Annotated in this window: 72 protein-coding genes and 2 pseudogenes (1 of these 74 only partly in view); 37 read left to right on the forward strand and 37 right to left on the reverse strand. The window is 74.6% G+C overall.

Annotated features, from left to right (window positions below; all coding sequences use genetic code 11):
• From AVW11_RS02945 to AVW11_RS02955, 3 genes are all read left to right on the forward strand, one after another.
• On the forward strand, positions 1–263 hold the 3' portion of the coding sequence (locus AVW11_RS02945) for an FKBP-type peptidyl-prolyl cis-trans isomerase (protein WP_030845320.1). The gene continues 115 nt to the left of window position 1, outside the view; the window shows 263 of its 378 coding nt (coding positions 116–378); its start codon lies off the left edge, out of view; the stop codon is at positions 261–263.
• Positions 264–352: 89 nt separating this feature from the next.
• Entirely contained in the window at positions 353–2155 is a 1803-nt protein-coding gene (locus AVW11_RS02950) for a serine/threonine-protein kinase (protein ID WP_076043116.1), read from the forward strand.
• A gap of 155 nt (positions 2156–2310) precedes the next feature.
• Entirely contained in the window at positions 2311–2688 is a 378-nt protein-coding gene (locus AVW11_RS02955) for a DUF6480 family protein (RefSeq protein ID WP_143568793.1), read from the forward strand.
• Positions 2689–2785: 97 nt separating this feature from the next.
• On the opposite strand, the gene AVW11_RS02960 is transcribed toward AVW11_RS02955, so the two are convergent.
• Positions 2786–4897 carry a trypsin-like serine peptidase gene (locus tag AVW11_RS02960; protein ID WP_076043118.1) on the reverse strand — a complete coding sequence of 704 codons (2112 nt, stop codon included), beginning with the start codon at positions 4895–4897 and terminating at the stop codon, positions 2786–2788.
• 338 nt (positions 4898–5235) lie between these two features.
• On the opposite strand from AVW11_RS02960, the gene AVW11_RS02965 reads away from it, so the two are divergent.
• Complete coding sequence (locus AVW11_RS02965) at positions 5236–8100, forward strand: peroxidase family protein (protein WP_060179062.1); 2865 nt, start codon at positions 5236–5238, stop codon at positions 8098–8100.
• Positions 8101–8167: 67 nt separating this feature from the next.
• Here the strand turns inward: AVW11_RS02965 and AVW11_RS02970 are convergent, their stop codons facing one another.
• Together AVW11_RS02970 and AVW11_RS02975 are read right to left on the reverse strand one after the other, a co-directional pair.
• Entirely contained in the window at positions 8168–9781 is a 1614-nt protein-coding gene (locus AVW11_RS02970) for an alpha/beta fold hydrolase (RefSeq protein ID WP_076043119.1), read from the reverse strand.
• 12 nt (positions 9782–9793) lie between these two features.
• Complete coding sequence (locus AVW11_RS02975; protein ID WP_076043120.1) at positions 9794–11377, reverse strand: alpha/beta fold hydrolase; 1584 nt, start codon at positions 11375–11377, stop codon at positions 9794–9796.
• Between the two features lie 328 nt (positions 11378–11705).
• Here AVW11_RS02975 and AVW11_RS02980 point away from each other — a divergent pair, with 328 nt between their 5' ends.
• From AVW11_RS02980 to AVW11_RS02995, 4 genes and pseudogenes are all read left to right on the forward strand, one after another.
• Positions 11706–12665, forward strand: a complete 960-nt coding sequence (locus tag AVW11_RS02980) for a polyphosphate kinase 2 family protein (RefSeq protein WP_076043155.1) — start codon at positions 11706–11708, stop codon at positions 12663–12665.
• A 48-nt stretch (positions 12666–12713) separates the two neighbouring features.
• A pseudogene (locus AVW11_RS02985) lies at positions 12714–15434 on the forward strand (cation-translocating P-type ATPase).
• Positions 15434–17188, forward strand: coding sequence for a SulP family inorganic anion transporter (locus AVW11_RS02990; RefSeq protein WP_076043121.1), 1755 nt, complete (start codon positions 15434–15436; stop codon positions 17186–17188). Before AVW11_RS02985 ends, AVW11_RS02990 begins: the two are co-directional and overlap by 1 nt.
• 94 nt (positions 17189–17282) lie before the next feature.
• A complete protein-coding gene (locus AVW11_RS02995) occupies positions 17283–19073 on the forward strand; it encodes an alpha/beta hydrolase (RefSeq protein ID WP_206281868.1) in 1791 nt (596 codons plus the stop codon).
• 17 nt (positions 19074–19090) lie between these two features.
• On the opposite strand, the gene AVW11_RS03000 is transcribed toward AVW11_RS02995, so the two are convergent.
• From AVW11_RS03000 to AVW11_RS03020, 5 genes are all read right to left on the reverse strand, one after another.
• Complete coding sequence (locus AVW11_RS03000) at positions 19091–19873, reverse strand: CPBP family intramembrane glutamic endopeptidase (RefSeq protein ID WP_078093688.1); 783 nt, start codon at positions 19871–19873, stop codon at positions 19091–19093.
• 112 nt (positions 19874–19985) lie between these two features.
• Positions 19986–21185 carry a S8 family peptidase gene (locus AVW11_RS03005; protein WP_076043122.1) on the reverse strand — a complete coding sequence of 400 codons (1200 nt, stop codon included), beginning with the start codon at positions 21183–21185 and terminating at the stop codon, positions 19986–19988.
• Between the two features lie 518 nt (positions 21186–21703).
• Entirely contained in the window at positions 21704–23059 is a 1356-nt protein-coding gene (gene gdhA / locus AVW11_RS03010) for an NADP-specific glutamate dehydrogenase (RefSeq protein WP_060179068.1), read from the reverse strand.
• 147 nt (positions 23060–23206) lie between these two features.
• The gene (locus tag AVW11_RS03015; RefSeq protein WP_076043123.1) at positions 23207–23851 is read right to left on the reverse strand and encodes a dihydrofolate reductase family protein; all 645 of its coding nucleotides are present in this window, start codon (positions 23849–23851) and stop codon (positions 23207–23209) included.
• A 143-nt stretch (positions 23852–23994) separates the two neighbouring features.
• The gene (locus tag AVW11_RS03020) at positions 23995–24579 is read right to left on the reverse strand and encodes a TetR/AcrR family transcriptional regulator C-terminal domain-containing protein (RefSeq protein ID WP_076043124.1); all 585 of its coding nucleotides are present in this window, start codon (positions 24577–24579) and stop codon (positions 23995–23997) included.
• A 46-nt stretch (positions 24580–24625) separates the two neighbouring features.
• Here AVW11_RS03020 and AVW11_RS03025 point away from each other — a divergent pair, with 46 nt between their 5' ends.
• On the forward strand, positions 24626–26041 hold the full coding sequence (locus AVW11_RS03025; protein ID WP_076043125.1) for an FAD-dependent monooxygenase: 1416 nt from the start codon (positions 24626–24628) through the stop codon (positions 26039–26041).
• Positions 26042–26080: 39 nt separating this feature from the next.
• On the opposite strand, the gene AVW11_RS35600 is transcribed toward AVW11_RS03025, so the two are convergent.
• From AVW11_RS35600 to AVW11_RS03055, 5 genes are all read right to left on the reverse strand, one after another.
• Positions 26081–27940 (reverse strand): HAD-IA family hydrolase, encoded by a 1860-nt coding sequence (locus tag AVW11_RS35600; protein WP_276209044.1) that lies wholly within the window; start codon positions 27938–27940, stop codon positions 26081–26083.
• 530 nt (positions 27941–28470) lie between these two features.
• Positions 28471–29577, reverse strand: a complete 1107-nt coding sequence (locus tag AVW11_RS03040; protein WP_076043126.1) for an ABC transporter ATP-binding protein — start codon at positions 29575–29577, stop codon at positions 28471–28473.
• Positions 29578–29585: 8 nt separating this feature from the next.
• Positions 29586–30431 (reverse strand): ABC transporter permease, encoded by an 846-nt coding sequence (locus AVW11_RS03045; protein ID WP_076043127.1) that lies wholly within the window; start codon positions 30429–30431, stop codon positions 29586–29588.
• Complete coding sequence (locus AVW11_RS03050; protein WP_030845292.1) at positions 30419–31345, reverse strand: ABC transporter permease; 927 nt, start codon at positions 31343–31345, stop codon at positions 30419–30421. Before AVW11_RS03050 ends, AVW11_RS03045 begins: the two co-directional genes overlap by 13 nt.
• A 64-nt stretch (positions 31346–31409) precedes the next feature.
• Complete coding sequence (locus AVW11_RS03055; RefSeq protein WP_030845290.1) at positions 31410–32558, reverse strand: ABC transporter substrate-binding protein; 1149 nt, start codon at positions 32556–32558, stop codon at positions 31410–31412.
• A 273-nt stretch (positions 32559–32831) separates the two neighbouring features.
• On the opposite strand from AVW11_RS03055, the gene AVW11_RS03060 reads away from it, so the two are divergent.
• The gene (locus AVW11_RS03060; RefSeq protein WP_076043128.1) at positions 32832–33587 is read left to right on the forward strand and encodes a GntR family transcriptional regulator; all 756 of its coding nucleotides are present in this window, start codon (positions 32832–32834) and stop codon (positions 33585–33587) included.
• A gap of 17 nt (positions 33588–33604) precedes the next feature.
• Here AVW11_RS03060 and AVW11_RS03065 read toward each other — a convergent pair.
• A pseudogene (locus AVW11_RS03065) lies at positions 33605–33849 on the reverse strand (DM13 domain-containing protein); the annotation flags it as partial.
• A gap of 82 nt (positions 33850–33931) precedes the next feature.
• Here AVW11_RS03065 and AVW11_RS03075 point away from each other — a divergent pair.
• Both AVW11_RS03075 and AVW11_RS03080 read left to right on the forward strand, forming a co-directional pair.
• Positions 33932–34957 carry an FUSC family protein gene (locus AVW11_RS03075; protein WP_158076108.1) on the forward strand — a complete coding sequence of 342 codons (1026 nt, stop codon included), beginning with the start codon at positions 33932–33934 and terminating at the stop codon, positions 34955–34957.
• A gap of 132 nt (positions 34958–35089) precedes the next feature.
• Positions 35090–35623, forward strand: a complete 534-nt coding sequence (locus tag AVW11_RS03080) for a hypothetical protein (protein ID WP_234362281.1) — start codon at positions 35090–35092, stop codon at positions 35621–35623.
• 244 nt (positions 35624–35867) lie between these two features.
• On the opposite strand, the gene AVW11_RS03085 is transcribed toward AVW11_RS03080, so the two are convergent.
• Positions 35868–36449, reverse strand: coding sequence for a TetR/AcrR family transcriptional regulator (locus tag AVW11_RS03085; protein WP_206281869.1), 582 nt, complete (start codon positions 36447–36449; stop codon positions 35868–35870).
• A gap of 242 nt (positions 36450–36691) precedes the next feature.
• Here AVW11_RS03085 and AVW11_RS03090 point away from each other — a divergent pair, with 242 nt between their 5' ends.
• From AVW11_RS03090 to AVW11_RS03140, 10 genes are all read left to right on the forward strand, one after another.
• Positions 36692–37849, forward strand: coding sequence for an agmatine deiminase family protein (locus tag AVW11_RS03090; protein WP_060179077.1), 1158 nt, complete (start codon positions 36692–36694; stop codon positions 37847–37849).
• Positions 37850–37881: 32 nt separating this feature from the next.
• Positions 37882–38313: a VOC family protein gene (locus AVW11_RS03095; protein ID WP_060179078.1), complete on the forward strand. Its 432-nt coding sequence runs from the start codon at positions 37882–37884 to the stop codon at positions 38311–38313.
• A gap of 541 nt (positions 38314–38854) precedes the next feature.
• Positions 38855–39703 (forward strand): CAP domain-containing protein, encoded by an 849-nt coding sequence (locus AVW11_RS03100; RefSeq protein WP_060179079.1) that lies wholly within the window; start codon positions 38855–38857, stop codon positions 39701–39703.
• A 191-nt stretch (positions 39704–39894) separates the two neighbouring features.
• Positions 39895–40452, forward strand: coding sequence for a superantigen-like protein SSL4 (locus AVW11_RS38205; protein ID WP_225884609.1), 558 nt, complete (start codon positions 39895–39897; stop codon positions 40450–40452).
• 282 nt (positions 40453–40734) lie between these two features.
• Positions 40735–41508, forward strand: coding sequence for a thioredoxin family protein (locus AVW11_RS03115; protein ID WP_076043133.1), 774 nt, complete (start codon positions 40735–40737; stop codon positions 41506–41508).
• Complete coding sequence (locus AVW11_RS03120; protein WP_143568794.1) at positions 41505–42119, forward strand: TlpA family protein disulfide reductase; 615 nt, start codon at positions 41505–41507, stop codon at positions 42117–42119. Before AVW11_RS03115 ends, AVW11_RS03120 begins: the two co-directional genes overlap by 4 nt.
• A complete protein-coding gene (locus AVW11_RS03125; RefSeq protein ID WP_060179082.1) occupies positions 42116–42901 on the forward strand; it encodes a cytochrome c biogenesis CcdA family protein in 786 nt (261 codons plus the stop codon). Before AVW11_RS03120 ends, AVW11_RS03125 begins: the two co-directional genes overlap by 4 nt.
• Before the next feature lie 80 nt (positions 42902–42981).
• Positions 42982–43551, forward strand: coding sequence for a hypothetical protein (locus AVW11_RS36325; protein ID WP_076043134.1), 570 nt, complete (start codon positions 42982–42984; stop codon positions 43549–43551).
• Positions 43552–43773: 222 nt separating this feature from the next.
• On the forward strand, positions 43774–44496 hold the full coding sequence (locus tag AVW11_RS03135; RefSeq protein WP_030845264.1) for a response regulator transcription factor: 723 nt from the start codon (positions 43774–43776) through the stop codon (positions 44494–44496).
• Positions 44493–45905: a HAMP domain-containing sensor histidine kinase gene (locus tag AVW11_RS03140; RefSeq protein ID WP_076043135.1), complete on the forward strand. Its 1413-nt coding sequence runs from the start codon at positions 44493–44495 to the stop codon at positions 45903–45905. The genes AVW11_RS03135 and AVW11_RS03140 overlap by 4 nt, the downstream gene beginning before the upstream one ends.
• Before the next feature lie 38 nt (positions 45906–45943).
• Here AVW11_RS03140 and AVW11_RS03145 read toward each other — a convergent pair whose 3' ends face one another.
• Positions 45944–46414 carry a MarR family winged helix-turn-helix transcriptional regulator gene (locus tag AVW11_RS03145; RefSeq protein ID WP_060179084.1) on the reverse strand — a complete coding sequence of 157 codons (471 nt, stop codon included), beginning with the start codon at positions 46412–46414 and terminating at the stop codon, positions 45944–45946.
• A gap of 87 nt (positions 46415–46501) precedes the next feature.
• On the opposite strand from AVW11_RS03145, the gene AVW11_RS03150 reads away from it, so the two are divergent.
• A complete protein-coding gene (locus AVW11_RS03150) occupies positions 46502–47386 on the forward strand; it encodes an SDR family oxidoreductase (protein ID WP_060179085.1) in 885 nt (294 codons plus the stop codon).
• 609 nt (positions 47387–47995) lie between these two features.
• Positions 47996–48763, forward strand: coding sequence for an NPP1 family protein (locus tag AVW11_RS03155; protein WP_030845256.1), 768 nt, complete (start codon positions 47996–47998; stop codon positions 48761–48763).
• A 58-nt stretch (positions 48764–48821) separates the two neighbouring features.
• Here AVW11_RS03155 and AVW11_RS03160 read toward each other — a convergent pair whose 3' ends face one another.
• Together AVW11_RS03160 and AVW11_RS03165 are read right to left on the reverse strand one after the other, a co-directional pair.
• Complete coding sequence (locus AVW11_RS03160) at positions 48822–50966, reverse strand: SpoIIE family protein phosphatase (RefSeq protein ID WP_420713472.1); 2145 nt, start codon at positions 50964–50966, stop codon at positions 48822–48824.
• Positions 50967–51030: 64 nt separating this feature from the next.
• The gene (locus AVW11_RS03165) at positions 51031–51579 is read right to left on the reverse strand and encodes a type 1 glutamine amidotransferase domain-containing protein (protein WP_030845252.1); all 549 of its coding nucleotides are present in this window, start codon (positions 51577–51579) and stop codon (positions 51031–51033) included.
• A gap of 167 nt (positions 51580–51746) precedes the next feature.
• Here AVW11_RS03165 and galT point away from each other — a divergent pair, with 167 nt between their 5' ends.
• Genes galT through AVW11_RS03180 form a run of 3 tightly spaced genes read left to right on the forward strand, consistent with a single transcriptional unit; the run spans position 51747 to position 54727 of the window.
• Positions 51747–52775, forward strand: coding sequence for a galactose-1-phosphate uridylyltransferase (galT, locus tag AVW11_RS03170; protein WP_060179087.1), 1029 nt, complete (start codon positions 51747–51749; stop codon positions 52773–52775).
• Positions 52772–53935, forward strand: coding sequence for a galactokinase (gene galK, locus AVW11_RS03175; RefSeq protein WP_079070674.1), 1164 nt, complete (start codon positions 52772–52774; stop codon positions 53933–53935). The genes galT and galK overlap by 4 nt, the downstream gene beginning before the upstream one ends.
• Positions 53936–53989: 54 nt before the next feature.
• Positions 53990–54727 (forward strand): VOC family protein, encoded by a 738-nt coding sequence (locus AVW11_RS03180; RefSeq protein ID WP_063898535.1) that lies wholly within the window; start codon positions 53990–53992, stop codon positions 54725–54727.
• Here the strand turns inward: AVW11_RS03180 and AVW11_RS03185 are convergent.
• Positions 54714–55934 carry a molybdopterin molybdotransferase MoeA gene (locus AVW11_RS03185; RefSeq protein ID WP_206281870.1) on the reverse strand — a complete coding sequence of 407 codons (1221 nt, stop codon included), beginning with the start codon at positions 55932–55934 and terminating at the stop codon, positions 54714–54716. The genes AVW11_RS03180 and AVW11_RS03185 overlap by 14 nt on opposite strands.
• Positions 55935–56229: 295 nt before the next feature.
• Complete coding sequence (locus AVW11_RS03190) at positions 56230–57516, reverse strand: MFS transporter (RefSeq protein ID WP_076043136.1); 1287 nt, start codon at positions 57514–57516, stop codon at positions 56230–56232.
• Between the two features lie 99 nt (positions 57517–57615).
• On the opposite strand from AVW11_RS03190, the gene AVW11_RS03195 reads away from it, so the two are divergent.
• Both AVW11_RS03195 and AVW11_RS03200 read left to right on the forward strand, forming a co-directional pair.
• Positions 57616–58701 (forward strand): helix-turn-helix domain-containing protein, encoded by a 1086-nt coding sequence (locus tag AVW11_RS03195; protein WP_076043137.1) that lies wholly within the window; start codon positions 57616–57618, stop codon positions 58699–58701.
• 130 nt (positions 58702–58831) lie between these two features.
• Positions 58832–60052: an NAD(P)/FAD-dependent oxidoreductase gene (locus AVW11_RS03200; protein ID WP_076043138.1), complete on the forward strand. Its 1221-nt coding sequence runs from the start codon at positions 58832–58834 to the stop codon at positions 60050–60052.
• A gap of 252 nt (positions 60053–60304) precedes the next feature.
• Here the strand turns inward: AVW11_RS03200 and AVW11_RS03205 are convergent, their stop codons facing one another.
• Positions 60305–60568 carry a hypothetical protein gene (locus AVW11_RS03205; protein ID WP_030845236.1) on the reverse strand — a complete coding sequence of 88 codons (264 nt, stop codon included), beginning with the start codon at positions 60566–60568 and terminating at the stop codon, positions 60305–60307.
• A 309-nt stretch (positions 60569–60877) separates the two neighbouring features.
• On the opposite strand from AVW11_RS03205, the gene AVW11_RS03210 reads away from it, so the two are divergent.
• From AVW11_RS03210 to AVW11_RS03220, 3 genes are all read left to right on the forward strand, one after another.
• Positions 60878–63235, forward strand: coding sequence for an MMPL family transporter (locus tag AVW11_RS03210; protein ID WP_240528120.1), 2358 nt, complete (start codon positions 60878–60880; stop codon positions 63233–63235).
• A complete protein-coding gene (locus AVW11_RS03215) occupies positions 63232–68520 on the forward strand; it encodes a type I polyketide synthase (protein WP_076043140.1) in 5289 nt (1762 codons plus the stop codon). The genes AVW11_RS03210 and AVW11_RS03215 overlap by 4 nt, the downstream gene beginning before the upstream one ends.
• 214 nt (positions 68521–68734) lie before the next feature.
• Positions 68735–71179 (forward strand): SpoIIE family protein phosphatase, encoded by a 2445-nt coding sequence (locus AVW11_RS03220; RefSeq protein WP_076043141.1) that lies wholly within the window; start codon positions 68735–68737, stop codon positions 71177–71179.
• Positions 71180–71192: 13 nt separating this feature from the next.
• Here AVW11_RS03220 and AVW11_RS03225 read toward each other — a convergent pair whose 3' ends face one another.
• Positions 71193–72182 (reverse strand): serine/threonine-protein kinase, encoded by a 990-nt coding sequence (locus AVW11_RS03225; protein ID WP_030845227.1) that lies wholly within the window; start codon positions 72180–72182, stop codon positions 71193–71195.
• A gap of 476 nt (positions 72183–72658) precedes the next feature.
• Here AVW11_RS03225 and AVW11_RS03230 point away from each other — a divergent pair, with 476 nt between their 5' ends.
• A complete protein-coding gene (locus tag AVW11_RS03230; RefSeq protein ID WP_076043142.1) occupies positions 72659–75190 on the forward strand; it encodes a class III lanthionine synthetase LanKC N-terminal domain-containing protein in 2532 nt (843 codons plus the stop codon).
• Here the strand turns inward: AVW11_RS03230 and AVW11_RS03235 are convergent.
• The 3 genes from AVW11_RS03235 to AVW11_RS03245 form a co-directional block, all read right to left on the reverse strand.
• A complete protein-coding gene (locus AVW11_RS03235; protein ID WP_076043143.1) occupies positions 75094–78069 on the reverse strand; it encodes a helix-turn-helix transcriptional regulator in 2976 nt (991 codons plus the stop codon). The two genes, AVW11_RS03230 and AVW11_RS03235, sit on opposite strands and share 97 nt — an antisense overlap.
• A gap of 192 nt (positions 78070–78261) precedes the next feature.
• Positions 78262–78936: a response regulator gene (locus AVW11_RS03240; protein WP_060179093.1), complete on the reverse strand. Its 675-nt coding sequence runs from the start codon at positions 78934–78936 to the stop codon at positions 78262–78264.
• Positions 78924–80051 (reverse strand): sensor histidine kinase, encoded by a 1128-nt coding sequence (locus AVW11_RS03245; RefSeq protein WP_060179094.1) that lies wholly within the window; start codon positions 80049–80051, stop codon positions 78924–78926. The genes AVW11_RS03240 and AVW11_RS03245 overlap by 13 nt, the downstream gene beginning before the upstream one ends.
• A 357-nt stretch (positions 80052–80408) precedes the next feature.
• Here AVW11_RS03245 and AVW11_RS03250 point away from each other — a divergent pair, with 357 nt between their 5' ends.
• Together AVW11_RS03250 and AVW11_RS03255 are read left to right on the forward strand one after the other, a co-directional pair.
• Positions 80409–82655: an MMPL family transporter gene (locus tag AVW11_RS03250; RefSeq protein ID WP_076043144.1), complete on the forward strand. Its 2247-nt coding sequence runs from the start codon at positions 80409–80411 to the stop codon at positions 82653–82655.
• An 8-nt stretch (positions 82656–82663) separates the two neighbouring features.
• Positions 82664–83410, forward strand: coding sequence for an LmeA family phospholipid-binding protein (locus AVW11_RS03255; protein ID WP_079250488.1), 747 nt, complete (start codon positions 82664–82666; stop codon positions 83408–83410).
• Positions 83411–83430: 20 nt separating this feature from the next.
• Here the strand turns inward: AVW11_RS03255 and AVW11_RS03260 are convergent, their stop codons facing one another.
• Both AVW11_RS03260 and AVW11_RS03265 read right to left on the reverse strand, forming a co-directional pair.
• Positions 83431–84090, reverse strand: a complete 660-nt coding sequence (locus tag AVW11_RS03260; RefSeq protein ID WP_063898539.1) for a TetR/AcrR family transcriptional regulator — start codon at positions 84088–84090, stop codon at positions 83431–83433.
• A gap of 29 nt (positions 84091–84119) precedes the next feature.
• Positions 84120–84740, reverse strand: coding sequence for a sigma-70 family RNA polymerase sigma factor (locus AVW11_RS03265; protein ID WP_051700060.1), 621 nt, complete (start codon positions 84738–84740; stop codon positions 84120–84122).
• Between the two features lie 149 nt (positions 84741–84889).
• On the opposite strand from AVW11_RS03265, the gene AVW11_RS03270 reads away from it, so the two are divergent.
• A complete protein-coding gene (locus AVW11_RS03270; RefSeq protein WP_076043145.1) occupies positions 84890–85948 on the forward strand; it encodes a MerR family transcriptional regulator in 1059 nt (352 codons plus the stop codon).
• On the opposite strand, the gene AVW11_RS03275 is transcribed toward AVW11_RS03270, so the two are convergent.
• From AVW11_RS03275 to AVW11_RS03285, 3 genes are all read right to left on the reverse strand, one after another.
• Positions 85939–87315 (reverse strand): cryptochrome/photolyase family protein, encoded by a 1377-nt coding sequence (locus AVW11_RS03275; protein WP_076043146.1) that lies wholly within the window; start codon positions 87313–87315, stop codon positions 85939–85941. The two genes, AVW11_RS03270 and AVW11_RS03275, sit on opposite strands and share 10 nt — an antisense overlap.
• The gene (locus tag AVW11_RS03280; RefSeq protein WP_076043147.1) at positions 87312–88892 is read right to left on the reverse strand and encodes an SDR family oxidoreductase; all 1581 of its coding nucleotides are present in this window, start codon (positions 88890–88892) and stop codon (positions 87312–87314) included. The genes AVW11_RS03275 and AVW11_RS03280 overlap by 4 nt, the downstream gene beginning before the upstream one ends.
• Positions 88893–89150: 258 nt before the next feature.
• Positions 89151–95036 (reverse strand): WD40 domain-containing protein, encoded by a 5886-nt coding sequence (locus AVW11_RS03285; RefSeq protein ID WP_076043161.1) that lies wholly within the window; start codon positions 95034–95036, stop codon positions 89151–89153.
• A 159-nt stretch (positions 95037–95195) separates the two neighbouring features.
• On the opposite strand from AVW11_RS03285, the gene AVW11_RS03290 reads away from it, so the two are divergent.
• Positions 95196–96386: an SLC13 family permease gene (locus AVW11_RS03290; protein ID WP_225884613.1), complete on the forward strand. Its 1191-nt coding sequence runs from the start codon at positions 95196–95198 to the stop codon at positions 96384–96386.
• 56 nt (positions 96387–96442) lie between these two features.
• On the opposite strand, the gene AVW11_RS03295 is transcribed toward AVW11_RS03290, so the two are convergent.
• The 7 genes from AVW11_RS03295 to AVW11_RS03325 all read right to left on the reverse strand — a co-directional run bounded on the left by AVW11_RS03295 (position 96443) and on the right by AVW11_RS03325 (position 102313).
• Complete coding sequence (locus AVW11_RS03295; protein WP_060179101.1) at positions 96443–97264, reverse strand: inositol monophosphatase family protein; 822 nt, start codon at positions 97262–97264, stop codon at positions 96443–96445.
• A complete protein-coding gene (locus AVW11_RS03300) occupies positions 97245–97868 on the reverse strand; it encodes a hypothetical protein (RefSeq protein ID WP_037833178.1) in 624 nt (207 codons plus the stop codon). Before AVW11_RS03300 ends, AVW11_RS03295 begins: the two co-directional genes overlap by 20 nt.
• An 18-nt stretch (positions 97869–97886) precedes the next feature.
• A complete protein-coding gene (locus AVW11_RS03305; RefSeq protein ID WP_030845195.1) occupies positions 97887–98831 on the reverse strand; it encodes a hypothetical protein in 945 nt (314 codons plus the stop codon).
• 142 nt (positions 98832–98973) lie between these two features.
• Positions 98974–99708 (reverse strand): tyrosine-protein phosphatase, encoded by a 735-nt coding sequence (locus AVW11_RS03310; protein WP_076043148.1) that lies wholly within the window; start codon positions 99706–99708, stop codon positions 98974–98976.
• Positions 99709–99857: 149 nt separating this feature from the next.
• Complete coding sequence (locus AVW11_RS03315; RefSeq protein ID WP_037833176.1) at positions 99858–100823, reverse strand: MsnO8 family LLM class oxidoreductase; 966 nt, start codon at positions 100821–100823, stop codon at positions 99858–99860.
• A gap of 13 nt (positions 100824–100836) precedes the next feature.
• Positions 100837–101355 (reverse strand): hypothetical protein, encoded by a 519-nt coding sequence (locus AVW11_RS03320; protein WP_060179106.1) that lies wholly within the window; start codon positions 101353–101355, stop codon positions 100837–100839.
• Between the two features lie 52 nt (positions 101356–101407).
• Positions 101408–102313, reverse strand: coding sequence for an alpha/beta hydrolase (locus tag AVW11_RS03325; RefSeq protein ID WP_076043149.1), 906 nt, complete (start codon positions 102311–102313; stop codon positions 101408–101410).
• Positions 102314–102444: the final 131 nt, after the last annotated feature.

Genomic DNA, 102444 nt, shown 5'->3' on the forward strand with positions numbered 1-102444 from the left:
TCCGGGTGCACTACGTCGGGGTCACCTTCGCGTCCGGAGCGGAGTTCGACGCCTCCTGGGACCGGGGCGAGCCGTTCAAGTTCGCCGTGGGCGGAGGCAGGGTCATCAAGGGCTGGGACCGGGGCATCAGGGGGATGAAGGTCGGCGGCCGGCGTGAGATCGTCGTTCCCCCGCGCCTCGGCTACGGCAAGCAGTCCCCCTCGCCGTTGATCCCGGCGGGTTCCACGCTCGTCTTCGTGGTGGACCTGCTCTCCGTGGTCTGAGGCCCCGTGGCGGGCGGGCATTGGGTACGCTCTCGGTTGACTTCGGGGCGCCGGCAGGTGCTGCATCGCCGCAATCAGAGACGGATCCCATGGCCAGCGCTCCTTCCGCCGGTTTCCTGAAACCGCTCACTGCGGACGACCCCGCCGTCGTGGGCGGTTACCGCCTGGCGGCCGTGCTCGGTGCGGGCGGCATGGGCAAGGTCTACCTCTCCCACACGCCGGGCGGCCGGCCCCTCGCCCTCAAGGTGATCCGGCCCGAGTTCAGCGAGGACCCCGAGTTCCGGCGGCGCTTCCGGCAGGAGGTACGGGCCGCGGAGCGCGTCCAGGGGCTCTACACCGCACCGGTCATCGACTCGGACACCGAGGGACCCCGGCCGTGGCTGGCCACGGCCTACGTACCCGGCCCGTCGCTCGCCCACGCCGTCGCCCGGCACGGCGCGCTGCCGGTGCGCAGCGTGCTGCTGCTGACCGTCGGGGTCGCCGAGGCGCTGCACGTCATCCACGGCGCGGGCATCGTGCACCGCGACCTCAAGCCCGCCAATGTGCTGCTCGCCTCCGACGGCCCGCGCGTCATCGACTTCGGCATCGCCCGGGCCGCCGACTCCACCGCCCTGACCAGTACCGGGGTCAGCGTCGGCACCCCGGCGTTCATGGCGCCCGAGCAGGCCTCGGCCGGCACGGTCACCCCGGCCACCGATGTCTTCGCCCTCGGGCAGATCGCCGCCTTCACCGCGATCGGGGCATCGGTCTTCGGCGACGGGCCCTCGCACGCGGTGCTCTACCGCATCGTGCACGAGGACCCCGACCTCGGCGCTCTTCCGGAGGAGCTGCGGCCCGTGGTGACCCGCTGCCTCAGTCGCGATCCGGCCGACCGCCCGACGCTGACCGAGGTCATCGAGCTGTGCCACGCGGCCTCGCAGGCTCCGCTGCGCCAGGGCGGGGACTGGTTGCCGCAGGCCGTCGCCGGTTCCCTCACCGACCGCCTGCGGCTGCCCTCGCCGACACCCGCCCCGCCGCCGCAGCCGCCGACGGCCACGGCGACTCCGGCTCCGGCTCCGACCGAGGTCTCGCTGCAGTCGCCGGCCCCGGGTGCACCGGCGGCGGCCGCCGCCGCGCCGACCCGGACGGCTCAGGCGCCGGGGCCTCCCGGGGCGGTGCCGCCGGGTTACGGGGCGCCGCCGTACGCGCCGACCCCGTACCCGCAGCAGCAGTACGGCCGGCCTCCGTACACGCAGCCCTCGTACGCGCCGGGCCGCAGCACGCCGGCGCCGTTCCACCCCCACGGCTTCATCCCGGGTCCGCCCGCTCCGCCGCGCCCCAGGCGGACGGGGCTGATCGTCACCGGGGCGGTGGCGGCGGCGGTCGCCGGGCTCGCGGTCATCGGGTCCCTGCTGCCGGACGGCGGCTCCGGGAAGGACCGGGACGCCAAGGCGTCGGGCGCCGCCGGGGCCTCTTCGCGGCGGCCCGACCCGCAGCCGGTCGCGTACCCGGGCATCGAGGTGCCCCAGAACCACGAGCTGATGTTCGCCGACAATCCGCCGCGCCCGGCCGAGGAGCCGACCGGCGCCGGGGTGCTCTACGGGCACGCCGACCTCTTCTACTACCGGGACACCCTGTTCGGGGACGAGAAGTTCGGTACCACGAACGGCAAGCTCGTCGTGCTGAACAACTCCGAGAAGGGCTCTCTGGAAACCTGCCGCGCCGTGACCCGCTTCACCGAGAAGGTCGGCCTCGACCAGCTCACGGACGGGACACAGGTCTGTGTGCTGAGCAAGGCCGGCCACATCGCGGTGGCGACCTTCCGCGGCAGGTCGGGCGGAAAGAAGGAAACGGCCTTCGTCACCGTCGACCTGACGGTCTGGCGCAATGCGGAGCCCGCGGCGAAGCGGTGACGGAGGGTGCGTCCTCGCGTGCCTTTCGCGCACCGGGCGACGTCGCCGGGTCCTCGTCCTTGCGGGGGCGGTCGAAGTCGTCGACGATGCCTTCAGGCCCCGGCCTTCCGGATCCCACCAGGTCCGGGCGGGGTCGGGGAGAACTGGGGGAGACAGTGACAACGCACAGCAATCCGAAGAAGCGCCCGGTGATCGCGGCGGCGGTCGTCCCGCTCCTCGTGCTCGCCGGACTGCTCCTGGCTCCGGCGGCAACCGCCTCGGCGGCCGTTCCGGCCGCCCGGCAGGCCCCTGCGGCCGCGGCGCAGGCGCAGGGCGGTCTCTTCGCCGGCGCAGGCGTGGCCACCGGGCTCCAGGCGCCGGCGTCGTCGCAGGTCCGGGCCACCACCGGGAACAAGAAGGGCAAGAAGAAGGGCAAGAAGAGCAAGAAGAAGAGCGGCCTGTTCAGGATTCTCCTGATCGTCGTGGTCGTGGCCCTCGTGCTGCTCGTCGCCCTGTGGGGGGTCCGCCGGGCCCTGCGCCGCAGGTCCGCCTAGGAACGGCGCCCGACCCGGCCGGGACGGGCCGGGTGGGCGGCTCGCCGGGGTGGAACAGCGGCTCAGGATGACGCCGGGTCCGCCCGGCCGGTGCGCGTCACGGGGTGGGGCGTGCGAGGAACGTGTCGATCGCCGTGGCGACTTCGGGGTGGGCGAGGTACTCCTCGATGCTGTGGGCCCGGTCGCTCGCGTTCACCACCGCGTGCTCCTCCGTCAGCTTGCCCCAGACGGGCTCCAACGGGCAGCCGATGGCCACCGCGTCGGTCGGGCACCAGGCGTTGACCCACTCGCGTACGGCCCCGGGGCGGCTGGTGCCCGGCGGGAGGAGCCGACTGGTGATCGCGTTCATCCCCAGGGGGCTGCCCGCGGTGACGAGGAGGGTGACCTTCATGCCCGCGGGGAGCCGGTTGGCGACGAGGTCCATGCCGACCACCGTGCCGAGGCTGTGGGTCACCAGGACCAGCTCGCCTTCGCGTGGGATCTCCTCGGACACCCGGTCCAGGACGGCCTCGCGGACCGCGCGGTCGCCGAGGTAGGCGTCCACGTCGCGGAAGATGGTCGCGATGGCCAGCGCGTCCACGTCGGTCTTGGCCGCCAGCCAGCCCAGGGCGCCCTGGAGTGATCCGACGATCGTGCTGCCGATGTTCTCCGCGGCCTGCTGCCCGTCCTGCGGCATGCCGGCGAGGGCGGCGGCCTCCATGACGAGCTGCTCGTACGTCCCCTGCTCGGAGCGGGCGGCGAAGGCCTCCAGTGCCGCCGCGGCCGGCGCGTCGGCGTAGGCGGCGGGCAGCGCCTCGTGCTGCCCGATGACCTCGACGATGCGGTCGCCGTAGTAGGGGAACCAGACGTCCTGCGGGTCGACGGTGCGGAGGCCGGCGCGGGTGAGCCCGTGGTTGAGTCCCCCGGTCCAGCCGCGGCGCAGCGTCTCGGGGTCCTTGCCCTGCTGGCTCCTGCCGTGCAGGAAGACCAGGTGCCGGGCACCGCCGAACGCGTTCATCGGGGCCTTCAGGCCGACCCGGGAGCCGGCGGGCGCCGCCTCCCGCGGGGCGGGGGCCGGGGTCCGGGCCGGGGCCACGGCCGGCGCCACGGGCGTTGTGGGCGTTGCGGGCGCCACGGGTGTTACGGGCGCGAGCGGTGCGACCGGCGTCTCCACCGGGGCGGCCACGGCGTCCTGCCGCAGCCCCGATTCGGCTCCCATCTCCGCCAGCAGCGCGCGCCGCCCGGCGTCCAGCGGCTGTGCGGCCAGGTGCTTGAGGATGGAGCTGGTGCGGGCGCCTTCGTTGGAGACGTAGTCGACGGTGTCGTCGCTGTCGACGCCGCTCCGCCAGAGCTGGCCGTCCTTGCGCAGGATGCGGCCCTGGGCGTCCGTTCTCGGCACGCCCATGTGGTGGAGCGCCACGACCTCCCACTGGTCGTTGTAGACCGGGGAACCGGAGTTGCCGGGCTCGGTGTCGGTCCGGTAGTGGAGGAAGTCGTCGAGCCGCTGCACGAGGGCGTTGTCGCGGAGCGCGATCTCCTTGAGCCGGCCCATCGGGTGGCCGATGACGTTCACCGGTTCGTTCTGGACGAGTTTGCCCTGCTGGATGCTGAGCTGGTTCCAGCCGAACATCTCGCCGGCGAGAGTTCCGTCGGTGGCGGGAGCGACGGCCACCAGCGCGTAGTCGAGGTGCCTGTCCGCCGTGAAGAACGTGTCCGGGTCGAAGGTGAACCGGATCGCTGCGTCGGGTGCGTTGTCGATGGTGACCTGGGCGTTGAACTCCAGGAAGCAGCGCCGCGCCGTCTGCGCGTCCGGCAGCACGTGGTGGTTGGTGAGCAGCAGCCGCGGGGAGACCAGGAAGCCGGTTCCGTGCGGCCTTTCGAGGCCGCCGCGGAGGATCGAGATCCGGGCGACGGTGGCGGCCGCGCGGGCACCTCGGGGCAGGAAGCTCCACGGCTGGAGGTCCTTGGTGAGTCCGATGACCCGCTCCAGGGTTTCGGGCAGGTCCAGCGCCTCCGCGTGGACGCCCTCCACCGCCGCCGTCGGCGGGATCCCGCCCCGTTCGAGCAGCCGGCCGGCCCGGGAGGCGATCCGCTCGGGGGTGTCCGGGTACCGCACCCCGGCCGCCAGCTGCGCCTCGATCTCCTTGCGCTCCGCGGACGCCTCGCGGTACCGCTGCACCGCAGCCTGCTGCTGTTCCCGCTCTTCCGGGGATTCGTTGGATGGGAGCATGCCACTCACCGTTCTGTCGCTGTGGGTCTTCCGACGCCTTCCAGAAGGCGGACGCGCATCCGATGCCGCAACAACAACGGGTGCGGCCGCGCCCGCGCCGGGCGGAGCGGACGGCATGGATCGGACCGGCTTCCTGGGGCGATGTCCCGGCGCAGAAGAATCCGGGCCGCTGCGCCGGACAGGTGCCGGGCGGAGCGGCGGGCGCGGTTGCACCGTGATGCCCCGGATCCCGCCTTTCACCTGGGTTTTCGCCTGTCTGCCGCGCTCCGCACGACAGCTGCCGAGGGCTGGGGCAGCGTCGTGGGGAGTGCACGGAGATCCCCTGGGAAGAGGCTCGCATGGACGAGGTCGAACAGTACGAGCGCTACGCCGGCGGCAGTCCGGAGGCCGAGCGGCTGGTCTTCGAACGGCTGGCGCATGAGCTGCTGCGGGTGCAGCACAAGGTGAGGAAACGCAGTGGCGCCGCCGCCGTCGACCGGACCTTCCACGCCAAGGCGGTCCTGGGCGTGGAGAACGCCCGGCTGAAGTTCCGCGAGGACCTGCCGCAGGAGCTGCGGGCGGGTTTCGCCGCGCCCGGCGCCGAGTACCCGGTCACGGTCCGGCTCTCCAACGCCAGCGGGGCGCGCCAGCCGGACTTCGCGCCCGATCTGCGCGGTGCGGCGCTGCGCGTCGAGGCGGGTCCGGGTGAGACCCACGATCTGCTGATGACGAGCTTCCCGGTCTCCCACGCCCGCGACGCGCGCGAGTTCGTCGCCTTCGCCAAGGCCATGGCGGGTGCCGACACGCGGCTGCGCAAGGGGATCGCCCTGTTCCTCAAGCTGCCCCTGGCGGTCGGCCGGCCCGCGGCCACCCGTATGCGGCGCAACATCGTCGCGGGTACCCGGCGCACGGTGCGCAGCCTGGCCCTGGAGACGTACTGGAGCCGCGGCGCGATCCTGTGGGGCGACCGGGGGCCGGTGCGCTACCAGTTGCGGCCCGCCGCGTCCGCCGCGCCGGCCCCGGCCGCGTCGGGTACCGACCCCGACTACCTGCGGCGCGAGCTCTCCGGGCGGCTGCGTCAGGGGGACGTCGTCTTCGAGCTGTGCGTGCAGCGCTACGTGGACGCCCGGCGCACGCCGATCGAGGACGGTGCGGCCGAGTGGCAGGAGGGTGTCGCACCCGTCGTGCCGGTGGCCACGCTGACCGTCCCGCGCCAGGACGTCGACACCGCGCAGGCGCGCGCCGCCGCGGCACGGGTCGACCTGCTGGCGTTCAACCCGTGGCACACCTCGGAGGACTTCCGCCCCCTGGGGAACCTCAACCGTGCCCGCAAGGCCGCCTACGAGGCGAGCAGCGCCCACCGCCTCGGCCGGCGCTTCGTGACGGTCGAGCCGCGCCGCAACACCCTGCTCGGGGTGCCGCTGCGGGCCGGCTTCCGCACGGTCAACCGCTTCGTCCCGTGGCACCGGCTGCCCACCCCGCTCGGCCTGCTCAACCTCATGGCCTTCCGGCAGACGCTGCGGCGGCACAACCTGATCGACACCGAACCCCACGAGGCTCCGCCCGTGGCCGGGCCGGTGGAGGCGCCGCCGGACGAGGAGCTGCTGGTCAGGCGGAGTTACGACGGCTCGTACAACGACCTGTCGGCGCCGCGGATGGGGGCCGCAGGGGCGATGTTCGGCCGCACCATGCCGCCCGTCTACCGCCCGGACCGCTTCGACTCGCCCAATCCGGTCACCGTCAGCAGGGAACTGCTGCGGCGTGAGGCGTTCATCCCCGCGACCTCGCTGAACGTCATCGCCGCCGCGTGGATCCAGTTCCAGGTGCACGACTGGGTCAAGCACCGGCGGCATCCGGTCTCCACCCGCAGCGTGGAGGTGCCGCTGCCGCCCGGGGAGACGTGGCAGAACACGCCGGGCGGCCCGCGCGAGGCGGTGATGCGCTTCGGCGAGGACGAGGCGGCGGCGACGCCCGGCGGGCGGCCGCCGATCGTGTTCGCCAGCGACGTGTCGCACTGGTGGGACGGCTCGGAGGTCTACGGCGGCGACCGGGCGGCCGCGACGGCGCTGCGCGAGCCCGACGGCGGCGCCGGCCTGCGGCTGGAGGACGGGCACCTGCCGGGCGGCCCGAACGGCTCCCCGCTCACCGGGTTCACCGACAACTGGTGGCTCGGCCTGAGCGCCATGCACACGCTCTTCGCCCGTGAGCACAACGCGGTGTGCGAAGCCCTGCGGCACGAGTATCCGCGCATGGACGAGGAACGGGTCTACCACACGGCCCGGCTGGTCGTCTCGGCCCTGATCGCGAAGATCCACACGGTCGAGTGGACGCCCGCGATCCTCGCCACCGAGACGCTCGACGTCGGCATGCGGACCAACTGGCAGGGGCCGCCGAAGAAGTGGCTCGACCAGCTGGGCGTCTGGCTGCTGGAGGCGAACGGGCGCCAGGGCATCCCGAAGACCCTGCCCGACCACCACGGCGCGCCGTACTCCCTCACGGAGGAGTTCGTCACCGTCTACCGGATGCACCCGCTGATGCCCGACGACTACGAGCTCGTCGACCACCGGTTCGGCCGCCGGCTGGACACGCTGGACTTCGCCGCCCTCCAGGGCGCCGCGACGGAGCCGCTCATCCGCAAGACGGGTCTGGTGAACACCCTGTACTCGCTGGGCATCGCCCACCCGGGGGCGATCACCCTGCACAACTTCCCGCGCGCATTGCAGGAGTTCCATCGGGACGGCGAGGTGATCGACCTCTCCGTGGTCGACCTGGTGCGCACCCGGCGCCGCGGCGTCCCGCGCTACAACGACTTCCGGGCCGGCCTGCACAAGCCGCGGATCCGGCGGTTCGAGGAGCTCTCCGGCGATCCGGAGACGGTCGCCCGCCTGCGGGACGTCTACCGGTCGGTGGACGACGTCGACACGATGGTGGGGCTGTTCGCCGAGAATCCGCCCGAGGGCTTCGGCTTCAGCGACACCGCCTTCCGCGTGTTCATCCTGATGGCCAGCAGGCGCCTGCAGAGCGACCGCTTCCTCACGGTCGACTTCCGGCCGGAGGTCTACACACCGCTGGGCATGGACTGGATCGAGCGGGGCGGCATGACGAGCGTCATCCTGCGGCACTGCCCCGAGCTGGCCGGCATCCTGCCGCGCGGGGCGAGCGCCTTCGCGCCCTGGCGCCCGGTCGCACCGGTCCGCAACGGCAGCGGCAACGGCGGCGGCTGAGCGGGGCACCGGCACGGGCACCGGCACGGGCACGGGCACGGGCACCGGCAAGCACGGTGCCCCGCGCCTATGGGGCGATCTCGAATTCGGGCGCCTCGAGGGTCTTCAGGCATGCCGTGTCCGGTGCGGACGGGGTGTCGAAGAAGGAGACGGCGATCTCCTGCGCGCACTCGGACGTGGCGAACACCACGTGCGGCTCGTAGGGGACGGTGACGACTTCGGCGTTGGGCAGCGTGCGGGCGACGTACGGCCCGTTGTCCGCACCGGTCTGGGAGTCGAAGCCGCCCGACAGGGCGAGGGTGGGGATGTCGCCGCGCGTGGCGTCACGGATGGAGGGCGGCGCCGGGGGGACGTTCCAGACGTCGCAGTCCGGGTGGAGGAAGGTGAGTTGCGGGGCCTGGGCCTGCACCGAGCGGGGGAAGGACGGGAACGTCGCCTGTCCGCCGCGGAGCGCCGCCTGCTCGCTCTCGTACGGCGTCCACTCGCTGCAGAAGACGCCGTAGACGAGGCCGTGCGCGACCCGGCCGATGGCCTGGGGGCTGAGTTTGCCTCCCGCCCACTGCTGGGCGATGCGCTGCGGCTTGCCGCGCGCCAGTTCGTCGAGGGCCGCGGGTACCTGGGGTGCCACGTGGGTGGCCGAGGTCATCCAGTTCACCAGGGCTCCCCCGTCGAGTACGACCTTCACCGGTTTGTCGCTGCCGGGGAGGGTGACGGTGGTCGTGACCGGCTCGGCCTCCAGTTGGCGGACGAGCTTGTCGAAGGTGGCCGACAGGTTCGGGTAGCGCTTGTTGCAGGCCGGCTGCTGCGCGCAGGCCTTGAACAGGCCGTCGAAGCCCTGCCGGGCGCTGCTCCAGGTCGCCGCCGAGCCGGCTCTGGACGGCGGGAGGATGCCGTCGAGGCCCACGGAGCGCAGGCCCTCGGGGTGCAGGCGCATGTAGGCCAGCGCCAGGTGGGTGCCGTAGGAGATGCCGTAGAGGTTCCACCGGTCGATGCCCAGCGCCTTGCGCAGGTCCTCGTAGTCGGCGGCGCTCTGGATGTCGTTGTAGGCGCTGAGGTCGATGCCGCGGGCCGCGAGCTGGTCGCGGCAGGCCTTGGTGGCCTCGACGTGCAGGCGCTCGGTGGACGGTGCGTCGTAGACGAGGCCGACCGACCGTGCGTTGAACTCGTCGATGTTGGGGCACAGGACGTCCGGGTCGGCCGAGTAGGTGCCGCGCTGGGACATGAAGACGACGTCGCGGTCGCGGTTCAGGCCGCCGTCGATCGCCATCTGCGCCTCTCCCACCGCGTCGTCCCCGGGTCCGCCCGCGAGCCAGACGATCGGGTCGGGCTCGGGGCTGTCGGTCGCGGCGGGCACGATGGCGACGCCGAGCCGGATCGTGCGGCCGCCGGGCTTCTCGCGGTTCTCGGGCACGGTGAGCGTGCCGCAGCGGGCTCCTTCGAGCGCCTTGACCGGTTCCGGTGTCTTCGGGCAGGGGCCCGGTTCGTAGGCCGCATCACCCGCGGTCCGGGCGACGGTGCCGATCGGCGCTCCCGGGGTGGGCTCGGTGGTGGTGCGGACCTGCGCCCGGGCGGGCGCCGAGAGCAGGCCGGCGACGAGGAGCGCTGCCGCCAGGCCGGCGGATGACGGGGCGAGGAGTCGTCCTGCGGGGTGGTGACGGCGGGGCGCACGGGCGAAGGTCATCTGCCCTCCCGGTCATTCGGGAATGATCGTGAACGGTTGGGGTTCCAGGCCGTCGACGCAGCCGGTGTCGGGCGGCGCGGTCGGGCGGTCGAGGAAGGAGGCCAGTACGCGCTGTGCGCAGGGCGACTGCGGGACCACCCAGTGGCCGATTCCGGGGATCTGCACGGTGGTCGAGCGGGGCAGGGTGCGGGCCGCCTCCTCGGCCCAGCTCGCCCCGGTCTTCACGTCGAAGGTGCCGGAGACGAGGAGTACCGGGATGGCGCCGGCGGTCGCGACGCGCTGGACGGCCGCGCGGTCCGGGACGTTCCAGAGCCGGCACACCGGGTACTGGAAGGGGAGTTGCGGCGCCTGGGCGAGGACGGTGTCCGGCCAGCCGGGGAAGGCCTTCCGGCCCGCCGCGAGCACGTCGGCCTCGGCGTACGCCGGTGCCCATTCGGCGCACGCCACCGAGTTCGTCAGGCCGTGCGCGAACGCGCCGACGTTCTGGACCGAGCCTGCCGCGCGGGCCTGCGCGAAGCGCTCCGGGTTTCCGGCGGCGAGTTCGGTGAGGGCCGCGGGGACGTCCTTGGGCCGGGGGGTGTAGGCGACGATCAGGTTCAGCAGCGCGCCGCCGTCGAGGACGACCTTGACGGGCTTTCCGCCGCCCGGCGGTGCGACGTCCAGGGTCAGGGGCTGCGCCTCCAGCCTGCGCACCTGTTCGGTCAGCGTACGGCGCAGGTCCGGGTAGCGGTCCTTGCAGGCGGGCTGCGCCGCGCACGCCTCGAAGATGTTGTCGATCCCCTCGGCGACGCTGCTCCACGTCCACGGCAGGGTCGCGTACTGGGGCGGTGCGACCGAGTCGACCGCCACGGCTCGGACGCCCTCGGGGTGCCTGCGCAGATAGGTCAGGGCCAGGTCGGATCCGTAGGAGTATCCGTAGACGTTCCACCGGGGGATGTCCAGCGCCTTGCGCAGGTCGGCGAAGTCGGCGGCGTTCTCGGTGGTGTTGTAGGCACTCAGGTCGACGCCCTGTGAGGTCAGGCGGCCGCGGCACTCCTCGACTGCCTTCAGCAGGAGGTCCTCCGCCTGTTTCGCGTCGTATCCGAGGCCCACGGCCTCGGCGTTGAACCGGTCGACCTCGGGGCAGGCGAGGTTCGGCCGGTCGTAGAGGTTGCCGCGCTGGGCCATGACGATCAGTTCGCGGTCCTTGTTCAGGCCGGAGTCGACGAGGAAGGGGATGTCGTCGAAGGTGTCGGCGCCGGGACCGCCCGCCATGAACACCACCGGCTCCTTGGCGGGTTTCGCGGGGGCGAGGGCCGGGATGACGGCCACGGCCAGCTCGATGGTCCTCCCGCCGGGGCGGGAGCGGTTCTCGGGGACTTGCAGGACGCCGCAGCGGGCATCGCCGAGCGCCTCGATGGGCTCGGGCGGTTGCGGGCAGGCACCGGGCACGAAGCGCACGGCGGGCGAGGAGGGTGGGGCCGTGGCGCGGGGTGCGGGGCCTGTGGCCGTGGCCGCGGTGGTTGTGGCCGCGGGGCCCGCGGGTGCGGCGCCCACTGCGGTCAGGCAGGCCAGAGCGGCCACGGCCGTCACCGCGCGCATGCTGTGCTTGGGCATGGGCTTCGTTCCTCTGCCGACATCGGCGGCGGACCTGCCGGGCCAGGCCGCAGCGGTTTGGGCGGAACGCTCGTCCTCGACGCTACCGGTTGGACCGTACGCGCGCACGCGGAGCCGGCCGGCGGCTCAGGGGGTCCGGGGCGGGCGGCGGGCGGGACGGCGGGCCGCCCGGCGCTGGGCGGGCGTGCCCGGCCCGGTTGGGACGGGCGATCTTGGCCGGGCGAGCAGACAATGAGCTGGAGGCGCCCGGCGCGCTGACGGTCCCGGCCGGGTGTCCGACACCGCGTGCCGCAGCAGCGCCACGGGGCCGGCGAAGGACTGGTGGACGATGGCGGACGAGAGAGCCGGGCGCATCGCGGACTTCATCGAGCCGTTGCGGGTGGAGCCGGGATCCGACGTACGCCTCGACCGGGACTTCGATCCCCGCTACAAGGCCGGCCTGAAGAAGCGGGACGGCGCCGAGCTGCTGCGCAGCGGGGTGTCGTTGCTCGCCGAGTACCAGGAGCGGCTGGCCGCCCAGGACACCTACGGCGTGCTGCTCTGCCTCCAGGCCATCGACGCCGGGGGCAAGGACGGGACGATCCGCCACGTGATGAGCGGCGTCAACCCCCAGGGCGTGCGCGTCAGCAGCTTCAAGGTGCCCTCCGCCGAGGAGCTCGACCACGACTACCTGTGGCGCTACGCCCGCCGGCTGCCGGCGCGCGGCGAGATCGCCATCTTCAACCGCTCGCACTACGAGGAGGTGCTCGTGGTACGGGTCCACCCCGACCACCTCGTCCGGCAGAAGCTGCCGCACGACGCGTGCGGGCCTGACGTGTGGGACCGGCGCTACCGGGAGATCAACCGCTGGGAGCACTACCTCACGGACAACGGGTTCAAGGTGGTGAAGATCTTCCTCAACCTGTCGAAGGAGGAGCAGCGCGCCCGTTTCCTCCAGCGGATCGACCGGCCGGAGAAGAACTGGAAGTTCTCCGCGGCCGACGTCCGGGAGCGGGCCCGGTGGGAGGACTACCAGGACGCGTTCTCCGCGATGCTGTCGGCGACGAGCACGAAGTGGGCGCCGTGGTACGTGGTGCCGGCCGACCGGAAGTGGTTCGCGCGGATCTGCTCGGCGGCGGTCCTCGCGCACACCCTGATGGACATCGATCCCCAGTACCCCGACGTGGGGGACGAGGCGCGCAGGGAGCTGCTCGTCACCCGGCGGGAGCTGGAAGCCGAGGCGCCCGCGGGGGCGGCGGCCGATCCGTACGCCGACTCGCGGCGGTCCGGGAAGAGGAAGCGCGGCTGAGACCACGGCGTCCGGGCGCATCGGCGGCCACGGATCGGAGGCAGGACGATGACGGTACGGGCGGAATCCGCGGGAGGGCGTCCCCCGGCTCCGGGGGACGCCTGGTACACGCGCACGCCGCAGGAGGTCGCGGCCGCGTTCGGCGTGGACCCGGCCGTCGGCCTGTCCGCGGCGCGGGCCGCGGAGCTGCTGGCCGCGCACGGACCGAACGCGCTGCCCGCGCAGGAACGGACCCCGGGCTGGCGCCGGTTCCTCGCGCAGTACCGCAGCTACATGCAGATCGTGCTGCTGGCCGCGGCGTTCGTCTCACTGCTCATCAGGGAGTGGACCACCGCGATCCTGCTGATCGTGCTGACCCTGTTGAACGCGGTGGTGGGGCTGCGCCAGGAGGGCAGGGCCGAGAGCGCCATGAACGCGCTGCGGTCGATGATGAAGGCCACGGCGCGGGTCCGCCGGGACGGGACGGAGGCCGAGATCCCCGCGGAGCAACTCGTCGTCGGGGACGTCGTGCTCATCGCCGCCGGGGACCAGGTGGGGGCGGACGGGCGCATCGTCGAGGCCAGTGCCCTGCAGATCGACGAGTCGGCGCTCACCGGCGAGAGCGTTCCCGCCGCGAAGGACTCCGGCACGCTGGCGGGCTCGCTGCCGGCACCCGGCGACCGGACGAACATGGCGTTCATGAACACGCCCGTCACCCACGGCAGCGGCGTGCTCGTCGTCACCGCGACCGGTTCGGACACGGAGCTCGGCAAGATCTCCGGGATGCTGACGGCCACCGAGAAGGAGGTGCCGCCGCTCACCAAGGAGCTCGACACGCTGACGCTGTGGATCACCGCCGCCGCGGGCCTGACCATGATCGTGATGTTCGCCCTGGGGCGGCAGCGGGACCTGGCGTGGGACGTCCTGTTCGTCAGCGCGGTCTCCCTGGCCATCGCCGCCGTCCCCGAGGCCCTGCCGACCGTGACGCAGGCGATCCTCTCCGTCGGCAGCCTCAACCTGGCGAAGCGGAACGCCATCGTCAAGGAGCTGCCTTCGGTGGAGACCCTGGCGTTCACCTCGGCGATCAACTCGGACAAGACCGGCACCCTGACGATGAACCAGATGACCGCCGTCGAGGTGCTGAGCCCCACCGACCGCTACACGGTCTCGGGCACGGGGTACGGGCTGGAGGGCAGGATCCACCACGCGGCGGGCTCCTCCGCCGGCATCGAGGACGCGATCCTGCCGTACGTGCTGGCCAGCGACGCGAAGCTGGTGGACGGCGAGGTGGTGGGCGATCCCACCGAGGGTGCGCTGCTGGTGCTCGCGCACAAGGCCGGGTTGGACGTCGACGCCACCAGGGAGCGCCTGCCGCGGCTGGCCACGCTGCCGTTCGACCCCGGGTACAAGCTGATGGCCACCTTCAACGAGGCCCGGGACGCCTCGGGGCGCCGGGTCGTGCGGTGCTTCGTCAAGGTTGCCGTCCCGGCGGTGGTGGCGCGGGCCGCCACCGCGCTCGCGGCGGGCGAGACCGTCGGGTGGGACGCCGCGCTGGCGGCGCGGGCCGAGGAGCAGACCGCGCGGATGGGCGGCGAGGGGCGCCGGGTGATGGCCGCGGCCACCCGGGACCTGGACCCGGCCGCCTTCGATCCGGAGGGCGACCTGCTCGCGTACGTCACGGAGCTGAGGATGACCAGTCTCGTCGGCATGGTCGACCCGCCCCGCGAGGAGGCCAGGGCGGCCGTGGCCGCCGCCCGGGCGGGGCACATCCGGGTCCGCATGGTCACCGGTGACGACGTCACGACCGGTGCCGCGATCGCCCGGCAGCTCGGCATCCCCGGCGAGGCGATCCTCGGCGCCGACTTCGCCGCCCTGAGCGAGGAGGAGCAGATCGCCCGGATCGACGGCATCGGTGTGGTGGGACGGGTCGCGCCGGAGCACAAGGTGCTGCTCGCCGACACGCTCAAGAAGAGGGGCGACGTCGTGGCCATGACCGGGGACGGCGTCAATGACGCGCCCGCCATCAAGGCCGCGGACATCGGCATCGCCATGGGCAGCGGCACGGACGTCGCGAAGAACGCCGGACGCATGATCCTCTCCGACGACAACTTCGCCACCATCGTCTACGCCGTGGAGCAGGGCCGCAGGATCTACGACAACCTCACCAAGTACATCCGGTTCGTCCTGCTCCTGCTGGTCACCTTCGTCCTGACCTTCCTCGGGGCCACGGTGTTCAACATCGCCGCCGGCGAGCCCTTCACCCCGCCGCAGGTGCTGTGGATCCACTTCGTGGTCAACGCCTCCTTCGGCTTCGCGCTGGGCTTCGACCGGGAGAGCCCCGGCCTGATGCGGCGCACGCCGCGCCCGCGCGGGGAGTCGGTGCTCACCCGGCCCGTGCTGGTCACGGTCGGACTCGGCGGGCTGGCGATCACCGTCGTCCTGCTGGGGCTGATCACGCTCGGCGCGGCCCACTTCGACAGCGTCGGGACCGGTCAGTCCATCGCGTTCACCGCGTTCGCGCTCTGTCTGATCGTGGCCGCGTTCGAGTGCCGCAGCTAGACGGAGTCGGTGCTGACCGTGTCCACCTTCGACAGCAGGCAGATGAACTGGGTGGCGCTGGCCCAGTTCGTGCTGGCGGTGCTGGTGACCCAGATGGACGGCTTCCGGCGCCTCCTGGGGACGACGGAGATCGACGCCCGGCAGTTCGGCTGGGCACTGCTCGCCGCCGTCGCCCTCCTGCTCCTGTGGGAGCTGGGCAAGCTCGCGGCCCGCCGGTCGCGAGGCGCCTGATGGGCGGGCGGCCCGCGCCGGCCCGGCACCCGAACCGCACGCTCGTCTCCCGGGTGCGGGCCGTGCCCGGTATCCGCGCGGTCGCGACCTACCGGCGCACGTGGCTGGTCAAGGACCTGGTGGCGGGGATCGTCCTGACCACGCTGCTGGTGCCGCAGGGCATGGCGTACGCCGAGCTGGCGGGCCTGCCGGCGATCACCGGCCTGTACACGACGGTCCTCTGCCTGCTCGGCTACGCGGTGTGCGGGCCGTCCCGGATCCTGGTGCTGGGCCCGGACTCCGCGCTGGGCCCGATGATCGCGGCGACGGTCCTGCCGCTGGTCGCCGCCGGCGGGGATCCCGACCGGGCCGTGGCGCTGGCGTCGGTGCTCGCGCTGCTGGTCGCGGCGATCATGATCCTGGCCTCGGTGGCGAAGCTCGGCTTCATCGCCGACCTGATCTCCAAGCCGACGATGATCGGCTACATGAACGGTCTGGCGCTGACCATCCTGATCGGACAGCTGCCGAAACTGCTCGGCTTCTCGGTCGAGGCCGACAGCCTGATCGGCGAGTTCGCCGGCTTCGTGCGGAGCCTCGCCGGCGGGGCGGCCGTGCCGGCCGCCGCCGCGGTCGGCATCGGCGGGATCGTCGTGGTCCTGGTGCTTCAGCGCTTCCTGCCGAAGGTCCCGGCGGTGCTCGTGATGGTGGTGCTGGCGATCGCCGCGGCGGTCGTCTTCGACCTGGGCGGGCGCGGAGTCGCCCTGGTCGGGGAACTGCCCGAGGGCTTCCCGCCGTTCACGGTCCCTGACGTGAGGCCCGCCGATCTGCCGCTGCTGCTGGCCGGGGCGCTGGGCATCGCCCTGGTGTCGCTCACCGACACGATCTCCAACGCGTCGGCGTTCGCGGCCCGTACGGGTCAGGAGGTCCGCGGCAACCAGGAGATGGCGGGCGTCGGCGTGGCCAACCTGGCGGCCGGCCTCTTCCAGGGCTTCCCCGTCAGCACGAGCGGATCGCGCACGGCGGTGGCGGAGCGGGCGGGGGCCAGGACCCAGCTCACCGGGGTGGTCGGGGCGGTGCTCATCGTCCTCATGCTGGTGCTGGTTCCGGGCCTGTTCCGCGACCTCCCCCAGCCGGCCCTCGCCGCCGTGGTCATCACGGCGTCGCTGTCCCTCGCCGACCTCCCCGGGTCCGTGCGGCTGTGGCGGCAGAGCCGCACGGAGTTCCTGCTGTGCTGCGCGGCGTTCGCCGGTGTGGCCCTGCTCGGGGTGCTGCCCGGGATCGCCATCGCCGTGGCGCTGTCCGTCCTCAACGTCTTCCGGCGTGCGTGGTGGCCGTACCGCACCGTCCTCGGGCGGGTGCCGGACCTGGAGGGCTACCACGACGTCCGCTCCTACCCGCAGGCGCGGCAGCTGCCGGGCCTGGTGATCTACCGGTTCGACGCGCCGCTCTTCTTCGCCAACGCCAGGGCCTTCCGCGACGAGATCCGGCGCCTGGCTGCCACGGACCCGCGGCCCGCCTGGATCGTGATCGCGGCGGAGCCCATGACCGACGTGGACACCACCGCCGCCGACGTCCTGGAGGACCTGGACGAGGCCCTCAACGCGGCCGGCGTGCACCTGGTGTTCGCCGAGATGAAGGATCCGGTGCGGCGGAAGATCGAGCGGTTCGAACTCACCCGCACCATCGATCCCGATCACTTCTTCCCCACGGTGGGGGCCGCCGTCGCCGCGTTCCGCCGGCTCACCGGGGCCGAGTGGACGGACGCCGACCCCTGAGCGGGGGCGGCGCCCCACGGCCGGGTACGAGGGGGCCCGCGGCTCGGATGGCAGGTACGGCCGCGCCGCGGGACCATGGCTCCGGAGGACAGCGATGACCAGTGATCCGCCGGTGTCCGCGTCCTCGTCCCCGCAGGACGGGCCGCCGCCGAACGGCTCCGGGGACGGGACGGGGGACGGCAGCAGGCGCGCGACCGGACGGGCCGCGCAGGCCGAAGCGGCCGAACAGGCCGGAGGGGCCCGGGGATCCGGGAAGCGGCCGCGGGTGCGCGTCACGCTGCCCGGCTGCTGGGGGGCGCTCGCCCTCGCCTGCCTGTCCTTCACCCCGTCGCTGCTCCCCCGCGGCGGCGTGCTCCAGGGCCTGATCTGCGGCATCAGCGCGGCCATCGGCTACGGGCTCGGTCTCATCGCCGCCTTCGTGTGGCGCGCCTTCGCCGACCGGGACGCGCGGCGCCCCTCGCGCCGGTCGTGGCTCGTCCTGCTGGTGTGCGCGGTCGTGCTGTTCGGCCTGGCCTTCGGGCTCGGGCAGTACTGGCAGCACCGGATCCGCGGGCTCATGGGGGTCACCGACTACAGCGCACTCGCCACCGTCGCCTCGCCGTTCGTCGCCCTCCTCGTCTTCTACCTGCTGCTGATGACCGGGCGCGGCCTGCGGCACCTCTACCACGGGGCCGCCCGGCTGCTCCGGCGCTGGATCGGCCCGCGGGCGGCGCGGGTCGTCGGCTGGCTGCTGGTGGCGGGTGTGGCGTGGTCCGTGGTCAGCGGGGTCCTGCTGGGCGGTTTCGTGAACGCGGCCAACGAGGCGTTCTCGGTGCGCGACACCGAGACGCCGGAGGGGGTGCAGCAGCCGGCGTCGGCGCTGCGCTCGGGCGGTCCCGGCTCCCTCGTGCCGTGGGACACGCTGGGCCGGCAGGGACGGGCCTTCACCGGCAGCGGCCCGACGGCCGGGGAGATCGGCGGCTTCACGCACCGCGCGGCGCAGGAGCCGGTCCGGGCCTACGCCGGGCTGTCGACCGCCGAGGACGCGGAGGCCCGGGCCGAGCGGGCGGTCGCGGACCTGCGGCGGGCGGGCGGCTTCGAGCGGGAGAACCTGCTGGTGACGACCACCACGGGAAGCGGCTGGGTCGATCCCGCGGCCGTGGACTCGTTCGAGTACCTCGGCAACGGCGACACGGCCACCGTGGCCATGCAGTACTCCTACCTGCCGTCCTGGCTCTCGTACCTCGTCGACCAGTCCAAGGCGCGCGAGGCCGGCCGCGAACTCTTCGACGCGGTGTACGACGTCTGGTCCAAGCTGCCCCAGGGCGAGCGGCCCCGGCTGTTCGTGGCGGGCGAGAGCCTGGGCTCCTTCGGCGGTGAGACGGCCTTCAGCGGCGAGTACGACCTGCGCAACCGCACCGCCGGCACCCTGTTCGCCGGCCCGCCCAACTTCAACACCCTCTTCCGGGAGTTCAGCGACCACCGCGAAGCGGGCAGTCCCGAGATCGAGCCCGTCTACAAGGAGGGGCGTACGGTCCGCTTCACCGACGACCCGGCCGCCGGGATCGCTCCGGCCGACCGCGCGTGGGAGGGCACCCGGGTGCTGTACCTGATGCACCCCTCCGACCCGATCGTCTGGTGGAGTCCGTCCCTGGCGCTGTCCGAACCCGACTGGATCGGCGAGGCGCCCGGCGGTGACGTCCTGGAGGAGATGGTCTGGATGCCCTTCGTGACCTTCTGGCAGGTGACCGCGGACCTGCCGTTCTCGACGGGGGTGCCGGACGGGCACGGTCACACGTACAAGGCCGCCTACGTCGACGGGTGGAACGCCGTGATGCGGCCGGAGGGGTTCACCGCGCAGGACCTGGAGCGGCTGCGGGACATCGTCCGGCCGCCGCAGGACTGAGCCCGCGGGGCGGCCGGTCACGCCAGCAGGAACCCGGCCACGTAGCCGAGCGCGTTGACCGCCCAGTGCAGGCCCATCGGTGCCAGCAGGCTCCCGCTGCGGCGCCGCAGTTCGCAGAACAGGACCCCCGCGGCGGCCGTGAACAGCACGGCCGCCGCGACCGCGAGGGCGGCGCCGGCGGCGGTGTCGCCGAACACCTCGGTCAGAGCGGGCTTCGCGGTCGCCAGGTGCAGTGAGGGAAGTACGTGCCACAGGCCGAACAGCAGGCTCGACCCGACCGTCGCCCGCAACGCCCCGTGGGCTCGGCACAGCAGGCCGTAGAGCACCCCGCGGAAGGCGACCTCCTCCAGCAGGACGGTTCCGACGGGGACCAGCACGAGGACGCGCACCGCCAGTTCGCCGGCTCCCATGCCCTCGTGGCGCCGGTCCTGAAAGAGGGGCCGGGTGTCCGGGATCAGGGCTCCGGCCAGGTAGACGAGGCCGACCAGGCCGATCAGGGCCAGCGCCCACCGGGCACCGCGGGCGAGCGTGCCGGGGGCCAGGCCCGCGTCCGCCCGCGTACCGCCGGCCCAGTGGAGCACGCCGAGCAGCAGGGCGACGGCCGCGACCGCCGTGACGAGGCCCAGGGGGCCGCCGCCGTAGTGCACGGCCAGATTCGCCGCCACCAGGACGGCGAGGGTGAGTGCGACGGCCGGCCCGGTGCCGATGGGCCCGCGCAGCCGGCGCCGCGGCGGGCCGCTCGGGGCCCGGGGGCGCGGTGCCTCGCGCCGCTCGGCGTCGTCGGGTTCGCCGCTGGGCATGGGGCCCACGCTACCGGGCACCTCGTCGGGGCGCCCGGCCGTGGGCGGGCGGCACGCCGAGGAGCGGCCCTCCGCGGTGCGGTGGGCCGCTCCCGACAACTGTGCCGAAACGTTACTGCGTGATCTTCAGCAGCTTGTTCGCCGTGCCGGAGGACGGGTTCTTGATGGCTCCCTTCGTCGCGGCCCCGGTCAGCGCGGCGGCCGTGTCGGCCGGCGTCGCGGACGGGTGGGCCGCCAGGTACAGCGCGGCGGCGCCCGCCACGTGCGGGGAGGCCATGGAGGTGCCGGAGATCGTCTTGACCCCGGTGTCGCTGTCGTTCCAGGCCGACGTGATCTCCGAGCCCGGTGCGTACAGGTCCACCACCGAGCCGAAGTTCGAGAAGTCCGACTGCCGGTCGTCCTCGGTGCTGGAGGCGACGGTGAGGGCCTCGGGGACCCGGGAGGGCGAGCCCTGGCCGGCGTCGGAGGACTCGTTGCCGGCCGCCACCGCGAAGCTCACGCCCGCGTCGACGGCCCGCTTGACCGCCGCGTCCAGCGCCTCGTCCGCGCCGCCGCCGAGGCTCATGTTGGCGACGGACGGACCGGAGTGGTTCTGCGTCACCCAGTCGATGCCCGCGACGACCTGCTCGGTGGTGCCGGAGCCGTTGTCGTCCAGCACCCGCACCGCGACGATCCTGGCCTTCTTCGCGACGCCGTGCGCGGCACCGGCGATGGTGCCCGCCACGTGCGTTCCGTGGCCGTTGCCGTCGTCGGCGCTCTCGTCGTTGTCGATCGCGTCGAACCCGCTGGTGGCGCGGCCGCCGAAGTCCTTGTGCGTGACGCGGACGCCGGTGTCGATGACGTAGGCCGTCACGCCCTCGCCGCCGCCGTCGGGGTAGGTGTACTTCTGGTCGCCGGCCGTGGCGGCCTGGTCGATCCGGTCCAGGCCCCAGGACGGGGGCTTGTCCTGGGTCTCGTTGATGGTGAAGCGCTTGTTCTGCACGACCGTGCCGACAGCCGGGTCCGCGGCGAGCCGCTTGGCCTCCTTCTCCGTCAGACCGGAGGCGGAGAAGCCGTTGACCTTGGAGCCGTAGCTGCGCTCCAGCTTTCCGCCGTACTTCTTCGCCAGGTCCTCCTTGTTCGCGGATGCGTCGAGGATGACGACGAAGCTGCCGTCCACGGCGCCCGGGGCGCCGAGGCCGTGCACAGTCCCTTCGGCCGGTGTGGCCGCCCCCGCGAGGGGGCTCGCAAACAGGCCCGCGGCGACCGCCGTTGCGGCTCCCGCGGCTATCGCCGTGTTGCGAAGGGCTGTGGATCGCTTGTGAGTTGCCATGAAGAGGGTTCTCCTCGTGTTGACGTGTGGGGCGTCAAACGTTCTGCAGAACCCTGTTCCGATTGACAGGAGCAAATCAAGGGCGAACCGGGGGTAAGGACTTGTTCGACAAGGTTTCTCACAACCCCCTCCACACCTCCTCCACCTCGCACACCCGATCTCACGAACTTCCGCGTGTAATAGGCACGTTCTTCGGGCGGGACGGCCCGGTGCCCTTCCGCGGGGCCCGCGGCGCAGGAGGCGAGCCCTCGCGCGGGCGCCGGCCCATCCGGCGCAGCCGCCGGGGCGGACCGGTAACACCCCGTGCCCGTACGCCTCGTACGGGGGGATCCGGCCGGTGCGGACCTCCGCGCCCCCGGGGAGCCCGGACGGGTCGGGCAGGCCGCGCAGCCGGGCAGGCCGGCCAGGTGGGCAGGCCGGAGTGGGTGCCGACGGCGGTATCCCGGACGCGCCGGAGCGGTCCGGGACGCGTGTCCCGGACCGCTGTCGTCAGGCACCGGCGCGGGCGTGCCGTCGGATCAGATGACGCCCTGGGCCAGCATCGCGTCCGCGACGCGCTCGAACCCGGCGATGTTCGCGCCGGTGACGTAGTCGCCGGGGGCTCCGTACCGCTCGGCGGTCTCGTGGACGACGGCGTGGATCGAGCGCATGATGGCGGCGAGCTCGTCCTCCACCCGCTGCGCGCTCCAGGCCGCCCGGCCGGCGTTCTGGCTCATCTCCAGGGCGCTGACCGCGACGCCGCCCGCGTTGGCGGCCTTGCCGGGCCCGAAGGCGACCCCGGCTTCCTGAAGGATCCGCACGGCCTCGGGCGTGGTCGGCATGTTGGCGCCCTCGGAGACCGCCTTGACCCCGCCCGCGACGAGCGTACGGGCGTCCTGCGCGTCCAGTTCGTTCTGCGTGGCGGAGGGGAAGGCGATGTCCGCCGGCACCTCCCAGACCCGCCCGCCGGGCACGAACCGCGCCGACGAGCCGCGGCGTGCCGCGTACTCGCTCACGCGCCCGCGCTCGACCTCCTTGACCTGCTTCAGCAGCGCCAGGTCGATGCCCTTGTCGTCGACGACGTAGCCGTGGGAGTCCGAGCAGGTCAGCGGGTTCGCGCCGAGCTGCTGGAGCTTCTCGACCGTGTACAGCGCGACGTTGCCGGAGCCGGAGACCACCGCGGTCAGCCCGTCCAGCGACCCGCCCCGGACCCCCAGCATCTCGGCGGCGAACAGCACGCTGCCGTAGCCGGTGGCCTGCGGCCGGATGGCGGAGCCGCCCCAGCCCTGGCCCTTGCCGGTCAGGACGCCGGCCTCCCAGCGGTTGGTGATGCGCCGGTACTGGCCGAAGAGGTAGCCGATCTCGCGGCCGCCGACGCCGATGTCCCCCGCGGGCACGTCGGTGTGCTCCCCGATGTGCCGGTGCAGCTCGGTCATGAAGGACTGGCAGAACCGCATGACCTCGGCGTCAGACCTGCCGCGCGGGTCGAAGTCGCTGCCGCCCTTGCCGCCGCCGATGCCGAGGCCGGTCAGGGCGTTCTTGAAGATCTGCTCGAAGCCGAGGAACTTCACCACGCCGATGTCCACCGAGGGGTGGAAGCGCAGGCCCCCCTTGTACGGGCCGAGCGCGCTGTTGAACTCGACGCGGTAGCCGCGGTTGACGTGGACCCGGCCCCGGTCGTCCTGCCACGGGACACGGAAGACGATCTGCCGCTCGGGCTCGGTGAGCCGCTCCACCAGCGCCGCGGCCGGGTCGGCGTACTCGGGGCGGGCGGCGAAGACGGGGGCCAGGGTGTCGAGGACCTCCCGTACCGCCTGGTGGAACTCGGGCTGTGCCGGGTTGCGGCGCTCGATCCCGACCCGCAGTGCTTCCAGCCTGTCCTTCGAGTCCTTCACGTATGTCCTTCCGTCGATTTCCACGTGCAGCGCGCCGCGAACACGCGCTTTCGGAAGAGTTCTTCCGTCAGAGCGGCTCCTTCGCGGAGGCTACCGCGCACCGCGCTCCTTGGGGCAAGGCTTCTGTCCCGCGGACAAAAAAGCGCGTCAGCGGCCGTTTTCGACGCCGTGGCCGGGCGCGCTCATGTCGCCCGTCGCGGGGATCCCGTCGGCGAGCCCGTAGCGCAGGTACACGACGCCCTTCGGGCCGGCGGCCGGGGGTTCGAGGAGCGTCAGGCTGGTGGGCACCTCTCCCCCGTCGAACACCTTCTTCCCGACCCCGAGCACGATCGGGTGCACCCAGAGGTCGAGCCGGTCGAAGAGCTTCTCGCGCAGCAGGCTCTGCACGAGGTCCAGACTGCCGACGACCTTCACGTGCTCGTGCCGGTCGCGGATCTCGCGTACGGCGGCGGCGAGGTCCGGGCCGAGCTGCGTGGACCCGGCCCAGGGGAGGTCGGGCCGGCCGCGGGAGGCCACGTACTTCGGGACGCGGTTGAACAGCGTGGCGATCGTGTCGTCCTCGCCGCCCTCCTGGCGGGGCCAGTAGGCGGCGAAGATGTCGTAGGTCCGCCGGCCGAGCAGGAGGGCGTCCGTGCCCTCGTAGGCGGCGCCGACCTGCTCTCCGGCGACCTCGTCCAGCAGGGGCGCCTGCCAGCCGCCGAACGGGAACCCCACCGGGTCCTCGTCGGGGCCGCCGGGCGCCTGCCCGACGAGGTCGAGGGTCGCGAACAGCTCGATGTGGACGAGTCCCATGACGTGCTCCCGGTGCGTCGGCGGTCGGTCTTCTTCCGTCAATGGATGGACCCTCGGGAGCCCGCGGACTCATCGCCGCGACGGAAATTCACGCCATCGGTCGCGCCCGACGCCGCGCCGGACGTCGCGCCGGGTCCGGCCGGTCACCGACGGGTCATGAGTGCGATGCCGTGCTCGAACCGCTCGTCGAAGGAGGCGTCGGCCAGGTGGGCGCCCACACGGCTCAGGGCGGGGTATCCGCCGGGTGCCAGGGCCGCGGCCAGGGCCTCGCCGTCGGCCCGGTCCGCGGTCTGCTCCTCCTGGGCCAGACCCAGTGCGAAGTAGACGATCGACCAGCAGGTCCAGGCAGCCTCCCGGTCGCCGAACCCGCCCGCCAGCAGCGCCTCGACCATGCGGTCGGCGAACCGGAGCGTGCCCGGTTCCGCGACGTGCGTACCGGCGACGATCACCGCGCCGTCACGGTGGGACAGCAGCGCCCGCCGGTAGCGCCGGGCCAGCTCGTGGGCGCGCTCGCGCCAGTCCTCGGGCAGCCCCTCCGGGGAGACCTCGGAGACGATCGCGTCGGCCATCAGCTCCAGCAGGCGGGCCTTGGACTTGGCGTGCCAGAGCACGGTGTTCATCCGCACCCCGAGGCGGTCGGCGACCCCGCGGACCGAGACGCCCTCCGCCCCGCGCTCGTCCAGGAGTTCCAGCGCCGCCCGCACCACACCGTCTTGCTTTTTGGTCACTGACCAAGTCTACTTCTTGGTCAGTGACCAAGAGAGGGGATCGTTGATGATCGTCATCGTCGGAGCCGGGCCCGTCGGCCTGTGGTTGGCCGCAGAACTGCGGCTGGGCGGGGCCGAAGTGACCGTGCTGGAGGACCGCCGGGAGCCGGATCCGCATTCCAAGGCGCTCACCGTGCATCCCCGCACCCTGGAACTGCTGGCGTGTCGCGGCATCGCGGACCGGTTCCTGGCCGAGGGCCGCCGCATCCCGGACGGCCACTTCGGCGGCCTGGACGACCGGATGGACTTCGGCGTGCTCGACACGCCGTTCCCGTTCACGCTGGCCCTCCCCCAGGCCCGTACGGAGGCCCTGCTGGAGGAGCACGCACGCGCCGCCGGAGCCCGGATCCTGCGGGGCCACCGCGTCACCGGCCTCACCCAGGACCCGGCGGGCGTCACGGTCGAGATCGCCGGGCGGCCCCCGCTGCGGGCCGCATACGTGGTCGGCTGCGACGGCACGCGCAGTGTCGTACGGGGCGCCGCCGGCATCGCCTTCCCCGGTACGGACGCCACGACCTGGGGCTGGCTCGGCGATGTCGTCCTGGACGCGCCGCCTCCGGGGCCGGTCAGCGTCTGCGGTCCGGCCGGCGGCCTGATGGTGGTTCCGCTGCCGGACGGCGTGCACCGGATCGTCGGCTCGGACCCCGACGGCGCCCGCCCCGACCGGCCCGGTGCGCTCACCCTGGAGGAGCTGCGGGCCAAGGTGGTGGCGATATCCGGCGGCGACCACGGCATGCGCGACCCGCGCTGGCTCTCCCGCTTCGGCAACGCCACCCGGCAGGCCGAGCGCTACCGCAGCGGCCGGGTGCTGCTCGCGGGCGACGCCGCGCACATGCACTTCCCGGCCGGCGGCGTCGGCCTCAACGTCGGTGTCCAGGACGCCGCCAACCTCGGCTGGAAACTGGCCGCCGTCGTCAGGGGCGAAGCCCCCGACGCCCTGCTCGACACCTACCACGACGAACGCCATCCGGTCGGCGCGGACCTCCTGGCCTCGACCCGCGCGCAGACCGCGTTGATGACCGGCCACTCCCCCGAAGGGCAGGCGCTGCGAGCCCTGCTGAGCGGGCTCATCGCCGACCTGCCGGAGCTGTCGCGCACCCTCGCGGAGCGGCTGTCTGCACTGTCGGTCGCCTACCCGGCCGAGGGCGGCCACCGCCTGGCCGGCACCCGCGCCCCGGACCTCCGGCTCGGCGACACCCGGCTGTTCACGCTCCTCGGAACCGGCCGCCACGTCCTGCTGGACCTGGCCGGCGGGGCCCCGCCGACCGAGGGCGTCACCCGGCACCGCGGGCCCCTCTCCGTACCGCACGCGGACTGGACGGGGGTGGCGGCCGCACTGATCCGCCCCGACGGGCACGTGGCATGGGCCGGTGACGGTCCCGATGCCGACCCTCGGGCGGCCGTCGCCGGGCGCTGGCGGTGACCCGGACCCGCCGGGGGCCGCGGCGGCGTTTCGCGTCCGTCAGGCGAGGCGGAAGGTGGTGACCACCGCCGCGTGGTCGGACGGCCAGTCGTTGGCCGCGACGTCCGGCCAGGGGGCGATACGGCCCGTGGCCAGGGTGGCGGAGTCCACGACGGTGAGGCGGTCGCCGGCGTGGAGCACGAAGTCGATGCGGTCCTGCGGTTCGGGGCGGCCGCTGCCGTCCTCGTGCCGCGGGTGGACGGGCGACCAGGTGGGTCCGGGAGCGGTGGCCGGATCGGGGTGCGCCTCGCGGTAGGAGTCGCGCAGCCCGGCCTCTTCCACGGCGCGCGAGACCGGCCAGTCCACCGGGCCGTGCCCGCCGTGCAGCGGGGCGGCCGCGGTCGTCCAGTCCAGGTGCGAGGGGGCGTTGAAGTCTCCGACGAGCAGGACCGGCGTACGGTCGGCCGCGGCCAGGTCCGGCGCCATCCGGGCCAGGATCGCGCCGATCTCGCGGACCCGCCCCGATTGCCGTTCCCGATCGGCCAGTTCGGGTGCGGAGAGGCCGCCGAAGCATGCGTCGTAGGGGCCGTACGGCGTGGGGCTGAGGTGGGCGGTCCACACCACCAGCTCGTGCGGGGCTCCGTCGGGGTGCTCGTCGAGCCGGATCCGGGCGCCGGCGGCCCCGTAGAACCCGACCCGGGGGTCGCCGAGGGTGTCCACGACGGGATGGCGGCTGAGGACCGCGAGGTTCTCCCCGGCGCTGTGGTGGAACCAGCCGAGCGCGTCGGCGAGTTCGGGCGCGGCGTGCACGGCCGTCTCCTGGAGCCCGACGACGTCGACGTCCGCGGCGAGGAGCACGGCCAGCTGCTTGTCCCGGTGGTCGTCGACGGGGCCGCCGCCGAGCCACAGGTTCCAGCTCATCACGCGGATCCGGTCGAGCGCCGGCGCGTCCGCCGCCGCCACGGGGACGCGGACGGTGAGGTGGGCGGTGGCGCCGTGCGCGTCGACCGCCGTGACCTCAGCCACGGCCGCGGCGGTGTCCGGGGGCGGCGGGGCCGAGGGGGTACCGCTGAGGGTGCCGTCGGCGTGGACCGTCAGCCAGTCGGGGCGGGCGGCGGCGGTGAAGGTCACGGGGTGGGCGGCGCCGCGCAGGAGGCCCGCGACGCGGGCGGTGAAGGGCCGGCCGGCGCGGGCGCGGCGGGTGGTCAGCTCGGGGACGAGGAACCGGGGTGCCGGCGCGGCGGCGACCAGGGCCCGCAGCCGGTCCGGGGTGGCCTGTTCCAGGGAGTCCAGCACGGTGCGGCCCGGGGCGGGGTCGATCCTGGCGACGGAGGGCACGGCGAGGACCTGGCAGCCGGCGGCTTCGGCCGAGGCGACTCCGGTGGGGGTGTCCTCGACGGCCACGCACGCGGCGGGCGGGACCCGCAGGGCTCGGCATGCCTCCAGGTAGGGGTCGGGGTGCGGCTTGGTGAGCGCGGTGTCGTCGGCCGTGACGGTGACGGTGAAACCGCCGTGGCCGGCCAGCGCGAGGGCGGCCACGACGGTCTCCGCGACCTCCCGGGGGGATGCCGTGACCAGGGCGGTCGGGACGCCCTCGTCGCGCAGTGCGCCGAGCAGGGCCAGCGCGCCGGGCCGGGGCACGACCCGGGTACGGACCCGGTCGGCGAAGGCCCGGTGCAGCTCGGCGGCGATCACGGCCGCGGGGGCGCCGCTGCGGGCGGCGAGAACACCGGCGGTGTGCTCCACGGGCCGGCCGAGCACGTCCGGCTGGTCGGCCTCGACGAGGACGTGCCCGAGCCGCTCGGCCGCCTCCGCCACGGTGTCCCACCAGAGCTGCTCGGTGTCGACGAGGGTGCCGTCCATGTCGAAGAGGACGGCTTGCAGCAGCGGGGTCGGGGCGGGAGAGTGCGAGGACGTCACGAACGAGGTCTCTTTCCGGTGCGGGGTGAGGGGTGAGGGGACGGGGCCGGCGACACGGTGGCCCCGGGTGGTCGGCGGGACGGACGTGGGCCGCCGACGGTACGAGTGGCCCGGGCAGGACCGCCGACGGTACGAGTGGCCCGGGCAGGACCGCCGACGGACCGGACCGATACAGGCGGCCGGCCCCCGGACAGCCCGACCGACGAACCGGCCCCACCCGGGCCCCGGTAGCCCGGGCAGGACCGCCGACGGACCGCGCCAACCCGGGCGGCCGACAGCCCGAGCAGGCCGACAGACGGACCGGACCCACCGGGCGCCATGGGCACGAGGCAGGACCGTCAACGGGCCGGACCGACCTGGGCGCCGGCGGCCCGGGCAGCCCGGCCGACGGACCGGGCGGCTCGGCGGGCGGCGGGACGGGGGGCGGATCGGTGGGCGGACGGCACGGCGGAGGGTGCTGCCGTCCGGGCGGGCGGGCGGCGGCCGGGCAGGCGGCCGCGGGTGCGTCCTGGTGCGCCGCTTCCGGCGGGTCAGGTCGCGCGCGGGGCGACCAGGACCGGACGGTCCGGCAGCGTCAGGCGGACGGGCTCGCCGACGGCCGGCCGGCCCGCGTCGTGTGCGGGGACGTCGGCCTTGACCAGGGTGCCGTCGGCCAGGGCGACGGACACGCGGACGGTGGCGCCCAGGAACGACGTACCGAGGACCCGGCCTTCCCCGGCCCGGTCGACGGTGACCCCGAGCGACTCGGGGCGTACGAGGACGTCGACGTCGGCGCCGTCCCCGGTGCTCGGCGGGGTGCCGTCGACGGGGAGGCGCCGGCCCAGGACCTCGACGGTCGCACCCGAGGCGAGCAGCCGGCCGGGGACGCGGCTCATGGTGCCCACGAACTCCGCGACGAAGGCGGTGGCGGGGCGGGCGTACAGCTCCGCCGGGGCCGCGCACTGCTCCAGGCGGCCGGCGCGCATGACGGCCACGCGGTCGGCCATGGACAGGGCCTCTTCCTGGTCGTGGGTGACGAAGAGGGTGGTGATGCCCAGTTCCTGCTGGAGGCGGCGGATCTCCTCGCGCAGCGTCAGGCGCACCTTGGCGTCGAGTGCGGACAGCGGTTCGTCCAGGAGCAGGACGCGCGGGCGCAGGGCGAGGGCGCGGGCCAGGGCGATGCGCTGCTGCTGCCCTCCGGAGAGCTGGTGGGGGAAGCGGTCGCCCTTGTCGGCGAGGCCGACGAGTTCGAGCAGTTCGGCGGCGCGGGCGCGTCGTTCGGCGGTGCGGACCCGGCGCATCCGTAGCCCGAACGCCACGTTGTCGAGGGCGTTCAGGTGGGGGAAGAGGCTGTAGGACTGGAAGACCATGCCGGCGTCGCGGCGGTGTGCGGGGACCGTGGTGACGTCCTTGCCGTCGACGAGGATCTCGCCGGAGTCGGGGTGTTCGAAGCCCGCCAGCATGCGCAGCGCGGTCGTCTTGCCGCAGCCGGACGGACCGAGCAGGGCCAGGAGTTCGCCGGGGCGCACGGTGAGGTCGAGTCCGTCGAGGGCGGTGGTGGTGCCGAAGGCCCGGCGCAGGCCGCGCAGTTCGACGGTGGCCGCGTCGGCCGGTCCGGGCGCGGCGTTCGCGTCCGGCGCGGGTGCGGTGAGGCTCATGAGGGGTGTCATTTCCGGTCGGAGGTCGAGGAGGGGGTGCGGCGGCTGCCGAAGCCGGCGAGGACCAGGAGCAGCAGCCAGGTCACGAGCAGGCTCATGACGGAGACGGCCACGGACATCTGGGCCTGCGAACCGCTGATGTTGACGATCCAGACGGCGAACGGCCGGAAGCCGAGGAGCTGGGCGGTGGTGAACTCGCCGAGGACCAGGGCGAGGGTGAGGAAGGAGGCGCTCAGGAGGGCGCCGCGCAGGTTCGGCAGTACGGCGCGCAGCAGGGCCTGCGGCAGGCTCGCGCCGCAGCTGCGGGCCGCCTCGACGAGGGTGCGGACGTCGATGGCGCGCAAGCCCGCGTCCAGGGCCCGGTAGGCGAAGGGCAGCGCCATCACCGCGTAGGCGAGGACCAGGACGACGGGGAAGTCCGGGTTCTGGACGGCGACGAACGTCTGGAAGAGCGGGGTGCGGGAGAGGTGCTCGGGCCCCCACTTCAGAACGGTCCCGATGCCTGCGACGAAGGCGATGGGCGGGACGACGAGCGGAGCCGCGCACACGACCTCGACGACGGGCCGCAGCTTCGGGGCGGTCAGGCGCAGCGCCACCGCGGCGGGGACCAGGAGCAGCAGGACCACCGCGATGGTGGCGGCCGCGAGTTCGAGGGAGAGGAGGAGGCTGGGCAGGAAGCCCTCGGTGTCCAGGATGCGGGTGTAGGCGCCGAGGTCCACGCCCCGGCCGGGCACGTCGACGGTGAAGACGACGGACGCGGCGAGCGGGACCAGGAAGTACAGGGCCGCGGCGGCGAGGACGAGGGCGCGCCAGGGGGCCGTGGCCGGGGTCGGGCGGGCGGTCAGGCGAGCCATCGGGCGCTCCGTCGTTGCAGGGGCAGGTAGACCGCCATCACCAGGCCCGCGACGAGGACCATGTCGAGGCTGAGGGCGAGAGCTACGTTCTCCTGCCCGATGAGCACGTTGCCGGAGATGGCGTCGGCGATCTGGAGCGTGACCAGCGGGACCGAGCTGCCGACCATCGCGGCGGCGGTGGCGTACGCGGCGAAGGCGCTGCCGAAGAGGAGCACGAGGCCGCCGAGGAGGGAGGGGGCGAGGACGGGCAGGGCGACGTGCTGCCAGTACTGGCGGTGGGTGGCGCCGTTGTTCTGGGCGGCCTCCCGCCACTGGGTGCGCAGCCCGTCCAGGGCGGGGGTGATGGTGAGGACCATGAGGGGGACGAGGAAGTACAGGTAGACGAGGACCAGGCCCCAGAAGCTGTAGAGGTTCCAGCCGGTGTCGCTCAGGCCCAGCCGGCGGGTGAGGACGCCGGAGTTTCCGAGCGTGGCGACGAAGGCGAAGGCGAGGGGGACGCCGCCGAAGTTGGCGAGGACGCCGGAGGCGGTGAGGACGGCTTCGCGCAGGGCCCGCAGCGGGGAGGTGACGACCGCCTGGGCGAGGAGGAGGCCGAGGAGGGCGGCGAGGAGGGCGGAGGTGGCGGACAGTTTCACGCTGCCGACGAGGGCGGTGAGGTAGGCGCCCTGCCAGGAGGCGGTGAGGTTGCCGAGGCCGTAGGAGGTGGCGCCGGTGGCCGGGTCCCGGGTGGTGAAGGCGCCGTCGAGCATGGCGAGGGCGGGCAGGCCGAAGGCGACGGCGGTGAACAGCAGCAGGGGGACGACGGCGAGGGCGCCGGAGCGGCCGGCCCGCCGCCCGGTCCGGGCGGCGGGGGCGGCGGGGGCCGCCGGGGCGGCGGCCGCGCAGGACGCGGCAGCCGTGGGCGGTGTGGTCATGTCGGTGGTCATGGATGTCGTGTCGGTGCTCGTGTGGGTCTCGTGTCCGTGGCCGGGCCGGCGGTCAGCCGGCGACCGCCTTGCCCCAGCTCTGGGCGAGGACACCCTTGGCCTTGGTCTGCTGGGCCTCCGTGGGGAAGGTCGGGGTGCCGCTGACCTGGGGGAGCTTGGCGGCGGCGGCCTTGTCGAGGGTGCCGGCGCCTTCCATGGCGCTCATGAGCACCGGGCGGGCGTAGCCCTTCAGCCAGAGGTTCTGGCCCTCGGGGCTGTAGAGCCACTCCTGCCACAGGCGGGCGGCCGCGGGGTGCGGGGCGTCCTTGTTGATGGCCTGGGCGTAGTACTGCGCGTACTTGCCGTCCTCGGGGACGGCGACCTTCCAGTCGACGCCCTTGCCCTTGAACTGGTCGGCGTAGCCGGCGTTCAGGTAGTCCCAGTCGATGCTGATGGGCGTCTCGCCCTTCTCGACGGTGGCCGGGGTGGACTCGACGGGCGTGTAGTTGCCGTTCTTCTTCAGCTGCCCGAAGAAGTCGATGCCGGGCTGGATGTCGTCGAGGGACCCGCCGTTGGCGAGCGCGGCCGCGTAGACGCCGCCGAAGGCGGAGCCGGACTTGGTGGGGTTGCCGTTGAGCGCGACCTGGCCCTTGTACTCGGGCTTGAGGAGGTCCTTGAAGGTGGTGGGGCAGTTCTTGACGCGGCTCGCGTCGCAGCCGATGGAGATGTAGCCGCCGTAGTCGTTGTACCAGCGTGCCTGGTCGTCCCGCTGCGCCGACGGGATGTCGCCGTAGGCGGCGACCTTGTAGGGGGCGAACAGACCCTGTTGGGCGCCGCTGACGGCGAAGGAGGTGCCGAGGTCGAGGACGTCGGGGGCGCGGTCCTGGCCCTTGCGGCTGGTGACGGCGTTGATCTCGTCCTGGCTGCTGCCGTCGGGGTTCTCCACCTCGACCTTGATGCCGTACTTCTGGGTGAAGCCGTCGATGAGGGCACCGTAGTTGGCCCAGTCGCGGGGCAGGGCCATCGCGTGCAGGACGCCCTCCTTCTTGGCGGCCTCGACGAGGGCGTCCATGCCGCCGAAGTCCGCCGCGGAGGTGGCGGTGGCGGCGTCCTTGCCGGTGGCGGTCTTGTTGTCGGCCTTCTCGGGGGCAGCGCCGCAGGCGGTGAGGGCGAGGGCGGCGACGACGGCGAGGCAGCCGGCGAGGGCGGCGTTTCTCGGCAGGGGCACGGTCTCTCCAGGGAGGTTGCGCGAGGAGCGCGGGGAGGGGTGGGAGGGGTACGGCGGACTCGAAGACTCCGAGACCAACTTGTCTGAACAAGTCGGCCTCAGTAGGCCTGGCATCCATGACCTTCCGGTAAACGGAAGGCGACGGATTCCAGCCAATAACCTGGACAATCTTCCCTCGTTTCGGTCCACGCGGCCCTGCGCTTACGCTTGACGAGGCACGCGCCTTGCGCACAGTCAGCGTTCATGACGAGGGACGGAGCACAGCCGATGACGGCCCGGCACGAGGAGATCGCCGAGGAACTGCGGCGGGCGATCGACCGCGAGGAGTACGCGGTGGGGGCGCTCCTGCCCGCCGAGACGGAGCTGGCGGCGCGCTTCGGGGTCTCCCGCGGCACCGTCCGCCAGGCCGTGCTCGCCCTGACCGCCGAGGGCCTGATCGGATCCCGCCAGGGCGCCCGGCGCGTGGTGCTGGCCAGCCGCCGCAGCCAGAGCTTCGCCGAGCTGCGCAGCTTCGCCCAGTGGGCGGCGGCCATGGGCCGCACGGCGACCGGCCGGGTGGTGTCGTCGCAATACCGGCCGGCCACCGACCGGGACACCATGTGGCTCCAGGTGGAGCCCGGCGCGCCCGTGCTGCACGTGCTGCGCGTACGCGGGCTGGACGACGAGCCCGTCCTGCTGGAGCGCACCGTGTACGCCGACTGGATCGCCCCGGCGGTGGAGCACATCGAGCCGGACTGCCCGTCGGTGACGCAGCGCCTGCTGGACGACACGGGGCTGGTGTTCGCGTACGGGGAGCACCTCATCGACGCGGTCGCGGCGGGGGCCCGGGACGCCGAGCTCCTCGAAGTGCGGCGCACCAGCCCGCTGTTGCGGGTGCGCCGCATGACGACCACACGCGACGGCCGGCCGGTCGAATGGTCCGACGACCGCTACCGCTCGGACGCGGTGGGCTTCAGCGTGCACAACTCGATCGGCAGCAACGCCCTGGCCCGCCGCACGGGCCCGGCCCTCGACGAGGCCTGAGCGCCGCCGCCTGCGGTTCAGGCCGGGGTGAGGGCGGCCGCACCGAAGGAGACGTCGAAGCGGTCGCACCAGATGCTGACGCCGGTGCAGTCGGCGAGGTTCACGTCCGCCGGGATCGGGTAGTTCTGGTCGCCCTTGTTGCCCTTGTTGCCTTGTTGCCCTTGAGCTCGCCGAGGCTGACGTGCCTGCCGTCGTCGAAGACGCGTCAGCCCGCCGCGCCCTCCTCCACCGGGGCGCCGGTCAGCCACACCCTGCGCGCCGGCCGCTGCTGATCGCCGCGGCGGCCTTCGTCGTTCGGCACGCGGTGCACCGTCCACGGGACGGCGAACCCTACGATGTCCGTCATGCCCGGTACGCTCGCCTTCGATCCGCACGTCCCATCCGTCGGCGCAGGGCTGCGGTCGGGAGCCCGGCTGGTGATCTGCGGCGCGGTGCCCTGGTACCTGTGCCTGTGGTGGGGCACGAGCACCGCACCTGTGCCCGCCGCCCTGCCCGCCGTCCTGATCCTGCGTGAGGACGTGTACGCGGCGCCGCGCCTGGCGTGGGAACGCCTCCTGGGCGTCTTCGCGGGGGTGGTGCTCAGCACGCTCCTCCTGGGCCGGCTGCCGGCGTCGTCCCTGTCCTTCCTCGCCGTGCTCGTGTTCGGGTGCGCCGGCATGTACCTGCTGGGGCGGCCCGGCTCCCCGAACCAGCAGGTCCTGATCACCGCGCTGATGATCTACGCCACCGCCCTTCCCGGGTACCCCTGGGCCCGCCTGGCGGAGACCCTGGTCGGCATCGCCGTGGTGGTGCTGCTCGGACCGCTGCTGTGGCCGCCGGACCCCTACCGGTCGGCCGCGGAGGGCCTGGACGCGTACCGGGCCGGGATCGTGCGCCTCCTTGACGCGGTGGCCGGCCGGCTCGCCCGCGGCGGGCCTCCCGCCGCCCCGGATCCGCTGCCCGAGGGGGCGCGGCTGTGGCTGCGGCCGCCGGCCTGCCGGGCCGCCTTCGACCGGGCCGCGCACCGCCGGCGGACCCGCACGCCGCCGCAGGGGCTCGACGGGCGGCTGGAGCTAGCGGCCCGCAGCGCCGTGACCCTCCAGTGCTTCACGCAGGAGCTCCAGGTGCGGGCTCGCGGCCCGGCCCCGGACCGTTCCGCGGTGCCCGCTCCCGATCCCGCGCTGCGCGACATCGCCCCGCTGGTGCGGTCGACCGCGCTGGCCCTGGACGCGGCCCTGCGGGGCGAGGAGTTCGCCGCGGAGCTCGACCGGGCCCGCGGCCTCGACCTCGCCCACCGATCGGCCCACCCCACCCGGCACGACGCGGTCCTGCGGGCCGGCCTGCACCTGACGCACGAGGCGCTCGGCGACCACCTCGCGGCCCGCCGCTGACGGCGGCGGGCCCGGGCCGGGACCGACCGCGGCAGCAGCGTGACGGACAAGCCGACCGGCCGTCGCGGCACCTCCCCTCCCGCACCCTCACCGGGCCAGAACCCGTAATGTGCGCCTGGCAGGATGCCTGGCATGAGGCCGACATCGGAGTTGACACAGAGGACCCTGACCGCACGCGGCTTTAGCGGCTTCGTGCCGTTCCGTGACCTGCCCGGCAGCAACGTCCCCACCGGGCACGGAATCTACGTGGTGATCCGCACGGACACCTCGCCCCCGTCGTTCCTCCCCATCAGCCCTGCCGGGCACCTCAAGGGCCGCGACCCGTCCGTGACGGCGGGCAAGCTCGGCGATGCCTGGGTGGACGGGGCGACGGTCGTGTACATCGGCAAGGCCGCGGGGCAGCACGGCCTGCATCGGCGGCTTGCCGACTACCGCCGCCACGGCACCGGTCTGCCGGCCGGCCATTGGGGCGGACGCTACATCTGGCAACTGGCCGACTCGGCCGCACTGCTCGTCGCCTGGCGGCCGATGACCGAGGACGATCCGGGTGAGGCCGAGCAGGACCTGATCGACGAGTTCAAAGAACTCCACGGAGGAGCTCTGCCCTTCGCCAACATCAGGAACAACGCCCGAAAGGCTCCGGAGACGGACAGCAGCGTCGGCTGACCCCGGGCGGTGCCGGGCGGGCGCTGCTGCTGGGTGGCGCAGTGGATCCCACCCCCGCCGGCGCCGAAGCGGTCGATGTTGAGGAGTCAAGGCTTGAGCGGCGAGAAGGGGGCCGGGGTGGTCGCTCGAGAAGGTGGTGCCTCATGGCATTGACTGAAAATTCAGTCGATAGAGGAGGCTGTGAAAAGGACTGGCTAGGGACGGATGGGGTTCGGCCGCGCTGCGGGCGGCGGCGGGCCGGCGGTCAGCCCTGGCGCAGGCCGGCCAGTTCGGCGTCGATGGCACCGCGCATGAGCTCCCGCGCATGACCGATCCTGATGCCGCCGCTGAGCCAGCGCATGCTGAGCCCCTCGAGCAGGGCGGTGAGCCGCTCGGCCGCGGCGGCGAGCGACGACGCGGGCGCCATCGGGTGGACCTGGCCCAACAGCGCGGCAACCTCCTGGACCCACACGAGGGTGGCCCTGGCCAGGTCCTCGCGCAGCACCTCGTCGAAGACGGCGCTCGCCCGCAGTTCACCCCAGGCCGAGCTGTTCTCCCGTACCTCCACGGTGTCCTGGAGCTCCAGGAGCAGGGTCTCCTCCAGCTCCTCCCGGGGGGTGAGCGGCGGGTCGTCCGGGTCGCGGTCCGTGGTGTAGCGCTCGGCACGGTCGTTGATGAACTCGAGGGTCTGGCGCAGGACCCCCGTGCGGTCCTTGAAGTGGTAGTAGATCAGGGCGGTCGACACGCCCGCCTCGGCCGCGAGTTCCTCCACGCGCAGCCCGCGGACCCCGCGCCGGGCGATCACCCGGGCGGCCGCTTCCAGGATCTGAGTGCTGCGAGACGCCATGGACCGCACCTTACCGGGGCGTTCCGGTGCGGGAGTATGCGGCCCGGCGCCGGACGAATTGACTGAAATTTCAGTCAGTGGCACAGTGGCGACACGAGGCCGCATCACTTCTCCGTACAGAGCGGCCGTTCGCGGCGCGCAGCGCGCACCCTTGTCCGTAGGGACCGGTTTGTCGGCCTTCATGACACTCGCGCCCGCCCTGGCCGGAGCCCCTTCCGCCAGCCCACGATCGGAGTCCCCCCGTGTCCTTCCTTCCCCCCACCCGCCGGACCGTCCTTCGCGCCGTCGCCGGAATCGGCGCGGTCGTCGCCGGCGCCTCGGCCTGCGGACCCTCGGCGTCCGGAGTGCAGCCCGAGGCCACGAAGGGGTCGGCCCCCGCGGCCGACGGGCGCCGCCTCGGCGCCGAGTGGGAGAGCCATACCCGCACCTTCATGGCCTGGCCCGCCCTGGCCGCCGGAGTGTGGGAGGAGGACCTGCGCCACGTACGCGAGGACATCGCGCGGATCGCGCGGGCCGTCGGCCGGTACGAGCCCGTCGTCATGATGGCCCGCCCCGACCAGGTGGCCGCAGCCCAGCGGGCCTGCGGCAACGACGTGGAGGTCATCCCGCTCGCGGTGGACGACCTGTGGGCCCGCGACACCGTCCCCGTCTTCGTGGAGGAGGGCGGCAAGGTCGTCGGCGTCGACTTCAACTTCAACGGCTGGGGCAACAAGCAGGAGCACGAGAACGACGGGGCGGTCGCCCGCGCCGTGCTCCAGAGGTACAAGATCCCCCGGGTCCAGGCGCCGCTGGTCGCCGAGGGCGGCTCCTTCGAGACGGACGGCGAGGGCACCCTGCTGGTCACCGAGAGCTCGATCGTCAACGACAACCGCAACCGGGGCAAGAACCGGGAGGCGATCGAGGCGGAGCTCAAGCAGACCCTGGGCGTCCGGAAGGTCGTCTGGCTGGCCGGCGTCCGCGGCGAGGACATCACCGACGCCCATGTGGACAGCCTCGTACGCTTCGCCGCCCCCGGGGTCGTCCTGCTGGACCGCGCCCACCCCAGCACCCCGGCCGACTCGTGGTCGCGCTCCGCCGACCAGGCGAAGTCCGTCCTGTCGAAGGCGACGGACGCCCGCGGCCGGCGCTTCGAGGTCATCGACCTGCCGCAGCCCGACCTGAACAGGATCACCGGCGAGGGCGACGACTTCGTGTCGACCTACGCCAACTTCTACATCGCGAACGACGCCGTCTTCATGCCGAAGTTCGGCGACCGCAAGGCGGACGACCGGGCCCGCGGCATCCTTCAGGAGCATTTCCCCCAGCGGGACATCGTGCCGGTCGCCATCGACACGATCGCCTCGGGCGGCGGCGGCATCCACTGCTCGACACACGACCAGCCGGGAAAGCCCGCCGCCTGAGCGGGACTATGCCGGGGCGTTACCGTGGCCGTATGGAACAGCGCATCAGCCTGGTCACCCTGGGGGTCGCGGACCTCGCCCGCGCCAAGAGCTTCTACACGGCGCTCGGCTGGCGCGGCACCGAGGTCGAGGAGACGGTCTTCCATCAGGCGGGCGGCCTGGCCCTCGTCCTGTGGGACCGCCGGAAGCTGGCCGCGGACTGCGGCCTCCCGGACACCCCGGCGGCCGGCTTCGGCGGCATCGCCCTGGCCCACAACGTGCGCACCGACGCCGAGGTGGACGCCGTCCTCGACGCGGCCGCGGCGGCCGGCGGGACCGTCACCCGGCCGGCCGCCGTCAACGCGATCGGCTTCTACTCGGGCGTCTTCACCGACCCCGACGGCCACGCCTGGGAGATCGCCCACAACCCCGGCTTCACCCTGACCGGGGACGGCTCCCTCGTCCTGCCCGACTTCGGCGGCTGAGGGCGCGGCCGCGCGCTCGACGAGGTCCGCGGCCTCCTCGCATGCGCGGGAGCAGTGGTGCGGGTGGCCGAGCCGGAACAGGTGCTCGTCCGGGGGGGGTCGGGCCGGTGGCGCCAGGACCGCCGTCCAGCCCGGAACCGGGCCGGCGGTGCCTGCCGGATGTGCGCACCGGGGCAGTGAAGTCCCCGGCCGCCTTGCCGACGTCAGCCCGGGCGCCTGCGGCGTGACGTGACGGCCGTGGGCGGGCGTCCGGCACAACGTCCGCCGCCGACTGGGCTCTTGTGCCGGGCGCAGGCTCGGGCGCGGGCGCGGGCCATGGCGCGGGGGCGGGCCGTCGGGCCGAGGCGCGGTGGCCCCGTGCGGGGTCATACTCCTTCCTGCCGGGCCGAGTTGGGGCGATTGCCCGACTCGTCCCTGTGTTGACCCTGCGGGCTTCCTTAAGGGAACTTGAAGAACCCTCCCTGGGGGACTTTTTGGCTGGTCACCGGCCTAGGCTCAGGCGGACTCCCCTCCTCCCCTTCTCTTGCGAGGTGTTACCGGCATGAGCCGCAGCCGAACTCCCGAAACGCAGACCCGCGTCGAGGCCCGACGGAAGAAGACGATGCGCACGCGCATCGTGCTGTCCGTCACCACGGCCGCCGCGGTGGTGGCGGTGGGGGTCGCGGTGGCCGACTCCGGCGATGACGCGCGTACCGACCGGCGTACCGACGCGGCCGGAACGTCCGGGACGGCGACTCCCACCCCCGACGCCGCCCCGCCGACCACCGACACCCCCGCCACGGCGAGCGCGAGTGCGTCCCCGACGCCCGACGCCTCCGCCTCCGCCTCGGCGTCCGCCACGCCCACGGGCCCCGCGGCGACGCAGGAGGCCGAGACCAAGTCGGAGTCCTCCCCCGCCGCCAAGCCCCCGCGCAAGCCCGCCACGACCACCACGGGTGGCGGGGGTGGCAGCACCGGCGGCAGCGGCGGTGGCGGCAGTACGGGCGGGGGCGGCGGCACCGTCGACGGGGACGCCGAGTCCGCCGTGCTCGCCCTGGTCAACAAGGAGCGGGCGGCCGCCGGGTGCGGCGCGCTGACCTCCAACGCCAAGCTGAGCGCCGCCGCGCGGGCGTACAGCGACACCATGGCCCGCGCCGGCGTCATGTCGCACACCGGGCCGGACGGGTCCACCATGACCAGCCGGGTGGAGGCCGCCGGCTACAAGTGGTCCACCCTGGGCGAGAACATAGCCCGCGGGCAGGCCGACGCCGACGCCGTCATGAAGGCGTGGATGAACAGCTCCGGCCACCGGGCCAACATCCTCAACTGCGCGTTCAAGGAGATCGGCATAGGCGTCCACAAGGGCGACGGCGGCCCGTGGTGGACGCAGAACTTCGGCGCACCGAGGTAGCCGAACCACGCACAAGGGGCCTACGGGGCGAACGCCCCCGGTCCCCCTCGAACCACCCCCCACAGCCACGTCCCCCCACCCGTACGCGGGTGGGGGGACGTCGGCGTCCGCCCGCCCGGCCGGCGCACGGGGCCGGGCCGTTCCGGGGGAGCCGGTGACAGACCGGCCCGAGCGTCGGACACTATGGGGCCGTGCCCCGAACTTCGCGCTACCTGCTCATATGGCTGTCGTGCACGGCCGCCAGCGTGACCGCCGTGCTCGCGACGGTCCAGTTCGTGGTCGGCTCGACCCGGCATACGCCCCCGGTCGCACGGTCAGCCCCGACGGTCGTCGACACCCCTCCCGCCTGGCAGGCCGGGAGTCCGTCCGCGGACACGCCGTCCCCGACCGCGTCGGCCGGCCCCTCTCCCACGGCGTCGCAGAGCCCCTCCCCCACGGCGGCCGCCCCCACGCCCGTCAAGGCCACCACGGGCGCCCCCAGGACCCCCGCGCCGAGGAAGGTCGACTGCGAGGAGGGCGGAGCGGGCCTGTACACCGTGCCCTCCCAGGGCGGGAAGGTGACGGTGCGGTACGGGAGCCGCGGCGTGTGCCTGATCTCCGCGGTCCCCAGCCGGGGCTTCAAGACCAGCACCTCGCAGACCTCGGACAGCACCCTCACGGTCACGTTCACGAGCGCCGACCACCGGTCGGTCGTCACGGCCACGATCGATCCGAGCGCGAAGGCCAGCGTCCGCGAGTCGTCCTTCTGAGGCCTCACCCTTTCGCAGGGATTCGCACCTTGTGTCCGCCCTTGGGGCCTGGTCCCGGCGAAGCGGAAGGTGAGCTCTCCCTTAGGGCAATCTCAAGATCGCGCCGAGGCGGTTCCGCTGGCCCCGCCGGGTCCTATGCTCGCGTCAGCCGAGCGGCCCTCGGCGCCGGGGCACGACACCCCGGCGCATCTCCGGGGCGCCGTTTCCACCGAGCCGGGGGGCGCTCCGCCCGTCCCGCCAGTCCGAACCGTGCCTTGGGGTGTCTTCGCCATGAGTTCTCGCATGCTCCGACCCGTCCGCGCCGACCGCCGCCGTACGACGTCGCCCCGCTCCGCCGCACCCCTGGGAAGGCGGCTGCCGCTGGTCGCCGCTGCCGTCGTCGCGGCGGGCCTGACCGCGGCGTGCGGCCCGTCCTCCGAGCCCGCCGGCTCCGCCGCGGCGGCGGCTGCGGCCGGCCAGTCCTCGCAGGCCTTCCCGTCCGCGTCGCAGTCCGCGACGGCCTCGGCCGAGGCGTCCCCGACCGCGTCGGCCTCGCCGTCCGCATCCGCCTCGGCTCCGACCTCCTCCTCGCCGACCCCCTCGCGGGCCCAGTCCGGTGCCGCCTCGACCGGCGGCGGCTCCGCCAAGCCGGCCCGTACGTCCGCCGCGCCGGCGCCGGCCAAGGTGCCCGGCCCGGGCTACGACAGCTCCGCCGACGCGCAGAAGCAGATCGACGCGGCGCTGCGGGCGGCCAAGTCCGACGGGCGGATGGTGCTGCTCGACTTCGGCGCGAACTGGTGCGGCAACTGCAAGGCCGCCGACAAGGTGTTCGCGCAGTCGCAGACCGCGGGGATCCTCGGGGCCTCGTACCACATGGTCAAGGTGGACATCGGCGGGAACAGCTCCGCCAACTCCGCGCTCCTGCGCAAGTACAGCCCCTCGGGCGGCACCTACACGATGCCCGTCCTCGTCGTCGTCTCGCCGTCCGGCACGGTGCGCACCGACACCCACGTCACGGGCAACCCGCCGCTGACCTCGGAGGGCATCAACGCCTTCCTGCGCAAGTGGGCGTCGTGAGAAGACCGGTACGGGCGTCCCTCCTCGTCCCGGCCGCCACCGGCGTCGTGGTGGCCGCCGTGCTGGCCGCCGCCGGCCTCTGGACGGACGACGGCGCCGGTGCGGGGAGTCGGGCCGGCCGGCCGGACGCGATCGGCGCCGCGGCCGGGGCGACGGTCATGGACCCCGGCACCCGGCAGGACGCACCCGCTCTGGCCGGTGCCGACCTGGACGGGAAGCAGGTCGCACTCGGTGACTTCCGGGGCCAGGTCGTCGTCGTGAACGCCTGGGGCTCCTGGTGCGGCCCGTGCCGTGCGGAGGCGGACGACCTGGAGCGGCTGAGCCGGCAGACCCGGGGCGACGGGGTCCGGTTCCTCGGGATCAACACCCGGGACCGCGACCGGGCCGCCGCGCGTTCCTTCGTACGGGCCCACGACATGACCTTCCCCAGCCTCCACGACCCCGACGGTGAACTCCTGCTCCGGTTCCCGCCTTCCCTGGTCAACCCGCAGGCGATCCCCTCGACCCTGGTGATCGACCGCCGCGGGCGCATCGCCGCCGCCATCGGGGGCGCCGTCACCGACGAGCAGCTGCGGCCCCTGCTCGCACGCGTCCTGGAGGAGGAGTCGTGACGGCCGGCGCGCAGTGGGCGTCGCTCGCCGTCGCGGACGCCCCTGCCCTCGTCAACGGAACCCTCGCGATCGCGGCGCCCGTGGCGTTCGTCGCGGGACTGGTCTCCTTCCTCTCGCCGTGCGTGCTGCCCCTCGTACCGGGCTACCTCAGCTACGTGACCAGCCTGTCGGTCGCCGACCTGGCGCAGGCGCGCGGCGGGCGCCGCAGCCGGATGGCGACGGGCGCGCTGCTGTTCGTCCTGGGGTTCACCGCGGTCCTCGTCTCCGGCGGCGCCCTGTTCGGCTACTTCGGCAGGAGCCTGCTGGCGCACCAGGAGGCGATCACCCAGGTGCTCGGCGTCCTCACCGTGCTCATGGGGCTGTCCTTCATGGGATTCCTGCCGGGCTTCACCCAGCGGGAGTTCCGCAGCCACCGGCGTCCCGCGCTGGGGCTCGCCGGAGCCCCGGCCCTCGGGGCGGTGTTCGCGGTCGGCTGGACGCCGTGCATCGGGCCGACGCTGGCCGCCGTGCAGGCGCTCGCCTGGACCGAGGCGAGCGCGGTCCGCGGGGCGCTGCTGATGGCCGCCTACTGCCTGGGGCTGGGGTTGCCGTTCGTCCTTGCCGCGCTGGCCTTCCGCCGGGCGCTGGGCGCCTTCGGGCTGGTCAAGCGCCACTACCCGTGGGTCCTGCGGACCGGCGGGGGGATGCTCGTCCTCGTCGGCGGGCTGCTGGCCACCGGGGTGTGGAACGACATCGTGTACAGCATGCAGGTGTGGAGCGCGAACTTCACCACGGCCCTGTGAGACCGGCCCGAACCGAACCGGCCCGAACGCCCACCACCCTCCCGATCCGACCCGAACCGACACGCAACGCAGAGGCACAGATGAACGTTTCCACGCAGGCGAGGCGCTCCCGCACGGTCCGCGTCGCGGCCGCCCTCCTCACCTTGGCCGCGCTGTCGGCCTGTGGCGGGCCGCCGGCCGCGGACCCCGCCGGCGCCGCCGCCCCCACGACGCGCTTCTCCGAGAACGGAGTCACCGTCACGCTGTCCGTCTCCGAGTGGAAGGCCTCGGAGGGCACCCTCACCGCGGTCTTCACCCCGGAGAAGAAGGGCTTCCACCTCTACAGCACCGAACTGCCGGCCACCGGCATCGAGGGGGTCGGCCGGCCGACCGCCGTGGCGGTCTCCGGAGCCCTCAAGGCGAAGGGCGCGCTGAAGGCGGCCGCGGACGTACGCTCGATCAGCGTGCCCGGTGTCGACGCCCAGGTCCCCGTCTACCCGGACGGCCCCGTCACCACGACGCTGCCCGTCCGCGCCGACGGGAACGGGGAGGCGACGGTCCTGGTCGGCTACGCGAGCTGCAGCACGCGGGACGGCTGCACCATCCCGGTGTCCGACCGCCCCGTGCGCCTGCGCGTGAGCGGTGACGGCCCGACGTTCGAGGCTCCCTGACGGCACGGCGCGGCACGGCGCGGCGGGGAGCGGGCCCGGCGGGTGCCCGGTCCGGGCGGCTTCGTATGCTCCCGTGCCCGGTCTGCCGCCGGCCCGGCCGCGCAGCGTCATCGCCGGCCACCTGCCCTGCGCCGCCGTCGCATACGCGCGCCCGCCGCACCGGGCCCCGCCACCCGCAGTGCTGGTGGTGAGACCCGGCGCGCCGACCCCTAAGGTGTCCGCATGCCGAGCGTCCTGGTCGTGGAAGACGACCCCAGCATCCGCCAGTCACTGATAGAGGTCCTGTCGGAACACGGGTATGCCGTACGCAGCGCCGCCGACGGGTTCGGCGCCCTGCGCGAGGTCACCCAGACGCCGGTCGACGCCGTCGTCCTCGACCTGGGGCTGCCGGATCTGGACGGAGGGGACGCACTGCGCATGATCCGGGGCATATCCTCCGTACCCGTACTGGTGGCGACCGCCCGTGACGACGAGTCGGAGATCATCAAGATCCTCAACGCGGGCGCGGACGACTACCTGGTCAAGCCCTTCTCGGGCGGGCAGCTGGTCGCGCGCCTGTCCGCCGTCCTGCGGCGCACCAGCCACGTCCCGCCCACCGGCGCCGCCGCGGGCGCACCCGTCGCCACGGCGGCCGAACCGCTGCGGGCCACCGTCGTGGGCGAGCTGGCGGTCGACCCGGGTGCGCGCACCGCGTACCTGGCCGGGCGCGAGCTGCGCCTGACCCGCCGCGAATTCGACCTCCTGGCCTTCCTCGCCCACCACTCGGGACAGGTCGTCTCCAAACGCCGTCTGCTGAGCGAGGTCTGGCGGGAGCCGTACGTGGACGACCAGACCGTCGACGTGCACCTGTCGTCCCTGCGGCGCAAGCTCGGCGAACGCGCCGCGGCCCCGCGCTACCTGCTGACCGTCCGCGGCGTCGGCATCAAGCTGGTGGCGCCGCGGTGAGGCGCTCACTGGCCGGTGTGGCCCTCGCCGTGACCTCCATGGTCGCCCTCTCCTTCCTCATACCGCTGGCCGCGCTGGTGATGTCGCTGGTCAAGGAGCAGGGCGTGAACGCCGCCGAGCAGCGCGCCGCCGCCTTGGCGCCCGTCCTGACGCTGACGACGGACCCGAACGCGCTGCGCGAGTCGGCGGCGAGCCTGGACGCCTCCGACCACCTGGTCGTGCATCTGCCGGGTTCCGGGCCGCTCGGCACCTCCAAGGCCCCGGAGGCTCTGCTCGAACGGGCCCAGCAGGGACGCGAGTCCATCTCCCAGGAGATCCCGGGCGGCTGGATCTGCCTCCAGCCGGTGGTGCTCCCCGGCGACCAGGTCGCCGTCATCGAGAACTTCGTCCCCGAGGCGGACCTCACCCGCGGCGTCAAGGAGTCGTGGGCGGTGATGCTGTTCCTCGCGGTGGGCCTGGTCGGCGGATCCGTGCTGGTGGCCGACCGTCTCGGCGCGAAGGTGGTCCGGTCCTCGAAGCGGCTCGCGCAGGCCTCCCACGCGCTCGGCCGGGGCGACCTGGAGACCCGTGTGGACCCGATGGGCCCCAGGGAGCTGCGCGACGCGGGCGTCGCCTTCAACGCGATGGCCCACCGGATGACCGAGCTGCTGGCCGTCGAGCGCGAGCTCGTCGCCGACCTGTCCCACCGGCTGCGGACCCCGCTCACCGCCCTGCACCTCGCGTCGGAGCGGATGGCGGGCACACCGGAGTCGGCCAGGGTGGAGGCCGCGGTCGGCGAGCTGGAGACAGAGCTCCAGGCCATCATCGCCGCGGCGCGCACCCCGCTGGCCCTCGGCCCCATGGGCCAGGGACTGCTGGGTACGGAACCGGCGGCGGGCCACGCCACCGCAGGTGCGGGGGCCTCCGGTCCGCGCTGCGAGGCGGCCGACGTCGTACGCCGCCGCACCGCGTTCTGGACGGTCCTGGCGGAACAGCAGAACCGCTCGTGCACCCTCGACCTGACCCGGGAACCGACGGCCGTGAGCCTCTCCGACGACGACATCGCCGCCGTGGTGGACGCGCTGATCGGCAACATCTTCCGGCACACCGCGCCGGGGACGCCGTTCGGCGTCCAGGTCGTGCGCACCGCCCAGGCCGTGGAACTGGTCGTGGAGGACGGCGGCCCCGGCATCCCCGAACCGGACCGGGCCCTGTCGCGCGGCAGCAGCACCGGGTCCACCGGGCTGGGTCTCGACATCGCGCAACGCGCGGCGACCGCGACGGGCGGCGCCCTGCGCATAGCCCGCGGCCCGCTGGGCGGCGCGCACATCACCGTGACGTTCGCGCTGGCCCCGTCGGCCCCCACCGGCCGCAGGCTGCGCCGCCCCCGTACGTCCCGCCGCCGCCCGGGCTGGGCCCGCGGCCGGTAGCCCCCGGCGGCCTGGCGGGCGGACCCGGCCGGCGGCGGCTACTCGGCCTGTGCCGCCTTGGCGGCGGCCTTGAGTTTGCGCCAGACCGTGCCGAGGGCCTCCAGGTCCTCCGCGTCGAGGAGGTCCGTGAAGACCGGTGCCAGGGCTTCGCGCCGGGTGGTGTCGGCGGCCTCGAAGACGGCACGTCCGGCCGGTGTGAGCGAGACCTCCACGGAGCGGGCGTCACGCGCCGAGGGCGTACGGGTCACCAGGCCGCGGCCCTGCAGGGCGTCCACGACCCGGGAGACCTGGCTGCGGCTGAGCAGGGTGCTGTTCCCGAGGACGGATGCGGGCACCGGGTCAGGGCTGGACGCCAGCCACAGCATGACCTCGAACCAGGACACCGGCAGGTCGTGGGCCTTGATGAGGGCCTTGTCGACGCGGTCCGTCATCGTCGTGCCGGCCCAGACCAGCCCGTAGAAGGCGTAGTCGGCCGTCGGCATCTCGGCTTCTGTGAGCTTCTTCGGCATGTCACACAGTCTAGAGGTTGCGTGTGCACGCACATAACTTTAAAGTGTGTGTGCACGCACATAAATCCGAGCTTCCAGAGGTACGCCATGTCCACGCTCCCCACCGCTCCCGCCGCGACCACCGCCGACGCCCCCCTCCGCACCGTCCTGATCACCGGCACCTCCTCCGGCATCGGACTCGCCGCGGCCGTCGCCGCGGCCCGCGCCGGATGGCGCACGGTGGCCACGCTGCGCGACACCGGCCGGGCCGACGCCCTGCGCGAGGCCGCGGCCGAGGCGGGCGTGGAGATCGACATCCGCCGCCTCGACGTCGTCGACGAGGAGTCCGTCACCGCCGCCGTCGACGGCGTGATCGCCGACTACGGCCGGCTGGACGCCGTCGTGAACAACGCCGGCGCCGGACACCTCGGCACCCTGGAGCTGGAGTCCGTGGCCGACGTCCGCGAGGTCATGGAGGTCAACTTCTTCGGCGTGCTGAACGTCTCCAAGGCGGCGCTCCCCCACCTCCGGGCCAGCGGAGGCCGCCTGATCACCGTCACGAGCGTCGGCGGCGTCATCGGCCAGCCCTTCAACGAGGCCTACTGCGCTGCGAAGTTCGCGGTGGAGGGGTACATGGAGAGCCTGGCGCCGGTCGCGAGCACCCTCGGCGTGAGCGTGTCCGTCATCGAGCCGGGCGCGGTGGCGACCGAGTTCGTCAACAACATCGGACTGGACCTCGACGCCCGGATCGCCGAGGCCGGACCGTACGCCGACGCACTGCGCACCTACATCGACCGCACGGTCGGCCAGTTCACGCAGGACGCGGCCCAGACCCCGGCCGGCGCGGCCGAGGCCGTCATGCAGGCGCTGACCGCCGACCGCCCCGCCTTCCGCATCCAGACCTCGCAGTGGGCCCGCGACTTCACCGCGACCAAGCTGACGGACCAGGACGGCTCGGCCGTGATCGGCATGACGGGCACCTGGGTGGGCTGACCGCACCGCGCCCGCCGGCCCCGCCAGGACCGGGGCCGGGGATGGGGCCGGGGCGGGGGGCGGGCCGGGCCTGGGCGTCCGACCTGCGCTCCGGGCGCGGCGGGGTCAGCATGGAGGAGGCCGGCCGGGGCGCCGTCCGGCCGCCGGACCGCCGCGCCGCCGCGCGCCCTCGTCGGGAGGTGACCGCCCCATGGACGAATCACGCAAGGCCTGGATCGGGATCGGCATCGTCGTCACCGTCATCCTCCTGAACCTCGCGGCCATCATCCTCATGAACACGGTCGGCCTGTGACCGTGTGACGGCGCCCGGCTGAGGTTCCGGTCCGCCCCCGGCTCCCGGGGGCGGACCTTTCGTGCGTGCGGGAGCCGCTCCGCACCCCGCCCCGCCCCCCGCCCCCCGCCCCGCCCCGGCGCCGCGGCGTCACGATGTCTGACATATCCTCAACTCTCCTGCCTCGACGGGTAGTTCGAGCACCGGTCGGTTGAAGCAGAGGCTGCGCGCACCCTTGCCGCGAGGACCCGCTTCCCGAATGATGCTCCCGGCGTGTCGGTCGGCGGTGGCCGCCATCGGCCCGCCACCCCCGAACCCGTCCGGCCAGGAGGCCAGTTGTGCGGACCAACCGTCACATCCGGAGATCCCTCGTCGTCCTCGGCGCCGCCCTCGCGCTCGTCGTCGGCGTCCCCCAGGCGGCCTTCGCGGCTCCGCCCCCGGCACTGCCCGGCCAGGCCGAAGCGATCGAGCTGACCTTCCAGCCCGCCTACGACTACGACACCGACGGCTGCTACCCGACACCGGCCATCGGCCCGACCGGGGTCCTGAACGGCGGGCTCAAGCCGACCGGAGCCCTCGACGGCAACTGCCGGGACGCCTCGGACCTCGCCAACACCAACGGGTACTCGCGCTGGAAGTGCAACAACGGCTGGTGCGCCGTGCTCTACGCGCTCTACTTCGAGAAGGACCAGGCGATCCCCGGGATCAGCCTCGGCGGCCATCGCCACGACTGGGAACACGTGGTGGTGTGGATCCAGAACAACGAGGCGAAGTACGTCGCCACCTCCGCGCACGGCGACTTCGAGATCCACGCCCGCGACCGGATCCGCTGGGACGGCACACATCCCAAGATCGTCTACCACAAGGACGGCATCGGCACCCACTGCTTCCGTGCGGCGAACACCAACGACGAACCGCCGGAGAACCACCGCGGCACCTGGCAGTACCCCCCGCTCGTCGGCTGGTCGGGCTACCCGGCGACGCTTCGGGACAAGCTCAGCCAGGCCGACTTCGGCAGTGCGCACTTCGGCCTGAAGGACGGCTCCTTCACCTCCCACCTGGCGGAGGCCAAGCCGGCGGGCATCCCCTTCGACCCGTATCTGTGACCTGCCGTGGCCGGGCGTCCGCCCGGCGCGCCCGGCGCCCCGCGCCGCTCCTCCCCCGTCACAGGCGCAGGAGGAGCAGCGCGATGTCGTCCCTGTGGCCCGCGGCCGCACCGGTATCGCGCAGCAGCGCCTCGATGAGGTCGTCCAGGTCCGCCCCGTCGTGGTCGGCGAGGACCGCGGCGAGGTCGTCGGTGCCCCGCTCGGCGTCGACGCCGGCCGCGGTGGGCTTCTCGACCAGCCCGTCGGTGTAGAAGGTGAGGAGGGTCCCCGGCTCCAGTTCCAGTCGGGTGACGGGGCACGGGGTGTCGACGCTGACGCCCAGGAGCGGCCAGGGGTCCAGCTCCACCCGGTGCGGCCGGGACCCGGGGGCGTGCACCAGCGGGGGCGGGTGCCCGGCAGCGGCCAGCGTCGCGCACCGGCTCGTCAGGTCGATGTGGGCATAGAGGCAGGAGACGAGCAGATCGGTGTCCAGGCCCGCCAGGAGGCGCCCGGTGCGGGCCAGGACCGCACCGGGCGGGGCGCCGGCGGCGGCGCGGATGGCGGTACGGACCTGGCCCATGAGGGCGGCCGCCGCGACGTTGTGCCCCTGTACGTCGCCGATGACGGCCGCGACGGTGGTGTCGTCCAGCGCGATGACGTCGTAGAAGTCGCCTCCGATGTCCATGCCGTGGCCGGCGGGCAGGTAGCGGGCGGCAGCCTCCAGGCCGGGCAGGGTGGGCAGGCTGTGCGGCAGGAGCGCCTGTTGGAGGCCGTGGGCGAGATCGTGCGCGGCGTCGTGCAGGCGGGCCCGGTCCAGGGCCTGGGCGATCAGCCCGGCCAGGGAGGTGAGGACGGCGCGCTCGTCGGCGGTGAAGGTGTGCGGCCGCTCGTAGGAGAGGATGCAGCAGCCCACGGGGCGGCCGGAGATGGTCAGCGGGAGGAACGCCCAGGCCTGTTTGCCGCTGAGGTGCGGGGCGTCGGGGTGCGCGCGGGCCATCGCGCCGCGGTCGCGGAAGAAGGCGGGGATCCCGTCGGCCAGCACCTGCCCCGCCGGCGTCAGCCCGGTGTCCAGGGGCAGGCCGTCGAGCCGCTCGACGGTCGCCGGATCGTACCCGTGGTGGCCGGTGATCCTCAGGCGGCCCGCGTCGGCCGCGGACAGCACGAGGGCGTCGGCCCCGAACGCGGGCAGGACCTGGTGGGCGACCACCTCGACGACGTCGCGGACGGTGACGGTCTCGGTCATGGCGGCCGCGAGGTGCAGCAGTTGGTGGACCCGGCCGGTCCGGGGGACGGCGGCGCCCGCGGGCGGGCCGGGCCGGGTCCCCTCCTCGTGCCGTGCGGGGCGGGTGATGCGGACGCTGATGCCGCTGGAGTCGGGGTAGAGCTGGAAGCCCAGCGGGATGTCCGGCGGGCGCAGGGCGGTGAACTCCACCGGCTCGCGGCTGAGGACCGCCGCGCGGTACCGGTCCTCGACCAGGGGTGCGTCCAGCCAGGGCAGGGACTGCCAGGGCCAGGTGCCCAGCAGGTGGCCGGACGCGCGGCCCAGCAGGGCCTCGGCGGTGCCGTCCACGAAGGTGATCCGGCCCTCCAGGTCCAGGGCCAGGGCGCCCTCCGGCAGGCGCTCGACCCAGTCGGCGGCGGCGTGCGGGGGCCGGCCGCCGTACGCGCGGGGCGGTGCGGCCGGGATGACGCGCGGCACTTCGGGCACCGCCGGTGTCCCGTCGGCCCGGTCCAGCATCCGGGCCACACCGCGGGCGGCCGAGCTGACGTGGTCCCGCTCGCGCAGGCTCGCCGTACGGGCGTGACCGGCGGGCCACAGCAGGAACAGCGCGCCGTGGGGGCCCCGCCGGCCCGTCAGGGGCGCCGCGGCCAGGCAGAACTCGTAGGGCAGGCTGACGGCGGCCTGCGGATAGTCGTGCGCGAGGTCCTCCTGCGAACCGATCCAGACCAGCCGGTCCTCGCGCACGGCGTCGCTCACGGGGGTGGAGGCGGTCGGGGAGATCCGGTGCCACGGCCGGGCCACCTCGGCGGGCACCCCGCACAGCACGACCAGCGCCAGGAGGCCGTGCTCCGGCCCGTCCCACAGGTGGAACCCGCCGGCGGAGGCCCCGGTCCGGCGGATCGTCTCGGTCAGCGCCTCGTCCAGCAGCCGGGAACCGGCCCGCCCCGCCTCCGTTTCCGGGCGTGGGTCCGCGTCCGCGAGGCCTTCTCCGCCGCCGCTCACGACCCACCTCCCGTCACAGCCCGCCGGCCGCCGGCCGCCGTCCCGTTCCGCGCGCCGGCCGCCGTCAGCGTCCGGGCGAGGCGGCGCCGAACTCGTCGACGAGGGTGGTGCAGAACGCGTCGAGGTCGTCGGGCCTGCGGCTGGTGATCAGCGTGCCGGGTGCCGCGCGGCAGACGCGTACCTCCTCGTCGACCCAGGTGGCGCCGGCGTTGCGCAGGTCGGTGGCGAGGCTGGGCCATGACGTCAGAGTCCGGTCCCGGACCGTGTCGGCCTCGACGAGCGTCCAGGGGGCGTGGCAGATCGCCGCCACCGGCCGGCCGGTGCGGAAGAAGTCCCGGACGAAGGCGACCGCGCGCTCGTCCATGCGCAGGGCGTCGGGGTTGGCGACGCCACCGGGCAGCACCAGCGCGTCGTACTCGTCCGGTCCGCTCGCGCCGACCACGTCGTCGACGGGGAAGGTGTCCGCCTTGTCCAAGTGGTGGAACGCCTGGATCTCGCCGTTCTCGGTCGACACCAGCCGCGGCTGCCAGCCCTGGTCCTGCACCGCCTGCCACGGCCGCTCCAGCTCGACCTGCTCCACGCCCTCCGGCGCCACGAGAAACGCCACCTTCATCGCCGTCACGTCCCTTCCACGGTGGATGCGCCGGGCCACCCGCCCCGCCCGCGCACTGCGCCTGCCCCTTCGGCGGCCGGCCAAACGGCGCGGTCCGCACGCCCGTATGATCGAGGGCGCGTCGGCCCCGGCCGTCACCTGCTGACCAGACAGGCGAGGACGTGCACGTGCACAGGACCGTCACCGAACTCGCGGACGGCCGCGAGCTGATCTACTACGACAGCGAGCCCGGCCGGGACCGCTCGGCCCGGGATCCGCGTCCGCCGGACCGGGTCGAGAGCACCCCGGAGCTGCGCCGGGACGCGGCCACCGGCGACTGGGTCACCATCGCCGCCCACCGGCAGTCCCGTACGTACCACCCGCCGGCGGACGCCTGCCCGCTCTGCCCCTCCCGGGACGGCCGGCTGGGCGAGATCCCGGCCGCCGACTACGAGGTGGCCGTCTTCGAGAACCGCTTCCCGTCCCTGGCCGGCGGGGCCGGCCGCTGCGAGGTGGTGTGCTTCACCCCGGAGCACGGTGCCGGTTTCGCCGATCTCCCGCCCGAGCGGGCCCGGCTGGTTCTGGACGCCTGGACCGACCGCACCGCCGAACTGTCCGCCCGTTCCGGCGTGCGGCAGGTGTACTGCTTCGAGAACCGCGGCGCGGAGATCGGTGTGACGCTGGCCCACCCGCACGGCCAGATCTACGCCTTCTCCACCCTCACCCCGCGCACCGCCAAGCACCTCGCCGCAGCGGCCGCGCACCGCGCCCGCACCGGGCGCAACCTCTTCGAGGACATCCTCGAAGAGGCCCGCGCGGCCTCCGAGCGCGTGGTCCTCGCCGGGGAGCACTGGACGGCCTTCGTCCCGTACGCCGCGCGCTGGCCGTACGAGGTCCACCTGTACCCGCACCGCCGGGTCCCCGACCTGACCCGGCTCGGCGAGGCGGAGCGCGCCGAGTTCCCCCGCCTGTACCTGGACCTGCTGCGCCGCTTCGACCGGCTCTTCGGGCTGTCCGCGCCCACCCCCTACATCGCGGCCTGGCACCAGGCCCCGCTCACCGGCGGTGAGGAACTCGCCCTGCACCTGGAGCTGTTCACCGTGCGGAGGACCGCCGACAGGCTCAAGTACACGGCGGGGACCGAGGCCGGCATGGACGCCTTCATGAACGACGTGGCGCCCGAGGCGGCGGCCCGGCGGCTGCGGGAGGCCGTGTGACCGGGGCCGTGGCAGAAGCCGCCACCGTGCGCCGGGAGTTCGAGCGGATCCACGGCCGCTCCCCCGACGGGATCTGGGCCGCCCCCGGCCGGGTCAACCTGATCGGCGAACACACCGACTACAACGACGGCTTCGCGCTCCCGATGGCGCTGCCGCAGACCACCGTGCTGGCGGCGCGCCGCCGCGAGGACGGGCTGCTGCGCCTGCACAGCGCCCAGGGCGACGGCCGGACCACCGAGCTCGCGGTGGCGGACCTCTCCCCCGGCGCGGTCGGCGGCTGGGCCCGCTATCCCGCCGGGGTGGTCTGGGCGCTGCGGGAGCGGGGCCTGCCCGTGGGCGGCGCCGACGTGCACCTGGACAGCACCGTGCCCGCGGGCGCCGGCCTGTCGTCGTCCGCGGCCCTGGAGTGCGCGGTGGCCGTCGCCTACGACGAGCTGTACGCGCTGCGGCTGTCGCGGACCGAGCTGGCGCGCGTGGCCCAGTACGCGGAGAACGCCTTCGCCGGCGTGCCGTGCGGGGTCATGGACCAGATGGCCTCGGTCTGCTGCGCCGAGGGCAGCGCCCTGCACCTCGACAGCCGCAGCCTGGACGTCCGGCAGGTCCCCTTCGACCTCACCGGGCACGGGCTGCGCCTGCTGGTGCTCGACACCCGGGTCGCGCACGACCTCGCCGACGGGGCGTACGCGGCGCTGCGCGCGGGGTGCGAGCGCGCGGCGGGCCTGCTGGGGCTGCCCGCGCTGCGGGACCTCTCCGAGGCGGAGCTGCCGGGCGCCCTCGCGCAGCTGCCCGAGGCGCTCGCGCCGCTGGTGCAGCACGTGGTCACCGAGAACGCCCGGGTCGGGCGGGCCGTGGACCGGCTGACGGCGGGCGAACCGGAGGCGCTGGGGCCGCTGCTGACGGCCGGGCACGCCTCCCTGCGGGACGACTACCGGGTCTCCTGCCCGGAGACCGACCTCGCGGTGGAGGCCGCCGTCGGCGCCGGTGCCCTGGGCGCCCGGATGACCGGCGGGGGCTTCGGCGGCTCGGTGATCGCGCTGGTCCCGGCCGCGGCGGCCGGGACCGTGGCCGGGGCCGTGACGGCGGCCTTCGCGGCGGCGGGCTTCGGGGCCCCGGCCGTACGGGAGGCCGTACCGTCGGCGGGGGCCCGCCGCGTCGGCTGACCGTGTGCGCGGGCAGCGCGGCGGAAGATCCAACAGGCCCGTAGGATCGGCGACATGGCGACACGACTTGTGCAGATCAACATGAAGGCCCGGGACGACTCCGCGCTCGGGCGGTTCTGGGCGGAGGCGCTCGGTTGGGGCGTCGACAGCGAGGGGCCCGGCGTGACGAACCTCGAGCCCGTGGGCTTCGCCTACCCCGATCCCTCGGCCGTCTGCATCGACCTCATCGCCCGCCCCGAACCCAAAACGGTGAAGAACCGCGTGCACCTCGATCTGGCCACCACCTCGGCCGCCCATCAGGCGGAACTGGTGGCGCGCCTGCTGGACTTGGGTGCGACGCTCGCCGACGTGGGTCAGGGCGACGTCCCCTGGACGGTCATGGCCGATCCGGAGGGCAACGAGTTCTGCGTCCTCGAACCCCGTGCGGTCTACCGGGACACCGGGCCGATCGCCGCGGTGGTGGTCGACTGCGCCGATCCGCGGGAGATGGCCCGGTTCTGGGACGGGGCGATGGACTGGAAGCTCCACGAGGTCGGCGACGACCAGGCGACCCTGCGGTCCGCCCACGGCGTCGGCCCCTACCTGGAGTTCGTCCGCACGCCCGACACCAAGACCGTGTGGAACCGCGTCCACCTCGACGTCAGCCCCTACCCCGGTGACGACCTGGCGGCGGAGGCGGCGCGCCTGCGCGCCCTGGGCGCCACCGACCCGGGTATCGACCAGTCCGCGATCCACTGGACGATCCTGCGGGACCCGGAGGGCAACGAGTTCTGCCTCCTCACCCCGCGCTGAGCACGGGGGCCGGGCTGCCCTGCGTCCAGTCCGGGGGAAGCGCCGCGAGGGCGTCGCCGGCGGCGGCGCCCCGCAGGAAGGCCGCGCCGTGGCCGGCGGTGATGCGGGCCCCGGTGCCTTCCCAGGTGACGGGGACCAGCCGGGTCAGTCCGGGGGCGGGGCGTACGCAACCCGTCACGGGCACGTGCGGCAGCGGATCCAGGGCCCGGCCGCAGAGGCCCGCGAGGAGCGGGCCGAGGAGGGTGTGGGCGGCGACCAGGGCCGCGTACGGGTTCCCGGGCAGGCCCACCACCCAGCGGCCGGAGGGGAGTTCGGCGAGGAGCATCGGGTGGCCGGGGCGGCAGGCGACCGTGTCGACGACCATCCGGGCCCCGGCCTCGGCGAGCAGCCGGCGCAGCTGGTCGGTGGTGCCGGCGGAGGTGGAGCCGGTGACCGCCACGACCTCGGTGTCCCGGGTGCCGTGCACGGCCGCGGCCAGTGAGCCCGCCGGCCGGTCGCTCACGTGCCGTACCCCGCGGCTCTCGCCGCCCAGTACGGCGACCAGGGCCGGCAGGGCCGGTCCGAGGGCGTCGCGCACCCGCCCCGGACCGGGCGGGCCCGCGTGGTCCAGTTCGTCACCGGTGACCAGGAGCCGGACCCGGGGCGCGGGCCGTACCGGCAGGGTGTCGTGACCGCAGGACGCCGCCAGTCCGAGCAGCGCCGGGCCGATCCGGGTGCCCGCCGGTACGAGACAGCTGCCGGCCGGGGCGTCCTCGCCCGCCCGCCGGATGTGCCGGCCCGGTGGCGGCACGGGCCCGGCGACCAGGCCGTCGGCGCCGGCCAGGGCCGCTTCCACCGGCAGTACGGCGCGTGCCCCCGCCGGGACCTGCGCCCCGGTGGAGATCTCCACGCACTCGCCCGCGCCGAGCAGGCCCTCCCACACGGTGCCCGCCCGGACGGCTCCGCGGATCCGCCAGGGGCCGGTGCCCGCCACCGCGTAGCCGTCCATGGCGGCCGTGTCGAACGCCGGCAGCGGCTGCGGGGTGCGCAGGGCGGCGGCCAGCGTCAGCCCGACGGCGTCCGCGAGCGCCACCGTACGGGCGGCGGACGGCCGCGGCGCCGCGTGGGCGAGCATCCGTGCCTGCTCCCAGGGCAGTTCCCGGTGCCGCGGCGAGGCGGCGGGTACGGCTGCGGGCAGGGCTGCGGTGGCGGCGGTCGCGGGAGGCATGGGACGACTCTCGCCGCGCGGCGTTTCGGGGCGCCGCCGGGAGGGTTGCCGCGGCGCGGCGAACCGCTCACGGCGCGGACGGCCCCCGTGTGAGCCGCCCGGACCCCCAGGGGGCTGGGGCGACGTACCCGCCGCGGCGGATGCCGCCGGGGGCCGCCGCGGCCGGCCCGGCGGCGGCCTCGGGGCGGCTCCGCGCAGGCTCAGCCGGACCGGCTCCCGGCAGGCGTCTTCGCGGGGGACCCGGACTGTCACCCCGGACCTGAGCCCCGCCTCGGCCCGGGGGCGGTCGTCGGCCTCAGGTACGCCGTGGCGGACAGACGGCGGACCCTCCCCGCAGGGGCCATGGCCGATGCCCGCCCGGCCCGGCCGGGCGGGGCGCGGTTGCGGCTGCGTCCTTCTCGGTGGCGACGGCTGCGGCGGAGAGCAGGGTCGCTCCGGCGAGGCTGCCCCAGAGGGCGAGGGGGCCGAGGGGTGCGAGAGCGGTGATGACGGCCGGGGAGACGGCGAGCCCGAAGCCCGTGGAGAGCTCGAAGCGGGCGAGCACACGCCCGAGGGCATGGGCCGGGGCGAGGTCGGTGACCAGCGCCGTGGCGCTGCCGGCGTAGATGATCTCGCCGATGGTGCAGACCACGGACACCGCGGCGACGGCGGGGGCGCCCCAGCCCGCCCCCAGCGAGGCGGCCGCGAGGAACCCCGCGTAGGACGCGGCGAGCACCACGCCGCCGAGGGCCAGGACCGTCCGCCGGGGGAAGCGGGACATCCACACGGTGACCGGTACCTGAAGGGTGACCACGAGCACCGTGTTGGCCACGAACACGGCCGCGGGCCACACCGGGGAGGCATGCAGGTGCGTCACCAGCACCAGGGGGAGCGCGATCTCGGGGACGTTGAGGCAGAAGACGTAGACCACGTTGGCGGCCCGCAGAGCGCGCATCGGGGGCGCGGGCTCCTCGGCGGCGGCCTCGGCCGGCGCTGCGGCCGGACGCGCGTGCAGGCGGACCGACCACGCCAGGGCCGCCGCGGCGAGGTAGGCGATCCCGGTGACGGCCGCCATCGCCTGGAGTGCCGTGGCGCCGCCGGCCAGGCAGGCGGTGGCGAGGAGCGCGCCCGCGCCCAGGCCCGCGTTGCGCAGGGCGCGGCCCGCCGCGAGGGCGGTGTCGCGTTCCCGGCCGTGGGCGACCGTGGCGACCAGGGCCGCGTGGGCGGCCGGCCAGGCCTGGTTGCCGACGCCGAGGAGGAGCGCCGCCGTCGCGAACGGCCAGACGTGCCCGGCCGGCGTGGCCAGCAGCATCGCCACACCGAGGGCCCGTACCAGCATCGACGCCGCCACCACCGCGCTGCGTGCACCCCGGTCCAGCCACCGGCCCACGGCGGGCATGCACACCAGGCCGATGACGATTCCGGCGGTCATGGCGGTGCCGGTCGCGGGAGCGGACAGCCGCAGCACCATGACCCCGTAGAGCAGCAGGAAGGGGCGCAGCAGGCCGGTGCCGAGCGCGTCCACGACCAGGGCGACGGCGTAGCGGGGGCCTCCGCAGGCCCGGACCAGGGCGCGGGGCCGGATCTTGGGGATGGTTTCCATGGCGTCAAGCTGCGTCCGGCCGCCGGGCCGGGCACGCGGGTTGACGGACATCGTCAACCCGGTGGCGGGGCGGGCGGCCCGGTCGGGGATGCTGGGCGGGTGACGTTGAGGATCGACATCGGCGGCCTGCCGTCCGCAGGGTTGCGGTTCGCCGCCTCCCCGCTGGCCGAACTGACCGCGATGCTGCACGTGCTGGCCGAGCCGGAGCACCATCCGCAGCTCGCCGGCTGGGCCGGCGAGGTGGCGGCCGGGATGCCGCCGGAGCTGGCCGAGCGCCTGCGGGAGGCGGACTTCCTCTGGCGTTCCTCACAGGCCGACTTCCTGCTCCCGGCCCGGCCCCGGCCGACCCTCGCCGAGGAGTTGGACGATGTGGACCGGATCGACGACGAGAGGTACGTGACGGCGGCGCTCGTCACCACGTGCGGCAGCAACCGGGTCCGCTTCGGGGCGCCTTCGCCGCTGACCGACCCGGCGGCGCGCGAACGCGCCCTGGATGTGGCGCAGGCCCGCGGCGCACGGCAGGAGGCCTTCGCGGCGCGGCTGCTCGCGGACCCGCCTGCCGTACGGGCGCGCGTGCGCGACACCCTCGCCGGTTGCGCCGAGGCCTTCTTCGACGCGGCCTGGGCGGACATCGCCGTACGGCTCGCCACCGACCTGCGCGTGAAGAACGACCTGCTCAGGCGGCACGGCATGGGGGCGGCGCTCGCGGCGGTCTCCGGCGCGGTCTCCCTGGCACCGGACGGCGGCCACATCGTCGTGGACAAGCTCCCGGACAAGGCGACCGCCGCCCGGGGTACCGGAGTCACCTTCATACCCAGCGTGTTCGGCGGCCCGCACCTCGCGGTGGTGCACGCCCCCGGCTGGCAGCCGGTGGTGCAGTACCCGGTGGCGGAGCCGGATCCGTCGGAGCCCGTGTCGCTGGAGACGGTCACGCTGCGGCTGGAGGCGCTCGCGCATCCGGTGCGCCTGCGGCTGCTGCGCACCCTGGCCCGCGGCCCGCACACCACCCGCGAACTGGCCCACGCCTGGGAGCTCTCACCGCCGGAGGTGTCCCGTCACCTCGCCGTCCTGCGCCGCGCCGGCCTGCTCACGGCCCGTCGGCGCGGTCGCTACGTCCGCTACACCCTCAATCTGCCCGATCTGACGGCGCTGGGCGCCGACCTGCTGGCGGCCGTACTGCGCTGATCGGCCGCGGGCCGGTTCGGCGGCGGAGCACGGACGGCGTGGCGCAGGTCACGCCACTGCTGTTGTCACAGCGGGCGGGGCACCGGTGTCTTGTGCCCGGAAGCCGACAGCGAGAGAACGGAAGCCCACCATGGCCGAGAACACCGAAGTCATCGTGATCGGCGGCGGATACGCCGGCGTCATGGCCGCCAACCGCCTGACGCGGCGCCCCGACGTCAGCGTGACGCTCGTCAACCCGCGCCCCTCCTTCGTCGAGCGGATCCGCCTGCACCAGCTGGTCGGCGGCTCCGACGACGCGGTCGTCGAGTACGCGGACGTCCTGGGCCGTGGCATCCGCCTGCTGGTCGACACCGTGACGGGCATCGACGCGGCGGCACGCCGGGTGACGCTGGCGTCGGGCGGCACGGCCGCCTACGACTACCTGGTCTACGCCGTAGGCAGCGGCAGCGCCGACCCGGGTGTGCCCGGGGCCGCGGAGTTCGCCTACCCGATCAACAGCCTCGAAGAGGCGCAACGGCTTCGGCCGGTGCTCGCGGCCGCGCCCGCGACGGCGGCGGTGACCGTGGTCGGGGCCGGCCCGACCGGTATCGAGACCGCCGCCGAACTGGCGGAGCAGGGGCGGGCGGTGACGTTGGTCTGCGGCGGGCTGCTCGGCCCGTACCTGCACGCCCGAGGCCGGCGCTCGGTCGCCCGGCGGCTGGCCGGGCTCGGCGTGACCGTGGTGGACGGCCCCGGCACGAAGGTGACGGCCGTGACCCGTGACGCCGTGCGTCTGGCCGACGGCCGCGAACTGCCCAGCGGGGTGAGCGTCTGGACGGCCGGCTTCGGTGTGCCGGACCTGGCCGTCCGCAGTGGGCTGAGCACCGACGCGGTGGGCCGCCTGCTCACGGACGAGACGCTGACCAGCGTGGACGACGACCGCATCGTCGCGGCCGGCGACTCGGCGGCGCCGTCGGACCTGCCCCTGCGGATGAGCTGCCAGGCGGCGGTACCGCTGGGTGCGCGGGCCGCCGACACGGTGCTCAGCCGGATCGCGGGCGAGCGGCCCGCACCTCTCAACGCGGTGTTCGCGGGCCAGTGCATCAGCCTCGGCCGCCGCGCGGGCATCTTCCAGTTCGCCCGCCGCCACGACGTCGCACTCGGATTGCACATCGGCGGCCGCCCCGGTGCCACGCTCAAGGAGTTCATCTGCCGGGGCATCGTCAAGCACCTGGCCGGCGAAGCCCGCGAGCCCGGCTCGTACGGCCTCCACCGCGTATCGGGCGGCGCCAAGCGCCGCGAGCTGCTCGCCGCGGCCCCCGCGCAATCCGCTGGGACGGACGCCCTCCGGGCGGCGAAACTGCCCCGGTGAACACCGCGGACCCGACGCCCCGCCCGCACCCCGCGCCCGTACGGGACCTGCCGGCGCGGGGCCCCCGCGCCTGGGGCGGCCGTCCCGGACTTCGCGGGGATGCCTCCGCTTCCTCCGCTTCATCCGCCGAGGCCTCGACAAGGCCGTGCCACTGATCGACGAGGAATATCGCGCCGCGTATCTCGCGAGACTCCGGACGCCGAACGGTATCGCGGCGCGCCGTATTCCCGCGGCGACCTGACACCCGCCCCCTCATTTTCCGGGTTTCGACTCCCAGCCCTGCTTGATGCGCTCCTCGAATTCCGGGTTCTTCACGGTCACTGTGGAATGTCCCGTGTACATGGCACCCGGGCCGTCCAGGGGGAGGAGCAGGACGGCCGGCCGCTCGGCGGTGACGGGGCCGGCCATCGAGGTCGCCAGCAGGCCGATGCCGCTGCCCACCAGCGCCACGCAGACTCCGGCCAGGATGACACCGCGGATCCAGGACTGACCGCGGATCCAGGACTGCTCGAACACGACGATTCTCCGATCTCCGTCCGATACGGGCTCCCCGGGATTTCCCGGTGGAGGCGTAGGTCAAATACACCCGGCGCGCGTGCGGGCGTCACGCCACGGAAATGCGTGACTTGACGTCCGGCCGATGTGTTCACCGCTTCCGGAACGCCGCATCGAAACCCTTTCTCGGATTCTGTCAAGTGACGAATGGCCGGGACTACGGCCTCTCCCCTGCCCCCGGCAGGGTGGCATTCGACCGTCCTGCGCAAGAGCAGGAGCGAATCGCCGTCCGGACCGGAGGCCCCGATGTTCCGTCGTGCAGGGAGGTTCGTGACCCGTCGTCCCCGACTGGTCCTCCTCGCCGCGCTCGTGTTCCTGGTGTTGTCCGCCGTGTTCGGCGCGGATGCGAGCGGCCGGCTCAAGACGCAGGGGTACGACGATCCGCGGTCCGAGTCCAGCCGCGCCGCGGCCGTCGCCGCCCGGCATGCGGGGGCCTCGCCGAACCTGGTCGTCGTCGCGCAGGCCCGTGGCGGCTCCGTCGACAGCCCGGCCGCCCGGAGCGCGGGCGAGGCTCTGACCAGGCGTCTCACCGCCGAACCGGACGTGGACGCGGTGTCCTCGTACTGGACGGGCGACGCCGCGGGCCGGGCGGCCGAGCTGCGCAGCCGGGACGGCCGCGCAGCCATGCTGGTCGCGCACGTGGACGGCGAGGGCGACCGGCTCGCCGCGCGGGTCGAGCGGCTGCGGGAGGAGCTGGGCACCCCGGCCGGCGCCGGGACGGGGGCGCCGGCCCTGACGGTGCACGTCGCGGGGCCCGCGCTGGTGGACGCCGAGCTCCAGCGCCTCTCGGAGTCCGACCTGAAGCGCGCCGAGGCCGTCGTCCTGCCCGGCACCCTGATCCTGCTGGTCCTGGTGTTCGGCAGCGTCGTGGCCGCCGCCCTGCCCGTGCTCGTCGGCGTCCTCGCCATCGCCGGGACGCTGCTGGCCCTGAGCGTCCTCGGCAGCGTCACCGACGTGTCCGTCTTCGCCCTGAACCTCACCACGGCGCTCGGCCTGGGCCTGGGCATCGACTACGGCCTGCTGGTCGTCTCGCGCTTCCGCGAGGAGCTCGCCGGCGGCCGCACCCCGCGCACCGCGGCCGTACGGACCGTGCGCACCGCCGGTCACACGATCGCGTTCAGCGCCGCGACGGTCTCCGCCGCGCTCGCCACCCTGCTGGTCTTTCCCCCGTACTTCCTGCGTTCCTTCGCCTACGCGGGCATCGCCGTCGTGGTGATCGCCGCGGTGAGCGCCGTGACCGTGCTGCCGGCTCTGCTGGCCCTGCTCGGGAAGCGGGTGAACGCCTGGGCCGTGCCCTGGCGGCGCCGGGCCCGCTCCGGGTCGCCCTCGCGGCTCTGGGAGGGGCTGGCGCGCATCGTCGTACGCCGGCCGCTGCTGGCGGCGCTGCCGGTGATCAGCCTGCTGGCGCTGCTCGCCGGGCCGTTCGCCCACGCCGGGTTCGCCACGCCTGACGACCGGGCGCTGCCGAAGGACTCTGCGGCCCGGCTGACCGGTGACCTGGTGCGCGACGCGTTCGACATGAAGGGCGCCGGCGCGCTCACCGTGGTCACCACCGCTGCGGCGGCGCCCTCGGCGCGGGAGGACCACGCCCGCAGGCTGTCCGCGCTGCCGCAGGTCGCCCAGGTGGTCACGCCCGAGGGCACCTTCCGCGACGGGGCGCCCGCTCCGGTCCCCGGCTCCGCCCGGTTGGCGGCGGCCGGCCCGGCCGCTGCCGCCGCAGCAGGTCCTGCCCGGCTGTCCGTGGTGCCCCTGGTGGACCCGCAGTCGCGGGCCGCCCAGCAGCTGGTGCGCGACGTCCGGGCGATTCCCGGCCCGGCCGGCGCCGACGTCCTCGTCGGCGGTCCGAGCGCGGTGCTGGTCGACGCCAAGGACACGGTCGGTGACCGGATCCCGGCGGCGCTCGGCCTGATCACCGCGACCACCTTCGTGCTGCTGCTGGGCTTCACGCGCAGTCTCCTGCTGCCGTTGAAGGCCATCGCGCTGAACGCCCTGAGCCTCGCGGCGGTCCTCGGCGCGATGACGTGGATCTTCCAGGCGGGCCATCTGCAGCACCTGCTCGGCTTCACCCCCGGTCCGCTCAGCACCACCATGCCGGTGCTGCTGTTCTGCATCGTCTTCGGACTCTCGGTGGACTACGAGGTGTTCGTCCTCGCACGCATCAAGGAGGCGCACGACGCGGGGCAGGACAACGCCTCCTCCATCGTGTCGGGCATCGCCCGCACCGGCGGCATCGTCACCGCGGCCGGCGCCCTGCTCGCCTTCACCCTGCTCGGCTTCGGGACCTCCCGCGTCTCGCTCCTGCAGTTCTTCGGGATCGGCGCGGCCCTCGGCGTCCTGCTCGACGCGACGCTCGTACGGGGCGTGCTCGTACCGGCGCTCATGCGCCTGGCGGGCGGCCTGAACTGGTGGGCGCCGTGGCCGATCCGGCGCGGGGTGGCGCGCCCGGTCTCCCCTCCGCCCCCGGAGGGCGCCGTGGGGCCGCCACGGCCCGCGCCGCCCTCGGGGGGCGCGGCTCCCGTGCCCCCGCCCGCGGGCGCCGCCGGCCGTGCGTGCGCCTCCGTCCCCACCGTCCCCACCGTGCCGGCAGCCGTCCGGCCCGGGCACCACGACAAGGAAGACCCGTCATGACTGACATCGCCATCGTCGGACTCGGCTGCCGCTTTCCCGGCGCCCACGACGTCCGCGCCTACTGGAAGCTCCTGATGAGCGGGGAGCGGCAGTTCTCCGCGGTCCCGGCGGAACGCTGGAACCACGAGGTCTTCCACGAGCCCGGCAATCCGTCGGCCCCGCACGCCTCGTACACCGACCAGGTCGCCTTCCTCGACGGCGTGGACCGCTTCGACGCGCTGCACTACGGGGTGCCGCCGGCCCGTGCGCGGGCCATGGACCCCCAGCACCGGCTGATGCTCGACGTCACCCGCGAGGCCCTCGACGACGCGGGGCTGGGCCGTGGCGACTTCGACCGGGAGAACACCGGGGTCTTCTGCGCGGTGTCGGTGTCGGACTACAAGGACGTCATGACGGCCCCGATCCGTGCCATCGCCCTGGCCGACCAGGCACGGCGGTCCACGGCAGGCGACGACGGCGTCCTCGATGCGGTCAAGGAGCACGCCGGGCGGCTCGGCACCGTGCAGCCCTTCAGCCTGCCCGGGAGCCTGCTCAACATGGCTGCCGGCACCGTCAGCCGGCAGTTCGACCTCGGCGGTCCCAGCCTCGCCGTCGACGCCGCCTGCTCCGGATCCCTGGTGGCCCTGGACCAGGCCGTCGCCCAACTGCGCGGGGGCGGCTGCCGGATCGCGGTCGTCGGCGGCGTCTACGTCAACCTGACCCCCGACAGCCTGATCGGCTTCTCCACGCTGCGTGCGCTGTCCGCCACCGGGGTGTGCCGCCCGTTCGACGAGGAGGCCGACGGCTTCGTGCTCGGCGAGGGCGCGGGCGCGGTCGTCATCCGGCCGCTCGCGGACGCGCTCGCCGCCGGAGACCGCGTGTACGCGGTGGTCAAGGGTGTCGGCTCGGCCAACGACGGCGCGTCCCCGGGGCCGCTGGCCCCCGCCCCGGAGGGCCAACTGCGCGCACTGCGCCGGGCGTACGACGACGCGGGAGTCCCCCCGTCGTCCGTGGGCTTCCTGGAGGCCCACGGCACCGCCACCCGGTCCGGCGACCGCGCCGAGGTCGAGGCGCTGCGCCGGCTGCGCACCGAGTATCCCGACGACGACCCCTCGCTGTGCTACCTCGGCGCCGGCAAGGCCCTCATCGGGCATTCCCTGGCCGCGGCGGGCATGGCGGGCCTGATCAAGACGGCCCTGGTCGTCCACCACCGCACGATCGTGCCGCAGCCCGGCACCACGCCCCGTGCCGACCTGGGCGTCGGCGCCGCGGGGCTGCGGTTCGCCGCGACCGCGCGGCCCTGGCCGCGTACGGGCGCTCCGCGGCGGGCCGCCGTCAGCTCGTTCGGCTTCGGCGGTACCAACGTGCACGTGGTGCTGGAGGAGGCCCCCACCCCAGCCCCAGCACCTGCGCCGGCACCACCGGCACCCGCACCCGTCCGGCCGGTGGCTGTGGGCGGCGCACAGGCGGCACCGCACCTCGTCCTGCTCTCGGCCGGCGACGCCGAGCTGCTCGACCTGCACATCGGCGACGTTCTGGAGACGGTGGAACGCGCCCCCCGCACGCCGGTGGCGGCGCTGGCGCACACCCTGGGAGGACGTGAGCCGCTGAAGGCCCGCCTCGCGATCGTGGCCGCCGACACGGACGAGTTCGCCCGGCGCCTGCTGCGCGCCCGCGGGCTGCTCGCCGAGGGCGCCCGCGGCGACCTCGGCGAGGGCTCCTTCGCGGCGGACGCCCCGCTGCCGGCCGCGCAGCGCCGCATCGCCTTCGTCTTCCCCGGCCAGGGCAGCCAGCGGCCGGGCATGATGCGGGACCTGTACGAGCGGTTCACCGGATTCCGGAGCGTGGTCGACGCGCTCGGCTCCGCGGCCCGCGGCGACACGGGCCTCGACCTCGATGTCGACCTCGCCGAGCTGCTGTACGGCGGGGAGGCGGCCGCGGCCGGCGGCGAGGAGCTCAGGCGGCGGCTCGCCGCCACCGAGGTGTGCCAGCCGCTGCTCGGCACGGTGCAGATCGCCGCCACCCGTCTGCTCGCCGACTGCGGTGTCTCCCCGGACCTGGCGCTCGGCCACAGCGTCGGCGAGTTCGCCGCGGCCGCGGCGGCCGGGGCGCTCACCGGCGAGGAGACCGTCCGGCTGCTGGTGCGCCGGGGCGCGGCCCTGCGGCAGGCCGAGAGCGCTCTGCCGGGCGGGATGGTCGCCGTGCTGGCCGACGAGGAGACCTGTCGGCGGCTCGTCGACGGAATCGACGACGTGTGGCCGGCCTGCTTCAACCAGCCGCGGCAGGTCGTGGTCAGCGGCTCTCGGCAGGGTCTCGCCGCCCTCCGGCGGGCCTGCGCCGACGCGGGCATCGCCACGGTGGCGCTGGAGGTGTCCGGCGCCTTCCACTCGCCGTGGTCGGCCCGCGCTGAGGAGGCCGTGCGCGCGGACCTCGCCGGCCGCCGGGTGAGCCCTCCCCGCCTGCCGTTCGTCTCGTCGGTCAGCGCGGCGGTGTGCAGCGATCCCGCGCGGATGCGCGAGCTGTGGGCCCGGCACGCCTCGGCGCCGGTGCGGTTCGGCGACGCCGTGCGCGCCTCGTACGACGCGGGGGCGCGTCTGTTCCTCCAGGTGAGCGGGGGCGGCTCGCTCCTGGACGCGGTCCGCCGCAACCTCGCCGACCGGGAGGACGTGCACGTCGTCGCCGCGGGCGGCGCGACGCCGGACGGCGGACGGGGCTTCGTGCGGGCCCTGGCCGGGCTGGCGGTCCTGGGCGTGCCGGTCGATCCGCGCGCCCTGGTCCCGGCGGATGAGCGAAGGCAGGTCGACCTGCCGGTGGCCCGACTCGCCGCGCAGTCCTACTGGGCGGGGCCAACGACTCCTCCGAAGCCGACCACGGCGAAACCGTCCCCGCCCCAGGCAGCCCCGGCGGAAGCGGTCTCGGCCCAGGCGGCCCCGGCGAAGGGGGCCCCGGCGGAAGCAGGTCGAGCGGAGGCCGCCCCGGCCCAGGCGGTCCCGGCAGAAGCAGGCCCAACGGAGGCAGCCCCGGCGGAAGCAGAACCGGCAGAGGCAACCGCGCCGAAGGCAACACCGGCGGAAGCAGGCCCAGCAGTGGCAGGACCAGCGGTGACAGCCCCGGCCGAGACAGCCCCGGCGGATGCGACCTCGACGGAGGAGGTCCCGGCGGAAGCAAACCCGCCGAAGGCACCCCCCACGGAAGCAGGTCGAGCGGAGGCAGCCCCGGCCCAGGCGGCCCCGCCGAAGGAGGCCCGGGCGAAGGAGGCCCCGGCCGAAGCGGTCTCGGCCCAAGCGGCCCCGGCGGAGGCAGCCCCAGCGGAAGCAGAACCGGCAGAGGCAACCGCGCCGAAGGCAACACCGGCGGAAGCAGGCCCAGCGCAGGCAGCGCCGGCCGAGGCAGCACCGGCGGAAGCGGTCCCGGCAAAGGGGGAGGCCACGCCGAAAGCGACCCCGCCGAAGGAGGCCCCAGCCGAGGCGGCCCCGGCGAAGGCGGACTCGACAGAGGAGGTACCGGCGGAAGCCGGCCCAGCGCGGGCAGCCGCGGCGGCGGGGGCTCCAGCCGGGACAGCCGGGGCCAAGGCGGTCGGGGCCGAAGCGGCCGGGGCAGCCGGGGCCGAGGGGGTTGGGGGTGGCTTGGGGTCGGCTCGGTCCGCGGCGTCCGAGGGGTCCCTCGAGCCCCTGGACGATCTGCGGCAGCTGGTCCGGGAACAGGCGGACCTCATGTCCCGGCTCTCCCCGGCGGCCCGCACATCGGCCTGCGAGGAGCCCGCGCGGGCCGGGGATGTCACCGAGGTCACCGCGGCCGTGTACGCGCACATAGCCCGGATCTCGGCCTTCCCGGTGGGCCACCTGCGCGACGAGCAGCTGCTGACCGACGACCTCGGCTTCGACTCGCTGATGCTGACCGACCTGTTCACGGCCCTCCGGCGGCAGTGGCCGCTGTGGGCCTTCGACGAAGGGGACGCCGACCGTCCGACGGTCGGGGGACTCGCGGCGGCGGTCGCGGGCGCCGCTTCGGAGGAGCGCGCGGAGGGCGGCACCTGCCCGCCCCCGCCACCCCAGGACCCGCCCCCGCCGACCACCCCGCTGCCCGCGGAGCACACGCGCATCGACCGCTTCCCGGAGGTCACCGCCCACGCCGAGCGCTTCGGCACCCTCGCCGGTGCCGGACTGTCCAACCCGTACTTCCTCGTGCACGAGGGCGGTATGACGGACACGACCGTCGTCGGCGGCCGCGAGCTGCTCTCCTTCTCCGGCTACAACTACCTGGGCATGGCCACGCACCCCCGGGTGAGCGAGGCCGCCAAGCAGGCGGTCGACGCCTACGGCACCTCGGTGTCCGCGAGCCGGCTGCTGTCCGGCAGCCGCCCACTCCACCTGGAACTCGAGGCGGAGCTCGCCGACCTCCTCGGGTGCGAGGCCTCGGTCACCCTGGCCAACGGCCACGCCACCAACGTCACGGTGATCGGCCACCTCGCCGGCCCGGGCGACCTCGTCGTCCACGACGCCCTGGCCCACGACAGCATCCTCCAGGGCTGCCGGCTCTCGGGCGCGACCCGGCGGCCGTTCCCCCACAACGACGCGGCCGCCCTCGACGCCCTGCTCGAACAGGTCCGACACCAGTACCGGCGGGTCCTCGTCGTCGTCGAGGGCGTGTACAGCATGGACGGTGACATCGCCGACCTGCCCGCCCTCATCGCGGTCAAGGCGCGGCACGGGGCGCTGCTGATGGTCGACGAGGCGCACAGCATCGGAACGACCGGCGCGACGGGCCGCGGCGTCGGCGAGCACTTCGGCATCGACCGCCGGGCTGTCGACCTGTGGTCGGGCACGCTGTCCAAGGCCCTCGCGAGCTGCGGCGGCTACGTCGCCGCGAGCCGCCCGGTCGTCGAGTACCTGCGCTACACCGCTCCGGGCTTCGTCTACAGCGCGGGCATGACCCCGGCGGACACCGCCGCGTGCCTGGCTTCGCTGCGGCTGCTGCGCGACGAGCCGGAGCGCGTGGCCCGGCTGGCGGAGAATGCCGCGCTCTTCGTCCGTCTGGCGCGCGAGGCGGGCGTGGACACCGGGGACAGCCGCGGCACGCCGGTCGTGCCGTGCATCGTCGGAAACTCCCTGAAGGCCCTGCACCTGGCGGAGGCCCTGTTCCGGCGGGGTGTGAGCGTCAACCCGATCCTCCACCCGGCCGTGCCGGAGGAGATGGCGCGGCTGCGGTTCTTCGTCACGCGGGACCACACGCCGGGGCAGATCCGGCACACCGTGACCGCTTTGGCGCAGGAACTGCGGCAGCTGGAGGCGGTGGGGGCCCCATGACCCGGTCCGCCGCGGGCCCCGGGGGGTGGGGCGGCGCGGCCCTCGCCGCGGCCCGGCGGGGCCGGGAACGGGGCGGTCGGCCGGGGACCCCCTGCCGGCAGCACTGCGTTGGTGCTCCCCGCCCCGCCGGATGATGCTTGTCAGTGGGGCCTCCGGCCGTGCAGGTCCCTGTGGGACGGCAGCGACGGATCGAGCGAGGGCGAGATGAGCGGCGATGGAGCAACTTCCCACCTCCCCCGGTGAACGGCCGGAGCAGACCGGCGTCCTCCACGAGCCCGCGTACACGGCGACGGCCGCCGTCGACGAGCGGGGCGTCGTCATCGAGTGGGGTGAAGGTGCCGCCCGGCTGCTCGGCTACGCGTCCGCCGAGGTGGTGGGGCGGCCCGCCGCGTTCCTGCTGGCCGACCCCGTCGGCGACGCGGCGCGCCGGATCCCGCCCGAGCAGGAGCGGTGGAGCGGGACGGTGGCGCTGCGGCACCGGGACGGGGGCCGCCTGGAGCAGGGGCTGCTCGCGCACCGCCATACCTCCACCGGCGGCGGGACCAGGTGGTACGTGGTGTCCGCGGTGGCGGCCGGCCGGGGCGGTGACGGCTCCTCGTGGGGTGATCCGCTGCATGAGTGGTCGTTCGCCCAGTCCCCCTGCTTCCTGGCGGTCTTCGACGCGGACCTGCGGCTGGTGCGGGCGAACGCGGGCATGGAGCGCACGCTGTCCCTCACGGAATCGGAGATGGCCGGGCTGCGCCTGCCGGAGATCGCCCCGGACCCGGTGAGCGAGGAGACCGAGCGCAGGATGCGCCTGGCGCTGGAGTCCGGCGAGCCGCAGCACATGGAGGCCTTCGTGCGCGACACGGGCGTGGGCGCGGAGCACGGCTGGGCGACGTCGGTGGCCCCGCTGCGCGATCCGGACGGCCGGGTGCGCGCCGTGTGCCTGGCCGCGCACGACCGGACCGGGGCCGAGGTGGAGAAGCAGCAGATGTTCCTGCCGGACGCGGCCGGTGCGCGGATCGGCACCACCGAGGACAGCACCCGCACCGCGCAGGAGCTGGCGGACGTGGCCGTGCCGCGGCTCGCCGACTTCGCGGTCGTCGACCTGCTCGAACCGCTTCCGCGGGGCAACCACCATGCCTCCGGCCCGCCGTCAGGGCCGGTCACGGTGTGCCGTACGGCCGTGCGCTCGGCCGTCGAGGGGAGTTCGGAGGGGCGGGTCGCGGTCGGCGAGACGGCCGTCTATCCGCCGCTGTCGCCGCCCGCGCAGTGTCTGGCCTCGGGTCGTGGTGCCGTGTACGCGGCGACCGCCCCGGCGGTCGCCCAGTGGATGGCGCAGGACCCGGCGGCCGCCTGGCTCGGCGCGCACGGGGCCCGTTCGATGCTGGTGGTGCCGATGCATGCCGACGGCGTCAGCTTGGGCGTGGCGGTGTTCGGCCGTCATGAGAACCGGGAGCCGTTCCTCGCGCAGGACCTGTCGCTGGCCGAGGAACTCGCGGGCCGGGCGGCGGCGAGCATCCACAGCGCGCACCGGTCCGCCAGGGAGCACACCAGCACCATGACGCTCCAGCGCAGCCTGCTCCCCCAGACGCTGCCCGACCATCCGGCCCTGGAGACGGCCTCCCGCTACCTGCCGGCCGGTAGCGAGGCGGGGGTGGGCGGCGACTGGTTCGACGTGATCCCGCTGTCCGGGGCGCGGGTGGCCCTGGTCGTGGGCGATGTCGTCGGCCACGGCATCCGCGCCTCCGCGACCATGGGCCGGCTGCGCACCGCGGTGCGCACGCTGGCCGACGTGGACCTGCCGCCCGATGAACTGCTCACCCATCTCGACGACCTGATCATCCACCTGTCCGCGGACGAGGGGGGCCGGGGGGAGGCCGTCGACGAGAGCGCCGGGGGCATCGGCACGACCTGCCTGTACGTGGTCTACGACCCCGTCACCCGGCACTGCACGCTCGCCCGGGCCGGGCACCCGCCGCCGGCGGTGGTCTCCCCGGAGGGCTCCGTGTACCTCCTCGACGTGCCGGCCGGTCCGCCGCTGGGCCTGGGGGGCCTGCCCTTCGAGACGCTGGACGTGGACCTTCCCGAGGGCAGCGTGCTGGCCCTCTACACCGACGGGCTGCTCCAGCCCCGCGAGCGGGACGTCGACGAGGCGTTCGACGCGATGTTCGCCGCGCTCGCCCAGCCCGCCTCCACCCTGGACACGGTGTGCGATCGGATCCTGACGGCCCTGCTGACCCACCGACCCGACGACGACGTGGCGCTGCTCGTGGCGCGGACGCGGGCCCTGCACGCCGACAAGGTCGTCGTGTGGGACCTGAGCTCCGATCCGTCCGACGTCTCGCAGGCCCGTCGGCAGACCACCGACCAGTTGGCGCAGTGGGGGCTGGAGGAGGCCTCGTTCGTCACCGAGCTCCTGGTCAGCGAGCTGGTCACCAACGCCATCCGGTACGGCGAGCCGCCCATCCAGCTGCGGCTGATCCACGAGAAGGACGTCCTGATCTGCGAGGTCTCCGACGCCAGCAGCACCGCTCCGCACATGCGGCGGGCCCGGACCTTCGACGAGGGCGGGCGGGGCCTGCTGCTGGTGGCGCAGCTCGCCGAGCGCTGGGGCACCCGGCACGCCCCCGTCGGCAAGACGATCTGGGCCGAGCAGTCGCTCCTCGGGTTCTGAGGGCCGGGCGCGGCTAACCGGCGGGGGTACGGAAGACGGGCAGGGCCCACTCCGGGGGCTGCGGGGGCTCCGGCGCTGCGGCCTCCTCCTGGCCGCGCCTCGGCCTCTGCTCCGTCCGGGGGCCGCCGCCCTCGGTGGCGGCCCGCAGGGCCGCGACGAACTCCAGGCAGGAGCCGTACCGGTCCTCGGGGACCTTCGCCAGGGCCTTCGCGAAGACCTCGTCGGCGGCGGGTGCGATGTCCGGCCGCCGCCCGGTCAGAGGAGGCGGCGGGTCGTACTGGTGGGCCCACAGCAGTGCCGCGTCCTCCTCGCGCTCGAAGGGCGGCCCGCCGGCGAGGCTCTCGTAGACGACGCAGGCCAGGCTGTACAGGTCGCACCTGCCGTCCACCGGCCGGCCGGCGATCTGCTCGGGCGCCATGTAGTCGAGCGTCCCGACGAACTCCCCCGCCGTGGTGAACCCGCTCAACGACAGGGACTTCTTCGTCAGGCCGAAGTCCGTGAGGTAGATGTGCTCCGGATGGTCGCGGTCGGGTCCGGCGGCGACCAGGATGTTCCCGGGTTTGACGTCGCGGTGGACCAGTTCGTGGTCGTGGGCGGCGTCCAGGGCGGACGCGACCTGGGCGGCGATCCGCAGGGCGGTCGTGACAGGCAGCGGGCCCTCCCGGTCCAGCAGTCCCCGCAGGTCCAACCCGGGCACGTACCGCATGGCGATGTAGAGGACGCCGTCGGTCTCGCCGGCTTCGAAGATCGGCACGATGTGCGGGTGCTCGATGGAGGCGGCCACCCTCGACTCGTGGGTGAAGCGGCGCCGGAAGGTGTCGTCGCGGGCCCGTTCGGGGGCGATCAGCTTGATCGCGACCGTGCGGTCCAGGCGCAGGTCCTTGGCGCAGTAGACGACGGCCATGCCGCCCCGGCCGATCATGCGCTCGACCTTGTAACCGGCGATCTGCTTCCCGACCAGCCCGGAGGGCCGGCCCGTGTACTGGCTCAGGTCCGCGCCCATCAGGCGCCCCCTTCCTCAGCAGGAATTCTATCCAGTGGTCCCCCCGGACGCCCGACGGATCACCCCGGGATGCCTCCCCTACCACGTCACAGGCAGTCTCGCGAGGGGGCGGACCACCACCATTCGGGCGGCGGCGGGACGGCGGGGCGATGGGTGGTGCGGGTGCGGAAGACGGGCGGCCGGCGCCCATGCGGGGCGGGCGCGGATGGCGTTGAGTCGGGGGTGCCGATCGGCCGGCGCCAGTCCGACTCCAGCCGCGCATCCCGCGCATTCGACCCTTCGAGGAGGTGAACCGGGTGAGCGTACTCAAGCCCCAGAACACGGAGGCCCGCAGGACGCGGCGCGGCCCGGGATACCCGAACTGACCCGACGGATCCGGACGGGGGCACTCCCCCGTGCCCCCGCCCGGATCCCGTCGCTCCCACGGCCGCTGCCGGCGGCGGCCCCGCGGACGATCACAGAGGCTGACAGCTCAGATGCGCAACGAACGATGGGTCCACCGCCCCCTGTTCACGTGGAACGACACGCTGTTCTTTGACCCTCTCGACGCCTTCCACGAGCCGGACGCCGACCACTTCCTCGCCGGATTCGACGCGGCGACCCGCGCACGGTTCGTCCGCCGCGGCATCCGGTGGAGCCACCGGCACGACCCGGCCCCGCCGGAACAGGGCTGGAAGATCCACATCTCGGTGGGCCACCGGCAGGTGCGCGAGATCGCCGCCTCGGTGGCCGGGCACCTGACGGCCCGCGGCACCGACTTCGAGATCGCCCTCGATCCCACCGTCTTCGCGATGCAGGGCGGGCCGCTGGCCACCGTCTACCCGCACGACGTGGAGGATTTCAAAAGCTGCCTGGCCGGCCTGGCCCGCCTCCTGGACGGCGTGGAGGGCCCGTGCGTCCCGTCGGACGTGCGCTACCGGGACAGCAAGGCCCTGTACCTGCGCTACGGCCCGTTCCACGACGCCCGCACCGTCGACGTCCTCGGGCGCCGGCTGCCGCCCGCACCCGACTGGGCGCCCTGGCCCTTCGACGACTGGAAGCCGGCCGACGAGGACCCGGGGGACGGCCTGCTCGGGGGCCGCTTCCGGGTGACCGACACGATCCGGTCCTCCCGCGACGGCGATGTCCACACCGCCGAGGACACCGCGCACGACGACCGCAAGGTGCTGCTCAAGGAGGCCCGCCACGAGGCGGCGGACCTCCTCGGCCGCGAGTGGATGTTCCTCAACCTGCTGGCCGCCGCAGGCTCCTACCCGGCTCCCGTCGCGAAGTTCCAGCACGGCGAACACCACTACATCGCCGTGGAGTTCGTCGAGGGCACCGCCCTGGACCGGCTGCCGGCCGCACACCACCCGCTCGTGCGTGCGGGCTTCGACGCCGACCGGTCGCGGGCGTACCTGCGGATCTTCCTCACCGTCCTGCGCGGGCTGGCGCGCGCCGTCCGCGCCGCGCACGACCGCGGCGTGCTCCTCGGCGGCTTCACCGCCTCGGACGTCCTCGTCGACCCCGAGAGCTTCGAGGTGAGCATCGTCGGCCTGGAGTCCTGTCGGCTGACCGGGACCGGGACCGGAGACGGGAGCGCCTCCGGGAGCGGCTCCGCGCGCGGCGGCGCGACCGAGGCCGGGGACCGCTACGCCCTGGCCCGGGTGATGGCGGACCTCATCCTCCCGGTCACGGGCATGTCGTACCTGCGCGAGGACCTCCTGGACCTGTACCGGATCTTCATCGTGGAGGATCTGGGCTGGCCGGAACGGGTCCACCGGCTGCTCGTGGACCTGGCCCGGGGCCGGATCGGCCTCGTCGGCCTCCTCGACGTGCTGGAGGACGAGGCGGCGCCGCTCGGCCGGGTCGGGACGACTCCGCCGCGCCCGGCCGCCGAGGAGCGGCGGGAGCCGGGCGGGGCGCAGGCCGCGGTGGCCGCGGTGGCCGCGTTCATCGAGGCGGCCGCCGACACCGGACGGGACACCCTCTTCCCCGTGGACCCGTTCGCGCACGTCACGAACCCGCTCGGGCTCGGATCCGGTGCGAGCGGCGTCCTGTGGGCGCTGCACTCCTGCGGCGTGCCCGTCCGGCCCGTCTGGCGCGACTGGCTGCGCGCCGAGCTGGCGGGGATCGACCCGGCGCGGTATCCGGACGGCCTCATGAACGGCCTGGCGGGCATCGCGTGGGCGGCCGACTCGCTCGGGCTCGCCGCGGCGGCCGCGGAACTGCTCGACCAGGCCAACCGGCGCGTGGTGGAGAGGGGCGACCCCACCTTCCACCACGGCCTCGCCGGGGTGGGCATGACGAACCTGCACTTCTTCCTGCGCAGCCGCGACCCGCGCCACCTCGCCGCGGCGCGGCACTGCGCCGGTGCGCTGCACGACACCGCGCAGCGCGAGGAGGGCTGGGCCTCCTGGCTGTCCGGGTCCGGCGTGCGGGGCCCGCTGACCGGGCTGGGCTCCGGGCAGGCGGGCGTCGCGCTGTTCCTGCTGCGGATGCACCAGGTCTCGGGTGAGGAGCGGCACCTGGCGCTCGGGCGGGAGGCGCTCGCCTGGGAGACGGCCCGCGCCGCGGCCGACGGCGAGGAGGGGGGCACGGATCCGTCCGTGGAGACGGGTTCGGCGGGCGTGGCGAAGGTGCTGCTGCGCTACGGGGACCTGGCCGCGGCCCGCGGCGTCCTGCGGGGCCTGGACCTGCGCCACTCGGCGCAGCCGGGGTACGCGAGGGGAATGTGCGGGATCGCCGACGCGCTGCTGGACGCGGCGCAGTTCACCGGCGATCCGGCCTACCGCGGCACGGCGCTGCGGCAGCTCGACTTCGTCCGGCGGGTCTTCCTCTTCGAGCCCCCCGAACGCTTCGGTCTGCGCGACGCCGACGGCCGGCCCCTGCTGGGGGTGCCAGGTGAGGGCCTGCTGCGCTGTTCCACCGACTACCTGACCGGCTCGGCGGGTGTGCTGCGGGTGCTCCACCGCGCCGGCTCCGGCGGCACGGCCGACTTCCTGCTGGACGAGGTCGGGCTGCCCTGACCGGCGGGCCGTCCGCCGCCCGTCGGCAGGAGGTCGCGGGAGGCGGTGGCGAAGGCGCGGCGGTTCGGGTGGCCGGTCTTGTGGAGGACGTTCGCCACGTGCTTCTCGACGGTGCGCGGGGAGATGTGCAGCCGGCCGGCGATGTCCTTGTTGCTGATCCGTTGGGCGACCAGCCGGGCCACCTCGAACTCGCGGACGGTGATGCCGGACCTGCGCAGGTCGGGCGGTACCTGTTCGGTGCCGGTGCGCCGTTGCCGGACGGACGCGCCCATTCCGCGCAGCAGGGCCCGGCCGGCGGCCGCGACCGGGTGGAGGCCGGCGCCGTGGAAGTACTCCTCGGCCTCGCGCAGCCACTCGACGGGCTCGCCCCAGCCGTCCTCGTACGCGGGCCGGGCCACCAGGCGCATGCCCAGGCGGCGGGCCAGGGGGTACGGGCCGGCCGCTGCGAGCGCCTCGGCCGCGGCGGCCGCCGCCTGGTCGCGGTGCCCCTCGCGGCCGAGCAGCACGGCGTGGGCGAGGCCCGCGAACTGGCGGTTCCAGCGGGTCCCGGCGGCGCCCGCGTGCGGGGGGACGGGGCAGTGCCGGCGGCCGAGGCGTCCGGCCAGTACGCCGAGCAGCACGACGATGCCGTGCCGGCCGAAGTCCGCGGTGGCCGGGTTGTCGGTGTCGTGGGCGAGCGCCTGCGCGAACTCCGCTCCCGCGGCGTCGTGCCGTTCCTCCAGCAGGGAGCAGAAGGCCCGGGCCGATCCGTACGCCATGGCGCGCAGGCCGGGCGCGGCGTCGAGGAGCGGCTCCAGGCGTTCCAGCGCCCCGCTCATCTCCGCGCGGCGTCCCTGGTGGGCGTACCGTACGGCGTCGGCGAGTCGGAGCATGGCGAGGGAGCGGCCCAGTCCGCGTTCGGACGCCTCGGCGGCCCCCTCGATGATCCCGTCGCGGGCCTCGTCGAAGGCGCAGCGCCGGATCCGCTCCATGGCGAGGGCGAAGCCCGCCTCGTGCGCCGGCGGCAGCAGGCCTCGGCGGTGGGCGTCCTGCCGGGCCTGCTCCAGGCGGGTCGGCTGCGCGTCGTGGCCCGCGGCGGTGATGGCCAGCTGCACCTCGGCCGCTGTGCGCGGTACGGGGAGCCGGTGGGCGAGGGCGATCGCGCGGGCCCGCTTGAAGTGGGCCGTCGCCGCGGACTCGTCCTCGGGTAGGGCGAGTTGTCCGAGCAGCAGCAGGGCTGCGCACGCCGTGTCGGGCCGGTCGGCGCCGAGGGCGGCGTCGAGTGCGCGGCGGGCGAGCCGGGCGGCGGTGTGCAGCCGGTCGGGGGCGGGCCTGCCCAGTTCGGCGTGGGCGGCGGCGAGGTCCACGAGGGCGGTGTGGGCGTCCGCGGGGTGGTGGCCGGGGAGCAGCGAGCGGGCGGTGTCGAGGTGGCGCAGGGCGTCGGCGGGGCGGCCGGTGAGGGTGGAGATGCGGCCGAGCCGGGCGTGGATGCCGGCGCGTCGCGCGGCGGGGATGTCGTGGTCGAGGGTGGGCGGGTCGGGTAGCGGGTCGAGGCGGCCCGAGCGGGCGGCGGTGTCCAGCAGCAGTTCCAGCACCGTGGCGTGCGGTTCGGGCGCGGTGCCGGGTTCGAGGAGGGCGCGGGCCCGGGTGAGCAGGTCGAGGGTGCGGTCCAGGGGCCGGTCCGGGGCCGCCTCGTCCAGCGTCCGCTGTGCTGCTTCGCAGTACAGGCGGACGGCCTCGTGTGCTTCGCCGGCGTGCTCGTGGAGGCGGGCTGCGTGTGCGCGCCAGGCTCCGGGCAGTCCGGGGTGGAGGTGGGCGAGTGCGCGCGCCGCGCACCGTGCGTGCCGGGCCCGTTCGACCGGTCCGAGGTCTTCGAGGAGTGCCTCGCCCACCAGTGGGTGGCGGAAGGCGTACCACTGGGTGCCCGGCCCGTCCGGTGTGATCAGGCACGAGGCGAGGGCGGCGCGCAGCACCTGGGACAGGGCCGTGTGGTCGGCGCCGAGTGCGTGCTCCAGGACGGGCAGGGGGAAGCGGCGGCCGAAGAGGGCCGCCGTGCCCAGGAACCGGGTGCCGAGGGGTCCGAGCGCTTCGGTGCGGCGCCTGACGTCGTCGGCGACGGGGGCGGGGACGGACGGGGCGGGCCGTCCGCGGTGGGCGGGGCGGGCGGCGTGGTCGTGCGCGAGTTCCTTGGCGACGAACGGGATGCCGGCGCTGCCGGTCACCGCGCGGTGGAGGAGGCCGGGGCAGACGTCCACCGGTGCCGTGCCCAGCTCGGCCGCGACGAGGAGGCGCACCTCGGCGTGGGTGAGGGGGTTCAGGTCGAGGATCTCCGCCGCTTCGCGCCGGCGGGCGTGCAGGGCCAGTTCGGTGGCGGCTCGGGGAGTGCGGCCCGCGACGAGCAGGAGCAGGGCGGGCTGTTGCCCGATGTGGTCGAGGAGGTACTCGACGACGGCCAGGGTGTCGGCGTCGGCGTCGTGCAGGTCGTCGAGGACGAGCAGGCAGCCCCGCTGCCGGCCGACGGCGGCGAGCAGGCGCAGCATCGTCTCGGCGACCGCGAGGTGGGGGGCGGCGCGCCCGCCGGTATCGGGGGTGTGTCCCAGCAGGCGGGCCATGACGGGGCCGTAGGCGCCCAGTTCCTCCGGGTCGGGCAGCAGGCCGGCGCGGGCGAGCAGGAGCAGCGCCTCGACGAGCGGCCGGTAGGGGACGGGCGGGCCGACGGTGCTGGCCCGCCCGCGTACGGCGACCATGTCCGCCAAGGCGGCCGCATCAAGGGCGGCGGTGGCGAGCCGGGTCTTGCCGATGCCGGGTTCGCCGGTGACGAAGAGGGCTCCGCCCCGCCCGGACCGGGCGGCGGCCAGCGCGGCCGCGATCCGCTCCGTCTCGGCCGTGCGTCCGATCATCGGCGCCCGCTCCTGGTGCGGGCCGCGGTCGCTGGCGGTGCGGTCTTCGGCAGGCCGTGTCGGCCGTGCCGACCGGAGTGCGGTCACCGGATCGTCCCCTTCCCGGCGGCCCGTCCGGGGCGCCGCCGGGTCGACGGTACGGGGGGTGGGGCGGGCCCCTGTAGCCGTCCGTTTGGGGGGCTTGCGCGGGGGTCAGCCCCCGTCGAGGCTGTCCTCCCGTACCCGCAGGGCAAGGTCGAGTTTGGTGTAGGTGGGGCGGCCGGCCTGCTGGTACTTGGCCTTGACGCGGTCCAGGTAGTCCTTGGCCGTGTGGACGGTGATGCCCGCGCGCCGGGCCGCGGACTTCAGGGTCATGCCGGAGGCGTAGTCCAGCAGGATCTGGCGTTCCCGGGGCGAGAGCCGGGGGCGGGCGGGGCTGTCGTCGTAGGCGCAGGCGAAGGCGAGTTCGGTGGAGTGGGCGCCCCGGCCTTCGGCGAGGTCCTTGACGGCGGCGACCAGGGTCGGCAGGTCGTGGTCCTTGGTCAGGTATCCGTCGGCGCCGGCCCGGATGGCCTCGATGATCCTGGAGCGGTCCGGCACGGTGCTGATCATGAGGACGCGGCTGCCGGTGCGCAGCACCCTGCGGATGTTGTCCGAGGGGTCCGAGCCGTCCCGCAGGACGAGGTCGAGGAGGACGACGTCGGCCTGCGGCGGGGCCGTGCCGTGGGGGCCGTCGGGGCGGTGGGGGGACGGGTCCGCGAGGAGTTCGCCGACGGTGGCGGCGGTCGCGACGAGCCGCAGGTCCGGTACGTCGCCGAGCCAGGCCCGCAGTCCGTCGCGGAGCATCCGGTCGTCGTCGACCACCGCGACCGTGATCACGCGGGCCATCTCAGCTCCACGCGTACTCCCTCGCCGGGGGCCGTGTCCACGGTGGCGCGGCCGCCGGCCTCGGTCATCCGGCCGTGGACCGAGCCGCGCAGGCCGAGGCCCGGCTCGCACCGGGCCGGATCGAATCCGGGGCCCCGGTCGACCACGGTGACGACGGCGCCGCCGCTTCCGTCCGGGTCGCCGGTGGCGGTGAGGTAGGCGTGGCCGGTGCCGGCGTGCCTGCGTACGTTGTTGAGGGCTTCGCGTACGGCGTGGCCCAGGGCGGCGGCGACTTCGGGCGGTACCGCGGGCAGTGCGTGGTACTGGGCGGTGACGCGCAGTCCGAGGCTCTCCACGGATCCGACGGCCTCTTCCAGGGCGGCGCCGATCTCCCGGTGGGGGACCTCGTCGGCGGTCTGCTGGATCAGGCGGCGCAGGTAGGCGGCCTCGCGGGCGCACCGCTGCCGTACCTCGGGGGCGTTGGCGTCGACGGCGCCGGCGGCCAGGGTGGTCAGGGTGGCGAGGACGGTGTCGTGCAGGGCGCGGTGGTGTTCGAGGCGTTCGGCGTAGCGCGCCTTGTGTGCTTCGGCTTCGAGCGCGCGGGCGTTGGCCTCGTCGAGGAGGCGGCCTTGGCGGAGCAGGTACCAGCGGAAGGCGTAGGTCATCACGGCGGACGACACCAGGGAGTTGAGGTGTCCGACGATGACGGCGGGGGTCGCGTCGACGGCCTGGTAGCCGATGAGGTGGGTCACGACGAGGAGCGCCACGACGGCGAGGGCGTGGAGGCGGTCGAGGGCGATGGCCGCGGTGGCGCTCGCCGAGCCGCCGAGCAGCATCGCCCAGGCGATGGTGGGGGGTTCGCGTACGCCTCCCCAGGCGCACAGGGCCAGGGGCAGGACGCATCCGGTGACGACGACGTCGGCCCAGATGTGCCGCGGGTCGAACCAGCCGCGGCGCAGGGCCGTTCCGTAGACCAGTGCGCTCATGCCCAGGGCCGCGGCGAGGCCGAGGTGTTGCAGCGGGAGGTGCCACGGGCGGTGGGCGACGGCCATGACGGCGACCGTGAGGTGGCTGCCCCGGTAGAGCAGGGTGGCCACGATCAGGAAGGACTGGGCCCGGTGCGTCCCCGACCGCACGGAGGTCGTTGCGCGCAGTGCTCGGATGCGGCGTAACGGTAAGGACTGCAACGCCAGGACCACTCCCTTCCCCAAACCGTGGGCGGCGCGACGGCCCCAGGGGGTGTGCCGTGGGGGACGGATGTGCCGCGAAGCCCGCAATTGCCGGTGACACCAGGCATTTTGCCCCAGCGGGTGCATGTCAGAAAGGCACGTCCCGGACGGCCGGTGCCCGGCCGAGGCCGATTTCACCGCCCGCGGGGCCGGCGCGGGGGCCGGGCTCCCGTTCGCCCCCGATTGACATTCTTGCACTTCAAGTGCAAGCGTAAAGCTGCACAGTGAGTGCAATATGTTGTCATCGGATCATGGAGGGCCCGGATGTTCCTGACGATGGGGCGCTGGTGCGCCCGGCGGCCGAGACGGGTGATCGGGGCCTGGCTCGTGCTGCTCCTCGTGCTCGGCGGCGCCGTCATGGCCTACGGACGCGTGACCAGCGAGGCGGTCGCCATCCCGGGCAGTGACAGCCAGGCGGCCCTGGACACGGCGGCGGCGGCCTTCCCCGGCCCCGCCTCCGGCAACCAGCCGCTCGTCCTGCACACCGGGCCCGACGGCCCGGCCCTGACCGGCGGGAGCGCCCGGGACGCCGTCGAGCGCAGCGCCCGGGCCATCGCCCAGGTGCCGCACGTCGTGAGCGTCACCTCGCCGTACGAGGCGGCCGGCGCCGCCGCGATGAGCCGGGACGGCCACACGGCCTACCTGACCGTCGGCCTCGATGTCGCCGGCCGCGACATCGGCCCCGAACTGACGGAGCGGATCACCGACGCCGCCGGGCCCGCCGAGGCTGCCGGTATCGAGGTCACCCCGGGCGGCGACCTGGCGGCCGCCGTGGACCGGCCGGACACCGGGCACAGCGAGCTCATCGGGCTCGGGGCAGCCGCGGTGATCCTCTTCATCGGCTTCCGGAAGGCGGCCGCCGCCGGGCTGCCCCTGGTCATCGGCGTCACCGGGCTGATCGCCTCGCTGGCCGCCGTCGGCCTGGCCGGACACCTCATGGACATGCCGTCCTCCGGCACCACCATCGCCGCGATGATCGGCCTCGGCGTGGGGATCGACTACACGCTGTTCTGCCTCACCCGGTTCCGGGAGTTCCGCGGCCGGGGCGTGCCGGCCGCCGAGGCCGCCGCCCTGGCCACGGCCACCGCCGGGAAGGCCTCCGCCTTCGCCGGATGCGCCGTGATCGCGGCGCTGGCCGGGCTCGCCCTGGGCGGACTGCCGCTGCTGCGCGCCCTGGCACTGGCGCCCGCGATCGCCGTGCTCGTCGCGGTGGCAGCGACCCTGACCCTGCTGCCCGCCCTGCTCGGCCTGCTGGCCCGGTTCCTCGGCGCCGCCCGGGAGGAGGGCGCCGCCGGGGCGGGGACGGACCCGGCCGCCCCCGCGGGCCGCGGCTGGCAGCGGATCGCCGAGCGTGTCACGGCCCGCCCCTGGCGCCACCTCCTGGCCGGCCTCGCCCTGCTCCTGCTGCTCGCCGCCCCCGCCACCCAGCTGACCTTCGGGCAGCTCGACGCCGGCGACAAGCCCGTCGGCTCGGCCGGCCGCACCGCCTACGAGCAGCTCTCGGACGCCTTCGGGCCCGGCGTCAACGGCCCCCTCCAGGTGACCGACACCCTGGCGGCGCCCGCCGCCGGCCCCGAGGACGCCCGCGTCGCCACGGTCTCCACCGCCCTGGCCGCCACCCCCGGTGTGGCCTCGGTGGGCCCGGCCCAGCTCACCCCCGACGGCCGCACCGTCCGCTGGCAGGTGACGCCCGCCACCGCCCCCGGCGACCCCGCGACGGCCCGGCTCGTCGACACCCTGCGCGCGGACACCCTGCCCGCGGCCACCGCCGGCGGCGCGGGCAGCGCCCACGTCGGCGGAGCCGCGGCCGCCGTCACCGACCTCAACGACCGCCTCGCGGCCCGGCTGCCCGCCGTGATCGGGGCCGTGGTGCTCGTGGCCGGACTGCTGCTCCTGGCGGCCTTCCGCTCACCGCTCCTCGCGGTGAAGGCCGCCGTGCTGAACCTGCTGTCCGTTGCCGCCGCGTACGGCGTGCTCACCGCGGTGTTCCAGTGGGGCTGGGGCGCCCGCCTCATCGGGCTGGAAGGACCGGTGCCCGTCCCCGGCTACGTGCCGCTGCTGATGTTCGCCGTGCTGTTCGGGCTCTCCATGGACTACGAGGTGTTCCTCCTGACCTCGGTGCGCGAGAAGTGGCTGGCGAGCGGCGACAGCCGGCAGGCGGTGGTCGCGGGTCTCGCCTCGACCGGCCGGATCATCACCTCCGCCGCACTCATCATGGTGAGCGTCTTCCTCGCCTACCTGCTCTCGGACGACCCCGTGGTGAAGATGTTCGGCACCGGGCTCGCCGCGGCCGTCGCCCTCGACGTCACCGTCGTACGGGGCCTGCTGGTCCCCGCCACCATGGCCCTGCTCGGGGACCGCGGCTGGTGGCTGCCCCGCCGCCTCGACCGGATCCTGCCCGAGCTCGACATCGAGGGCAGCTCCCACACCCTGCCGGCCCCCGGGCCCGAGGCCCGCCCCGCGCCCGAGGCCGGCCGGGCCGGCGCCACCGACCCCCTTCCCATCCGGTGAGGTTCCGCATGCTCCCCCGCACCACCCCCCGCCCCGTCAGCGCCGGGGGCCGCCGCCCGGCGGGGTCCGCGGCCCGCCCGGCCCGCCCCCGGCGGCGCCGCGCCCTGATCGCGGCCGCCCTGGCCGGCGCGACCCTGCTCGCCCTGCCCGTCACCGACTCCGTCGCGCGCGGCCTGGCCGAGGAACGGCTCGCGGACCGGATCGCCCTGCGGCAGACGAACCTCGCGGGGCGCCCGGACGTCTCCATCGAGGGGCTGCCGTTCCTCCTCCAGGCCGCCCGCGAGACCTACCCCGAGGTACGGGTGCGGGCCGACGCGAAGACCGACCGCGGCAGCCCGGTCAAGGCCGACGTCACCCTCGACAACGTCTCCCGTGAGGCCGACGGCTACCGGGCCGACTCGGCGTCGGCCCGCTTCACCGCCCCGTACTCCTCGCTGGGCGGCGGACCGGACGGCGACACCCGGGTCTCCGACGCCGGCGACGGCCAACTGCTCATCCGGCGCAGCGTGCTGGGCGCGCCCGTGGTCCTGACCGCGGGGGTCGAACTCCACGACGGGGTCGTCTCCCTGCGGCCGACGGCCGCCTCGGTGGCCGGCCGGGCCATGGATCCGAACAGCCCGCTCATCGCGCAGGCCCTCGCCCGGCAGGCCCTGACCCTGCCCGAACTGCCCCTCGGCCTACGGCCCTCGGGCGTGTCGGTGGGCGCGGACGGCGTGACGGTCACCGCGCGGGCCGAGGACGTCACCCCGGCCTGAGAGCCCTCCGACCCGGCGCCTCAGGTGCGGGGGTGGTCGCCCGCCGCGAGCAGGTTCAGCACGGTGGCCTCCATCGCCGCGCGCGCCTCCTGCGGGCTCTTGCCGGTGGAGCGCCAGTGGTTCCAGGCCCCCCACGTGGTGACGGCGTCCAGGCCGTCGAGGAGTTCGGCCGCCCGGCTCTCGTCGAGGCGGCCGAGCTCCTCCGCGAAGATGTCGGCGACACGGCGCCGGGCGTCCGCGAACGCCTCGTCCGTGACCTGCTGGATGCGCGGCGAGGGATGGTCGATCCGCATCAGCGTCAGCCGCGCCGGAGTGATCCACTCCAGGATCCGCGCCCGCTGCTCGGCGAGCGCCGCCACCCGGACCCTGCGGGGCCCGGTCTGGGGCAACGGCCTTATCTGGTCCGCCAGTTGCTCCAACCGCCGGGTGATGGCGAGGTCCACCAGCTCGGACATGTCGGCGAAGTGGTGGAAGACCAGCCGGCGGGAGACGCCCGCGCGCTCGGCGACGCGCTCGGCGGGGAACTCCACCACGCCCTCGTCGAGCAGGGCGAGCAGGGCCTCCACGATCTTGTCCCGGGTGCGGCGTCCGCGCTCGGTCCGCCCGTCCACCCGGGCCGGCGCCGGGCCGGGCACCCGGTCGTCCGCCTCCGCCACCGCTGCTCCCTCCGCCGTACGCATCGCCGTCATCTTCGCACCCCCGGCACGGCTCACGCCCACCCCGTCACGGCCGGGTCGGCAGCGGACGCCCCGGCGGCGAAGCGGTGGCGCATCCGGTGCAGGCCGCGCCGGGTGTGGCTCTTGACGGTGCCGAGCGGCATGCCCGTGCGCTCGGCGATCTGCGTCTGGGTGAGGTCCCCGTAGAAGGCCATGGCCAGCACCTCCCGCTGCGGGCGGGGCAGCCGCGCCAGCTCGCCGGTGACGATCAGCCGGTCCAGGACCGCTTCGGGCCCCTCCGCGGGCTCGTCCGGCCGGGGCAGGGCGGCGCCGGCGGCGGTGACCAGGTCGAGGCGCCGGGTGCGCTCCGTGAGCGCGTCGGCGATCTTCCGCCGGGTGATGCCGATGAGCCAGCCGGGGAAGGCGCCGCGCTCGGGCCGGTAGCCGGCCCGGCCGCGCCACGCGGCCAGGAAGACCTGCTGGCTGACGTCCTCGGCCTCGCGGGGATCCCCGAGGGTGCGGGCCGCGAGGGCCTGGACCAGGCCGCCCCAGCGGCGGTACGCGGCGGTCAGGCACTGCTCGTCGCCGCGCACGAAGCCCTCGGCGACCTCGTGGTCGAGGAGGCGGTCCGCGGTCTCGGCGGACGGCTGGGCGGTGGCGCTCAGGGCGGTCATGGCGGCTGCTCCTCGGGCCGGGACCGGAACCGGCCGGTCTGCGGGCGGGTGCCCCGCCCCGTGGTGCGCCGGGGCGGGGGCCCCTCCAGATTCCGGCCCGTGCGCGCTTGCGCACCACTCGCATCGTTTGTGCGTCGCATCATGGATCCATGACGGAGTCCTCATCACACGGCCTGACCACGGGGGCGGTGGCCCGCCGGCTGGGGGTCGCCCCCACGACCCTGCGCACCTGGGACCGGCGCTACGGCATCGGCCCCGCAGCCCGCAAGGACGGCCGGCACCGCCGGTGGACCCCCGAGGACATCGCCGTCCTGCACGAGATGTGCCGGCTGACCTCGTCGGGGATCGCGCCCGCGGAGGCCGCCCGGGCCGCTCTCGCCGACCCGGCACCCACGCCCCCCGCTCGACCCGCTCGACCCGCGCCGGCCGCCGCGCCCGCTCCGCCCGCCGCCCCGGAGCCCCTCCCCCGGCCGGCCCGCGGGCCCGGTTCGGGAAACGGCCTGCCGCTCGGCGCCGTACGGCAGGAGTGCCGCGGGCTGGGGCGGGCCGCGGTACGCCTCGACGCCCGGACCGTGGACGACGTGCTGGGTTCGGTGATCGCCCAGTACGGCCTGGTCACCGCCTGGGAGGAGGTGATCGCGCCGACCCTGCACGCCGTCGGCCGCAAGTGGGAGACGTCGGGCGACCGGTACGTCGAGGTGGAACACCTGCTGTCCTGGCACGTGTCGACCGCCCTGCGACGCGCCGCCGGCCCCCCGCCCTCCGGGGCGCGGACGGGTGCACCCGCGGTCCTGCTCGCGTGCGTGCCCGGCGAGCAGCACACCCTCGCGCTGGAGGCGCTGGCGGCGGGGCTGGCCGGGCTCGGCCTGCCCACCCTCATGTTCGGGGCGGCCGTGCCGCCCGAGGCCCTCGACCAGGCCGTACGCCGGACCGGCCCGGCCGCGGTCGTGCTGTGGTCCCAGGCCCGGTCCACCGCGAACCACCCCCTGGCCCGGCACATCGCCGAGGTGGCGTGGGGCGTCAAGGGCGCCCGCGCCCGGCCGGCGGTGCTGCCGGCCGGCCCGGGCTGGGCCGGTCAGCCCCTGGCGCCCGGCACGCTGCGCCCCCGCGGGCTGCGGGAGGCACTGGACCTGCTGCGCGGGATCTGCGGCACGGCGGCGGGTGCGGGGACGGGTACGGGACGGCCCGCCGCCGTGGATCAGTCCTGACCGCGGGCCCTGCGGAAGCGGGCCAGCCCCTCGGGGAGCGCGATCAGCGGATCGGGATAGCCGTCGAACCGGGCCCGGTCGGGGCCGGCCAGCTTCCACGGCTCGTGGATCTCGGGTCCCCGCAGTGCGGCGAGCTCGGGCACCCACCGGCGTACGTACGCGCCCTGGGGGTCGTACCGCTTGGCCTGGATGACCGGGTTGAGGACCCGGTTGGGGCGGCTGTCGGTGCCCGTGCCGGCCATCCACTGCCAGTTGAGCTGGTTGTTGGCGACGTCCCCGTCGACCAGCAGGTCCAGGAAGTGGCGGGCCCCGGCGCGCCAGTCGATGTAGAGCGTCTTGGTCAGGAACGAGGCGGTGAGCAGCCGGCCGCGGCCGGGCATCCAGCCCTCGTGGGCGAGTTGGCGCATGGCGGCGTCGACGACGGGATAGCCGGTGCGGCCCTCCCGCCAGGTCCGCAGGTCCGCGTCGGCCTGCGCGCCGCGGCGCCAGCGGTCGGACCGGGTGCGGTAGTCGGCGCCGGCGACCGCGGGGCGGGCGGCGAGGAGCTGGTGGTGGAAGTCCCGCCAGCAGAGCTGCCGTACGAAGGCCTCCGCGCCGGCTCCGCCCCGGACGCGGGCGCGGTGCACGGCCTCGGCCGCCGAGAGGGCACCGAAGTGGAAGTACGGGGAGAGGCGGGAGGTGGCGTCGGCAGCCAGGTCGTCGTGTCCCTCCTCGTAGGCGTCGGCGTACCGGTCGAGCCAGTACGCGAGCCGCTTGCGGCCCGCCTCCTCGCCGCCGGTGGCCAGGCCCGCCGAGACGGTGCCGGCGGCCGGCCGTGCGGGGAGGCCCTCGGACCGGATGCCGGGCGGGACCCGGACCACGCGCGGGGCCGCGAGGGGCGGGCGCAGCCGCTCCCCGGACCAGCGTCTGAAGTACGGGGTGAACACGGCGAAGTGGTCGGAGCCGCTCGGTGTCACGGCGCCCGCCGGCAGGGCGGTGACGACCGCGTCGTGGACGTAGAGGCGTCGGCCGTCGGCCTCCAGGGCCCGGCGCAGCCGCTGCTCGCGCCGCAGGGCGAAGGCGCTGCACCCGGCGGCCATGTGCACCTCGTCGGCGTCGGCCTCCCGTACGACGGCGCACACTTCGTCGACGGGGTCGCCCGAGCGGACGACGAGCCGGCCGCCCCGCCGGCGCAGTCCCTGGTCGAGGTCGGCGAGGCAGTCGGCGAGGAAGGCGAGCCGGTTCGGCGCGGCGAAACCGGCGTGGTCCACCGCCGGGTCGCGCACGAAGAGCGGCACGGTCTCGCCGCGGGTGCCGAGCGCGGCGCGCAGCGGCGGATGGTCGTGGACGCGCAGGTCCGAGGTGAACAGGACGACGGAGACGTTCATGCCTGCGCTCCTGCGGTGGGGCCGCCGGCCGCGGCGGCGGACCCGGCCGGCCGCGCCGACGCGGGCGATCCCGCCGCCGCCTCGGCCGTGCGCGCGATGTTGCGGGCCATGCCGCCGAAGACGAGGGCGTGGAAGGGCGAGACGCTCCACCAGTAGGCGTGGCCGGACAGGCCGCGCGGGTGGAAGAGCGCCCGCTGCCGGTACCGTGTGCGCCCCTCGTCGTCGAGTTCGGCGTACATCTCCAGCCAGGCGAGGCCCGGCAGGCGCATCTCGGCGCGCAGTCTGAGCAGCCGGCCCCGTTCGATCTCCTCGACCCGCCAGAAGTCGAGGGAGTCCCCGATCCGCAGGAGGGTGGCGTCGCGCCGGCCGCGGCGCAGTCCGACACCGCCGACGAGGCGGTCGAGCCAGCCTCGGACGGCCCACGCGAGCGGGAAGGAGTACCAGCCGTTCTCCCCGCCGATGCCCTCCACGACCCGCCACAGCGCCTGGGGCGGGGCGTCCACGGTGCGTTCGCGGACGTCGGTGTAGAGGCTGCCGCCGGCCCAGTGGGGGTCGGTGGGCAGCGGGTCGCTGGGGGCGCCGGGTACGGAGGCGGAGGACCAGCGGGTGACGACCTGGGCGTCGCGGACCTTCTGGAGGGCGAGCGAGAGCGCCGTGTTGAAGGGGATGGGCGTGCCGGGCGGATCGGGCACCCAGTCGGCGATGTCGTGCTCGTCGCAGACGACCTCGTACTTGAGGGACTCCGCGAGGGGGCGGGCGATGGACCGGGGCACGGGGGTGACCAGGCCGACCCAGTGGCTGGACAGCCGCGGGGTGAGGACGGGCACGGGGAAGATCAGGCGCGGGGCCAGCCCGTCGACCGCGGCGTAGCGGCGCATCATGTCGAGGTAGGTGAGGATCTCGGGGCCGCCGATGTCGAAGGCGCGGCTGACGTCGTCGGGCATCCCGGCACTGCCGACGAGGTAGCGCAGCACGTCGCGGACGGCGATGGGCTGGATGCGGGTGCGCACCCAGCTCGGGGTGACCATCACGGGCAGCCGCTCGGTGAGGTAGCGGAGCATCTCGAAGGACGCCGAGCCGGAGCCGATGATGACGGCGGCGCGGAGCACGGTGGTGGGGACCCCGGAGTCGAGGAGGATGCGCCCGACCTCGGCGCGTGAGCGCAGGTGGGGCGAGAGGGCGTGGCCGGGGACCCCGCTCGGGGTGAGTCCGCCGAGGTAGACGATGCGGCGGACGCCGGCGACGCGGGCCTGCTCGGCGAAGGTGCGCGCGGCACGGCGGTCGGTCTCCTCGAAGTCGCGCCCGCTGCCCAGGGCGTGCACGAGGTAGTAGGCGACGTCGACGCCCTCCATGGCGGGGGCGAGCGACGCGGCGTCGGTGACGTCGCCGCGGACGGTCTGCACCTGCCCCGCCCAGGGGTGGTCGCGCAGTTTCGCGGGGGTGCGGGCGAGGCACCGGACGCGGTGTCCGGCTTTGAGCAGCTCGGGGACGAGCCGGCCGCCGATGTAGCCGGTGGCACCGGTGACCAGGCACAGCGAGCCGGGGGTGGGGGCCGGGTGCCCTTGCGTGTCGGTCATGGAGGTGCTCCGTTCCGCCGTCGACCGGGGTGGTTCTCTGATGTCTTCCGCGGTCGTGGGCGGGACGGATGCAGGGGGTCCGCCGGATGGCCCTGTCCGCGACGCCCTCGGACCGGGGGCGCAAGCGGTCGCGGTCCTCCGTGGGCGGTCGTGTCGGGGGTGCGGCGCAAGGCCCGGCCGGGCCCACCGCCGCGGCGGCCCCGGTCCGAGAGGCGGAGCCGGGCTCCGGCCGCGGGCGACCGCGGCCGGAGCGGCGCGTCAGAGTTCCCCGTCGAGCGGCAGCCGGTGGATGCCCGGCAGGTACGCGTCGAGCTCCCCCGGCGCGAACCGGGACATCCCCACCACGTGCCAGAACTCTCCGGCCACGTCGCCCTCGTACTTGTAGCCGCCGGCCGGTGTCAGTGCCGCCCAGCCGTCCGTCATGCCCATCAGCGTGGCGCGCAGCGACGGCGGCTCCCCGTCCGCCGGGATGCTCCACAGCCGTACGGTGCCGTCCTCGGCCCCGCTCGCCAGGAGGCTGCCGTCCGGTGAGAAGGCCAGGCAGAGCACCCGTCCGGTGTGGCCCACCAGGTCGGTGATCCGCTCGCCCGTGTCGGCGTGCCAGAGGCCGACGGCGCGGTCGTCGCCGGCCGCGGCCAGCAGCGGCCGGCGCGGATGGGCGGCCACCGCCCACAGCCGTCCGCCGCGGCCGCGCAGGCGCAGGCGCGCCTCGCCGTCCCGCCAGACGATGGCGCTGCCGTCCCAGCTCGCGCTCGCCAGCCATGCGCTGCCCTGGCCGTACGCGACGCCGTACACCCGGTCCGCGTGGCCGGCGCCGCCGCCCAGCTCCTCCACCAGGCGGCCGCTGTGCGCCTCCCACACCCGTACGACGCTGTCGTCGCAGCCGGTGGCCAGGATGTCGCCGTCGGAGCGGAAGGCGATGGAGCGGACCCGGCCGCGGTGTCCGGCCAGGTTCGCCACCGGTGAGCCGGTGGGACGGAACCAGACGCGGACCGAGTCGTCGTCGTTGGCGGTGGCGAGCAGGGTGCCGTCGGCGTTGAAGGCCTCCGCCCACACGTGCTCGGTCTCGGCGTCGAGCTCGCGCAGGTAGTGGCCGGCCACCGGGTCCCACAGGTACATGTCGCCGTCGTTGCTGGCGGTGGCGAGGACGGGTTCGGCGGGGCTGAAGGCCGCGGAGACCAGCCGGTCGCCTCGGCCGCGGAGCTCCTGCGTACGCCGGCCGGTGCGCGTGTCCCAGAGCCGTACGACGCCGTCGTTGCCGGCGGTCGCCAGCTGGGAGCCGTCCGCGCTGAAGGCGACGCCGCTGATCCGGCGGCCGTGCCCGCGCAGGATGCGCTTGCCCTGTCCGGTGGCCGCGTCCCAGATCTGCGCACCGCCGTCGTTGCCGACGGTGAGCAGTTGGCTGTCGCCGGGGCGGAAGGCGCACGCCCAGGCGGTGCCGCGGTGGTCGGCGGGCTGCTGGGCGTGGAGGGTGATCGTGTGGCCGTGGGGGCTTGCGGCGACCGTCCAGAGCCGGACCGCGCCGTTGCTGTCGCAGGCGGCGAGGAGGCGGCCGTCGTCACCGAACAGCACCTGGTAGACGGCGCCCGTGCCCCGTTCGAGGACGCCCGCCGGGGTGCCGACGACCGGGTCCCAGAGCCGTACCTGGCCGTCGGTGCAGCCGCTGGCCAGGAGGTTTCCCCCGGGGTGGAAGTCGAGGACGTACACGCGGCCGGTGTGTCCGGTGAACTCGTGCAGCAGCCGGGCGTCGGACGTCCGCCAGATCCGCACCGTGCCGCCGCGGCCGCCCGCGCCCCGGTCGGCGGTGGCGAAGAGGGTGCCGTCGGGGCTGAACCGGGTGCGGTAGACGGCCCCTTGGTGCCCGTCGATCTCCCGGACGCACGTCCCGGTGCCCAGGTCCCACAGCCGTGCCCTGGCGGCCGCGTCGCCGGTGAGCAGATGGCCGTCGCGGCTGTGGACGGCGGTGTATACGGGCGCGGTGTGCCCGGGAAGCCGGTGCACGGGCCGGCCGGTGGCCACGTCCCAGACCGTGACGAGGCCTTCGCGGTCGCCGGTGGCCAGGAGCGTGCCGGCCTCGTCGAAGGAGACCGGCCACACGCCGTCCGGGTGGATCTCCAGGATGTGGCGGCAGGCTCCGGTCACCGGGTCCCAGAGGCGTACGGTGCCGTCGGATCCGCCGGTGGCGATCACGTCCGGCCGGAACTTGACCGCGTAGACGCGTCCTTCGTGTCCCTGGAGGGTGCGCACCGCCCGGCCGTCGTCGGCGCCGCAGACGAGGATCGAGCCGTCCTCGCTGCCGACCGCGAGGAGTTCGCCGTCGCTGCTGTAGGCGATGGGTTCGGGCAGTCGGCCGGTGCGCATGCCGAAGCCGTACGGGACGCCGACCGCCGACGGCCGCAGGCCCGCGTCCACCGGCATCCCGGGGGCGATCGCGGCGGTCCCGAGCTCGGGGGCGGCCCGCACGGCGTCGTCCATGCGGACGTCGATGAGGGCGGCCCGGTGCCAGCGGCTGCCGGTGAGCACGGCGCCCCGCAGGTCGGCCCGGGTCAGGCGGGCCCGGCTGAGGTTCGCGCCGGTCAGGTCGGCCCCGCTGAGGTCGGCGCGGTCGAGCCGGGCGCCGGCCAGCTGGGTGCCCCGCAGGAGGGCTCCGGAGAGGTTGGCGCCGATCAGCCGGGTGTCGGTGAGGTCGGCGTCGGAGAGGTCGACGCCGCAGAAGTCGCGGTGCGAGAGGTCCTCGCCGGCCAGCCTGGCGCCCCGCAGGTCGGCGTTGGCGGGCACCCGCAGCCGGTCGCTGATCCGGACGGCGTTGGCGCGGGCGGCGTCGCTGATCCCGCGGCCGGGCGAGTCGAGGACCTCGCGCACCCACCGGGCGCACAGCTCGTGGTCGGCGAGGTCGCAGAAGAACTCGACGGCGAGCTGGCTGAGCGGACGGGCGACGAGCAGGGTGTGGCGGCCGCGGCCCAGCTGGTGGGCGGCTTCGCGCGCCACGAGCCATTCGACGACGGAGCCGTGGATGAACTGGAAGACGCCGTCGGAGCTGCGGACCAGCAGACTGCCCGCGCCGACCGCCTGGGCCCGTTCGGACGGGGTGAGCGGCGACTCGGTGAGCTCGCTGAGGGTGGCGGCGACGGTCTCGGTGAGCTCCTCCAGGCGCAGGGCGCTGCGGCCGCTCTCCCACAGCCGCCAGGCCAGCGCGGTCACGGCCGCCCACAGTTCGTCGGCGGTGAGCCCGGGCGGGGCTCCCGGCCCGCCCTGGCCGCGGGCCTCCTCGTAGGCGAGCCAGGAGGTGAACACGTCCTCGTAGAGCCGGGCCGGGCTCAGCGCGCGGCCGGCGCCGGCGACGGCGCGCAGCTGGTCCTGGCTGAGGTCCGCGACGAAGGAGAGCAGCCGCGGGTTGCGGCAGAGCATCAGGAGGTCGGGGATGTTACGCAGGAGCTGGTAGCGCTGGTCGGCGGTGTGTTCGTCGCCGTAGCTGCGCACGAGGTAGGAGCGGATCTGCGCCGGGGTGAACCCCTCGACGGACAGGACACGGCGCTGCGGCAGCAGTCCGACGCGCTCGCCGAGCGCCGTGAGGACCTGGGCGTGCGACTTGAAGTGCTGGGTACGGCTGCTGACGACGATCTTGGCGTTGTCGACGGCTGCGTCGAGGAGGACCTGGAGGTGGTCGGCGGCCCGGTCGTAGCTGACCCGGTGGACCAGTTCGTCGAAGCCGTCGAAGAGCAGGACGACGCGGCCCTGGGCGAGCATGTAGCGCAGGGCCCGCAGGTCGATGGTGTCCACGCCGTGGCCGGCGAGGTGGGCGGCGACCAGGCCTTCGAGGCTGTGCGCCCGGTCGAGGGTGTTGAGCGGGATCAGCAGCGGCGTCAGGTGCGGGAGCTGTTCGGGGATGCGGCGGGCCAGCTCGCGCAGGGCGAAGGTCTTGCCGTGGCCGAAGTCGCCGAGGAGCAGGACGAAGCGGCCGTGGTCGGATTCCAGCAGCTCCAGGAGTTCCTCGACGAGGCCGTCGTGCTCCTGCCCGTCGGGGCGGTCGGCGTCGCGGTAGTGCTGGGGCAGGTACAGGCCGGGGGCGTACTGTTCGCTGCCGCCGAGCCGGGCGGTCTGCGCGGCGACGTAGCCGCGCAGGTCGAGCAGGCCCTGGAACTCGAGGAAGCTGCGCACCCTGACCCGTACGCCGTGGCCGGCCGCCCGCCGGCGCAGCCCGCCGGGCGGGGCGTCGCCGCCGTGGACGAGGACGGCCTCGGAGCCGGAGTCGGTCGCGTGCACCTGGCCGACGAACCGGTCGATCTCCTCCTCGGTGGGTGTCCCGGGGTGGACGGCGATGCGCTGCTGCTGGACGACGTCGTCGTCCTGCTCCTGCCAGGTGGCCATGATCTGCACCATGTCCTGCGGTGCGCGGCGCGGGACGTCGCGCAGCCGTACGCCGGGCCGGCGCACCCGGCAGATCTCCTTGACGCGCTCGGCGAGCGCGGTGGCGGGGTCGTCGAGGGCGGCCCGGCCCTGGGCGTGCTCGACGTCGATCACGGGGGGCAGTTCGGGGACGGGGAAGACGCGGCGGGTGTGGCGCCACTCGCCGGGGAACCGCTCGGCCTCGGACGTGATCCGGTCGTCCCACCGGGTGACGGCGTCCGCGGTGATCCGGAGCAGTTGGAAGCGGGCGGGTGCGGCGGAGCCGAAGAGCGGCAGCCCGCCGGCGGGCCCGGTGAGCCGGCTGTGTCCGGGGGCGGCGGACAGGGTCCGCGGGCCGCCGGTGGGGCCGTGGAGGAGCAGGTGGAGCCGCGGGGCGGCGAGCCGGGCGAGGGTGTCGGCGTCGCGCAGTCCGCCGGGGCCGCCCACGGCGTCGCCGGGGCGGCGGCCGTCGGTGAGCGGGTGGCGCAGCGCGCCGATGCGCAGCCAGCCCTCGTCCTCGTAGCGGCGCATGGCCTCGGCGAACCAGGCGGCCTGGTCGCGGCCGATGTAGCCGTACTGCTCCTCCTGGCGGTGGCTGTAGGCGATGGAGGAGTTGAATCCGGCGACGACCGTGCTCAGTTCGGGCACGGGGAAGAGGGTCCAGGGCTGGTCGCTGTCGAAGACGGTGTCCAGGCCCTGGTAGAGGCCGCGGAACAGGCGTGTGTAGTGGCGCCACTTGGGCCAGTACGGCGGCTGCGGTGCCACCTCGTCGGCCTCGCAGGTGTGGAAGTAGGCCTGGGAGGCGGCCTGGTTCACGTCCTGTGCGCCCGGTACGACCATGACCCGCTGGGGCGACAGGTCGAGCTGGGAGCGCAGGGTGGTGAGGAAGCTGAGGGCCTGGTCGCACTCGCGGGGGCTGCCGGAGGCGGTGAGGTCGCCGGTGACCACCATCAGGTCGGGGGACGGGGCCCCCGCGTCCCGGAGCATGATCAGGTCGCCGCGGATCTGGCGGCTGAGCGAGTCGGGCTCGCGGCCCCGCCCGAAGTCGGGCCCGGCCAGGTGCAGGACGGTCACGGCGTCCTGGCCGCCGCCGGCCGAACCGGTCGGGGATGCCCGCGGGTAGAGGGGCGCCCGGGCCGGACGGCGGCGGCCCGCCCAGCCGGGGCCGGCGAGCGCGCTCGGCCGGAGCCGGCCCGGGTGGGCCTGCCCGGGGAGGCGGACTCCGCCCGGGCCGCCGCCGGACGCGGGGCCCGACGCCGTCCCCGACGCCGTGCCCGGTCGGCTGCCGGGGTATCCGGGCCGCCGGCCGGGGCGGGCGTGCCCGTCGACGGCCTGCTCGACCCGGGTGAGCAGCAGGGAGCGGGCGGTGTCGGTGTCGGCGACTCCCACCAGGTCGACGTAGGTGATCGTGGCGAGGAGTCCCTCGATCGGCATCTCGTCCACGCGGACGGTCAGGAGACGGCGTTCGGGGGACTCGGGGGAGGCCCGGAGCGCGGCCTGCCATTCCATGCGTCCGTAGGTGGAGCGTTCGTAGTGGCGCGACAGGACGGCGATCACGGCGACGGACTCGCTGACTCCGCGGTCCATGAAGTCTATGAAGTTGGTCCCCGGGACGAAGTCCCAGGCCTGCACCACGGTGCGGTAGCCGGCTTCCTCCAGGGTCCAGGCGATCCACGCGGCCCATGGCTCGTCCGCCGGCGAGTAGCTGATGAAGAAGTCGAACTCCCGTTCCGGCGACCCGAATTGCCCGTCCGTCATCATGGACCCATGGTAGGGCGGGGGTTCCGGCCGCGACCCCTTCCCGCCGAGGCCCGGTCGCGGAGCGTGAGGGTCCGCCCGCTCGGGCGGGGCGGGGGTGTCCGGTTCCGGTCGGGCCCGTCTGCCGTCCGGGCGCGCCGGTGTGCGACTCTGTTCGCCGTGTCTCTCCTCAGGCGTCTGCATCCACTGGACTGGCTGGCCGGCGGGCTGCTCGCCCTCGGGGTGCTGTGCGTCGCCACCGGTCTGCTCCCGCGCGCGCCCGCGGGGGACGTCCTGGAGCGCATCGGACCGCTGGTGGTGTTCCTGGCGACGGTCATCGTCCTCGCCGAGCTGACCGGCAAGGCCGAGGTCTTCGACGTGGTCGCCACCTGGGTGGCACGGGTGGGCCGCGGCAACTACGCCCTGCTCTTCCTCCTCTGCGTCGGTTTCGCGTCGGTCACGACGATCACCCTGAACCTGGACACGACGGCCGTCCTGCTGACCCCGGTGATGCTGGCCCTGGCGACCCGGGTGGGCATCGCGGCCGTACCGCTGGCGATGACGACGGTGTGGCTGGCCAACACGGCGAGCCTGCTCCTGCCGGTGTCGAACCTGACGAACCTGCTCGCCGCGGACCGGGTGGCGCTGGCCCCGTCGGAGATGGCCGCCGCCATGTGGGCGCCGCAGCTGGCCGCCATCGCCGTGACGATGGCCTGCCTGTGGGGCTTCTACTGGCGGCCGGGGCGTCGCGGCGCGGTCAGCTACGCGCCCCCGGCGCCGCCGAGCCCCAAGGACCGGGTCCTGTTCCGGGTGTGCGCGGTGGCGTGCGGCGGGTTCCTGGTGGCGCTGCTCGTCGCGGACGTGCCCCTGTGGTCGGCGTCGATGGCGGCCGCGCTGGTGGTGGTGGCGGCCTTCGCGGTCCGCGACCGCGGGGCGCTGCGCCTGTCCCTGGTCCCGTGGCGGCTGCTCGTGCTGGTGCCGGGCATGTTCCTGGTCGTGGAGACCGTCAACGCGCACGGGCTGCACGACGTCCTGGCCGCGGCGATGGGCTCGGACAACGACCTCGTCGGGATGCTGAGGTCGGCCGCGGTCGGTGCGGGCTTCTCCAACGTGCTCAACAACCTGCCGGCCTACCTGGCGGGCGAGGCCGCCATCCCCGAGGCCAACCACCACCAGCTGCTGGCGCAGCTCATCGGCGTCAACGTCGGCCCGGTCATCACACCGTGGGCGTCGCTGGCCACCCTGCTGTGGTTCGAGCGGTGCCGCTGGCACGGCACCCGCATCGACCTGCGCCGCTTCCTCGGTACGGGCCTCGTCCTCTCGGTGGCCGCCACCCTGTCGGCGACGCTGGCCCTGGCCGCCACCGTCTGAGGCGGCAGGACGCCGGGAGGCCGAGAGACCGAGGGGCCGAGAGGCCGACGCGGGCTTCAGGCGACGGCGCCCACCTCCCGGAGCAGGAACGCCAGGGTCTCGCCGCGCGCCGCGACGAAGCTGCGTCCGGAATCGTCGCCGGCGAAACCGGGGGTGAACGGCGCCCCGAACAGGGTGCGCAGCTCCACCCCCGCCTCGGCCGCGAGCAGCGCCCCGGTCGGCAGGTCCACGCCTTCGGCGCGGTAGCCGACGAAGGCGTCGATGGTGCCGCGCGCCAGCAGGCTCCAGCCGAGCAGGGGCGCCCACAGCTGGAGGACCCGCCGGCTGTGGAGCTCCAGCGCACCGCGCAGGGCGACCGCCGTCGCGTCGCCGCGCCGGACGGCGTACCCCTGGGTCCAGGCGACGACGGGTCCGGGGCTCGGCAGGCCGGGCGCGGGCCCCGTCAGCACCCCCTCGCCGCCGTGGGCTCCGTGCCCTCTGACCGCGTGCCAGGTCTGTCCGGTGACCGGCTCGTGCACCACGCCCAGGACCGGTACGCCGGCCAGGCACAGCCCGATGCCGACGGCGTAGGCGGGCAGCCCGATCGCGACGTTGTTGCTGCCGTCCAGCGGGTCGACGAGCCAGGTGCGCTCGCCCGCGGCGTCGAGCAGCCCGGCCTCCTCGGAGAGGATCCGGTCGTCCGGGAAGTGCCGCCTGATCCGGCCGAGCACGAGGCTCTCGGCGGCGAGGTCGAGGTCGACCTGCACGTCCCCGGACTCGTCCTTCGTCCGCAGGCAGTGCACCGCCCCGAAGCGTCTGCGCAGCAGACCGCCCGCCTCCTCCGCCGCGGCGACCGCGACCCGCCGCTCCCGGTCGAAGTCAGGCCCGTTGCTGGGCATCGATCCTCCTGAGGACGGTGTGGACGCTGCGCACCGTCTGTGCCTTGTCGCACAGCCGGCGGGTCGTGCGGCGCGGCCGGCCGTCGAGCGGGCCGAGCGAGAGGTCGCGCCGGCCGGGGACCGACAGCCCGTGCACCAGGGTGGCCGCCGGTTCGGGGCCTTCCAGGGCGGTGGCGTGGAACTCCCCCGCGGGCAGGGTGTACGTCTGGCCGCCGGAGCTGATGTGGGCGGGTCCGGGCTCGCTGCGCACGAGCAGGGGGGTGGGGCGGATCTCGTCCACGCCGTCGCTGTGGCTGTGCACCTCGAACACCCGGTGGGTCGCGCCCTCCTCGCCGTCCCGTACCGCTCGTGTGCGTACGGGGAGGTTGGCGACCCGTCCGTACAGCACCCGGCTGCGCAGTTCCCAGCTGTGGGCGTGCAGGGGGGAGGCGTCCGGCTCGGCGTGGTTGTCGGCCTCGAAGAGGTGTACGCAGATTCCGCGCGGGCCCTCTCTCAGCAGCGGCAGGCACAGGAACCCGAGCGGATGGCGCACCGCATGCAACTGACGCTGTCCGGAGGCGATCGCCTCCAGGCAGACACGGGTCCTTGCGAGCTCGTCGTCCATGGCACGCGCCGGAGCGCCTCACCTCCTGTAGGGGTCCTCCGCGTGCAGGGCCTTCTCGATGATCCTGCCGATGTCGCTGTCGGTGAAGACGCGCGGCAGCGGGAGCCGCAGGTCGTCGAAGAGCGTCCGTACCTCGTCGACGGTGGGTTCCTGGCCGAGGGGCGACGCGACCCGCAGATCGAGCGCGGTGGCCTGCTCGCGGCTCTGGTGCAACTCGGTGACGTAGTAGTCGTAGAGCGGTTGTCCGCGCTCCACCAGCAGGTTCACCCGGGACTGGTCGTCCTGGGTGATGACGAGGCAGGTCTCGGAGAGGTCGAAGCGCAGGGTGGGCACGGCGGACGACAGGTGCACGCTGATCTCGAGGGTGGTCAGCTGCCGCTGGTACCAGCAGGCGGCGAGGACGGTCGCGTACGACTCCCGGCGGACCCGGTCGGTGGTCCACACGTCGTCGCCGCGGCGCTGCCCGCCGAACATCTGCCGGAACCGGGCGTAGGCGGCGCAGGCGCGCTCGTCGGCCGGGTTGACGATGTCGATCTTCACGTTGAGCTGGGAGCGCTGCTCCTTGGCCGCGGCCACGCACAGCGGCAGGGTGACCGCCCTGAGGTAGGTGCCCGTACCGCCTTTGAAGTACCAGAGGTTGGTGCGCTGTCTGGCCTTGCGCAGGGCCTCGCCGACCTCGTTGCCGGACAGGGAGCGGACCATGGCGAGGTCTTCCAGTGCCTGCCGGGTCCCGCTGAGCGCCTCGTGGATGCTGGCCGGCCGGCGCACCCGCTCCACGATCGAGCCGGTGGCGAGGAGCCCGAGGACGACGAGGGTGGCGCCGGAGGAGACGTCGTCGCTGACGACGTCGCCGAAGATGTCCAGGAAGCCGACCGCCATCGCCACGCAGAGGGCGACCACCACGTCGGCGTTGCGCAGCACCCAGGCCACGACGCGCTCGAGCCGCCCGACCTGCGCCGCCATGAACGCACCCCCTCCCCCGCGCCCCTGCTTCGATGGTAGGGATCCTGCGGCGGCGCCACCAGAGCGTCTTCGGGTCGCCGGGTGCCGCCCCGCGCGCACGCCGGTTCACACCGGACGGGCGTCCGCGCGACCGGGCCGGGTGTCAGGCGGCGGACGTCAGCAGCCGGGCGCGCAGTTGCTCCGCGGTCCGGTCCGAGAGCCCCACGCGGTCCTTGAGGTAGCCGTGCACCGAGCCGTGGCGGGCGTCGAGGTCGGCCAGCACCAGCTCCATGACGACCGCGGGGGCGCGGCCGTAGCTCGGCCACTTCATGACCCGGCCGGGGTTGGCCGCCCGCCAGTCCGCGGCGAGGCGTTCGGTGGCCAGTTCGGTGAGCGCGAAGTCGGCGAGGATCTGCTCCTCGGGGACACCGAGCACGGTGAGGACGAACGCGGCGATCAGCCCGGTCCGGTCCTTGCCCGAGGTGCAGTGGAAGACCGCGGGCCCAGGTGCTTCGGCGATGGTCTCCAGGACCTGCCGGATCTCCTGCGTGCCGTCCTCGGCGACCTCGGCGAACCGGTCGGCGAGGTAGCGCCACGGGTCGATGTCGGGGTCGATCTCGGCCTGGTCGTAGGGCCGGTGCTCGATGCTCAGGTTGACGTAGTGGAACCGCTCCGCCTCGGGCACCCGGCCCTTGGCCGCTATCTCCCACGGGTAGCGCAGGTCGATCACGGTGCCGATGCCCAGCTCCAGGAACCTGTCCCGGTCGGGGCCGCGCAGCTTGCCCAGTGAGTCGGCGCGGTACAGGGTCCGCCGGCGGACGACGGCGCCGTCGGCGGTCCTGTAGCCGCCCAGGTCTCGGAAGTTGTGCAGGTGCTCGAATGCGATGTGCCGGTCCATCGGCGTTCCCCCTCGTCCGCGGCGCCGCTCTGCGACGGCGCCCGGGGCACACCGTAGATCATCCGCCCCCACCCGCGCCGCCTCCGCGCCGCCCCCGGACGGGCGCCGCGGACCGGCAGGCGGGGCGGGCAGGTCCCGCGGGAAACGGCTTAGCGGGCGGCCGGTACCGGCGTTTCACGGACGGCTTTCGGCAGGTCGAAGGCCTCGGCCAGCAGCTCGTAGGAGCGCCGGCGGTCGGACGGGTCGGCCGTGAGGGTGTTGACGATCAGCTCGTCCACGCCGTGGGTGGCGGCGAGCGCCGTCAGTACGGCGTGCACCTGCTCCGGCGCCCCGGAGACGAGGGCCGTGCGGTGCACCTTGGCCCGCTCCAGTTCGGGGCCCGTCCAGCGGTGGCGGCGCGTGGTCTCGTACGACGGCAGCGGCGCGTCCTGGCCGAGGTCTTTGCGGGCGCGCCACAGCAGCAGGCTCTGGGCCAGTTCCTCGGCGCGGCCGGCGCTGTCGGCGGTGACCACGCGTACCGCGAGGGCGCCGCCCGCGGATCGGCCGGTCGTCCTGCGGAACCGGGAGCGGTAGTCGTCGAACGCCTCCGCTCCGCCCGTCGGGGAGAAGAAGTGCCCGAAGGCGAACTCGGTGCCCAGCAGGCCGGCCAGCCGCGCCGACTCGCGTCCCGCGCCCAGCAGCCACAGGTGCGGCGGGACCGGCGGGTGCGGTACGACGCCGCCCGCGTCGAGCAGGGTCCGCAGTTCCGCGAGCCGCTGCGGGAAGTCCCGTGCGGGGCCGCCGGCCCGGCCGATGCCGAGGTCGACCCGGCCCGGGTGGAGGGAGGCGAGGACCCCGAAGACCTCGGCGACCTTGACCGGGTCGTAGCGGGGCAGCAGCACTCCGCCGGTGCCGATCCGCATGCGCGAGGTGTGGGCGAGCAGGGCTCCCGCGAGGATCTCCGGGGCGCTGCTCGCGAAGCCCGGGGAGCCGTGGTGCTCGGCGGCCCAGTAGCGGGTGTACCCGAGGTCCTCGGCGGCGCGGGCCAGGTCCACGGAGGCGCGCAGCGCCTGGTCCGCGGTGTGGTCCTCGCCGACGGGGGTCTGGTCCAGTACGGACAGTCGCGGCTTCGTCATGGCGGACGGCCTTTCAGTGCTGGTGGGCGGGGAGGCCGGTGGCGCCCGCCACGGTCGCGGGGACGATCCTGAAGTCCCGTTCGAAGACGAGGTTGTGCAGGTCGGCGGCGGCGATGGCCCGCATCGTGGGGAGTTCGGCGGCGGCCTGCTGCTCGTCGAAGACGTTGAGCGGCCATTCGGAGACCGTGGCGCCGCGCAGGTGGGGGTGGTGGAAGCCCGCGCCGTAGTGGGCGTAGAGGGTCACCGGCGGGATGTCGGCGGTCGACTGCTCGTCCCACCAGAGGGTCCAGGCGTGGAAGAGGCTGCCGTCGTCGGCACGTCGGACCCCGCTGGCGTCGATCACGCCCTGTCCGAGGAGGAGTTCGTCGTTGAGTTCGGTGAGTGCCCGGCGGGCGTACGGGTCGAGGAGCCGGGCTGCGGTGCGGAAGTGCTCCTCCTTGTCCGGGCGGGTGACGGCGCCGCCGTGGTGGCCGTCGCGGAGGTCGGCGAAGTGCCGCAGCAGGGCGTCGAGGTTGGGGCTGTCGGGGCTCATGTCGGCTCCATGTGTGGTGGGTCGGCGTACGGGTGGGAGGCGGGTGAGCGGCTCAGGCGCCGGGGGCGGCCGGTGAGGTGAGCAGGCGCAGGGCCACGCCCAGCCAGCCGCGCAGGGACGCCGTCCCGGGTGAGGTGCTCGTGTCGGGGCCCGGCTGGAGGAACGCCCCGTGGCCGGTCTGTCCGAACTCCCGCAGGGTGACCTCCACTCCGGCCGTGTGCAGCAGGCGCGCGTAGCGGTGTACGTCGTCGCTGACGGGGTCGAGGTCGCCGGTGGCGAGGACGGCTCGTGCGACGCCGCGCAGGTCGGCCGCCTCGAAGGGGGTGCTGTGGAGGCGGGTGCCGTCGGCTGCGGCGGGCCGGTCCGGGTCCCGGTAGTCCTGCCAGGCCGCTCTGAGGTAGGACGCGGTGGGGAACATGTCGGGGAAGCGGTGGTACGAGGCCGCCGTGCAGTTGGGGTCCAGTGGGGGGTAGGCGAGCACCTGGGCGGCGAGCGGGAGGGCCCGGTCGCGGCAGGCGAGGGCGGCGCAGGCGGCGAGAGTGGCTCCCGCGCTGTCTCCGCCGACCGCGACGGGCGCGGATCCCCTCGCGCGGTCCCCGGCCCGTCCCCCGGCCTGTCCCCGAGCCTGTTCCCGGGCCTGTTCCCGAGCCCAGGCGAGCGCCGCCAGTACGTCCTCGACCATGGCCGGGTGGCGTACCTCGGGGACCAGCCGGTAGTCGATGCTGGCGACGGCGAAGCCGGAGGTCCGGGCGAGTTCGGCGGTGGGGCCGTGCCAGTCGCGGGCGGAGCCGGCGCGCCAGCTGCCGCCGTGGGCCCAGACCAGCCAGCCCTGCGGTGCGGACCCCGCCGGCCGGTACACCCGGGCGGGGACGGGGCCGGACGGGGAGGGGATGCTCGTGTGCTCCCAGCGGACCTGGGCACGGCTCTGTCCGGCGGCCGAGTGGGTGGGTGTTGCCATCGTGGTTCCTTCCCTCCGTGCCTGGGGCCAACGTTCGCCGCCTCGGCAGGTCTGTCACAAGGCGGAGTTGCCTTAGTTGCCGGGCTGCTTGGTGCGGAGGAAGAGGACGGTGGTGAGGATCCCGACGACCA

The sequence above is a fragment of the Streptomyces amritsarensis genome, from assembly GCF_001953875.1.
Classification (GTDB): Bacteria; Actinomycetota; Actinomycetes; order Streptomycetales; family Streptomycetaceae; genus Streptomyces; species Streptomyces amritsarensis.

Excerpts from the sequence above, each read along its gene's own strand:
- AVW11_RS02950 (WP_076043116.1), top strand. The coding sequence starts at position 353 with ATGGCCAGCGCTCCTTCCGCCGGTTTCCTGAAACCGCTCACTGCGGAC.
- AVW11_RS02960 (WP_076043118.1), bottom strand. The coding sequence starts at position 4,897 with ATGCTCCCATCCAACGAATCCCCGGAAGAGCGGGAACAGCAGCAGGCT.
- AVW11_RS02965 (WP_060179062.1), top strand. The coding sequence starts at position 5,236 with ATGGACGAGGTCGAACAGTACGAGCGCTACGCCGGCGGCAGTCCGGAG.
- AVW11_RS02970 (WP_076043119.1), bottom strand. The coding sequence starts at position 9,781 with ATGACCTTCGCCCGTGCGCCCCGCCGTCACCACCCCGCAGGACGACTC.
- AVW11_RS02975 (WP_076043120.1), bottom strand. The coding sequence starts at position 11,377 with ATGCCCAAGCACAGCATGCGCGCGGTGACGGCCGTGGCCGCTCTGGCC.
- AVW11_RS02980 (WP_076043155.1), top strand. The coding sequence starts at position 11,706 with ATGGCGGACGAGAGAGCCGGGCGCATCGCGGACTTCATCGAGCCGTTG.
- AVW11_RS02990 (WP_076043121.1), top strand. The coding sequence starts at position 15,434 with ATGGGCGGGCGGCCCGCGCCGGCCCGGCACCCGAACCGCACGCTCGTC.
- AVW11_RS02995 (WP_206281868.1), top strand. The coding sequence starts at position 17,283 with ATGACCAGTGATCCGCCGGTGTCCGCGTCCTCGTCCCCGCAGGACGGG.
- AVW11_RS03000 (WP_078093688.1), bottom strand. The coding sequence starts at position 19,873 with ATGCCCAGCGGCGAACCCGACGACGCCGAGCGGCGCGAGGCACCGCGC.
- AVW11_RS03005 (WP_076043122.1), bottom strand. The coding sequence starts at position 21,185 with ATGGCAACTCACAAGCGATCCACAGCCCTTCGCAACACGGCGATAGCC.
- AVW11_RS03015 (WP_076043123.1), bottom strand. The coding sequence starts at position 23,851 with ATGGGACTCGTCCACATCGAGCTGTTCGCGACCCTCGACCTCGTCGGG.
- AVW11_RS03025 (WP_076043125.1), top strand. The coding sequence starts at position 24,626 with ATGATCGTCATCGTCGGAGCCGGGCCCGTCGGCCTGTGGTTGGCCGCA.
- AVW11_RS03040 (WP_076043126.1), bottom strand. The coding sequence starts at position 29,577 with ATGAGCCTCACCGCACCCGCGCCGGACGCGAACGCCGCGCCCGGACCG.
- AVW11_RS03045 (WP_076043127.1), bottom strand. The coding sequence starts at position 30,431 with ATGGCTCGCCTGACCGCCCGCCCGACCCCGGCCACGGCCCCCTGGCGC.
- AVW11_RS03050 (WP_030845292.1), bottom strand. The coding sequence starts at position 31,345 with ATGACCACACCGCCCACGGCTGCCGCGTCCTGCGCGGCCGCCGCCCCG.
- AVW11_RS03060 (WP_076043128.1), top strand. The coding sequence starts at position 32,832 with ATGACGGCCCGGCACGAGGAGATCGCCGAGGAACTGCGGCGGGCGATC.
- AVW11_RS03075 (WP_158076108.1), top strand. The coding sequence starts at position 33,932 with ATGCCCGGTACGCTCGCCTTCGATCCGCACGTCCCATCCGTCGGCGCA.
- AVW11_RS03080 (WP_234362281.1), top strand. The coding sequence starts at position 35,090 with ATGAGGCCGACATCGGAGTTGACACAGAGGACCCTGACCGCACGCGGC.
- AVW11_RS03085 (WP_206281869.1), bottom strand. The coding sequence starts at position 36,449 with ATGGCGTCTCGCAGCACTCAGATCCTGGAAGCGGCCGCCCGGGTGATC.
- AVW11_RS03095 (WP_060179078.1), top strand. The coding sequence starts at position 37,882 with ATGGAACAGCGCATCAGCCTGGTCACCCTGGGGGTCGCGGACCTCGCC.
- AVW11_RS03100 (WP_060179079.1), top strand. The coding sequence starts at position 38,855 with ATGAGCCGCAGCCGAACTCCCGAAACGCAGACCCGCGTCGAGGCCCGA.
- AVW11_RS03115 (WP_076043133.1), top strand. The coding sequence starts at position 40,735 with ATGCTCCGACCCGTCCGCGCCGACCGCCGCCGTACGACGTCGCCCCGC.
- AVW11_RS36325 (WP_076043134.1), top strand. The coding sequence starts at position 42,982 with ATGAACGTTTCCACGCAGGCGAGGCGCTCCCGCACGGTCCGCGTCGCG.
- AVW11_RS03135 (WP_030845264.1), top strand. The coding sequence starts at position 43,774 with ATGCCGAGCGTCCTGGTCGTGGAAGACGACCCCAGCATCCGCCAGTCA.
- AVW11_RS03145 (WP_060179084.1), bottom strand. The coding sequence starts at position 46,414 with ATGCCGAAGAAGCTCACAGAAGCCGAGATGCCGACGGCCGACTACGCC.
- AVW11_RS03150 (WP_060179085.1), top strand. The coding sequence starts at position 46,502 with ATGTCCACGCTCCCCACCGCTCCCGCCGCGACCACCGCCGACGCCCCC.
- AVW11_RS03165 (WP_030845252.1), bottom strand. The coding sequence starts at position 51,579 with ATGAAGGTGGCGTTTCTCGTGGCGCCGGAGGGCGTGGAGCAGGTCGAG.
- AVW11_RS03180 (WP_063898535.1), top strand. The coding sequence starts at position 53,990 with ATGGCGACACGACTTGTGCAGATCAACATGAAGGCCCGGGACGACTCC.
- AVW11_RS03185 (WP_206281870.1), bottom strand. The coding sequence starts at position 55,934 with ATGCCTCCCGCGACCGCCGCCACCGCAGCCCTGCCCGCAGCCGTACCC.
- AVW11_RS03190 (WP_076043136.1), bottom strand. The coding sequence starts at position 57,516 with ATGGAAACCATCCCCAAGATCCGGCCCCGCGCCCTGGTCCGGGCCTGC.
- AVW11_RS03200 (WP_076043138.1), top strand. The coding sequence starts at position 58,832 with ATGGCCGAGAACACCGAAGTCATCGTGATCGGCGGCGGATACGCCGGC.
- AVW11_RS03215 (WP_076043140.1), top strand. The coding sequence starts at position 63,232 with ATGACTGACATCGCCATCGTCGGACTCGGCTGCCGCTTTCCCGGCGCC.
- AVW11_RS03220 (WP_076043141.1), top strand. The coding sequence starts at position 68,735 with ATGGAGCAACTTCCCACCTCCCCCGGTGAACGGCCGGAGCAGACCGGC.
- AVW11_RS03225 (WP_030845227.1), bottom strand. The coding sequence starts at position 72,182 with ATGGGCGCGGACCTGAGCCAGTACACGGGCCGGCCCTCCGGGCTGGTC.
- AVW11_RS03230 (WP_076043142.1), top strand. The coding sequence starts at position 72,659 with ATGCGCAACGAACGATGGGTCCACCGCCCCCTGTTCACGTGGAACGAC.
- AVW11_RS03235 (WP_076043143.1), bottom strand. The coding sequence starts at position 78,069 with ATGATCGGACGCACGGCCGAGACGGAGCGGATCGCGGCCGCGCTGGCC.
- AVW11_RS03240 (WP_060179093.1), bottom strand. The coding sequence starts at position 78,936 with ATGGCCCGCGTGATCACGGTCGCGGTGGTCGACGACGACCGGATGCTC.
- AVW11_RS03250 (WP_076043144.1), top strand. The coding sequence starts at position 80,409 with ATGTTCCTGACGATGGGGCGCTGGTGCGCCCGGCGGCCGAGACGGGTG.
- AVW11_RS03255 (WP_079250488.1), top strand. The coding sequence starts at position 82,664 with ATGCTCCCCCGCACCACCCCCCGCCCCGTCAGCGCCGGGGGCCGCCGC.
- AVW11_RS03260 (WP_063898539.1), bottom strand. The coding sequence starts at position 84,090 with ATGCGTACGGCGGAGGGAGCAGCGGTGGCGGAGGCGGACGACCGGGTG.
- AVW11_RS03265 (WP_051700060.1), bottom strand. The coding sequence starts at position 84,740 with ATGACCGCCCTGAGCGCCACCGCCCAGCCGTCCGCCGAGACCGCGGAC.
- AVW11_RS03270 (WP_076043145.1), top strand. The coding sequence starts at position 84,890 with ATGACGGAGTCCTCATCACACGGCCTGACCACGGGGGCGGTGGCCCGC.
- AVW11_RS03275 (WP_076043146.1), bottom strand. The coding sequence starts at position 87,315 with ATGAACGTCTCCGTCGTCCTGTTCACCTCGGACCTGCGCGTCCACGAC.
- AVW11_RS03280 (WP_076043147.1), bottom strand. The coding sequence starts at position 88,892 with ATGACCGACACGCAAGGGCACCCGGCCCCCACCCCCGGCTCGCTGTGC.
- AVW11_RS03285 (WP_076043161.1), bottom strand. The coding sequence starts at position 95,036 with ATGACGGACGGGCAATTCGGGTCGCCGGAACGGGAGTTCGACTTCTTC.
- AVW11_RS03295 (WP_060179101.1), bottom strand. The coding sequence starts at position 97,264 with ATGCCCAGCAACGGGCCTGACTTCGACCGGGAGCGGCGGGTCGCGGTC.
- AVW11_RS03300 (WP_037833178.1), bottom strand. The coding sequence starts at position 97,868 with ATGGACGACGAGCTCGCAAGGACCCGTGTCTGCCTGGAGGCGATCGCC.
- AVW11_RS03305 (WP_030845195.1), bottom strand. The coding sequence starts at position 98,831 with ATGGCGGCGCAGGTCGGGCGGCTCGAGCGCGTCGTGGCCTGGGTGCTG.
- AVW11_RS03310 (WP_076043148.1), bottom strand. The coding sequence starts at position 99,708 with ATGGACCGGCACATCGCATTCGAGCACCTGCACAACTTCCGAGACCTG.
- AVW11_RS03315 (WP_037833176.1), bottom strand. The coding sequence starts at position 100,823 with ATGACGAAGCCGCGACTGTCCGTACTGGACCAGACCCCCGTCGGCGAG.
- AVW11_RS03320 (WP_060179106.1), bottom strand. The coding sequence starts at position 101,355 with ATGAGCCCCGACAGCCCCAACCTCGACGCCCTGCTGCGGCACTTCGCC.
- AVW11_RS03325 (WP_076043149.1), bottom strand. The coding sequence starts at position 102,313 with ATGGCAACACCCACCCACTCGGCCGCCGGACAGAGCCGTGCCCAGGTC.